Source organism: Brevundimonas viscosa, from assembly GCF_900116065.1.
Lineage (GTDB): Bacteria > Pseudomonadota > Alphaproteobacteria > Caulobacterales > Caulobacteraceae > Brevundimonas > Brevundimonas viscosa.
In genome coordinates, this window is the sequence record NZ_FOZV01000007.1 from 1 (window position 1) to 111,566 (window position 111,566).

General features: G+C 70.5%; 110 protein-coding genes and 1 tRNA gene (1 of these 111 running past the window's edge). 59 read left to right on the forward strand and 52 right to left on the reverse strand.

From position 1 onward, the window contains the following. Window positions 1-229: 229 nt before the first annotated feature. The 4 genes from BM333_RS12465 to BM333_RS12480 all read left to right on the forward strand — a co-directional run bounded on the left by BM333_RS12465 (window position 230) and on the right by BM333_RS12480 (window position 2,298). Window positions 230-532, forward strand: a complete 303-nt coding sequence (locus BM333_RS12465) for a heavy-metal-associated domain-containing protein (RefSeq protein WP_177221890.1) — start codon at window positions 230-232, stop codon at window positions 530-532. A gap of 11 nt (window positions 533-543) precedes the next feature. Continuing rightward, window positions 544-780, forward strand: a complete 237-nt coding sequence (locus BM333_RS12470) for a response regulator transcription factor (RefSeq protein ID WP_092312159.1) — start codon at window positions 544-546, stop codon at window positions 778-780. A 361-nt stretch (window positions 781-1,141) separates the two neighbouring features. Beyond that, window positions 1,142-1,789, forward strand: coding sequence for a DUF305 domain-containing protein (locus BM333_RS12475; RefSeq protein WP_092312162.1), 648 nt, complete (start codon window positions 1,142-1,144; stop codon window positions 1,787-1,789). Window positions 1,790-1,818: 29 nt separating this feature from the next. Beyond that, a complete protein-coding gene (locus BM333_RS12480; RefSeq protein ID WP_245777265.1) occupies window positions 1,819-2,298 on the forward strand; it encodes a DUF305 domain-containing protein in 480 nt (159 codons plus the stop codon). Window positions 2,299-2,335: 37 nt separating this feature from the next. Here BM333_RS12480 and BM333_RS12485 read toward each other — a convergent pair whose 3' ends face one another. The 5 genes from BM333_RS12485 to BM333_RS12505 all read right to left on the reverse strand — a co-directional run bounded on the left by BM333_RS12485 (window position 2,336) and on the right by BM333_RS12505 (window position 5,898). After that, window positions 2,336-3,061, reverse strand: coding sequence for a PepSY-associated TM helix domain-containing protein (locus BM333_RS12485; protein ID WP_245777266.1), 726 nt, complete (start codon window positions 3,059-3,061; stop codon window positions 2,336-2,338). Window positions 3,062-3,069: 8 nt separating this feature from the next. Next, window positions 3,070-3,549 (reverse strand): DUF411 domain-containing protein, encoded by a 480-nt coding sequence (locus BM333_RS12490; protein ID WP_092312165.1) that lies wholly within the window; start codon window positions 3,547-3,549, stop codon window positions 3,070-3,072. An 81-nt stretch (window positions 3,550-3,630) separates the two neighbouring features. Then, window positions 3,631-4,128, reverse strand: a complete 498-nt coding sequence (locus BM333_RS12495) for a YybH family protein (RefSeq protein WP_092312168.1) — start codon at window positions 4,126-4,128, stop codon at window positions 3,631-3,633. Beyond that, a complete protein-coding gene (locus BM333_RS12500) occupies window positions 4,128-5,288 on the reverse strand; it encodes an acyltransferase family protein (protein WP_092312171.1) in 1,161 nt (386 codons plus the stop codon). The genes BM333_RS12495 and BM333_RS12500 overlap by 1 nt, the downstream gene beginning before the upstream one ends. Beyond that, on the reverse strand, window positions 5,263-5,898 hold the full coding sequence (locus tag BM333_RS12505) for a DUF2231 domain-containing protein (RefSeq protein WP_245777267.1): 636 nt from the start codon (window positions 5,896-5,898) through the stop codon (window positions 5,263-5,265). The genes BM333_RS12500 and BM333_RS12505 overlap by 26 nt, the downstream gene beginning before the upstream one ends. Before the next feature lie 128 nt (window positions 5,899-6,026). Here BM333_RS12505 and BM333_RS12510 point away from each other — a divergent pair, with 128 nt between their 5' ends. The 7 genes from BM333_RS12510 (at window position 6,027) to BM333_RS12540 (ending at window position 11,356) form a co-directional block, all read left to right on the forward strand. Further along, window positions 6,027-6,293, forward strand: a complete 267-nt coding sequence (locus BM333_RS12510; RefSeq protein WP_092312174.1) for a hypothetical protein — start codon at window positions 6,027-6,029, stop codon at window positions 6,291-6,293. Next, a complete protein-coding gene (locus BM333_RS12515; RefSeq protein WP_092312177.1) occupies window positions 6,293-6,733 on the forward strand; it encodes a Spy/CpxP family protein refolding chaperone in 441 nt (146 codons plus the stop codon). Before BM333_RS12510 ends, BM333_RS12515 begins: the two co-directional genes overlap by 1 nt. Window positions 6,734-6,739: 6 nt before the next feature. Further along, on the forward strand, window positions 6,740-7,306 hold the full coding sequence (locus BM333_RS12520) for an RNA polymerase sigma factor (RefSeq protein ID WP_092312180.1): 567 nt from the start codon (window positions 6,740-6,742) through the stop codon (window positions 7,304-7,306). 136 nt (window positions 7,307-7,442) lie between these two features. Continuing rightward, window positions 7,443-9,230 (forward strand): copper resistance system multicopper oxidase, encoded by a 1,788-nt coding sequence (locus BM333_RS12525; RefSeq protein ID WP_092312183.1) that lies wholly within the window; start codon window positions 7,443-7,445, stop codon window positions 9,228-9,230. Beyond that, a complete protein-coding gene (locus BM333_RS12530) occupies window positions 9,227-10,609 on the forward strand; it encodes a copper resistance protein B (RefSeq protein WP_245777268.1) in 1,383 nt (460 codons plus the stop codon). The genes BM333_RS12525 and BM333_RS12530 overlap by 4 nt, the downstream gene beginning before the upstream one ends. Window positions 10,610-10,627: 18 nt before the next feature. Continuing rightward, on the forward strand, window positions 10,628-10,945 hold the full coding sequence (locus BM333_RS15995; protein ID WP_092312186.1) for a hypothetical protein: 318 nt from the start codon (window positions 10,628-10,630) through the stop codon (window positions 10,943-10,945). A 12-nt stretch (window positions 10,946-10,957) separates the two neighbouring features. Continuing rightward, a complete protein-coding gene (locus BM333_RS12540) occupies window positions 10,958-11,356 on the forward strand; it encodes a copper resistance CopC family protein (RefSeq protein ID WP_092312189.1) in 399 nt (132 codons plus the stop codon). A gap of 157 nt (window positions 11,357-11,513) precedes the next feature. Here BM333_RS12540 and BM333_RS16280 read toward each other — a convergent pair whose 3' ends face one another. Beyond that, a complete protein-coding gene (locus BM333_RS16280) occupies window positions 11,514-11,645 on the reverse strand; it encodes a hypothetical protein (protein WP_281246056.1) in 132 nt (43 codons plus the stop codon). Between the two features lie 361 nt (window positions 11,646-12,006). On the opposite strand from BM333_RS16280, the gene BM333_RS12550 reads away from it, so the two are divergent. The 12 genes from BM333_RS12550 (at window position 12,007) to BM333_RS12605 (ending at window position 29,558) form a co-directional block, all read left to right on the forward strand. After that, entirely contained in the window at window positions 12,007-13,311 is a 1,305-nt protein-coding gene (locus tag BM333_RS12550) for a TolC family protein (protein WP_092312195.1), read from the forward strand. Further along, window positions 13,308-14,597 carry an efflux RND transporter periplasmic adaptor subunit gene (locus BM333_RS12555; protein WP_177221891.1) on the forward strand — a complete coding sequence of 430 codons (1,290 nt, stop codon included), beginning with the start codon at window positions 13,308-13,310 and terminating at the stop codon, window positions 14,595-14,597. The genes BM333_RS12550 and BM333_RS12555 overlap by 4 nt, the downstream gene beginning before the upstream one ends. After that, entirely contained in the window at window positions 14,597-17,746 is a 3,150-nt protein-coding gene (locus BM333_RS12560) for an efflux RND transporter permease subunit (RefSeq protein WP_092312198.1), read from the forward strand. The genes BM333_RS12555 and BM333_RS12560 overlap by 1 nt, the downstream gene beginning before the upstream one ends. Before the next feature lie 76 nt (window positions 17,747-17,822). Next, window positions 17,823-18,794, forward strand: coding sequence for an HlyD family secretion protein (locus BM333_RS12565; protein WP_092312201.1), 972 nt, complete (start codon window positions 17,823-17,825; stop codon window positions 18,792-18,794). Window positions 18,795-18,796: 2 nt separating this feature from the next. Beyond that, window positions 18,797-20,494: an ATP-binding cassette domain-containing protein gene (locus BM333_RS12570; protein WP_092312204.1), complete on the forward strand. Its 1,698-nt coding sequence runs from the start codon at window positions 18,797-18,799 to the stop codon at window positions 20,492-20,494. Next, complete coding sequence (locus BM333_RS12575) at window positions 20,491-21,588, forward strand: ABC transporter permease (RefSeq protein ID WP_092312207.1); 1,098 nt, start codon at window positions 20,491-20,493, stop codon at window positions 21,586-21,588. The genes BM333_RS12570 and BM333_RS12575 overlap by 4 nt, the downstream gene beginning before the upstream one ends. Before the next feature lie 2 nt (window positions 21,589-21,590). Continuing rightward, the gene (locus BM333_RS12580) at window positions 21,591-22,694 is read left to right on the forward strand and encodes an ABC transporter permease (protein WP_092312210.1); all 1,104 of its coding nucleotides are present in this window, start codon (window positions 21,591-21,593) and stop codon (window positions 22,692-22,694) included. Window positions 22,695-22,803: 109 nt separating this feature from the next. Further along, the gene (locus tag BM333_RS12585) at window positions 22,804-23,796 is read left to right on the forward strand and encodes a ribose-phosphate pyrophosphokinase (RefSeq protein WP_177221892.1); all 993 of its coding nucleotides are present in this window, start codon (window positions 22,804-22,806) and stop codon (window positions 23,794-23,796) included. 75 nt (window positions 23,797-23,871) lie between these two features. Continuing rightward, window positions 23,872-24,183, forward strand: coding sequence for a hypothetical protein (locus BM333_RS12590; RefSeq protein ID WP_092312216.1), 312 nt, complete (start codon window positions 23,872-23,874; stop codon window positions 24,181-24,183). 118 nt (window positions 24,184-24,301) lie between these two features. Further along, a complete protein-coding gene (locus BM333_RS12595; RefSeq protein ID WP_092312219.1) occupies window positions 24,302-26,683 on the forward strand; it encodes a phosphoketolase family protein in 2,382 nt (793 codons plus the stop codon). Between the two features lie 2 nt (window positions 26,684-26,685). Continuing rightward, window positions 26,686-28,044: an MBL fold metallo-hydrolase RNA specificity domain-containing protein gene (locus tag BM333_RS12600; protein ID WP_092312222.1), complete on the forward strand. Its 1,359-nt coding sequence runs from the start codon at window positions 26,686-26,688 to the stop codon at window positions 28,042-28,044. Further along, on the forward strand, window positions 28,041-29,558 hold the full coding sequence (locus BM333_RS12605) for a thymidine phosphorylase family protein (RefSeq protein ID WP_092312225.1): 1,518 nt from the start codon (window positions 28,041-28,043) through the stop codon (window positions 29,556-29,558). The genes BM333_RS12600 and BM333_RS12605 overlap by 4 nt, the downstream gene beginning before the upstream one ends. Before the next feature lie 8 nt (window positions 29,559-29,566). Here BM333_RS12605 and BM333_RS12610 read toward each other — a convergent pair whose 3' ends face one another. The 5 genes from BM333_RS12610 to BM333_RS12630 form a co-directional block, all read right to left on the reverse strand. Continuing rightward, window positions 29,567-29,869, reverse strand: coding sequence for a hypothetical protein (locus BM333_RS12610; protein ID WP_092312228.1), 303 nt, complete (start codon window positions 29,867-29,869; stop codon window positions 29,567-29,569). After that, window positions 29,850-32,234: a heavy metal translocating P-type ATPase gene (locus tag BM333_RS12615; RefSeq protein ID WP_092312231.1), complete on the reverse strand. Its 2,385-nt coding sequence runs from the start codon at window positions 32,232-32,234 to the stop codon at window positions 29,850-29,852. The genes BM333_RS12610 and BM333_RS12615 overlap by 20 nt, the downstream gene beginning before the upstream one ends. Window positions 32,235-32,258: 24 nt before the next feature. Continuing rightward, the gene (locus BM333_RS12620) at window positions 32,259-32,906 is read right to left on the reverse strand and encodes a methyltransferase family protein (protein ID WP_092312235.1); all 648 of its coding nucleotides are present in this window, start codon (window positions 32,904-32,906) and stop codon (window positions 32,259-32,261) included. Then, window positions 32,903-33,133 carry a DUF2933 domain-containing protein gene (locus BM333_RS16285; protein WP_092312238.1) on the reverse strand — a complete coding sequence of 77 codons (231 nt, stop codon included), beginning with the start codon at window positions 33,131-33,133 and terminating at the stop codon, window positions 32,903-32,905. Before BM333_RS16285 ends, BM333_RS12620 begins: the two co-directional genes overlap by 4 nt. Window positions 33,134-33,298: 165 nt before the next feature. Further along, the gene (locus BM333_RS12630) at window positions 33,299-34,480 is read right to left on the reverse strand and encodes an acetate/propionate family kinase (RefSeq protein WP_092312241.1); all 1,182 of its coding nucleotides are present in this window, start codon (window positions 34,478-34,480) and stop codon (window positions 33,299-33,301) included. Window positions 34,481-34,572: 92 nt separating this feature from the next. On the opposite strand from BM333_RS12630, the gene BM333_RS12635 reads away from it, so the two are divergent. The 4 genes from BM333_RS12635 (at window position 34,573) to BM333_RS12650 (ending at window position 38,730) form a co-directional block, all read left to right on the forward strand. Next, window positions 34,573-35,847: an ATP-grasp domain-containing protein gene (locus tag BM333_RS12635; RefSeq protein ID WP_092312244.1), complete on the forward strand. Its 1,275-nt coding sequence runs from the start codon at window positions 34,573-34,575 to the stop codon at window positions 35,845-35,847. Window positions 35,848-35,971: 124 nt separating this feature from the next. Further along, entirely contained in the window at window positions 35,972-36,922 is a 951-nt protein-coding gene (locus BM333_RS12640; protein WP_092312247.1) for a hypothetical protein, read from the forward strand. A 23-nt stretch (window positions 36,923-36,945) separates the two neighbouring features. Next, window positions 36,946-37,905, forward strand: a complete 960-nt coding sequence (locus tag BM333_RS12645) for a hypothetical protein (RefSeq protein WP_218151464.1) — start codon at window positions 36,946-36,948, stop codon at window positions 37,903-37,905. Between the two features lie 573 nt (window positions 37,906-38,478). Next, window positions 38,479-38,730 (forward strand): cysteine peptidase family C39 domain-containing protein, encoded by a 252-nt coding sequence (locus BM333_RS12650; protein WP_092312250.1) that lies wholly within the window; start codon window positions 38,479-38,481, stop codon window positions 38,728-38,730. Window positions 38,731-39,690: 960 nt separating this feature from the next. On the opposite strand, the gene BM333_RS12655 is transcribed toward BM333_RS12650, so the two are convergent. The 3 genes from BM333_RS12655 to BM333_RS12665 form a co-directional block, all read right to left on the reverse strand. Beyond that, window positions 39,691-40,455 carry an SDR family NAD(P)-dependent oxidoreductase gene (locus BM333_RS12655; RefSeq protein WP_092312253.1) on the reverse strand — a complete coding sequence of 255 codons (765 nt, stop codon included), beginning with the start codon at window positions 40,453-40,455 and terminating at the stop codon, window positions 39,691-39,693. Beyond that, window positions 40,452-41,477, reverse strand: a complete 1,026-nt coding sequence (locus BM333_RS12660) for a DUF3089 domain-containing protein (RefSeq protein ID WP_218151465.1) — start codon at window positions 41,475-41,477, stop codon at window positions 40,452-40,454. The genes BM333_RS12655 and BM333_RS12660 overlap by 4 nt, the downstream gene beginning before the upstream one ends. Window positions 41,478-41,717: 240 nt before the next feature. Continuing rightward, a complete protein-coding gene (locus tag BM333_RS12665; RefSeq protein ID WP_092312259.1) occupies window positions 41,718-44,786 on the reverse strand; it encodes a TonB-dependent receptor domain-containing protein in 3,069 nt (1,022 codons plus the stop codon). Window positions 44,787-44,957: 171 nt separating this feature from the next. Here BM333_RS12665 and BM333_RS12670 point away from each other — a divergent pair, with 171 nt between their 5' ends. After that, on the forward strand, window positions 44,958-45,680 hold the full coding sequence (locus tag BM333_RS12670) for a TetR/AcrR family transcriptional regulator (RefSeq protein WP_092312261.1): 723 nt from the start codon (window positions 44,958-44,960) through the stop codon (window positions 45,678-45,680). A 3-nt stretch (window positions 45,681-45,683) separates the two neighbouring features. Here the strand turns inward: BM333_RS12670 and BM333_RS12675 are convergent, their stop codons facing one another. The 6 genes from BM333_RS12675 to BM333_RS12700 form a co-directional block, all read right to left on the reverse strand. After that, window positions 45,684-47,336 (reverse strand): carboxylesterase/lipase family protein, encoded by a 1,653-nt coding sequence (locus BM333_RS12675; RefSeq protein WP_092312264.1) that lies wholly within the window; start codon window positions 47,334-47,336, stop codon window positions 45,684-45,686. Then, on the reverse strand, window positions 47,333-48,646 hold the full coding sequence (locus BM333_RS12680) for a spinster family MFS transporter (RefSeq protein ID WP_425425132.1): 1,314 nt from the start codon (window positions 48,644-48,646) through the stop codon (window positions 47,333-47,335). The genes BM333_RS12675 and BM333_RS12680 overlap by 4 nt, the downstream gene beginning before the upstream one ends. 143 nt (window positions 48,647-48,789) lie before the next feature. Then, a complete protein-coding gene (bktB, locus tag BM333_RS12685) occupies window positions 48,790-49,971 on the reverse strand; it encodes a beta-ketothiolase BktB (protein WP_092312269.1) in 1,182 nt (393 codons plus the stop codon). Further along, a complete protein-coding gene (locus tag BM333_RS12690) occupies window positions 49,968-51,224 on the reverse strand; it encodes a serine hydrolase domain-containing protein (RefSeq protein WP_092312272.1) in 1,257 nt (418 codons plus the stop codon). Before BM333_RS12690 ends, bktB begins: the two co-directional genes overlap by 4 nt. Before the next feature lie 4 nt (window positions 51,225-51,228). Continuing rightward, window positions 51,229-52,803, reverse strand: coding sequence for a long-chain-fatty-acid--CoA ligase (locus tag BM333_RS12695; protein WP_245777269.1), 1,575 nt, complete (start codon window positions 52,801-52,803; stop codon window positions 51,229-51,231). A 68-nt stretch (window positions 52,804-52,871) separates the two neighbouring features. Continuing rightward, window positions 52,872-55,046, reverse strand: a complete 2,175-nt coding sequence (locus BM333_RS12700; protein WP_092312275.1) for a TonB-dependent receptor — start codon at window positions 55,044-55,046, stop codon at window positions 52,872-52,874. Window positions 55,047-55,212: 166 nt separating this feature from the next. Here BM333_RS12700 and BM333_RS12705 point away from each other — a divergent pair, with 166 nt between their 5' ends. From BM333_RS12705 to BM333_RS12715, 3 genes are all read left to right on the forward strand, one after another. After that, window positions 55,213-56,091: an SDR family NAD(P)-dependent oxidoreductase gene (locus BM333_RS12705; protein WP_092312278.1), complete on the forward strand. Its 879-nt coding sequence runs from the start codon at window positions 55,213-55,215 to the stop codon at window positions 56,089-56,091. Window positions 56,092-56,391: 300 nt separating this feature from the next. Further along, the gene (locus tag BM333_RS12710; RefSeq protein ID WP_245777270.1) at window positions 56,392-56,733 is read left to right on the forward strand and encodes a BlaI/MecI/CopY family transcriptional regulator; all 342 of its coding nucleotides are present in this window, start codon (window positions 56,392-56,394) and stop codon (window positions 56,731-56,733) included. Continuing rightward, window positions 56,733-58,376 (forward strand): M56 family metallopeptidase, encoded by a 1,644-nt coding sequence (locus tag BM333_RS12715; RefSeq protein WP_092312284.1) that lies wholly within the window; start codon window positions 56,733-56,735, stop codon window positions 58,374-58,376. The genes BM333_RS12710 and BM333_RS12715 overlap by 1 nt, the downstream gene beginning before the upstream one ends. A 3-nt stretch (window positions 58,377-58,379) precedes the next feature. Here BM333_RS12715 and ileS read toward each other — a convergent pair whose 3' ends face one another. Continuing rightward, the gene (gene ileS / locus BM333_RS12720) at window positions 58,380-61,277 is read right to left on the reverse strand and encodes an isoleucine--tRNA ligase (RefSeq protein WP_092312287.1); all 2,898 of its coding nucleotides are present in this window, start codon (window positions 61,275-61,277) and stop codon (window positions 58,380-58,382) included. Window positions 61,278-61,551: 274 nt separating this feature from the next. Between ileS and BM333_RS12725 the strand changes: the two genes are divergently transcribed. Further along, window positions 61,552-62,082, forward strand: a complete 531-nt coding sequence (locus BM333_RS12725) for a DUF3828 domain-containing protein (RefSeq protein WP_092312290.1) — start codon at window positions 61,552-61,554, stop codon at window positions 62,080-62,082. Here the strand turns inward: BM333_RS12725 and BM333_RS12730 are convergent. The 5 genes from BM333_RS12730 to tipF form a co-directional block, all read right to left on the reverse strand. After that, window positions 62,075-63,004: a bifunctional riboflavin kinase/FAD synthetase gene (locus BM333_RS12730; RefSeq protein ID WP_092312293.1), complete on the reverse strand. Its 930-nt coding sequence runs from the start codon at window positions 63,002-63,004 to the stop codon at window positions 62,075-62,077. The genes BM333_RS12725 and BM333_RS12730 overlap by 8 nt on opposite strands. A 10-nt stretch (window positions 63,005-63,014) precedes the next feature. After that, window positions 63,015-63,476 carry a MaoC family dehydratase gene (locus tag BM333_RS12735; RefSeq protein WP_092312296.1) on the reverse strand — a complete coding sequence of 154 codons (462 nt, stop codon included), beginning with the start codon at window positions 63,474-63,476 and terminating at the stop codon, window positions 63,015-63,017. Between the two features lie 29 nt (window positions 63,477-63,505). After that, window positions 63,506-64,375 (reverse strand): TIGR01459 family HAD-type hydrolase, encoded by an 870-nt coding sequence (locus BM333_RS12740; protein WP_092312298.1) that lies wholly within the window; start codon window positions 64,373-64,375, stop codon window positions 63,506-63,508. An 835-nt stretch (window positions 64,376-65,210) separates the two neighbouring features. Beyond that, on the reverse strand, window positions 65,211-65,669 hold the full coding sequence (locus BM333_RS12745) for a DUF411 domain-containing protein (RefSeq protein WP_092312301.1): 459 nt from the start codon (window positions 65,667-65,669) through the stop codon (window positions 65,211-65,213). A 77-nt stretch (window positions 65,670-65,746) separates the two neighbouring features. Further along, the gene (tipF, locus tag BM333_RS12750; protein ID WP_092312304.1) at window positions 65,747-67,015 is read right to left on the reverse strand and encodes a flagella assembly cyclic-di-GMP phosphodiesterase TipF; all 1,269 of its coding nucleotides are present in this window, start codon (window positions 67,013-67,015) and stop codon (window positions 65,747-65,749) included. A gap of 108 nt (window positions 67,016-67,123) precedes the next feature. Between tipF and BM333_RS12755 the strand changes: the two genes are divergently transcribed. After that, the gene (locus tag BM333_RS12755) at window positions 67,124-67,894 is read left to right on the forward strand and encodes an SDR family NAD(P)-dependent oxidoreductase (protein WP_092312307.1); all 771 of its coding nucleotides are present in this window, start codon (window positions 67,124-67,126) and stop codon (window positions 67,892-67,894) included. Further along, a complete protein-coding gene (locus BM333_RS12760; RefSeq protein WP_092312310.1) occupies window positions 67,884-68,813 on the forward strand; it encodes a lysophospholipid acyltransferase family protein in 930 nt (309 codons plus the stop codon). Before BM333_RS12755 ends, BM333_RS12760 begins: the two co-directional genes overlap by 11 nt. A gap of 22 nt (window positions 68,814-68,835) precedes the next feature. Here BM333_RS12760 and BM333_RS12765 read toward each other — a convergent pair whose 3' ends face one another. From BM333_RS12765 to xseA, 4 genes are all read right to left on the reverse strand, one after another. Continuing rightward, window positions 68,836-69,339 carry a response regulator gene (locus tag BM333_RS12765; protein WP_092312313.1) on the reverse strand — a complete coding sequence of 168 codons (504 nt, stop codon included), beginning with the start codon at window positions 69,337-69,339 and terminating at the stop codon, window positions 68,836-68,838. A gap of 124 nt (window positions 69,340-69,463) precedes the next feature. After that, complete coding sequence (locus tag BM333_RS12770; RefSeq protein WP_092312316.1) at window positions 69,464-70,291, reverse strand: M23 family metallopeptidase; 828 nt, start codon at window positions 70,289-70,291, stop codon at window positions 69,464-69,466. Further along, a complete protein-coding gene (locus tag BM333_RS12775; RefSeq protein WP_092312319.1) occupies window positions 70,288-70,488 on the reverse strand; it encodes a DUF2093 domain-containing protein in 201 nt (66 codons plus the stop codon). Before BM333_RS12775 ends, BM333_RS12770 begins: the two co-directional genes overlap by 4 nt. A gap of 47 nt (window positions 70,489-70,535) precedes the next feature. Next, a complete protein-coding gene (xseA, locus tag BM333_RS12780; RefSeq protein WP_092312322.1) occupies window positions 70,536-72,140 on the reverse strand; it encodes an exodeoxyribonuclease VII large subunit in 1,605 nt (534 codons plus the stop codon). Window positions 72,141-72,271: 131 nt separating this feature from the next. Here xseA and BM333_RS12785 point away from each other — a divergent pair, with 131 nt between their 5' ends. The 5 genes from BM333_RS12785 to BM333_RS12800 all read left to right on the forward strand — a co-directional run bounded on the left by BM333_RS12785 (window position 72,272) and on the right by BM333_RS12800 (window position 74,664). Next, window positions 72,272-72,568, forward strand: coding sequence for a hypothetical protein (locus BM333_RS12785; protein WP_092312325.1), 297 nt, complete (start codon window positions 72,272-72,274; stop codon window positions 72,566-72,568). A 72-nt stretch (window positions 72,569-72,640) separates the two neighbouring features. After that, on the forward strand, window positions 72,641-72,802 hold the full coding sequence (locus BM333_RS16000) for a hypothetical protein (protein WP_177221893.1): 162 nt from the start codon (window positions 72,641-72,643) through the stop codon (window positions 72,800-72,802). A 45-nt stretch (window positions 72,803-72,847) separates the two neighbouring features. After that, entirely contained in the window at window positions 72,848-74,122 is a 1,275-nt protein-coding gene (purD, locus tag BM333_RS12790; RefSeq protein ID WP_092312328.1) for a phosphoribosylamine--glycine ligase, read from the forward strand. Between the two features lie 81 nt (window positions 74,123-74,203). After that, complete coding sequence (locus tag BM333_RS12795; protein WP_092312331.1) at window positions 74,204-74,401, forward strand: CopG family transcriptional regulator; 198 nt, start codon at window positions 74,204-74,206, stop codon at window positions 74,399-74,401. Further along, window positions 74,389-74,664 carry a type II toxin-antitoxin system RelE/ParE family toxin gene (locus tag BM333_RS12800; RefSeq protein WP_092312334.1) on the forward strand — a complete coding sequence of 92 codons (276 nt, stop codon included), beginning with the start codon at window positions 74,389-74,391 and terminating at the stop codon, window positions 74,662-74,664. Before BM333_RS12795 ends, BM333_RS12800 begins: the two co-directional genes overlap by 13 nt. On the opposite strand, the gene BM333_RS12805 is transcribed toward BM333_RS12800, so the two are convergent. Then, window positions 74,661-75,359 (reverse strand): murein L,D-transpeptidase catalytic domain-containing protein, encoded by a 699-nt coding sequence (locus BM333_RS12805; RefSeq protein ID WP_092312337.1) that lies wholly within the window; start codon window positions 75,357-75,359, stop codon window positions 74,661-74,663. The two genes, BM333_RS12800 and BM333_RS12805, sit on opposite strands and share 4 nt — an antisense overlap. Before the next feature lie 123 nt (window positions 75,360-75,482). On the opposite strand from BM333_RS12805, the gene BM333_RS12810 reads away from it, so the two are divergent. Further along, window positions 75,483-76,799 carry a metal-dependent hydrolase family protein gene (locus tag BM333_RS12810; protein ID WP_425425133.1) on the forward strand — a complete coding sequence of 439 codons (1,317 nt, stop codon included), beginning with the start codon at window positions 75,483-75,485 and terminating at the stop codon, window positions 76,797-76,799. Window positions 76,800-76,884: 85 nt separating this feature from the next. On the opposite strand, the gene lpxK is transcribed toward BM333_RS12810, so the two are convergent. From lpxK to BM333_RS12835, 5 genes are all read right to left on the reverse strand, one after another. Next, window positions 76,885-77,919, reverse strand: coding sequence for a tetraacyldisaccharide 4'-kinase (gene lpxK, locus BM333_RS12815; RefSeq protein ID WP_092312339.1), 1,035 nt, complete (start codon window positions 77,917-77,919; stop codon window positions 76,885-76,887). Continuing rightward, entirely contained in the window at window positions 77,916-79,214 is a 1,299-nt protein-coding gene (locus BM333_RS12820) for a 3-deoxy-D-manno-octulosonic acid transferase (protein ID WP_092312341.1), read from the reverse strand. The genes lpxK and BM333_RS12820 overlap by 4 nt, the downstream gene beginning before the upstream one ends. A gap of 1 nt (window position 79,215) precedes the next feature. Continuing rightward, window positions 79,216-79,902 (reverse strand): lysophospholipid acyltransferase family protein, encoded by a 687-nt coding sequence (locus BM333_RS12825; RefSeq protein WP_092312344.1) that lies wholly within the window; start codon window positions 79,900-79,902, stop codon window positions 79,216-79,218. Next, on the reverse strand, window positions 79,899-81,749 hold the full coding sequence (locus tag BM333_RS12830; RefSeq protein WP_092312347.1) for an ABC transporter ATP-binding protein: 1,851 nt from the start codon (window positions 81,747-81,749) through the stop codon (window positions 79,899-79,901). Before BM333_RS12830 ends, BM333_RS12825 begins: the two co-directional genes overlap by 4 nt. Before the next feature lie 84 nt (window positions 81,750-81,833). After that, window positions 81,834-82,874 carry a hypothetical protein gene (locus BM333_RS12835; protein ID WP_092312350.1) on the reverse strand — a complete coding sequence of 347 codons (1,041 nt, stop codon included), beginning with the start codon at window positions 82,872-82,874 and terminating at the stop codon, window positions 81,834-81,836. A 113-nt stretch (window positions 82,875-82,987) separates the two neighbouring features. On the opposite strand from BM333_RS12835, the gene BM333_RS12840 reads away from it, so the two are divergent. Beyond that, entirely contained in the window at window positions 82,988-83,653 is a 666-nt protein-coding gene (locus BM333_RS12840; protein ID WP_092312353.1) for a protein tyrosine phosphatase family protein, read from the forward strand. Here BM333_RS12840 and BM333_RS12845 read toward each other — a convergent pair whose 3' ends face one another. From BM333_RS12845 to BM333_RS12855, 3 genes are all read right to left on the reverse strand, one after another. Next, window positions 83,654-83,878 (reverse strand): hypothetical protein, encoded by a 225-nt coding sequence (locus BM333_RS12845; RefSeq protein WP_092312356.1) that lies wholly within the window; start codon window positions 83,876-83,878, stop codon window positions 83,654-83,656. Next, window positions 83,875-84,063, reverse strand: coding sequence for a hypothetical protein (locus tag BM333_RS12850; RefSeq protein WP_092312359.1), 189 nt, complete (start codon window positions 84,061-84,063; stop codon window positions 83,875-83,877). The genes BM333_RS12845 and BM333_RS12850 overlap by 4 nt, the downstream gene beginning before the upstream one ends. Before the next feature lie 63 nt (window positions 84,064-84,126). After that, window positions 84,127-84,369, reverse strand: coding sequence for a DUF4170 domain-containing protein (locus tag BM333_RS12855; RefSeq protein WP_092312362.1), 243 nt, complete (start codon window positions 84,367-84,369; stop codon window positions 84,127-84,129). Between the two features lie 103 nt (window positions 84,370-84,472). On the opposite strand from BM333_RS12855, the gene BM333_RS12860 reads away from it, so the two are divergent. Beyond that, window positions 84,473-84,736 (forward strand): hypothetical protein, encoded by a 264-nt coding sequence (locus tag BM333_RS12860; protein ID WP_092312365.1) that lies wholly within the window; start codon window positions 84,473-84,475, stop codon window positions 84,734-84,736. Here BM333_RS12860 and BM333_RS12865 read toward each other — a convergent pair. The 10 genes from BM333_RS12865 to BM333_RS12910 form a co-directional block, all read right to left on the reverse strand. Next, on the reverse strand, window positions 84,723-85,526 hold the full coding sequence (locus BM333_RS12865) for a 3'(2'),5'-bisphosphate nucleotidase CysQ (protein ID WP_092312368.1): 804 nt from the start codon (window positions 85,524-85,526) through the stop codon (window positions 84,723-84,725). The two genes, BM333_RS12860 and BM333_RS12865, sit on opposite strands and share 14 nt — an antisense overlap. Further along, entirely contained in the window at window positions 85,523-86,875 is a 1,353-nt protein-coding gene (locus BM333_RS12870) for a TldD/PmbA family protein (RefSeq protein WP_092312371.1), read from the reverse strand. The genes BM333_RS12865 and BM333_RS12870 overlap by 4 nt, the downstream gene beginning before the upstream one ends. A gap of 46 nt (window positions 86,876-86,921) precedes the next feature. Then, window positions 86,922-88,751 (reverse strand): M14 family metallopeptidase, encoded by a 1,830-nt coding sequence (locus BM333_RS12875; protein ID WP_092312374.1) that lies wholly within the window; start codon window positions 88,749-88,751, stop codon window positions 86,922-86,924. 42 nt (window positions 88,752-88,793) lie between these two features. Further along, window positions 88,794-89,081 carry a hypothetical protein gene (locus BM333_RS12880; RefSeq protein WP_092312377.1) on the reverse strand — a complete coding sequence of 96 codons (288 nt, stop codon included), beginning with the start codon at window positions 89,079-89,081 and terminating at the stop codon, window positions 88,794-88,796. 12 nt (window positions 89,082-89,093) lie between these two features. Continuing rightward, window positions 89,094-89,414 (reverse strand): hypothetical protein, encoded by a 321-nt coding sequence (locus BM333_RS12885; protein ID WP_092312379.1) that lies wholly within the window; start codon window positions 89,412-89,414, stop codon window positions 89,094-89,096. Window positions 89,415-89,434: 20 nt separating this feature from the next. Further along, complete coding sequence (locus BM333_RS12890; RefSeq protein WP_092312382.1) at window positions 89,435-89,767, reverse strand: hypothetical protein; 333 nt, start codon at window positions 89,765-89,767, stop codon at window positions 89,435-89,437. Window positions 89,768-89,868: 101 nt separating this feature from the next. Continuing rightward, on the reverse strand, window positions 89,869-91,407 hold the full coding sequence (locus BM333_RS12895) for a UbiD family decarboxylase (RefSeq protein WP_092312385.1): 1,539 nt from the start codon (window positions 91,405-91,407) through the stop codon (window positions 89,869-89,871). A 42-nt stretch (window positions 91,408-91,449) separates the two neighbouring features. Continuing rightward, window positions 91,450-91,698 carry a helix-turn-helix domain-containing protein gene (locus BM333_RS12900; protein WP_092312388.1) on the reverse strand — a complete coding sequence of 83 codons (249 nt, stop codon included), beginning with the start codon at window positions 91,696-91,698 and terminating at the stop codon, window positions 91,450-91,452. Window positions 91,699-91,738: 40 nt separating this feature from the next. Next, complete coding sequence (locus BM333_RS12905) at window positions 91,739-92,590, reverse strand: aldo/keto reductase (RefSeq protein ID WP_092312391.1); 852 nt, start codon at window positions 92,588-92,590, stop codon at window positions 91,739-91,741. A gap of 25 nt (window positions 92,591-92,615) precedes the next feature. Continuing rightward, window positions 92,616-93,506 carry an alpha/beta hydrolase family protein gene (locus tag BM333_RS12910; protein ID WP_092312395.1) on the reverse strand — a complete coding sequence of 297 codons (891 nt, stop codon included), beginning with the start codon at window positions 93,504-93,506 and terminating at the stop codon, window positions 92,616-92,618. 115 nt (window positions 93,507-93,621) lie between these two features. On the opposite strand from BM333_RS12910, the gene BM333_RS12915 reads away from it, so the two are divergent. Then, complete coding sequence (locus tag BM333_RS12915) at window positions 93,622-93,861, forward strand: DUF3297 family protein (protein ID WP_092312398.1); 240 nt, start codon at window positions 93,622-93,624, stop codon at window positions 93,859-93,861. A gap of 3 nt (window positions 93,862-93,864) precedes the next feature. Here BM333_RS12915 and BM333_RS12920 read toward each other — a convergent pair whose 3' ends face one another. After that, a complete protein-coding gene (locus tag BM333_RS12920) occupies window positions 93,865-94,641 on the reverse strand; it encodes an META domain-containing protein (RefSeq protein WP_092312402.1) in 777 nt (258 codons plus the stop codon). Between the two features lie 160 nt (window positions 94,642-94,801). Here BM333_RS12920 and BM333_RS12925 point away from each other — a divergent pair, with 160 nt between their 5' ends. From BM333_RS12925 to BM333_RS12935, 3 genes are all read left to right on the forward strand, one after another. Next, window positions 94,802-96,238, forward strand: coding sequence for a M20/M25/M40 family metallo-hydrolase (locus BM333_RS12925; RefSeq protein ID WP_092312405.1), 1,437 nt, complete (start codon window positions 94,802-94,804; stop codon window positions 96,236-96,238). Between the two features lie 65 nt (window positions 96,239-96,303). Continuing rightward, window positions 96,304-96,591 carry a hypothetical protein gene (locus BM333_RS12930; protein WP_092312408.1) on the forward strand — a complete coding sequence of 96 codons (288 nt, stop codon included), beginning with the start codon at window positions 96,304-96,306 and terminating at the stop codon, window positions 96,589-96,591. A gap of 42 nt (window positions 96,592-96,633) precedes the next feature. Continuing rightward, window positions 96,634-96,718: transfer RNA gene (locus BM333_RS12935), tRNA-Leu, on the forward strand. Between the two features lie 21 nt (window positions 96,719-96,739). On the opposite strand, the gene BM333_RS12940 is transcribed toward BM333_RS12935, so the two are convergent. Next, window positions 96,740-97,198, reverse strand: a complete 459-nt coding sequence (locus tag BM333_RS12940) for a host attachment protein (RefSeq protein ID WP_092312411.1) — start codon at window positions 97,196-97,198, stop codon at window positions 96,740-96,742. 305 nt (window positions 97,199-97,503) lie between these two features. Between BM333_RS12940 and ccoN the strand changes: the two genes are divergently transcribed. From ccoN to BM333_RS13005, 13 genes are all read left to right on the forward strand, one after another. After that, window positions 97,504-99,159 carry a cytochrome-c oxidase, cbb3-type subunit I gene (gene ccoN / locus BM333_RS12945; RefSeq protein ID WP_092312518.1) on the forward strand — a complete coding sequence of 552 codons (1,656 nt, stop codon included), beginning with the start codon at window positions 97,504-97,506 and terminating at the stop codon, window positions 99,157-99,159. A 5-nt stretch (window positions 99,160-99,164) separates the two neighbouring features. Beyond that, complete coding sequence (gene ccoO, locus BM333_RS12950; RefSeq protein ID WP_092312414.1) at window positions 99,165-99,902, forward strand: cytochrome-c oxidase, cbb3-type subunit II; 738 nt, start codon at window positions 99,165-99,167, stop codon at window positions 99,900-99,902. Next, window positions 99,899-100,072: a cbb3-type cytochrome c oxidase subunit 3 gene (locus tag BM333_RS12955; RefSeq protein WP_092312416.1), complete on the forward strand. Its 174-nt coding sequence runs from the start codon at window positions 99,899-99,901 to the stop codon at window positions 100,070-100,072. Before ccoO ends, BM333_RS12955 begins: the two co-directional genes overlap by 4 nt. Next, entirely contained in the window at window positions 100,065-100,961 is an 897-nt protein-coding gene (ccoP, locus tag BM333_RS12960; RefSeq protein WP_092312419.1) for a cytochrome-c oxidase, cbb3-type subunit III, read from the forward strand. The genes BM333_RS12955 and ccoP overlap by 8 nt, the downstream gene beginning before the upstream one ends. Then, a complete protein-coding gene (ccoG, locus tag BM333_RS12965) occupies window positions 100,958-102,448 on the forward strand; it encodes a cytochrome c oxidase accessory protein CcoG (RefSeq protein ID WP_092312423.1) in 1,491 nt (496 codons plus the stop codon). Before ccoP ends, ccoG begins: the two co-directional genes overlap by 4 nt. Further along, entirely contained in the window at window positions 102,445-102,909 is a 465-nt protein-coding gene (locus BM333_RS12970; RefSeq protein WP_092312426.1) for a FixH family protein, read from the forward strand. Before ccoG ends, BM333_RS12970 begins: the two co-directional genes overlap by 4 nt. Continuing rightward, a complete protein-coding gene (locus BM333_RS12975; protein WP_092312429.1) occupies window positions 102,900-105,071 on the forward strand; it encodes a heavy metal translocating P-type ATPase in 2,172 nt (723 codons plus the stop codon). Before BM333_RS12970 ends, BM333_RS12975 begins: the two co-directional genes overlap by 10 nt. Beyond that, window positions 105,068-105,223: a cbb3-type cytochrome oxidase assembly protein CcoS gene (gene ccoS / locus BM333_RS12980; protein ID WP_092312432.1), complete on the forward strand. Its 156-nt coding sequence runs from the start codon at window positions 105,068-105,070 to the stop codon at window positions 105,221-105,223. The genes BM333_RS12975 and ccoS overlap by 4 nt, the downstream gene beginning before the upstream one ends. 37 nt (window positions 105,224-105,260) lie before the next feature. Next, a complete protein-coding gene (locus tag BM333_RS12985) occupies window positions 105,261-105,659 on the forward strand; it encodes a SirB2 family protein (protein WP_092312435.1) in 399 nt (132 codons plus the stop codon). A 115-nt stretch (window positions 105,660-105,774) separates the two neighbouring features. Next, window positions 105,775-107,811, forward strand: a complete 2,037-nt coding sequence (locus tag BM333_RS12990) for a TonB-dependent receptor family protein (protein ID WP_092312438.1) — start codon at window positions 105,775-105,777, stop codon at window positions 107,809-107,811. A gap of 11 nt (window positions 107,812-107,822) precedes the next feature. Then, entirely contained in the window at window positions 107,823-108,338 is a 516-nt protein-coding gene (locus tag BM333_RS12995) for a YcnI family protein (protein WP_092312441.1), read from the forward strand. Between the two features lie 300 nt (window positions 108,339-108,638). After that, window positions 108,639-109,679, forward strand: coding sequence for a copper-containing nitrite reductase (nirK, locus tag BM333_RS13000; protein WP_092312444.1), 1,041 nt, complete (start codon window positions 108,639-108,641; stop codon window positions 109,677-109,679). A gap of 71 nt (window positions 109,680-109,750) precedes the next feature. After that, window positions 109,751-110,947, forward strand: a complete 1,197-nt coding sequence (locus BM333_RS13005; protein WP_092312447.1) for an alginate export family protein — start codon at window positions 109,751-109,753, stop codon at window positions 110,945-110,947. A 43-nt stretch (window positions 110,948-110,990) separates the two neighbouring features. Here the strand turns inward: BM333_RS13005 and BM333_RS13010 are convergent, their stop codons facing one another. Further along, window positions 110,991-111,566 carry the 3' portion of an adenosylcobalamin-dependent ribonucleoside-diphosphate reductase gene (locus BM333_RS13010; protein ID WP_092312450.1) on the reverse strand. It continues 1,659 nt past the right edge of the window, so only the last 576 of its 2,235 coding nucleotides appear in the window; the start codon falls outside the window, past its right edge; it ends in the stop codon at window positions 110,991-110,993.

The window sequence follows — 111,566 nt, forward strand, 5'->3', positions numbered from 1 at the left end:
GGTCGAGGCTGTAGACCAGCTGATACATCAGGAAGAACATCACGACCGTCGAGGTCGCGATCATCGCCGCGAAACGGCCCCAGCTCATTTTCATCCTCGGACACTCCGGAAGAACGTTGTCTTCCGGGCCAACGCCGCTGCGGCGTCCCGTGTTCCGGCGGGGAGCCCTTGACCTTCCAACGCTGGGAAACCCCACCTGCCTCATCGTCGATCGACAAAGGAGATGACGATGATCGAGTTGAAGGTTGAACGGATGACGTGCGGCGGGTGCGCCGCGACGGTCAGGGCTGCCGTGGCGGAAGTGGCGCCCGACGCCCGCCTGGAGATCGAGATCGCCTCGGGAACCCTGCGGGTCGAGGGGGCCGGCCACCCCGCCCGGCTCGCGCGCGACTTCAGCCGCTCGACCGAGGCCTACGCCCCCCAGACCGGAGAAGCCAGTTCCCGGCCCGCAAGAAAGCCGCGGACAACCCGCAAGACTCTGACGTTGCTTGCAAAACCGGCGCGATTTACGGGGAGTGGGGCGCAACCATGAGGTTATGCTCCATGCATCCGGAACCCGTCCCGAAACCCGAAGAACCCCTGGCGCTCAGCCAGCGCGAGACCGAATGCCTGGCCTGGGTCAGCCGCGGCAAGAGCTCCTCAGACATCGGCGCCATTCTTGGGTTGTCGCCGCGAACGGTCGACAGCTATCTCGAAAAGGCCTGCGCGAAGTTGCGCGTCCGCACCCGGATCGAGGCGGTGGCCCTCGCCGTCCGCACCGGCCTGATCGATCCGATCTGAAGGGGAGGGGGCGGGCCTGGAACTTCTGTACGGAAGCCCGGCGTTTCACAGCCGATCGCCGCCGACGCCGAAGACGTCCCCTGGCTCAAGATCGACCGCTATCGTTCCGGAACCCGCCGGGGACTCTTCTACATCACCGTCGGCGTCCGCGCATGCCCGGCATCCGGGTGGACGGGTCTGTACGCAGCGGCCGTCGCGGCCCCTCGTCGCTGGCGGACGACGACGACTATATTTCGCACTCCGGAACCGTCGCCGGAAGGCGGGGTTGTTCAGGCGTTCGCAACAAAGGGAGCCGGATCGCGGAACGGTTTTGTCCCGTTTGCCACGGAACGCCGCGTACGCCATCCGGCCGTAAGCCGCCATGCCCCTCCGACTCGTCCGTTCCGTCGCTCATCTTGGCGCCCCGCTTGTCCTTCTGGCCGCCTGCGGCCCGGGCGCCGAGCCCGGCGCGACCAAGGTCGAGGCGCAACAGCCGGCCGCGCCGGCGCAGGCGGCCGGGCCGGCCACGCCCTACGCTGCCGCCGAACAGAAGATGCACCAGGCAATGGCGGCGGCGAGCGGGGCGACGCTCGACGAGACCTGGACGCGCAAGATGATCCCGCACCACCAAGGGGCCGTCGACATGTCGCGCGTGGCGCTGGGGAGCACCCAGGACGCCGACATCCGGCGCATGGCCCAGAAGACCGTCGACATGCAGACCATGGACATCGCCGACCTGCAGCGATGGCTGGAACAACACGCGCCCTCGACGGGCGCCGGGCCGGCCGGTGATCCGTTCCGGGCGGCCGAAGACAGGATGAACCAGGCCATGATGGCCGCCAGCGGCGAGGGCGAGGTCCTGTGGGCCCGCAAGATGATCCCGCATCACCAGGGCGCTGCGGACCTGTCCCGCATCGTCCTTGAGCAGAGCGACGATCCAGCCATTCGCGAGAAGGCCCGGAAGATCATCGACGAGTCCATGAAGGACATCCGGGAGCTGGAGGCCTGGCTTTCGGAGCACGGCGGCTGAAACCGCGATCAAACCGGAGGGCGCCCGCCATGGCCAACAGCCATCCCGAACACCCGGGCCAGGAGATGAAAGGGGCGTACCGCGGTCTCTTTATTGAACTCGCGATCGATTTCGTGATCATGTACCTGGTCATGTACACGATGATCGCCACGCCCGATCACTTCCGCCTCAACCTCAACAACGTCTACATGACCTTGATGATGGTCGCCCCGATGGGGTTGGTCATGCTCCTGTTCATGCGCTCGATGTTCCCGTCCCGGCGCGCCAACCTGCTCATCGGCGCCGGGGCCGCGGCGGTGTTCGCCGTCAGCCTCTGGGGCATGCGCACCCAGGCCGCGATCGGCGACGACGAATTCCTCCGCTCGATGATCCCGCACCATTCGGGCGCCATCCTGATGTGCCGCGAGGCCCGCCTGACGGATCCCGAGATCATCCGCCTCTGCGACGGGATCGTGCGGTCCCAGCAGCGGGAGATCGACCAGATGGAGGCCATCCTGGCGCGGCGTTAGCCGGTGCGGTCGCCCCTGCGGGACGGAGATCGGGCGTTCAGCCCGCCGCGGCGCGGCGACGCGATCGCCACATCGACCAGTCCCGCGCCAGCCGGATCCAAAGCAGGATGAAGCCGGTGATCACGATGGTGAAGGTCAGGAAGGTGACAATGATGATCAGGGGGTGGTTGAAGTTTTCGCCCTTCTCCAGGTCCATGATGTGGAGCCGCCAGAAGAAGTCGTAGAAGCGCCACACCGCCGAGCGGCGGGTGACCACCTCACCGGTCTGCGGCGACAGGTAGAAGGTGGTGCGTTCCCTGTCGTCGAAGTCGACGCGCCAGATCGGCCCCTCGCGGCCAGTCTCCTGGGGGGCCTTGTCGAGCAGGACGGCGGCGGTCGGCGCGCCTTCGCCCTGATAGGCGCCCTGAGCCAGTCGCCGGGCCAGAGCGGCGTCGAGGGGTGGGAAGGCCTCGCCGGTCACGGCGGACACTGTCACCGGTTCGCCCTTCGCGGGCTTCAGGATCCAGGCGGGGCCGCGCGGGGTGGACCTGAGCTCCGCGCCGGCCACCGCCAGGCCGCGAGCGCGGGCGATGTCGCCGGGACTCCTGAGACTGTCGAAGGCGATGGGGACGGCTTCGCGCTCGCGAACATGGTGCTCGCTGCGCACGGTCTCGATCGGGATGGCGGTCATCACCAGCCCGCCGGCGACCCAGAACAGCACCTGGATGCCGACAGCCAGCGCGATCCACTTGTGCAGCTGGGTCGAGAGTCGAAGCACCTTCATCGTGGTCCTCAGGCTTGGGCGTTATGGCGGGCGAAAAGGCGGGTTGCGCCATTCTTCAGCACCAACAGGGTGTCGTAGGGCTCGCGGTCGCCGCCCGGCGTCTCCATCCCGGGCGATCCCGGCGGCATGCCCGGAACGGCGATCCCGACCGCCTCGGGCCGCTCGGCGAGCAGGCGACGAATGTCGGCGGCGGGCACATGGCCTTCGACGAAGTAGCCGGCGACGCGGGCGGAGTGGCAGGACGCCAGCGTTTCAGCCAGGCCGTGACTGCTGCGCAGGCCGCGCAGGTCCGCCAGGATGTTGACCGACACCATGAAGCCGGCGCCCCGCAGATGGCTTATCCAGGCGTCGCAGCACGCGCAGGTCGGGGTTTTGTAGACGGCGATCGCGTGGTTTTCCCGCGCCTGGCCGCAGGCGGCGGCCGGCGCGACGGCGGCCAGAACAACGCAGCCGAGGACGGCGCGGCGGGCGAGAACGGGCAGGGGCATCGGGAGGCTCGGTGTTGGTGACGAGGCGCCGAAACGACCGCGAACTTCAGCGGCCTGGACGGGCTGGCGTGTGGGAAAGGTCTAGGCGGCCGGGCGCGGCGCCCGCGAAGACGAATGATAGCGGATGATCCGCCAGCGTCCATCGCGGCGCTCGAGCACGCTGGTGGCGACGCCGCGCCGCTCGACCGTCGCCCGGGTGGGATCCTTGAAGACGATCCGGTAGCGGTAGGTCTCGGTCGCATAGGCGAGGTCGCCGGCCACCGTCGTCTCGAGTCGCCGGTCCTCGAAGGTGAACGCCGAGAACGCGGCCAGTTCCGGCCCGAGGTGGTGGGCGAGATAGTCGGCGAAGCGGCCCTCGACGCCGCCCTGCTCGTAGACCTGCGCCTCCGGCCAGAAGAACTGTGCAGCGGCCTCGCCGTCGAGCGCTTCGACGGCGGCCCGGTAGCCTTCCAGCACGGCAGCGACCTCGCTCTGGGCCTGGGAGGCGGCCTGGGGCGCTGGCGTCGCGTGGGCCAGGACGGGCGGAGCGACAAGAAGGACGGCGAGCAGGCTCAGGGCCGCGATCAGCATGCGGGACATCAGAAGGGTTCTCCTTGGTCGCTGTGGACGCTGCGCGTCTGTTCCAGCCCGGGGACAGGTTCGCGCCGTTCGACGAGCCGGCGGATCAGCCGTCGGCCAGGGCGCTCGATCGCCATGTGGATTCCGGCCGCCGCGGCCAGGGTCAGGGTCAGCAGGAGCGCCAGTTCCCCCAGACCCATCCGATAGTCGCCGCCGAGACCGGCGAGCCTCTGGACGGCGTTACGCCAGACCATCAGCACGGGCAGGTGAACCAGGTAGAGGGCGTAGGACGCCTCGCCGGCGAACAGCCAGAGCGGCTGTGACAGGAAGGTGCGGGCGCCGGATTTGGCGAGCAGGGCGAGCGCCAGCAGGAAAGGCCCCGAGAGGGCGACGATGAGGCGGTCGTCGAGCGGGATCTGCATGGCCGCGAGCAGGGCGGCGGTCGCTGCCAGCACGGCGGCGATCGCCGCCCGGGGGGAGAGCGCCACCCGCTGTCCCAGATAGTAGAGGCCTATCCCGAACAGGAACTCCGGCGCGATGCGCAGGATGCCCATGCTGTCTTCGGCCCGCGGCAGGACCACCCCGAAGACCCTGCGGTAGACGAGGTCGAGGGCCAGGAAGAACAGGGCGGCCAGGCCGGTCAGGACCAGCGGTCGGTCGCGCAGACGAAGGGCGATCCAGGCGAAGGCCGGAAAGGTCAGGTAGGCGAACCATTCCGCGGACAGCGACCAGGCCGGCCCGTTCCACAACGCCAACGACTGGCGCGGGAACCAGGCCTGGACCAGCAGCAAGGTCTGGACGAAGTCCGGGGCGTTGAAACGACCCGGCTCCAGGCCCACCCCCGCCAGGGGCGCCGCCAGCACCAGGGCCAGCATGCCCAGAAGGATGGCCAGGTGGGCGGGATAGATCCGGGCGAACCGCGCCGCCAGGAAGCGCCGGTATCGGGGTTGGGCGTTCCCCTGCAGATAGACGTGGGTGAGGATGAAGCCCGACAGGATGAAGAAGATGTCGACCCCGAGACGGGTCCGGTCCAGCAGGCCCGAGGCCGACGGCGGCAGCGTCCAGTAGAGCTGGTAGTGGAACAGCACCACCCCCAGGGCCAGGAAGAAGCGGATGCTGGTCAGCGGGTCCAGGACATCGGGGAAGGGATGGCGTCTAGAAGCGGAGATGGTTGACGCCATGGGTCAGCGCGCCTCCGAGCCAGGCGTTGAGCAGGACCGCCAGGGTCACCGCGGCCAGCGCCGCCGCGTAGAGGCCGCGCGCGGCGCGGCCAGACTGCCGACGCATCGATCGCTCCTTGGCCCACCAGGCCAGCAGCCCGAGCGCCGCGATCCCGGTCCCGAGCCACCGATGGAGGGTGTGGGTGGCGTCCTCCACCGGACCTGGCAGGCCCATCGCCAACCAGCCCAGGGCCGCGGCCCCGATGGCAGACAGCGCGGCCAGGGCGATCAGCACCCGCGTCCCGTCCGTTAGCCAGGCGCGTCGTCCCCAGGCCGCCGCCGCCTCGAGAACCGCGGCCACCAGGAACAGCGCGATCGGAAAATGCACCACGGCCGGATGCCAGCGACCGAGCCAGCGGACGAGGCGCTGCGGCATCGGTTTGGGCTCGGCGGCCGCCTCCGTGGCGGTATGATCCATGGCGGCGTGGTCCATGGCCGCCGGCGCGCCGGGCTGCGCCGCCGCGGCGGTCGGCGGGGGCGCCTTCTTGTGATCCTCGTGCGCCCAGCTCGGAGCCGTGACGAAGAGGGTTCCGATCGCCAGGACTGCCGGAATCCACCGCGACAACATCATTTCCCCCTCCGCACCAAGGCTTGCTATCCAGTGTTACGCGCTGGCCTCTCGGCCCCCTCGTCGGCCGCGCGGCGAGGGCCGTAGCCCCGGCGCGCGTAGTTCGAAATGGGGCGTGAAGGACGACGATCATGGACAATCTGGATCAATGGCTGGCGCGGGTTCCGCCGGGCGGCCCGTCGCTGAACCAGCTGGAGGCCGATGTCTGGGGCCGCGTTCGAGCCATGCGGGCCGAGCGGGCCACGGCGCGTGTGCGCGTGGTCGCGGTGATCTTCGCCCTGAGCGTGGGCGTGGCCAACGGCGGCCTGGGGGCCAGCCTGGCCCGGCCGCCGGCCTCGGAGATGTCGGTGTTCTCCTCCGCCGCTCTGTTGCCCCTGGCGCGCCTGGAGGTTCACTGATGACAATCGGCTGGAAATCCATCGCCGTGACCACCGTGCTGGCGATCGCCGCCAGCGGCATGGGCGCCTGGGGCGGCGCGACCTGGGTGCTGCAGCGGCAGACGCCGCCCTCGCTGCATGAGATCGTCCATCGCGACCTCGACCTTGACCGGGGCCAGTTGGCCCGAATCGAGGCGATCGAGTCGCGCTTCGCGACACGCCGGATCGCCCTTGAACAGCGGGTCCAGGCCGCCAACCGGGAACTGGCGCAGGCCATCGCCGAGAGCGACGGCGACAGCCGCAAGGTGCAGCCGGCGATCGATCACTTCCACGACGCGATGGGCGACCTCCAGCAGGCCACGGTCGCCCACATCTTCGAGATGCGGACGGTGATGACGCCGGCCCAGGCCGAGCGGTTCGATCACAGCGTGATCGCGGCGCTGGCGGTCGCGGGCGAGTAGGCGGCGGTGACGGCCGAGGAGGATCTGCCGGCCAGGGCCGCAGCCGGGGATCCGGAGGCCTTCGAACGCCTGATGCTGGCCACCAAGGCCAGTCTCTATCGGCTCGTCCGGCGCTATGTCGGCGACGCGGACGAAGCCTACGACCTGGTGCAGGAGACCTACGCCGCGGCCTGGCTGGCGATCCGCCGCTTCGATCCGAAACGCCCCTTCGAGGCCTGGCTGAGGACCATCGCGCTCAACAAGTGCCGGGACTGGAGCCGCCGACGGCGGGTCAGACATTGGTTGCTGGGCGCCGCCGACCTGGCCGACCGCGAAGCCTTGGCCGTCGCCGATGAGGCCCGGGGCGCGGCGGAACAGTACGAACTGGGCCAGACGCTCGGCCGGCTCGAGGCGGCCATCGCCGACCTGCCGGCCCGGCTCAAGGCGCCGCTCCTGCTGACCGCGCTGGAGGAGCGCAGCCAGGCCGAGGCCGCCGCCATCCTGGGCGTCTCGGTCAAGGCGGTGGAGACCCGCGTCGCCAGGGCGCGACGCAAGCTGGCCGAAGCGCTGGGGCCCGCGGCCGGGGCGATCTGAGCGGGCCGGGAACGGTCGGCCGCACGACGCTTTGATCGCGCGTTGCGTCAACTTGCCCGAGGGCGCCGCGCCGCGCGCGCGTAGACCGGAAGAAGGCCGGGGTTCGCCGCGGGACGCCGCCAGTCTGGAGCCAGGTATGAAGTTCGATCGTCGCGCCCTGCTGGGCGGAGCCGCCGCAGGCGGCGGCCTGTGGGCGCTGCAGGCCTTGCTGCCGGCCTGGGCTCAGACCGACTCGGCAGGCCTGAGAGCGGACCTGCCGACGCTAACCGGCCCGGACATCGGCCTGACGATCGGCCGGACGCCGTTCACGGTCAACGGTCGGACCGGGCAAGCGGTCACCATCAACGGCACGCTGCCGGCGCCGGTGCTGCGTCTGCGGGAGGGCCAGACCGTACGGCTGTCGGTCACCAACACCCTCGACGAGGACACCTCGATCCACTGGCACGGGATCCTGCTGCCCTTCCAGATGGACGGGGTGCCCGGCATCAGCTTCCCGGGCATTCGCCCGCGCGAGACCTTCGTCTACGAGTTCCCGATCATCCAGTCGGGCACCTTCTGGTACCATAGCCATTCCGGGCTTCAGGAGGCGCTCGGGCACTACGGCCCCATCGTCATCGATCCGGCGGGCGCCGATCCGGTCGGTTACGACCGCGAGCACGTGCTGGTCCTGTCGGACTGGAGCTTCATGCGTCCGCACGAAATCCTCGAGAAGCTGAAGAAGAGCCCCGGCTACTTCAACCGCCAGCGCACGACCTTAGCCGGGCTGCTGGACGGCAGCGACCGGATGAGTCTGGAAGAGCGGCGCATGTGGGGATCCATGCGCATGGACCCGCGCGACATCCTCGACGTCAACGGCTCGACCTACACCTACCTGATCAACGGTCATGGCCCGGCGGAGAACTGGACCGGCCTGTTCCGCCCCGGCGAGCGGGTCCGGCTGCGGATCATCAACGCCTCGGCCATGTCGATCTTCAACGTCCGCATCCCCGGTCTGGCGATGACCGTGGTCCAGGCCGACGGCGAGAACGTGCGGCCGGTGGAGGTCGACGAGTTCCAGATCTCGGTCGCCGAGACTTACGACGTCATCGTCCGGCCGACCGAGGATCGGGCCTACACCATCGTCTCCGAGGCCATCGACCGCTCCGGCATGGGGCGGGCGACCCTCGCCCCCCGGCCGGGCATGACCGCCGAGGTCCCGCCGCTGCGCCAGGTCCCCAACCTGACAATGCGGGACATGGGCATGGGTAGCATGGACCATGGCGCCATGGCCGGCATGGATCACGCCGCCATGGGCGGCATGGCTCATGGGAGCGCGAGCCCCGACCCGGCGTCCGGCGACGGGGCCATGTCCATGGCCGGCATGAACATGCGCGATCCCGACAACGCCCCGCCGGACATGGAGGTGGGCGTCGGCGTGGACATGGTCTCGATGGATCCGGCCAACCGCCTTGGCGAACGGCCGACGGGATTGGAGACCGTTCCACACCGGGTGCTCGTTTATACCGACCTCGTCTCCCTGCAGCCCAACAAGGATCAGCGCCCGCCGTCGCGAACGATGGAGATCCACCTGACCGGCAACATGGAGCGGTTCATGTGGGGCTTCGACGGCCGCAAGTTCAGCGAACTGGTCGAACCGATCCGCTTCGAACGCAACGAGCGGGTGCGGGTGACCCTGGTCAACGACACCATGATGGCCCACCCCATCCACCTGCACGGCCACTTCTTCGAACTGGTGACGGGTGGTCCCGCAGGCCATCAGCCGCTCAAGCACACGGTGAACGTCGCGCCCGGCGGCAAGGTGACCTTCGACCTGACCGCCGACAATCCCGGCGACTGGGCCTTCCATTGCCACCTGCTGATGCACATGCACGCGGGGATGTTCAACGTCGTGACCGTCCGCCCCCTCGAAGGAGCCGCCTCGTGATCCGCGCCTCCGCCGCACTGCATCTGCTCGTCCTGGCCGCGGCCCCGCCGGCCTTCGCCCAGTCGCATGCCGGCCATCTCTCGACGCCCCAGGCCGGGCAGGCGGCGCCCCCGCGGGCCGGCTGCGTCCGCCGGGGCGCGCCGACGGCCGACGCGGCGCGCCTCGGACAACCCGGCGCGCCGGCCTGTCCGACCGGTTATGTGCCGGAACGATCGCCCGCCGCCGACCCGCACGCCGGTCACGACATGGGCGCCCCGGGGCAGCCCCAAGTCGCACCGGCGAGCGATCCGCATACGGGTCACGCCATGCCGGAGACGCCGGCGCCGAGCGCCGATCCGCACGCTGGCCATGACATGGGCGCCCCGGAGCAACCCCAGGCCGCTCCGCCGAGCGATCCGCATGCGGGTCATGCCATGCCGGAGACGCCGGCGCCGAGCGCCGATCCGCACGCTGGCCATGACATGGGCGCCCCGGCGCGACCCCAGGCCGCTCCGCCGAGCGATCCGCACGCCGACCACCCCATGCCAGGAACGCCGGCTCCCGTCGCGGCGGACCCCCATGCCGGTCACGACATGGCCGGCATGGCAATGCCGCCGGACGTGCCGACCAGCGCCGACACCCCGGGCCGGCCGCCGGAGGATCCGGCCCCCCCGGCGGCGTCGCGGGGCCCGGCGCACGCCGCTGACCTCCTCTTCGATCCGGCAGAGATGGCGGCCGCCCGGGAGCAGATGCGCGCGGAGAACGGAGACGTCCGCACCACGGCGGTGGTCTTCGATCGGCTCGAGGCGAACCTCGGTGACGGCGAGGAAGGGTTCGCCTGGGACGCCGAGGGCTGGAGCGGGGGCGACATCAACCGGTTCTGGTGGAAGTCGGAAGGGGAGGGGGGTTTCGGCGACGAGGTCGAGGAGGCGGGGGTGCAGGCGCTCTACAGCCGCGCCGTCGCGCCCTTCTGGGACGTCCAGGCGGGCCTGCGCCAGACCTGGCGGCCGGTAGAGAACCGGACCGACCTGGTGATCGGCGTCCAGGGGCTGGCGCCCTACTGGTTCGAGGTCGACGCCGCCTTGTTCCTGTCCAACAAGGGGGAGCTCACCGCGGCCGCCGAGGGCGAGTACGATCAGCGCATCACCAATCGCTGGATCCTGCAGCCGCGCGCCGAGGTGAATCTCTCGGCCGAGGACATCCCCGAGCTGTCGATCGGTGCGGGTTTGACCTCGGTGCAGCTCGGCGCGCGTCTGCGCTACGAGATCCGCAAGGAATTCGCGCCCTACATCGGCGTGGAATGGACGAAGCGCTTCGGCCGCACGGCCGACTACCTCGAGGCCGCCGGACGGAACACCGAGGATACTCGGATCGTCGTCGGCCTGAGAGCCTGGTTCTAGATCGTGAAAGGACTGCAGATGAAACCCGTCTTCCTGGCGCCGCTGGCCGCCGCCGTCGCCCTGGCGGCCTGCCAACCGGCGGCCGAAACCCCGCCGGCGCAACAGCCCGAGCCGGCTCCGGCCGCGCCGCCCGCGACCGCGGCGCCCGCCGACCTCGCTGTCGAGACCCCGGCGACCGCCGCGCCCGCGCCCGCGCCGAAAGCTGCGCCGCAGCGGCCGCGACCGGCGCCCGTGCCCCCGCCGGCGACCGAGCCGGCCCCGACCGACCCTCATGCCGGACACGACATGAGCGACATGCCGCCAGACATGCCCGGCATGGATTCTCCGAAGACCTAAGGAACCGCCCTCATGCGCAAGCTGCTTTCTCCCGTCCTCGTCGCCCTTTCCGCCTTCGTCCTGGCCGGCGTCGCCCAGGCCCAGACCGATCCGCATGCCGGGCACCACCCCGCCCCCGGAGCCGCCGCCCAGGCCGCCGAGGTCCGCACGACCCCGGCCGACGGCTGGATGGGCTCAACCGCCCCGACCGCCTTCAGCATCACCTTCCGGCATCCAATGCGGCTGACCGCCGTGAGCCTGAAGAGCGGTGAGGCCGACCCGGCGGCGATCGCCGTGACCGACGCCGCCTCGAGCGCGGCGGTCAGCGTGCCGTTGCCGGCGCTGGCCAAGGGCAACCATGTGCTGACTTGGTCGGCCCAAGGCGCCGACGGCCACGTCATGAACGGCGTTGTCCGCTTCATGGTCCACTGATCGCGGATCGCCCGCGGCACGGAGACAGGTCTAGACCGACCTGTGGTCTTCTGTCGCAGGCGCGTATTCGAGGCGGCGATGATGAGGGGAGGACGGCGACGGCGCGTAAAGCCACGCCGTCTTCCTGTCGACATAAATCATTGATGCGCCTCCGTATTTATCCGTAGTCCTGTTCTATTTCTTTGACTTCGAAATGGAAGGCGCGCCAACTTCGAACATGTGGACGCTGCTGCGAGCCCTCCTCGTCGCCTTCGCCCTGGCCGGTCTTGCCGGCCAGTTCGGCGCTCACGCGACGACCCCGCCGTCGGCCGCCCAGGCGGCCGCGACGATGGACGACTGCGCGGATATGGAGGGCATGACGGACTCGGACCGCTCCGGGCGCGGTCAGCCGTGCTCGGATAGGACCCCTGCCTGCATAGCCAATATGGGATGCGCGGCGCCCCTCGCGGTGCTTCCCGCCGTCGTCGGGACGCCCATCCCGGCTGCGGCGACGGTGCGGCTGCGTGCGGATTCGCAGCGGAGCCTGGACGAGGTCCAGGGGCCTGGGATTCTGAGGCCGCCCAGGACCGTGGCCTAAGCCTCTCCCGGTCCGCCCGGCCCTGTCCGGGCCGAGAAACGGCGCGCTCGCGCCCCCACACCACGGATATCCCATGTCTGCTCTCTTCTGCGGGAGGGCGCGCGTCGGCGGGCGCGGCCATTCCCGCATCGCCGACCCGCCGGCGGGTCGCCAGGCCGCCGTCGCCGCCGTCCTCGCCTTGGCGCTCGCCACCCCGTCCTTGGCCGGACCGCTCACCTACGGCCAGGCGCTTGAGCGCGCCGCGGCCGACGCGCCGGAGGTCCGCGCCCGCGGCCTGGCGGTCGACGCCGCCCGGGCCGCTGCGCCCGCCGCCGGGCAACTGCCCGACCCCGAGCTCTCCGTCGCGGTCGAGAACCTTCCGGTCTCCGGCCCCATGGCCGGTTCGTTCGGTCGGGACGAGATGACCATGGTCCGGGTCGGGGTCATGCAGGCCGTGCCGAGCGGCGCCCGGCGCCGCGCCGAGCGCCAGATTGCCGCCGCCGATATCGGCGTGGCCGAAATGCAGTCGCAGATCACGCGTCGCGAGGTCCGGGTCGCCGCGGCCCTGGCCTGGACGGACCTGCATTACGCCAAGCGACGGCGCGAGGCACTGGACGAGGTGCTGGCGGCCCTGGAACCGCTGTGGGACGCCGCGCCTGCCGCCGTCGCCTCGGGTCAGGACCGGCCGGCCGGCGCCCTTTCGCCCATCCGCCTGAAGGCCGCCCTGGAGGACCGTCGCAGCGCCCTGGTCGCGGCCGAAGAGCGCGCCCGGGCCGAGCTCGCGCGCTGGACCGGCGAGCCCGATCCGCAGGCCGATGGCCCGCCGCCCGAGCCGGTTCTGGACGAGGGACGGCTTCGGGCCGGCCTGGAGCAGGTCCCGACCCTGCGCGCCTGGACCGCGGTCGCCGATCGCGCCGACGCGGAAACCGATCTCGCCCGGGCCGGACGCCAGCCCGACTGGAGTTTCGAACTTGGCTACGGCCGGCGCGATCCGATGTACGGGGATATGGTCTCGGTCGGCGCGCGCGTGAGCCTGCCGCTGTTCGCCGACCGCCGCCAGGATCCGGTGATCGCGGCGCGCTCGGCCGACGCCCGCCGGGTCCGCATCGAACGCGAGGCGGCGACGCGGGGTCTGCGCGCCGCTCTTGAGGCGGACCTCGCCGAGCACCGGATGCACCACGACCAGTGGCGGCGAGCCCGCGACGTGCTGCTGCCGGCCGCCCGCGACCGCGCCTCGCTCGAGACTTCCAGCTACGGCGCCGGACGGGCCGGCCTGGCGGACGTCATCGACGCCTTCACCGGGCTCGCCGACGCCCGCCTCGAAACCCTGGACCGCGAGGCGCTGGTCGTCCGCGAGGCGGTCCGCATCTCGCTCACCTACGGGGAGGACCCCCAATGACCCGCATTGCCCAGAACCGGTCGAGGCTCGCCCTCGGCGCGGCCGGCCTGCTAATCCTCGGCGCCGCCGTCGGCGTGGCCGTGGTCCGCGTCCTGCCGGCCGGCGAGACGTCCCCGGCGGCCCAGGCGCCCGAGCGACGCGTGCTCTACTGGTACGACCCTATGGCTCCGGACCGGCATTTCGACGCGCCGGGCAAGTCACCGTTCATGGACATGCCCCTGGTCCCCCGCTACGCCGACGAGGCGGAGGCCGGGCAGCAGGCCGGCGTGCGGATCGATCCGGCCCTGACCCAGGCCCTGGGCGCGCGCTACGCCGTCGTCCAGCGGGGCGTCCTGGCGGGCGACCTGACCGTCACGGCGGTGGTCGACTTCAACCAGCGCGACGTCGCCGTGGTCCAGGCGCGGGCCGGCGGTTTCGTGCAGCGGGTCTATGGCCGGGCGCCGGGGGACGTGATCGCCGCCGGCGCGCCCCTGGCCGACCTGCTGGTCCCGGAGTGGGGCGGAGCCCAGGCGGAGTACCTGGCCGTCCGGAGCGCCGGCGACCCGCGCCTGGTCCAGGCCGCCCGCCAACGGCTGCTTCTGCTGGGCATGCCGGAGGCGCTCATCTCGGCGGTGGAGCGCAGCGGTCGCCCGCGCACCACGGTGACGGTGACCAGCCCGTCCGGCGGCGTGATCCGCACGCTCAGCGTGCGTGCCGGCATGACGGTCTCCCAGGGCCAGACCCTGGCGGAGGTGAACGGCCTGTCGACGGTCTGGCTGAACGCCGCCGTTCCCGAGGCGCAGGCCTCGCGGCTGCGTGTCGGGCAGGCGGTGGAAGTCACCTTCGTCGGCTTCCCGGGGGAGCGCTTCAGCGGCCGGCTCGGCGCGCTGCTGCCGGAGGTGTCCGGCGACAGCCGCACCCTGACCGCCCGGGTGGAGCTCGCCAACCGCGGCGGACGGCTGCGGCCCGGCATGTTCGGGCAGGTCGTCTTCGGCGGCGGAACCGAGGAGACCCTGCTGGTCCCGTCCGAAGCGGTGATCCGCACCGGAACCCGGACGTTGGTCATGCTTGCGGAAGGGGACGGCCGCTACCGCGCCGCCGAGGTTCGCATCGGCCGCGAGGCCGGCGGGCAGACCCAGATCCTCCAGGGCCTCGCCGAGGGCGAGCGGGTGGTCGCCTCCGGCCAGTTCCTCATCGACTCCGAGGCCAGCCTGAGCGGCGTCGCGGTTCGTCCGCTGTCCGGAACCGCGGCGTCCCCGCGTCCGGCCCAGGCGTCCGGCCACGCCGGGCACGGGGGAGCGCACTAATGATCGCCGCCCTCATTCGCCTGTCGGTGCGCGCCCGCGTCCTGGTGCTGATCCTGGCGGCCGCGCTGTTCGCCGCCGGCCTGCTGGCGGTGCGCGGCACGCCGGTGGACGCCTTGCCGGACCTCTCCGACGTCCAGGTGGTGATCCGCACCCCATACCCCGGACAGGCTCCGCAGATCGTGGAGAACCAGGTCACCTATCCGCTGGCGACCACCATGATGTCGGTGCCCGGAGCCCGGACCGTGCGCGGCTATTCCTTCTTCGGGGACAGCTTCGTCTACGTCCTGTTCGAGGACGGGACCGATCTCTACTGGGCCCGCTCGCGGGTGCTGGAGTATCTCAACCAGGTCCAGGCCCGGCTGCCGGAAACCGCCCGGCCGGCCCTGGGCCCCGACGCCACCGGGGTCGGCTGGATCTACCAGTACGCCCTCGTCGACCGGACCGGTCGCCACGACCTGTCCCAACTGCGCAGCCTGCAGGACTGGTTCCTGCGCTATGAGCTCAAGACCGTGCCCGGCGTGGCCGAGGTGGCCACGATCGGCGGCATGGTGCGCCAGTACCAGGTCGTGCTCGACCCTGTGAAACTGGCCGGCTACGGCGTCACCCACCAGGCTGTGACCGATGCCCTGCAGCGCGCCAACCAGGAGACGGGCGGCTCGGTGCTGGAGCTGGCCGAGGCCGAGTACATGGTGCGCGCCAGCGGCTATCTGACCAACCTGGACGACTTTCGGGCTGTGCCGATCCGCACCGCCGCGAGCGGCGTGCCCGTGCGCCTGGGCGACGTCGCCACCGTCCAGGTCGGACCGGAGATGCGCCGGGGCGTCGCCGAGCTGAACGGGGAGGGCGAGGTCGTCGGCGGCGTCGTCGTCCTGCGCTCGGGCGAAAACGCCCGCGCCGTCATCGACCAGGTGCGGGACCGGCTGGCCGCGCTCAAACCGAGCCTTCCCGCCGGTGTCGAGATCGTTCCCGTCTACGACCGCTCCGGCCTGATCGACCGGGCCATCGAGAACCTCAGCGGCAAGCTTTTGGAGGAGTTCATCGTCGTGGCGCTGGTCTGCGGCCTGTTCCTGTGGCACGCCCGCTCGGCCCTGGTCGCCATCCTGACCTTGCCGCTCGGGGTCATGGCCGCCCTGCTGGTGATGAACCTGCAGGGGGTGAACGCCAACATCATGTCGCTGGGCGGCATCGCCATCGCCGTCGGCGCCATGGTCGACGCCGCCGTGGTCATGATCGAGAACGCCCACAAGCACATCGAACGCTGGGAACACGACCACCCCGGCGAACGGTTGCTGGGGGAGGCCCGGTGGCGGGTGGTCACGGAGGCCGCCGCCGAGGTCGGCCCGGCCCTGTTCCTCAGCCTGGTGATCATCACCCTGTCCTTCGTGCCGGTGTTCAGCCTGCAGGCCCAGGAGGGGCGGCTGTTCGCGCCACTGGCCTTCACCAAGACCTACGCCATGGCGGCGGCGGCGATCCTTTCGGTCACCCTCGTGCCGGTGCTCATGGGCTATCTGATCCGCGGCCGCATTCCCGCCGAGCAGGACAATCCGGTCAACCGCGTCCTGACGCGGCTCTATCGGCCCGCGCTCGATCTGACGATGCGGCGACCCCGGCTGACGCTCGCGGTCGCCCTGCTGGTGCTGGTGTCGGCGGCCTGGCCGCTGTCGCGCCTGGGCGGCGAGTTCCTGCCGGCCATGGACGAGGGCGACCTGCTCTACATGCCCTCCGCCCTGCCGGGCCTGTCCGCCGCCCAGGCCTCCAGCCTGTTGCAGCGGACGGATCGGATGATCGCCGCCGTGCCCGAGGTGAAGACGGTGTTCGGCAAGGCCGGCCGCGCCGAGAGCGCCACCGATCCGGCTCCGCTGGAGATGTTCGAGACCACCATCCAGTTCAAGCCGAGGGACCAGTGGCGACCCGGCATGACGCCGGAGAAGCTGGTGGAGGAGTTGGACCGCGCCGTCCAGGTTCCGGGTCTGTCCAACGTCTGGGTGCCGCCGATCCGCAACCGGATCGACATGCTGGCCACCGGCATCAAGAGCCCGATCGGGGTCAAGGTCTCCGGGGCCGACCTCGCGGAGCTGGATCGGATCGCGGCCGAGGTCGAGCGGGTGGCCAAGGACGTGCCGGGGGTCAGTTCGGCCCTGGCCGAGCGCCTGACCGGTGGCCGCTACATCGACGTCGACATCGACCGCGCGGCCGCCGGCCGCTACGGCCTGAACATCGCCGACGTGCAGTCGATCGTCGCCGGCGCCATCGGCGGGGAGACCATCGGCCAGACCGTCGAGGGCCTGGCCCGCTATCCGATCAGCGTCCGCTACCCGCGGGAACTGCGCGACAGCGTCGAGGACCTGCGCGCCCTACCGGTGCTGACCCCGTCCGGCCAGCAGATCACCCTCGGGACCGTGGCCGCCCTGCGCGTCGCCGACGGGCCTCCGATGCTGAAGAGCGAGAACGGCCGGCCGTCCACGTGGGTCTATGTCGACGTGCGGGGGCGGGATCTCACCTCGGTGGTCTCGGACCTGAGGCGCGCCGTCGGCGCGCAGGTGCGGCTGTCGCCGGGCGTCAGCATCGCCTACGCGGGCCAGTTCGAGTATCTCGAACGCGCCGGCCAGCGGCTGGCGCTGGTGATTCCGGCCACCCTGCTGATCATCTTCGGCCTGCTTTACCTGACCTTCCGGCGGCTCGACGAGGCGCTGCTGATCATGGGTACGCTGCCGTTCGCCCTCGTCGGCGGGGTCTGGCTGCTCTACCTGCTCGGCTACCACCAGTCGGTGGCGACCGGCGTCGGCTTCATCGCCCTGGCCGGCGTCTCGGCCGAGTTCGGCGTGGTCATGCTGATATACCTTCGGCACGCCCTGGCCGAACGGGGCCCGACCCCGTCGCCCGAACAGGTCGAGGCGGCGGTGCGCGAAGGCGCTCTTCTGCGGGTGCGACCCAAGGCGATGACGGTAGCCGTCATCCTGGCCGGCCTGTTCCCCATCCTGATCGGCCACGGCGCCGGGTCGGAGGTGATGAGCCGCATCGCCGCGCCCATGATCGGCGGCATGCTGACCGCGCCGCTGCTGTCCATGCTGGTCATCCCCGCCGGCTATCTGCTGCTGCGACGGCGACGCGCCCGCCCCGCGGTGCGCAGCGGGGGCGGCGCGTCGTGACCTCGTCCGCGGCCGGGTTGATCCAGCGCAAGGCGCCCGCGCCAAGCCGGATGTTGGCTGGCCTTGGGAGGCGGCCATGAAGCTGAACGCCAAAACCTGGGTTACGGTCGTCGCGATCACCCTCGTCGCGCTCGCCGGCGGGGCCGGCCTCGCCTATTGGCGGCTGCAGCCCCAGCCTCAGCCGCCGCAGGTCATCTACGGCAGTGGCCGGATCGAGGCCGATGAGGTGCGCGTTGGCGTCGAAGCGTCCGGACGCCTGGCGGAGATCCGCGCGGTCGAAGGCGAGACGGTCCAGGCCGGAGGTCTTCTGGCCCGGATCGTGGGGACCGACTACGAGTTGATGACCGAGCGCGCCGAGGCCCAGCAGGCGGCGGCGGTGCGGACCCGCGCTCAGCTGGACTCCCAGATCGACCTGGCCACGCACCATGCCGAGACCGCAAGGACCAATCTGTCACGCTACGAGACCCTGAGCAGCCAGGGTTACCTTCCCGCCCAGCGTCTCGACGCCGCGCGCGACGCCTACGCCGAGGCTCTCCACCGGGTCGAGGTTCTGCGACAACAGCGGGCCGAAGCCCTCGCCCAGGCCGACGCGGCGGGCAAGACCTTGGCGCTGGCTCGTTCCCAGAGCGGCAAGACGGTGGTGACCGCGCCGATCACCGGCGCGGTCCTGGAGCGGCTCGTCGAGCCCGGCGAGGTGGTCGGGCCCGGCGAGGCGGTGGCCGTGCTCGCCGACCTGTCGACCATCCGGCTGAAGGTGTTCATCACCGAGGCGGACCTCGGCAAGGTCCGGCTGGGCGCGCCCGCCCGCTTGCGGGTCGACGCCTTTCCGGGGCGGGATTTCCAGGCCCGGGTGGCGCGCGTCGACTCGCAGGCGCAGTTCACCCCCCGGGACGTGCACGTCCCGGACGAGCGCAGCCGCACCGTCTACGGCGTGATCCTCGAAGCGCCCAACCCCGACGGTCTGCTCAAACCCGGCATGCCCGCCGACGCCTGGATTCTCTGGGATGAGGCGGCGGGCTGGCCGGCCACCCTGCAGGTCCCGGAATAGGGATGTCGGCCGCCCCCGTGATCACGGCGGACAGCCTGGCGCGCCGGTTCGGCAAGCGCACCGTCCTGGAGGGTGTCAGCTTCGATCTAAGCCCCGGCGAAGTCCTCGGCGTGGTGGGACCGGACGGCGCTGGCAAGAGCACCCTGTTGCAGATGCTGGCCGCCATCCTGCGGCCAAGTTCGGGCCGCTGCCGTGTGCTCGGCTCGGACGTGCGCAAGGCGCCTGGGCGGGTGCAGGCCCAGGTCGGATACATGTCGCAGGGGTTTTCGCTCTATGATCGCCTCACCGTCGCCGAGAATCTCGCCTTCGCCGCCGCCATCCGCGACGTCCCGAGAGCGGCCTACTTGGAACGCAAGGGGGTGCTGCTGGCGATGGCCGGCCTCGCGCGCTTTGAAGGCCGGCGCGAGGGGGCGCTGTCGGGCGGAATGCGCAAGAAGTTGGCCCTTTGCGCCAATCTCATCCACGAGCCGCCGCTGCTGATCCTCGACGAGCCGAGCCTGGGGGTCGATCCGCTCTCCCGGCGGGAACTCTGGAAGATACTCGATGCGGCGAGGACGGCGGGCCGCTCCATCGTCTTCGCCACCTCCTACATGGACGAGGCCGACGCCAGCGACCGGGTACTGCTGCTCCGGGACGGCCGCCCTCTGGCGGTCGGATCGCCGGCCGAGCTTCGCGGCGTCGCACGCGGGCGGGTCTATCGGGCCACCGCGTCGGATCCCGCCGCGCTGGAGCGGCAGCTCACCGCCGCGCCCGAGGTGCTGAGCTTCCAGAAGAGAACCGCCGACACGTTCCGCATCCAGCTGGCCGGCGACGCTCCGCTTCGACTGCCCGGCGCGCCGGTTCTCGAGCCGGTGGAGCCGAGCATGGAGGACGCCTTCACTGTCGTAGCCGCGGCCAGCGCGCCGGTCACTGCGGCGAAGGAGGCCCGTGAGCCCCGCGCGCCATCGGCGGAGGTTCGCGTCTCGGCCGAGGGCATGACCCGGCGCTTCGACGACTTCGTCGCCGTCGACGATGTCAGCCTGACGGTGAAGGCGGGCGAGGTGCTGGGCCTCCTCGGTCCCAACGGCGCCGGCAAGACCACGCTGATCCGCATGCTTTGCGGCCTGCTGCCGCCCAGCGACGGGCGCGGGTTGGTCGCCGGGCTGGATGTGGCGCGCCAGAGCGAGCGGGTCCGCGCCAGCATCGGCTATGTCTCGCAGAAGGTCTCCCTGTTCACCGACCTGACGGCGCAGGAGAACCTGGACTTCTTCGCCCGCGCCTACGGGACGCCGCGCGGCGAGCAGGTGAGGCGGATCGACCGGGCCTGCGATCGGGCGGGCTATGACGCGCCGCGGGACGGACTGGTTCGCAGCCTCTCCAGCGCCGTGCGCCAGCGCCTGGCGCTCGCAAGCGCCATCGTGCATCGGCCCAAGGTTCTGTTCCTCGACGAGCCGACCTCCGGGGTCGATCCACTGGCCCGGTTCCGATTCTGGCGGCTGATCGACGCCCTCGCGGCCGAGGGCGTCGCGGTGATCGTCTCGACCCACTATCTCGAGGAGGCGACCTACTGCGACCGTCTGGGCCTGATGATGGACGGGCGGATGATCGCGCTTGGCCCGCTGTCGACCCTGCAGGCCGAGTTGGGGCTCTCGGAGGCCCGGGTCGAGGATGTCTTCCTGGGATTCATCGCCCGCGCGCGCGGGCAGGCGAGGGCGGCATGAAGCTGTCGCGCACGCTTGCCTTCTCACGCAAGGAGACACTGGAGATCGTCCGCGATCCGATCACGGTCTGGATCGCGGTCTTCATGCCGCTCGTGATCCTGTTCCTGTTCGGCTACGCCCTGTCCTTCGATGTCGAGGAGGCGCCGCTGGTCGTCGTCGATCACGACCGGAGCGCGGCCAGCCGCGCCCTTGCCGACCAGTTCGTCAACACCAGCTATTTCCGGCTCGCCGCCAGCCCCCAGAGCGAAGAGGAGGCGGAGCATCTGGTGATGCGAGGCAAGGCCCGCGCCGTCCTGGTGATCCCGCCCGACTTCGGCCGCCGCCTGCGGAAGGGGCAGGACGCTCCGGTCGAATTCCTGGTCGACGGCACCTACGCCTCCACCGCCGCCATCGTTTCCGCCTATGGCCGGGCCATCATCTACGCCTTCCCGAAAGGAACGCTCGAGTTGCCGGTCCAGCCGCAGGTGCGGGTCTGGTACAATCCGCAGCTGCGCAGCCGCGACTTCATCGTACCGGGGCTGTTCGCGGTGATCCTGATGGCTTTTCCGCCTCTGCTCACCGCGCTCGCCGTCGCCCGCGAGAAAGAACTGGGGACCATCGCGCAGATCTACGCTTCGCCGCTCGGCAAGTTCGAGTTCATGGTCGGCAAGCTGCTGCCCTACGCCGTCATCGCCTTCGCCCAACTGGCCCTGGTGCTCGCCGCCGGCTTCCTGTGGTTCAAAGTTCCGATGCACGGCAGCTTCGCGCTGCTGATCGCCCTGGGCGCCCTCTACGTGATCTGCACGGTCTCCATCGGGTTGCTCGTCTCCACGCTCGTCAAGACCCAGGTCGCGGCCATGCTGGTGACCCTGATCCTGACCCTCATGCCGGCCTTCCTGTTCTCCGGCTTCATCTATCCGGTGTTCACCATGCCCGAGCTGTTCCAGGGCTACTCGGCGCGAGTCCCGGCCATGTACTTCGTCAACATCTCCCGCGGCATCGTCATGCGCGGGGCCGGGCTGGCGGACCTGTGGTTCAACGTGGCGGTGCTGGTCGGCTACACCGCCGTGGTGCTCGGCCTGTCGAGCCTGTTGTTCAACAAGCGGGTAGCTTGACCATGCTCGGCCGGCTCCAGGGCCTGATCGGCAAGGAGTTCGCGCAGATGCTGCGCGATCCGGTGGTGCTGTTCCTGGTGTTCTGGCTGACCACGGTCGAGGTCGTCATGTGCACCATGGCCATCGGGTTCGACGTGCGCGACCTGGGACTGGGGCTGGTCGATCACGATCGCAGCGCGGCGAGCCGGGGGCTGGTGGAGGAGATGACGGCTGGCGACAGTTTCATCCTGAGGCGTCAGTTCGCGACCGCGCGCGAGGCGGCCGACGAACTGCGGAAGGGGACGCTGCACGCGGTTGTGGAGATTCCGCCCGGGTTTGGCGCGCGGGTGGACGGCGGCCGTGGCGCCGGGTTCGGCGTCATCGTCGACGGCTCGAACGCCACCGTCGGCGCCCGCGCTCGGGCCTACATCATCGAGATGGCCGCCCGCTTCACCCGCGGGCGCGCCATGGGATCCATGCCGATGAGCGGCGGTGTCGAGCCGTCGGTGCGCGTCTGGTACAATCCCGACCTGACCAACACCCGCTTCTCGGCCCTCAACATGCTGGCCCAGGCCGGCTTCATGCTGGCGGTCATCCTGCCGGCGGCCGGCTTGGTGCGCGAAAAGCAGAACGGCACCCTGGAGCAGATCCGGGTCACGCCGATCCGTGCGCACGAACTGTTCCTGGGCAAGATCATTCCACCGATCCTCGTGACCCTCGGCTCGGTGTTCCCCTCGCTGCTGGTGATCCGCCTGCTCGGCGTGCCCATGGCCGGAGATCTCGCGACGCTCTTCCTTCTCGAATTCCTGTTCCTGCTGAGCGCGGTCTCGATCGGGGTCTTCGTCGCCACCCTCACCAGCACCCTGCAGCAGGCGATGCTGGCCAGCTTCTTCAGCCTGTTTCCGCTGCTCTTCCTTTCCGGCAGCATCGCGCCCGTCGACAGCATGCCCCGGTGGTTGCAGGTCGCCGCCCAGGCGAGCCCCCTGCTCCATGCGCTGGAGAGCGTCACCGGCGTCTTTCTGAAAGGGGCGGGGATGAGGGAGCTCTGGCCGCATGCGGCGGCCCTTGTCGGCATCAGCCTGCCGTTGCTCGGCGGCGGATGGCTCATCTTCCGACGCCAGTGGTGAGCATCCGACACCTTGATCCGGCGCAAGGGGAGGCACTCTGGACCCGCGTAAGGAGTCTTGGGGCCCCGGAATTCCGTCCGAGCCCTTCATCGGTCTTCGCGAGGCGCTGATGCGTGTGATCCTGCCGATGCCCGGCAATGAAACCTTCGCGGCCAACCTGGCGGCGGCCGGCGGATGGCGGCTGGGCGAATTGGAGACCCGCCGCTTCCCGGACGGGGAGAGCTATGTCCGGATTCTTTCGGACGTGCGTGGCTGCGGCGTCGAGATCGTCTGCACCCTGGCGCGGCCGGATGACGCCTTCCTGCCGCTCATCTTCGCCGCGGACGCCGCGCGCGACCTCGGCGCGACCGAGGTGAATCTCGTCGCCCCCTACCTCGCCTACATGCGCCAGGACCGGCGCTTCAAGCCCGGTGAAGCGATCACCTCGCGAAGCTTCGCCCGGCTGGTCAGCGCGACTTTCGACCGGCTGACCACGATCGACCCGCACCTGCACCGCTACAGGGCCCTTTCCGACCTCTATGACATCGACGGCCAGGTGCTGCATGCGGCATCGGTGCTCGCGGACTGGATCGCGGCGGAGGTCCGCGACCCCTTGATCATCGGCCCCGACGAGGAAAGCGAACAGTGGGTCTCCGCCGTCGCCGCGCGGGTGGGCGCCCCACACGTCGTCCTGCGCAAGATCCGGCATGGAGACCGCGACGTCGAGATCGCCGTCCCCGATCTTTCCCGCTTCCGCGCCCGAAGACCGGTGCTGATTGACGACATCGCCTCGTCCGGACGCACCCTGATCGAAGCCGCCCGGCAGTTGCCCGCGCAAGGTCTGGCGCGCCCGGTCTGCGCCGTCGTGCACGGCGTGTTCGCCGCGGACGCCTACGACCAGTTGTCGGCCGTCGCCGGGCGTATCGTGTCGACCGACTCGGTTCCCCATCCAAGCAACGCCATCCCGCTTGCGCCCCTGGTGTCGGCGGCGCTCGCGCGCGGCGGGGAGGCGGAGGGGCCGGTGCGTCGCCGGCGGCCGCCGGAACCGGTCGACCCCGTCGAACTGGCCGGCGTCGAATCCTTCCCCGCCAGCGATCCGCCCGGCTGGACGACGGGCGGGTGAACACCCCCCTTGATCCAACGCAATGCGCACCCCGAGCCGGGCCTGAAAGATCGGGCATCCAAGGAGACGACACCGATGCGCACGCTCTTCCTCGCCTTGGCCTTGGCCGGCTCTCTGACCGCCGGCCAGGCCCTCGCCCAGAACCAGGACCTCGCCCCGTCCATCACGCCGCGGGCCGCGCAGCCGGAGACCGCCGCCCAGAGGCACGAACGGTGCAAGGCAGTGGTGGCCGCGGGCATGGAGCCGCGCCAGCGGCACGATCACCTGCGTGACAAGACCGGGGCCGCGACGCCGCCCAAGCCCCTGTCGGAAGCCGAGATGGATCGGCAGCACCGCGAGTGTGAGGCCCTGATGGCGAAGGCCAAGGCCGCCGACGCCGAGAAATAGCGCCAAAGGCCCCGACCCTCCGATCTCGTCACCACGTGCGAGGGGGAGGCCGTCGCGCGGCCGTAGTTCTTTACGAGCCGCCCGGGCCTCCCCGAGCGGCCCATCCTGGGGTGCGAACATGCCGCCGACCCGATCCGCCGCGTTCGAAGCCTGGGCCGCGGGCTACGGGGTCATCCGCCACGCGCCGGAGACCGTCGGCCGGATCGAGGCCCTCGCCGAGCGTCTGTGTCACCGCGACGAAGCCGGCCTCGACCGGTTTTACCGCTTGCTCGCCGCGGCCGACCGCCTGACCAGCGCCGGCATGTGGATGGTCGCCCACATGACCTATGCGCGGCGCGTCGACCTGACGGGCGCCGACCTGCCGGCCGAGGCCTTCAAACCACGGCCGGAAGGTCATACCGGCGGCTCCCTCAACATGGTCCCGGCCTTCGTCGGCTATCTGGTCGCCAACGCGCTTTCTGGCGTCACCCGCTCCTGGGTGATGGGGCAGGGCCACTGCGTGGCCGCGATAGAGGCCGTCAACGCCCTGACCGGCGACGTCTCGCCGGCGCAGCGCGGTCGCTACGACCGCAGCGAGGAGGGACTTTCCCGCCTGGTGGCCGACTTCTATTCCTACGCCATCGGGCCAGACGGTCGACCGGCGGTCCCGATCGGCAGCCATTCCGGCGCCAACACCGCCGGGGCGATCTCGGAGGGCGGCTACCTCGGGTTCGCCGAGGTCCAGTACGTCCACATGCCTCTGCCGGGCGAGAGTCTCGTCGCCTTCCTGAGCGACGGGGCCTTCGAGGAGCAGAGGGGCTCGGACTGGTCGCCCCGCTGGTGGCGCGCCGACGACTGCGGCCTGACGATCCCGGTGATGATCCTCAATGGCCGCCGCATCGAGGAGCGTACGCAGATCGCCCAGGAAGGCGGCGCCGCCTGGCTGGCGGCCCACCTCCGCCTGAGCGGCTTCGATCCGTTTGTGGTGGACGGCCGCGATCCCGCCGCCATCGCCTGGGCCGTTCTCGAAGCCGAGGAGCGCCTGACCCGCTTCGCCGCCGACCCGTCTCGCCGGTATCCGGCGGCGATGCCCTATGTGATCGCCGAGACCGTCAAGGGCTTCGGCCTTCCAGGCGCGGGCACGAACCCGGCGCACAATCTTCCGCTGGCGGCGACGCCCCGCGACGACAGGGTTGCGCGCAAGGCCTTTCATGACGCGGCCCGGGTTCTGTTCGTGCCGCCCGCCGTTCTGGAAGACGCCGTCGGCGCGCTGGCCACCCACGAGGCGCAAGGCCGCTCCCTGGAAAGCCGGCACCCGGCCGCAGTGCGCCATCCGCCCGCCCCGATCCTGCCCCAGCCGAGCTGGGCCCAGCCGGACGCCGCGCCGGGCTGCGCCATGGAGGCGATCGACGGCTGGTTCGTGGAACTTGTGGAAGCGAACCCGGCCCTGCGCGTGCGGGTGGGCAATCCCGACGAACTGCGCAGCAATCACATGGGGCGGACGCTCGAGCGTCTCCGCCACCGCGTCAACACGCCCGAACGCGGAACCCCCGAAGCGATCGCTGGCGGCGTCATCACCGCACTTAACGAGGAGGCGGTGGCCGGCGCGGCCCTTGGCAACAAGGGCGGATTGAACCTGATCGTGAGCTACGAGGCGTTCGCGATGAAGATGCTCGGCGGCCTGCGCCAGGAGATCATCTTCGCCCGGCATCAGCGCGAACTCGACCAGGGGCCGGGGTGGATCTCCGTGCCCCTGATCGTAACCTCCCACACCTGGGAGAACGCCAAGAATGAGCAGTCGCACCAGGATCCCACGATCGGCGAGGCGCTGCTGGGCGAGATGTCGGACGCCGCCCGGGTGCTGTTCCCGGTCGACGCGAACAGCGCCGTCGCCGCCCTTAAGGACGTCTATGGCCGCCGCGGCCAGATTGCCTGCGTGGTGGCGCCCAAGCGGGCCATGTCGCACCGTTTCACCGGCGCCGAGGCGGAGGCGCTGGTCCGGACGGGCGCGGCCCATCTCGCCGGCGACCCGCGCGAGGCCGAGATCCAGTTCGTCGCCATCGGCGCCTACCAGGCCGAGGAAGCGCTGAAGGCGGCCGAGCGGCTGCAGGCGCGCGGGCGCCAGGCCTGCGTCACCGCTCTGATCGAGCCGGGCCGCTTCCGCGCGCCCCGGGATCCGCTCGAGGCCGCGCAGACGGTCGATGATGCGAGGCTGGCCGAGTTCTTCCCCCCGTCGCTGCCGCGTGTGATCCTCAGCCACACCCGGCCCGAGCCGATGCTGGGCCTGCTGCGCCGCCTGGACGGCGGACCAGGCTCGACCACGGCGCTGGGCTACATCAGCCGCGGCGGAACGCTCGATGTCGCCGGCCTGCTGTTCGCCAACCGCTGCACTTGGGCGCACGCCGTGGACGCGGCGGCTGGCCTGTGCGGCTGGGCGCGGGACGATCTGTTCACGGGCCCGGAGCGGGCCGCCCTCGACGGGCGCGGCGATCCGGCCGCCCTTTCGACCATGGAGACCTGAAGATGCTGACCCTCACCTCGCTGGGCGGAGCCGGGACCGTCACCGGCTCGAAGCACCTGCTGGAGCACGATGGCCGCCGCATCCTCGTCGACTGCGGCCTGTTCCAGGGGCTGAAGAACCTGCGTGAGCTGAACTGGGCGAAGCTTCCCGTCGATCCGGCCTCGATCGACGCGGTCGTGCTGACCCACGCCCACCTCGACCACTCCGGTTACTTGCCCAAGCTGGTCCGCGATGGCTTTCGCGGGCCGATCGTCTCCACGCGGGCCACCCGGGAGGTGGCCGAACTGATCCTGAAGGACAGTGGTCACCTGCAGGAGAAGGACGCCGAGTACGCCAACCGCAAGGGCTTTTCGAAACACAAGCCGGCCTTGCCGCTCTACGGCCTGCGCGACGCCGAGCGGGCCATGGAGTTCTTCTCGCCGGTCGCGACCCACACGCCGATCGACCTGCCCGCCGGCGCGAGGCTGACGCTGCGCCGCGCCGGCCATATCCTCGGCGCCGCGACGGCGGAGATCGAATGGGGCGGCCGCCGTGTCGTGTTTTCCGGCGACCTGGGGCGCTACGACGACCCGGTGATGGTCGACCCGGAATTGGTCCCGCAGGCGGATTACCTCGTCGTGGAGTCGACCTATGGCAATCGCCTGCACGAACGCAGCGACCCCACCGAGAGCCTCGGCCAGGTGATCGAGCGCACCACCGCGCGCGGCGGCAGCGTGATCATTCCGGCCTTCGCGATCGGTCGGGCGCAGTCGCTGCTCTATCATCTGTGGCGCCTGAAGCAGGCCGGCCGGCTCGGCCTGATCCCGGTCTATCTCGACAGCCCCATGGCCATCGACGCCACGGCCCTGCTGCACGCCTATCGCGAAGACCACCGCCTGCCGCCGGAGGTGTGCGAGGCGGTCTGCGCCGTCGCCACCTACACCCGCGATGTCGAGGACTCGAAGGCCATCATGACCAACACCGTGCCCAAGGTCATCATCTCCGCCAGCGGCATGGCGACCGGCGGCCGGGTGCTCCACCATCTCAAGTCTTTGGGACCCGACCGGCGCAACACCATCGTCATCTCCGGCTTCCAGGCCGCCGGCACCCGCGGCCGGGCTTTGGCCGACGGAGCCCGGGAGTTAAAAATCCACGGCCAGTGGGTCCCGATGCAGGCCGAGGTCGCCGACTTGCCCATGCTCTCGGCGCACGCCGACGCCGACGAAATCCTGCGCTGGCTCGGAGGCTTCGAGCGGCCACCCAGAGAGACCTTCATCGTGCACGGCGAGGCTTCCGCCTCGGAGGCGCTCCGGGTGAGGATCGACCGTGACCTCGGTTGGCAGGCGTCGGTTCCCCTTCAAGGCCAGGTGTTCGAACTTTGACCGGGTTGGCCGATCGCGCGCCGACGCTGAAAGCCCGCCGGCTGCGGCTGCATACGCAGCACGAGCCGGTGGTGATCATGCGGAGCGACTGCCACGTCTGCCGCTCCGAGGGCCTGGCCGCCCGATCGCAGGTGCTGCTCGCAGCGGGGGACAGGGCGGTCCAGGCGACTCTCTTCCAGGTCGATGGCGACGCCTTGCTGGCTCCGGACGAAGCGGCCCTGTCGGAGGCGGCCTGGACGCTGCTGGGCGTTCAGGAGGGCGATCCCATCCACGTCAGCCATCCGCCGACGCTGGAGTCGCTATCGAGTGTTCGCCGGCGCATCCACGGCCATCGCCTCGACGCGGAGGCCATGGCCGGGATCGTGCGCGACGTCGTCGCCGGCCGCTACAGCGAAATCCACCTTTCGGCCTTCCTGACCGCGACCGCGGCTTGGCCGCTTGATGGCGACGAGACCTCCCACCTGACCCAAGCGATGATCGAGGCCGGAGACCGGCTGTCGTGGAACGCTCCGATTGTGGTCGACAAGCACTCGATCGGCGGCCTTCCGGGCAATCGCACTACGCCGATCGTCGTCGCCATCGTGGCGGCCCTCGGCCTGACCATGCCGAAGACCTCGTCGCGCGCCATCACCTCGCCGGCGGGCACGGCCGACACGATGGAAACCCTGACCAAGGTCGATCTCGACATTCCGGCGATGCGCCGGGTGGTGGAAGCCGAAGGGGGATGCCTGGCCTGGGGCGGCGCGGTCCGTCTCAGTCCGGCGGACGACATCTTCATCCGCGTCGAGCGGGTGCTGGACATCGACACCGAAGGCCAGCTGATCGCCTCGGTGCTGTCAAAGAAGATCGCGGCGGGTTCCACCCACGTCGTTCTCGACATCCCGGTCGGCCCGACCGCCAAAGTCCGGAGCGAGGAAGCGGGCCGCGCCTTGGGCGAGCGCCTGGTCGAGACCGCCTCGCGGTTCGGCCTCACGGCCGTCTGCCTGCAGAGCGACGGCTCCCAACCGGTCGGGCGGGGCGTGGGACCGGCGCTGGAGGCGCTGGATGTTCTCGCGGTCCTGCAGAACGATCCAGACGCGCCCGACGACCTGCGGCGCCGGGCTTGCACCCTGGCCGGCGCCGTGCTGGAGCTGGCGGGCGCCGCGGCCGAAGGCGACGGCTTCGGAGCCGCCGCGCAAGCGCTCGCCGACGGGCGCGCATGGTCGAAGTTCCAGCGGATCTGTGAGGCCCAGGGCGGGCTGCGGGTTCCGCCTGCCGCCGCCCTCCGGCGGCCGCTTGCGGCGACCCGCTCCGGCCGCGTCGTCCACATCAACAACCGCAAGGTCGCCCGGTTGGCGAAGCTCGCCGGCGCGCCGGACGCCAAGGCGGCGGGGCTGGCGGTGGAAGTTCGCCTTGGCCAGGAGATCGCGGCTGGGGACCCCTTGCTGACGGTCCATGCCCAGACGCCGCGCGAGCTCGCCTACGCCCTGGACTACGCCGCGGCGAACCTGGATCTCGTGGAGATCGAGGCCTGACGGCGGAGCTAGACCGTCAACCAGACGAGGGCCAGGTAGCCCGCCAAGGGGAGGATCGCCGCCCAGCAGCCCCAGTAGAGCGCCTCTTCCCACCACGCGGCCGGCCGATCTGCGTCCAGCCTGCGCCGGGCCGTCATCGCCCCGAGATGGGCGAACAGGCCGACGGCGAACGGCTGGGCCGCGGCGGTCTTCAGAACGCCCGCCGCCAGCGCGCCCAAGCCGAGGCCGGCGGGCGCCGCGCCGACAACCGAGAGGGTGTCGAGGGCCTTCGCCCGCCGGGCCAGGGCGACGTCAGGCGCTGGCTTGGCCATGGGCCGCTCCGTCTTGATGCGGATGTCCCTGGCGGACATGCGCCCGGGGCCCGAGCCGCGTCCGCTTCAGCAACAGGGCGTTGATGGCGACCAGGGCCGAACTGCCGGACATGGCCAGGGCGGCGATCTCCGGACTGAGGGTGAACGGATAGAAGACGCCGGCCGCCAACGGGAAGGCGATGACATTGTAGCCGACGGCCCACCAGAGGTTCTGGTGCATCTTGCGCAGGGTGGCGCGGGAGAGGGCGATCGCCTTGACCACGTCGGCCGGGTCGGAGCGCATCAGCACGACATCGGCGCTCTCGATCGCCACATCTGTCCCCGCGCCGATGGCGAAGCCGACGTCGGCCTGGGTGAGGGCCGGCGCGTCGTTGACGCCGTCGCCGACCATGCCGACCTTGTTTCCTTCGTCCTGCAGCGCCTTGACCTTCGCGGCCTTGTCGCCCGGCAGTACCTCGGCCAGGACGATGTCGATCCCCAATTCATCGGCGATGCGTTTGGCGGTGCCGAGGTTGTCGCCGGTCATCATCGCCACCTTGACCCCCAGCGCCTGGAGCGCCTCGATCGTCTGACGCGCGGTGGGACGCACGGCGTCGGCGACGGCGATCAGGCCGATGATCCGGCCCTCCTCGGCGATATGGACGACGGTGCGGCCGGCGCCCTGCAGGCGCTCGGACTCGGCGGCGAGATCGCCGAGATCGACGCCGTGCTCGGCCATCAGGATGCGGTTGCCGGACAGCAGCTGACGGCCCTCGACGGTCGCCATCAGGCCCTTGCCGCCGAAGGACTGGAAGTCCGTGGCGACCGCCACCGGCAGACCCGCGGCGCGCTCGCGCACCGCCTTGGCGATGTGATGCTCGGAGCCTTGCTCGATGGCGATGGCCCGGGTGAGCAGGGCCGTCTCGTCGAGCCCGGCGGCGGGCACGACCTGCACCACCTTCGGCGCGCCCATGGTCAGAGTGCCGGTCTTGTCGAAGACCACGACATCCAGCTTGACCGACTCCTCGAGGGCCGCGGCGTCCTTGATGAGGATTCCGTTCTGGGCCCCGAGGCCGGTGCCAACCATGACCGCCATGGGGGTGGCGAGGCCCAAGGCGTCCGGGCAGGCGATAACGAAGACGGTGATCGTCAGGGTCATGGCGAACAGCAGCGACTGGCCGATCACCCAGAACCAGATGGAGAAGGTCAGGAGGCCGATGACGATCGCCGCCAGCACCAGCCATTGCGACGCGCGATCGGCGAGCAACTGGGCCGGGGCCTTGGAGTTCTGGGCCTCCTGGACCAGTTTGACGATCTGGGCGAGGGCGGTGTCCGCCCCGATCCGGGTGGCGCGATAGCGAAACGCCCCGGCGCCGTTGATCGAGCCGCCGACCACGGTGTCGCCGACCGCCTTGGCGACGGGCAGGGATTCTCCGGTCAGCATGGACTCGTCGATGTCCGAACGGCCGTCCTCGATGGTCCCGTCGACGGGGATCCTGCCGCCGGGCCGCACGATGACCTCGTCGCCGACGATCACTGCCGAGGTCGCGATTTCGATCTCGACTCCGTTCCGCCGCACCCGGGCCGTCGGCGGCGCGAGGTCCATCAGATGGCGGATGGCCTCGGATGCGCCGGCCCTCGCCCGCATCTCAAGCCAATGGCCGAGAAGGATGAACACCAGCAGCAGGGCGGAGGCTTCATAGAACTGGGGCGCGTCGTAGAAGAAGGTCGAGCCGATGCTGAAGAGATAGCCCGTGCCCACGCTGAGCAGGACGAGGACGGCCATGTTGAGGGCGCCGCGGCGCAGCGCCCGAACTGCCGCCACGAAGAAGGGCCAACCCGGATAAAGGATCGCGGCGCTGGCGAGCACGAACAAGGTCGGCTCGAGCGGCAGGCCGAAGGGCGGCTCCATCTTCATGAAGTCCATGCCCATGGGGGCCAGGAAGAAGATCGGGATCGTGAACAGCAGGCTGATCAGGAAGCGATTGCGCATGTCCCGCGCCATCGCCTGCATGTCGGCGCCGGGGCCGTGACCCATGTCGTCATGGGCCGAGTGGGCGTCGCCGCCCTTCGCCGTCCGGGGTCCGTGCGCGGCGTGGTCGTGATGCGACGCAGCGTGGACGAGCGCCGGCGGGGCGGTGTCGGCGTCCGGCGCGCAGACGTGGCGGGGGAGGACCTCGCCCCGGCAATGGAAACCACAATCGCGCACCGCCTGGCGCAGCGCCGCGACGCTCGTCCTGGACTCGTCGTAGGTGACGGTCGCCGAGGCCGAGGCGAAGTTCGCCGCGACCTGGGCGACACCCGGCAAGGCGCGGAGTTTCTTTTCGACCACGAGGGGATCGAGCGGGGTTCTGAAGCTGGTGACGTCGACGGTCGCGGTGCGCAAGGGAACTCCTGGACGGAAGGCGGGTCAGGCGGCCGCGGGCGCGCCCAGTCGAGGTAGAAACGCCGGCGTGACGGCCTTGTAGCGGCGGTAGGCGTCGCCGAACTCCGCCAGCACGGCCTTCTCCTCGGCCAACGCCAGCCGCCAGTAGGTCACGACCAGGATCGGGAACATGATCAGGGTCAGGAGGGTCGGCCACTGCAACAGGAAGCCGAACATCACCAGCACGAAGCCGACGTACTGAGGATGACGCATCCGCGAGTAGGGGCCGGTGGACGCCAGCACGCCCTCCTTCTGGGCCCGGTAGAGCACGGACCAGGCGGTCGAAATCCGCCAGAAGCCCCCGCCGATGAAGACGAAACTGAGGATGTGGAACGGGCCGAAGTGGGGGTTGGCCTTCCAGCCGATGGTCATCTCCAGCAGGTGGCCTGCATCGTGCGACAGCCAATCGACGCCCGGGAACCGCGTCTGCAGCCAGCCCGACAGCAGGTAGATGGTGAGCGGAAAGCCGTACATCTCGGTGAAGAGCGCCACGATGAAGGCGCTGAAGGCGCCGAACGCCCGCCAGTCGAGGCTCGTCCGCGGCTTGAAGAAGCTGAGCGCGAAGAAAATGAAGAGGACGGAATTGACGATCACCAGGGACCAGAGGCCGTAGGCTTGGGGTGTCTGGGTCATGGTGCGCGCCCGCTGTCGGGGTCTTGAGCGCGGGGGGCCTGTGCATGGCCCCCGTGCGAGCCATGTCGCCCATGCATCGTGAAGTGCATGAGCGGACAGAGGAGGAGCAGCAGCAGAGGCGCCCATCCCAGCAGGTGCATTCGATGTTCGAAGGCCAGCAGGGCCAGGAGCGTCAGGGCGAAGAGCCCGATCACGACCTTCGCCGCCAGTCCCAGGTTCGTCCTCATCTCAAGGCCCTCCCTCCAAAGGATACGCAGCGAAACGGTGAGCCCCTCGCCAGGGTGTCCGCAGCGGCACCTCCCTCGACGCAGGCTGAACCGGGACCCCACGGGCCGCCTTGATCTGACGCAAACCGAAATTGCCCCCGCCGCGGCCCCTGGCGGAAGCGGAATTCACCCTCGGTTTCGACGGAGCCAGTCGCCGGCAAGGCGGGCGATCATCGACTGTTCGTCTGTGGGGAGCACAAGCACATTGACGGCCGAGTCTCCGGCGCTGATGCGTCGGTCGCCTGCGGTGTTCCGGGCCTCGTCCAGGCGGACGCCGAGCCAGCCCGCGGCCGCGCAGATCCGCCGCCGGATCTCCGGCGAGTTCTCTCCGATGCCGGCGGTGAACACCAGGGTGTCCAGGCCGCCCAGCGCGGCGGCGAGGGAGCCGATGGCGCGACCGGCGCGGTAGACGAACAGGTCCACCGCCTCGCGGGCTTCCGAGGCGCCGCTGTCCAGCAGGACCTCCATGTCCCCGGAAAGGCCGGAGACGCCCAGCAGGCCGGAGTGGTGGGCGAGCAGATCGGCGACCGCGTCGGGCGACAGGCCCCGATCGCTAATCAGATGCAGGACCACGCCCGGATCAAGCGCGCCGCTGCGGGTGCTCATCGGCAGCCCATCCAGGGGCGTCATCCCCATGGTCGTGGCCATACTGCGCCCGTCATGGAGCGCGCAGAGGCTAGCTCCGGAGCCCAAGTGGGCGACGATGGTCCGGCCGCCCGCCCGCTCGCCGAGGACCGTCTGCAGCGCCTGCGCGATCCAGGCGAAAGACAAGCCGTGAAAGCCGTAGCTCATCACGCCGTCGCCGCTGAGGGCGCGGGGCAGGGCGTAGAGGCGCGCAAGCCGGGGCTGGGAGTGATGGAAGGCCGTATCGAAGCATCCCAGGTGCGGAACGCCGGGGATCGCCGCCATGGCCGTCTCGACGCAGGCGATATTGACCTCTTGATGCGCTGGGGCCAGCGGCGCAAGCCGCCGCAGGTTCGCCAGCACCCGTCCGTCCAACGGGGTGGGTTCGAAATAGTCCCGACCGCCATGCACGATCCGGTGCCCGACCGCCGTGATCTCTCCGAGCCGCTTCGCGGCGCGCAGGCGCTCGAGCAGCAGGTCCAGAGCTCGCGAGGCCGACATCGGCCCGCCTGAGAGCGGCTCGTGCCGAGACTCTGTCGCGTCTTCCCGCCGGACGCTCAGGCGCGGTTCGCCGGCCAGTCCAGCGACGGAGGCGCTCCAGACCCGCCGTTCGCCGAGCTCGTCATGGAGGGCGCACTTCAGGCTGGATGAACCGGCATTGATGGCGAGGATCAGACCAGCCACTGTCGCTCCGACTCGACGGCTCGGTTTACGAACCCGGACAAGCAGGTTCGTTCCTGGGCCGGGGTTTGTGAAGACAGGGAAGAGGACGTCGCATGACGCACGACGACGCCGGTCGGCCGAGCCGGGACGAGGTGCTCAATCGGGCGTGTTTCTGCATCACGCTCGAACGGCCGGCGCTCGAGACCGCCCTTCGCCGCGAAACCTCAGATCCGCAATTGATCGACGCCCTGCTTTCCGAGCGTCCGCATCTATTCTCGAACGCGCCCGTCTTCGTCTCCAAAGAGGACCTCGCGGCTATGACCGTGGTCGTGGAGGCCTTGGAAGCGGCGGCCGAGACCCCAAGCTACCAGGAGCAGGTGCTGAGCTGGGCGCCCGAGATCGCTCGGCGGGATTTTGGCCCTCGCGGCGCCTTCATGGGGTACGACTTCCATCTGGGCGACGACGGGCCGCGGCTCATCGAGATCAACACCAACGCCGGCGGCGCCTTCCTCAACGCCATCCTGGCGCGGGCGCAGAGCGCTTGCTGTCGCGAGGTGAGAGAGGCCTTTCCGGTTGACGGGTCCGGAGCGTTCGAGGCGGCGGTCTGGCGCATGTTCCTCGACGAATGGGCGTCGCAAGGGAGGGCTGGGCAGCCCGGCCTGATCGCCATTGTCGACGACAGGCCGACGGAGCAGTACCTCTATCCGGAGTTCCTGCTGGCGAAGTCGCTGTTCGAACGGCGCGGGGTCGAGGCGGTGATCGCCGATCCGACGGAGTTCGACCACGCCGGCGGCCGGCTGTCGCACCGGGGTCGTGCGATCGACCTGGTCTACAACCGGCTCGTGGATTTCGCTTTCGAGGCGGAAGACCACCGACCGTTTCGTGACGCCTACCTCGATGGGGCGGTGGTGGTGACGCCGAACGCCCGAAATCACGCTCTGCTGGCCGACAAGCGGAACCTGGTGCTGCTTTCCGACCCGGCGGCTGTGCGCGCGTTGGCGCTTCCGGATCGACACGAGCGGGCGCTGGCGGCGATTCCGAGAACCATTCTCGTGACCAAGGAAAACGCTGAAGCGATGTGGGCCGACCGCAAGCAGTTCTTCTTCAAGCCCGCGGGCGGGCACGGCGGCAAGGCGGTCTACCGTGGCGACAAGATCACCCGCGGGGTTTGGGCGCATGTGAGCAAGGGCGGCTACATCGCCCAGGAGGTTGCCCCGCCCGGTGAGCGCCGGCTCCGCGTGGACGGCGAGGTGCGGTCTCTGAAGCTGGACGTCCGCCTCTACACCTACCGAGCCAGGCCCCTTCTTGCCGCCGCCCGCCTCTATCAGGGCCAGACCACCAACTTCAGGACTCCCGGCGGCGGTTTCGCGCCGGTCTATGCGGCGTAGGGGCGGCGACGGAGGGGATGCGGGCGGTAAGCCCAGCCCTTAAGTCGACCGTTGCGGCAACTCCCAGTTGCCATCATCGGCGAGGTGTCCGAGCCTCGCCCGTCTTTCCAGACGGGTGAGTGCGATGCCGACAACAGTGGTCAAGCCGATCCATTTCGAAGACTTCGGCGGCGTGGATTTCGAGCGCCTGGTCTTCGCCTACCTGCTGCGGGCGGGCTGGGTCGATGTCGCCTGGCACGGCCAGACAGGGAGTGACTTGGGCCGCGACATCATCGGGACGCAGGTCTTCGATGATGAACCTAATCGCCGAACCGTCGTGCAGTGCGTCAATCGCAGCAGCCTCACCAAGACCAAGGCCGAACGGGACATGCGGCGGCCCGCCGATGCCCCGACCGGAAAGCCCGACGCCATACGCTTCATCTGTCGCGCCAACATCTCGTCGGAGCGACGGGACCACGTCAGAATCTTTGGCCGGTCGCTCGGCGTAACGCACGCCGACGCCTGGTCGGGCGGCGAGTTCGAGGAGCATCTGCGCCATGACGCCGAGTTCCTGTTGCGGCGGTTCGTGGAAGGCGTGGCGTTCCCCGACGGCGCTGAGGATTTACGCCGGTTCATTGGCGATTTCCCGGACCTGACTGACGATGACGCACTGCAGCTGATGGCGGCGGTGTTCGATCGTCCCGTCTTCCGCACGCCCTTCCAGGGTGAAAGCCAGTTGCCGGCCTTCCAACAGGCGATCAGCGACACCATCGAAGCGCTCAACACCGGCGTGTGGCGAACGCGGGAAGGGCTTGAGGTGCGGCGCATCCCGTCACGCCATCACATCCGGTCGGCCGCCGTCCGGGCAACGTTGGCGACCGTCGTCGAGAAGCTCGACCTCACGCGCGAGCTGTTCAGGGCCCGGCTGGCCGACGGTGGCGTGCGGCATTGCGACTGCGGCCAGGAGGACTGCCCCGTATTCATGGTAACTGAGGCGGCGGCAGCTGAACTCGACACGGCGAGAAGGGACGCGCTGCGGACCTTCGGCTCGGTGACCCACGGGTTCGATGTCGAAATCCGGGAAGGCCGCTGGTGAGTGCGCCCTCGCTCTATGCTCGGATGCGCGAGCACGGGACGCTGACGGAGACGCCCAAGGACATCCCCGACGCGGTTTTCGCGCTGCCGTCGACTCTCAACTGGATGAAGGCCCTGGCGATCCTGACTACGGAACTTGGGGTGGATTTCCAGAACGCGCGGACCTTCTACCAGCGCGTCCAGCGACGCGACCTGGCCGAGCCGCAACTTAACTCGGTCTTCGAGCAACTCCTTTTCTCTCTCAATCAGCTCGCGGCCCTGCGTGCCCTGACGGCGGTCCCGAACAAGGCCGATGTCGCCCGGGTCGGCATCGTGACCTGGTACTATGGCGTCTACGGCGCGGCCTCGGCGATGATCGCGGCCGCAGACGGGTCCTTTCCGGAGACTCACGCGATGACGGCCCTGCAGTGGGACCGGCAGTTCGCCAACCCCAAGCTGGCGATGCCGCCCTTCGCCGATCGACTGAGCAGTGTGAAGAAGACCGACGCCGACGCAGAACTGGCGGCGCCCCGATCGCGCGGACAGTATTCGTTGACCACCACGCCAACAACGCTCGAACAGGCTTGGGGGTGTAGTGCGGAGTACCTGTCCGGCACCGCGGCCTGGGAACGATGGAACCAGGAGCAGCGGGTCCGGAGTTCCCCGGCCTTCAAAGCCTTGGAGGTCGAGGACTTTCGCACCAAGGCCGCCCGGGAACTGCGCGACGCCGCCTTCGTCCGAAAGAGCATCTGCTTCCTCCACGAGGCGTCCCGCTATCGCGGCAAGGCCAACTATCGGGACGCCATCTATCTCGCCTACGGCAGGTCTGTCTCGACCCTGGTCGATGGCTTCATCGACGATCTGGCGATCGTGCTGTCCCGCTTCTCCGCCATGGCCGCGGGCTACAGTTCGGTGCGGATGGGCAGGGACCGCTGGACCGAGTTCATGACGGACCTGGAAGCCCGGCGGGCTATTTCACTCTCCCCATTGGAGGTGTGGTCGTAGATGCGCGAAGGCGCAGTGGGCCAGCAGGGCTGATAGCAAGCCTAGACTCACTGTAGTGTCAGCCGTGCTACAAGCGAGGCCGGGGACCCCGGAAATCGACCTTGCGACCGAAGTAAACAGCTATGAATGTGCTGCTGATAGGGTCTCCGGCGTTGTCAATAGGTCGCGAAAGATGTCCGGATCACCGACTTTTTATTTCATCCGTTTTCACTAGTCTTTTCAATGGCGTTAGATTTTTCCGGTCTTCTGATCGGCCTGAGCCAGGCTGTCGACAAGAAAATCCCGATAAAACAAATAGTTATTTAATTTCAAGTGATCGAGTGGGAGTGAGGGGCGGCGGGCATGCGGGAGCGCCCTCCGGCGAGGGGCTTTCGTTGATGACGTCGGGCAGGCGCCGGAGCCTAAATCCAGTGGGTCTGCTCCTGACGGCCTTCTGACCTTCGCCGTGTCCGGTTGCGGATTCCTGTAATCGGCCGATAAGGGCAACATGGTCTGGCCGCAGACAATGGAGGCTCTTCGCCTCTTGCTCGCGGTGTTTTCCGTGGTACTCGCAGAAGGCGAGTGGGGGCTTAGGTGACGGACCAGAGCAGCGCCGACATCGGCACGGTCGTCGGTCAGGCGGATTCCGGCCTCGCCTGTCTGGCCATGCTGCTGGCGTTCCACCAGATGCCTGCTGCTCCCGAACAGCTGAGGCATTCGCTCGGCCACGGCGAGCCGGCTGACGAGGCTGACCTCGTCGGGCTGGCCAGACGTCTGGGGGCTCGCGCCAAGTCGGCGTCTGTTGATGTCGAGCGGCTTCTCGATCTCCCGCTGCCGGCCATCTGACGGGACGCGTCCGGGAACTTCTTCCTGATCGCAGCGGTGCGGGACGACGAAGTCCTGATCCAGCGGCCGGGCGAGCCGGCGCAGCGGCTGCCTCTCGGGCGGCTGGCGGAAGGGTGGTCCGGCCGGCGCTTGCGGCCAGACCGCTGATGAAGCGGAAGCCCGTCGCCGCGCCTGGGCCGCAGCTCATCAGCCGCGGCCGTAGGGTCCTGCTTCGCGATTTTGACTGCGGGGCTGCCAATCTGGATGTCGTGTTTTTGGCGCTCAGGGAATGACCGCTCCTGGCGCGGAGCAGTACTGCTTCGCGCCGCCAAGGAATGGCCCCGGTTAGCTGACCGCGAGTTCGACCAGCTGAGCTGCTATCGCGGTCCACGCGGCCAAACTCATGGCACAAATAGCTATGGCCCATTTTGTCAGCCATTCGATTTTGTCGCCGATGCGCACCAGGTCATCTTTGGTCGCGAGGACACCTGTGACCGAGCGCCCTGCGTTAGACGGAGCGTGAATGTTTGACTCAGTTTCAATCACGCTGCGCCTCGCTATCATTTCGAGTTGCGGAAAGCCGGGCCTTCCAGCCGCCCTGGACGGTGACCCAACCGCGACCAGAACTGCCTGCGCATGATGCGTCCCTGAAGTCGCCCCAGACAAGCGAGAAGTATGGCGGTAGAGTTCGGCTTCCAGCGTGCCTAGGAATGGCGTCTTTCCGCCTTGCCGGCAACGCTGGAAGCGGTGCCTAGCGGAGCTCCCCATCACGCGGGAACGTCCACGGTCCCAGATATACTATGGTGACCAGTGCGAGCTCCCGCACCCAACATTTCAGCGGCCCCGCGAGCGATCGTGGGGCCGTTGTCGTTTTCCGGACCGGAGCAGTCGGCAGGCGAGGCTCCGTTCACGCCGTCTCGATCAGCTTTCCGTACCGGAACCCGGACATCGACGGCGGCCTCGAGCCCCGGGCGCTCCCCGCTAATCCGCCGTCCAGCCCCCGTCCACCAACACCGAGCTCCCGGTCATCAGGCTGGACGCGTCGCTGGCCAGCAACAGCAAGGGGCCGGAAAGCTCCTCCATTCGGCCCAGCCGGCCGAACTTGATCCGGCCGAGCACGAACTCGCGCGTGCCAGGCGTGTCGAGGATCGGTCGGGTCAGGGCGGTGTCGATGAAGGTGGGGCAGAGGGTGTTCACCCGGATGCCCGCCGGGGCGAGATCGATCGCCATGCAGCGGGTCAGGCCTTCCAGCGCCCACTTGGACGCGCTGTAGAGCGAGCGGCCCGCCCCTCCGGCGTGGCCCATCTGCGACGAGACATTGATGATCGAGCCCGGCTTGCCGGCGGCCAGCAGACCGCGCGCCACCGCCTGGGCCACGAACAGGGCCGCCTTCAGGTTGAGGTCAAGCACCGCATGAAAGTCGGCCTCCGTGACCTCGACGATCGACCGGATGCGGTTGGCGCCGGCATTGTTGAGCAGGATGTCGAACGGGCCCCGGGCGGCGATCTCCTCGCCCACCCGCGCCGTGTCGGTGACGTCGAGCACGAAGCCGTCGGCCTGGAGGCCGGCGTCACGCAGTTCGCGCACCCGCGCCTCGATTTCGTCGCCGCTGCGGGCGCACAGGGTCACCTGGGCCCCGGCCTGGGCGAGGACGGCCGCGCCGGCGGCGCCGATGCCGCGCCCGGCTCCGGTGACGAGCGCCCGCTTCCCGTCGAGCCGGAACGACGGCGGAGGCGACAGGCTCATGGGCGATCCTCCCCAGGCCTGGCCCCATACGCCTGCGCCTGGGCGCGGACGAGATCGACGAGGCTGCCCATGGCGTGGTCCATGTCGATCAGGTGCAGGCCCCAGGAGTAATCAGGACCCGTGGCCCGCACGATGTGGCCGGCAAGATCATCGGCGCGGGGGTCGGCCGGATCGGCGTTCACGCGCAGCTCCAGATAATCGAATTCGCCCCGGCGGACGCATTCGGTGGTCAGGAGCCCCGGGGTGGTCACGAAGTCGGTGGCGATGTCGCGGGGCGGCTTCAGCCACTCCGGCTGTTCGGTCCCGCCCGAGCCGTTGAGGAAGCCCCGGGTCAGGAAATAGGAGCGGGGGCGTCCCGGTCCGCCGGCGAGTCTGGCCGGATTGAGGCAGGCGATCCTCAGACCCTCGCGAGCGCGGCCGAAGCGGGCGTCGGCCGGCGGGGGCACGCGGTCGCGGTAGGTGGCGTAGCTGACGACGCAGCCGGTCTGCCCGGCCGAACGGCAGAGTGGAAGCGACCGGAAGGAGCCTCCGACATCGGCGCCCGCGGGAACCGTGACAGGGGCGCCGATGATCAGGGCGGAGACGAGCCGCGTCTGGGCCGGCTGGCCGTCGATCTCCTCGGCGATCAGCCGGGTCAGCATGGCTCCGCCCTGACTGTGGCCGATGAGAACCACGCCGCGGCCGCGGTTCTCATGGGCCAGGTACCAGCGCCACGCGGCGCGAACGTCGGCATAGCCCCCGACGCCGGGGGGCGGCGGTTCGCCCTGCGGCGCGGGGCCTCCCGCCGGCGCGCGCAGACGTCGAAGCGTGCCCTGGCGGTAGAGCGGCGCGAAAAGCCGGCACACCTCGCCGAAACGGGCGAACTGCAGCCGCACGGCGCTGTACTCGGCTTCGTCGGGCTGCAGGTCGGACTGCCACGTCGGGTCGTTCGAGACGGTGGGATAGACGTAGAAGCAGTCGATGGCTGGGTCAGCGGCGGGGCGGTGGCGCTCGATCGACAGCGCCCCGTCCGGGGCGATCACCGTGGCATCGAGGTCGACGTCGCAGGCGTCTCCCGGCAGGTCGGGGCGGCACAGCCAGACTCGGCCGTCGGCGTAGTCCGGTCCGGCTTCCGGCGAGGTCGCGTGCGCGACCGACGTCGCGGCTACGCTGAGCGCCAGGGCGGCGATGACAGCGGGGAAGGAAGGAGCGAGCAGGGCGGGCCTCGAGAAAGAAGGGGGCGGGCGGCCGGAGCCGCCCGCCCGAGGTTCAGGAGACAGGGGTCAGAAGGACTTGCGGATGCCGATCTCGAAGGTCCGCCCCAGCGGGTTGGCCGTCCACGGGTCGTAGCCGAACTCCTCCTGCGCCGGCGGCGGATCGCGATCGAACAGGTTGGCGACGGTGGCGGTCAGGACCGTGTCGGCGCCCAGTTCGAGGCGGTAGGTCACGTCGGTGGTGATCCAGTCCTCGCCTGTTTCGCCGTACTGCACACCGGGCCGCTCATCCTCGACGGCGGAGACATAGTTGACGCCGACCCGGACGCGGTGGCGGTCCAGGCTGTAGTTGAGGCCGAGGTTGGCCCGCCACTCCGGCGCCGCCTGCCCGAAGGTGGCGAAGTTCAGATAGCCCAGACGATCGTCGCCGGTGGAGACGGTGACGCCGTCCAGCTCCGTCGGCCCGGTCTTCAGCTCGGTGACCCGGGTCGCCGTCAGCTCGGCCGAGAAGTCCCCGCGGCCCAAGGGCATGGCGTAGCTGGTCTGCAGATCGAACCCCTTGGTTGTCTGGCCCGGACCATTGCCGAACAGGGTGGTGACCATGGAGAAGCTACCGATTCCGCTCATTCCCACGGCGCAGCCGCTGTTGAAGGTGATGCGGTTGAGCAGCGGCTGGGCGGCGGGATCGCAGGTGGTGATGGTCCCGCCGGGGCCGTTGAACACCAGGCTGGCGATCTGGTTGGGGTCGGCGATCTGGCCGATCTGGTCTTCGGTTTCGATGTCGAAATAGTCGAGGATGAAGCGGAAGCGATGGTCGTCCCGGAAGCCGCGGCTGTCCCAGATCAGGCCGAGGTTGGAGGTGCGGGCGGTTTCGGGCTCAAGGTTGTCGTCAGTGATGAACTGCGCCGCCAGCCAGTTTCCGGCCGCGACCGTGTAGGTGCGCGCCGCGATGGTGATCTGGCCCGGCAGCACGCCCACCGGGGGCGACTGGTAGTTGGTGCCGTAGGAGCCGCGCAGCGACAGCGGGCCCCACACGTTCCAGCGGCCGGCGATCTTGTAGACGGTGGCGCCGAGGCCGCCGGAGAACTCCTCGCGTCGCGCCGCGAGCTGGATGTCGAGGTTGTCGAGCACCGGGATCTGCAGCTCGCCGAAGATGGAGTATTGCTCGCGGTCGGCGCTGTCAGGCGGATTGGTGGCGAACAGCACGAACGGGCCCGGGGCGTTGGGCGTGCAGCCGCGGAAGTTCGGATCCGTCGTGGGCAGCGGGATCGCCGGCAGGTTCGGCGAGCCGGGGCCGTTGGCGCTGGTGAAGTTCGACGGCCACTCGCAGGGGAGTGCGCCGTTGAACAGCGGGCTCGGGACCACCTCGCGCGTCTCGAAGTGCCGCCACTGGCCGCCAAAGGCCCAGCCGAGGTCGCCGCCGGGAAGCCCCACGGACGCCGTCCCGTCGAACACCAGGTCGACCGTCACGTCGTGCGACAGGGTTTCCGTGGCGCGCGGGTCGAACAGCCAGTCCGCGACCTCCTCCGAATTCTCCTCCGCCGGGATATGGTTCGGGTTCGCCAGGCCGAGCATCGGCTGCTCCGCGAAGGCGGTGGAGAAGGGGTTCCACCAGTGGCAGTCGCCGACCCCGGCCAAGGCCGGGTTTTGCGTGCCGAAGCGCGCCGGATCAAGGTCCTGGACGTTGCAGTTCGGACCGCCGAAGCCGTTCAGCGCCTGCTGCAGCCGGTAACCGATGGTGTCGGGGTGGGTGTTGTAGTTGCGGGCGTAGTTGTAGGTGACGGCGAAGTCGAAGCCGACGTCGCGGGCCGGCCCGGCCCAGTCGCCAAGGCGGCCGTTCAATCCTGCCGACGCCCGGAAGATCTGGTTCTCGATCCGGTCGGAGACCCCTTGTCCGTCTCCGTTCGAGTAGAAGGGATTCCCCCCGTGTCCCATCAGACGATAGGTGATCGGGGTGAACCCCGAGGCCCCGGCGATTCCGTTGCGAGCGGCGAACGAGGCCGCGTAAGGGTTCGTGATCGGGACGTAGAGCTGGTAGAGCGCGCCAGTCGCAAGGGCGGGTCCGTTGACCAGCGGCTGCGCGGGAGAGCCCATCACCTGTGGCAAGGTGATGTCGGCATAAGACGCCTCGGCATGGAAATCGATGTCCGGAGTGACCTCGGCGTTCATCTGAGCGTAGACGCGCCAGGTGTCCTGGTCCTCCACCAACCGGTAGTACGGGATGTAGTTGTAGGCGCAGGTGAAGGCGTTGTCGTAACGCCCGCCTACCGCCGCACAGCTGTCGGGCGTGAAGTCCGACACCAGACCAAGCGCCGGCCCCCACTCCCCCGCGTCGGTTGCGCTCGGAACAGCCGGCAGCGGCCCGCGCGGCACCCACCCGGCCAGATTGGTCAGCGTCGACCAGGGCGCGGGGTTGTAGCCGGGGCCCACCTCGATTGAGTCGTAGGTGAAGTCCCGCTCAAGCGTGCTCAGACGGGAGCGGTGCTCGTACTCGAGCGACCAGAGGAAGTTGACCCGGTCTTCGCCAAACCCTCCCAGCAGGCCCAGCGAATAGTCGCCGTCCGACCCGTCAATGTACTTGTACTGGGCCTGGGCCTCGAGGCCGTTGAAGCGGGATCGGGTGATGAAGTTGACCACGCCGCCGGTGGCGTCGGCGCCGTAAATCACGGCCGCGCCGTCCTTGAGCAACTCCGTCCTCGCCAGGGCGATGAAAGGGACATTTCCCGTGTTGATGTTCATCCGCCGGCCATTGAGAAGGACCAGGGTCTTGTCCGCGCCGAGCCCGCGCAGATTGAAGTTGACCGACCCGACGAGCGTGGGGCCGCCGAAGTAGTAGGATTCGCCGGTGGTCGGGCCCGACACGGTCAGGTTCTTGGCGAACTCCAGCGCGGTCGGCGACCCCTGCGCCTCCATGTCTTCCCGGGTGTAGACCTCGACCGGCAGGGCGGCGTCCTCGGGAGTCCCGCGGATGTTCGAGCCGGTGACGACGATGTCGTCCAGCCGGGCCTGCGACTCATCCTGGGCCTCCTCCGGCCCGGGTGAAGGCGTCTGCTGCGCCGCAGCCGGCGAAGCTGCGCCCAGACAGGCGGCGGCGAAAATCACGACTCCAGACGCGCTGGAGAGCGCAAGCTTCCTCATGGCATCCTCCCGACGATGAGCTTCATACTCATTCATTCTAGAGTGAGGATTGCCCATTCATCCGGGTTCGTCAAACGCAATTACATCGGCTTGCCGTCGTGACACTGGAAAGCGCGGCGACCACGGTTTAGGCCTGCGCGAGACATGGTCGCGACGGCGGGAGATCGACAGTTGGCAGGGGTTGAGGAGGACCAGGCGACGCCGAAGCCGGACCAGGCCAAGCGCACTTCGCGCACAAGGGGCAAGGCGCGTCCCCGCACGAAGGCGGAGCAGCGGGCCCAGAGCCTCGAGCAGATCCTCGACGCCGCCGAATACCTGTTCTCCAAGCGCGGTCTGGACGGCGTCACCCTTCGTGACGTGGCCCAGCGCGTCGGCATCCACACCACGCTGCTGCACTACTACTTCAAGGACAAAACCAATCTGTTCGAGGCCGTCTTCGCCCGGCGCGCGGGTGTGACAAGCGGTCGGCGGATGGTGGCGCTGGAGCAGTACGAGGCCGAAGCCGGCGACAACCCCACCGTGGAAGGCGCGCTGCACGCCTTCCTCGACACCGACCTGGACCTTTACTACCAGGGTGGCGAGCCGTGGATGAACTACGCCGCCTTCTGCGCCCGAGTCAGCAACACGCCTGAGGGCGCGGCCCTGATGGACCAGCACTTCGACCCGGTGGTGCTGAAGCTGCTGCAGATCCTCAAGCGCGCCCTGCCCGACTATTCGGAAGAGGACATCTTCTGGGGCTACCACTTCGTCTCGGGCGCGCTGATGAACACCCTCGGACGCACCGGCCGCATCGACCGGCTGTCGGGCGGCGTCTGCCACTCGGACGACTTCCCCGCCATCAAGAAGCGCATGGCGCGCTTCATGGCGGCGGGGTTCATGGCCCTGAAGCGCTGACCCTCAGCGCGCGTCCGGCCGGTCGCAGGCGAGGTTCGGCCCCGGCAGCACCGGCGAGGCCGTGCCGACGTTCCAGTTCCACGCCATGTCGCCGCTGACCCGGCGGCGGCAAACCGCGCGCTCGTGCAGGATGAACATGCCCGGCATGAGCCCCGCCTCCGGACGCGGCGTTTCGGCGAAGCGCATATAGGCGCGCCCCTCGCGGAAGGCCGGCCATTCCGGGCCGCGAGGACTGGCCGGGCGACCGTCGCGGGCGAACGTGGACCAGTAGTCGAGCATGGTCCGCGACAGGCCCAGCTCGGCCGCCGTGTCGGGCACGCGCGGCCACAGGGGCGGGGTGCGGTCCGGCGTGCCGAACACGTAGGGCAGTTCGCTGGCGTGAAAGGCGTGCAGGCCGGCGTCGTCCGCCGCCGGATAGCCGTGATCCCACAGATAGACCCAGGCCGGCTGGCCCAGGGCCATCTGGCTGCGCGCCAGTCGCTCGGTGGTCCACCCGTAGAGGGCGTCGCGGGCGGCGGCCAAGCTGCTCGCGTCCAGATCCGAGGCCGGATACAGGCGCAGGAACTCGTCGGCGAGATCATTGTAGCGCTCGCGGATCAGCCGTTCGTATTCGGCCGCGTCGGCGGGCTTCGGCGGCGCCAGCACGCGGAGTGAGCGGATCTCGCCGCTGTTGAAGCCGGCCAGGATCGGCGCCGGCGCCTGTTCGCCACGCTCGAAAACCGCGGGCAGCTGGTCGGTCAGATAGACGCCGTCGACCACGCCCGACGGCCCGAAGCCGGCGCCCGCCGCGCCGTCGGTCAGCGCCTGGGCGTCGAGCGAGCGCAGGGCGGCCAGATCGGCGGCGCCGAGGGCGGCGGCGACCGCTTGCCCCGCCGCCTCGGCTGCGGGCATGCCGTGCGCCGGACGGCGCAGCTCGGGCATGGAGATCATGTAGGCGCTCTGCGCCACCGCCTTGTGAAACAGGCCGCGCGCATCGGGGGAGGCCATCAGATACATGACGCTGAGCGCCCCGGCCGATTCCCCGGCGATGGTGACGTTGTCCGCGTCGCCGCCGAAGGCCACGATATTGTCGCGTACCCAGCGCAGGGCGGCGATCTGGTCCTGCAGGCCGTAGTTGCCCGAGACGCCCCGGTCCGACTCCGCGCTCAGCGCCGGATGGGCCAGATAGCCCAAGGCGCCGAGCCGATAGTTGATCGAGACCACGATCACGCCCCGCTCGGCCAGCCGGCGTCCGTCGTACATCGGTTCGCGGCTGGAGCCGCCGGTCAGGGCGCCGCCGTGGATCCATACGAAAACCGGCGCCGCCCGGGCCCCGGTGGGGCTCCAGATGTTCAGCGTCAGACAGTCCTCGCTCGTGGCGCCGAGGTCGTTCGAATAGAGATGACGCACGCGCGGCGTCGGCTGGATGCAGGCCGGACCGAAGTCGAAGGCGTCGCGCAGGCCGTCCCACGGCTCGACCGGCCGCGGGGCGCGCCAGCGGTTCTCGCCGGTCGGCGGGGCTGCGTAGGGGATGCCCTTGAAGGCCGTCACCTCGCCCACCTGTACGCCCTGCACGGCGCCGGCCGGAGGGCGCGCCACGGGCCCGTCCGCCGTCGCTCCGGCGCTGAGCAGCAGCGACCCGAGCATCGCCGCCGCGCCGACCCACACGCGTCTCATCCGGCGCTCCTTTCCTCGCGTCCCAGCACCCGCGCCAGCCAAAGGAACAGGCCGATGGCCAGCACATAGAAGGGGGTGATGGTGTACAGCGCGATCTGCAGCGAGTTTTCCGGGAAGTCCGCGCGGAAGTAGTCGCTGGCCGCGCCCACATAGGTCGGGCCCAGGCCCAGGCCGATGAAGTTCATGATCAGCAGCAGCAGGGCGCCCGACATGACCCGCTGGTTCGGCTTCACCTCTTCCTGCACCAGCGCCACCGAGGACGACAGGTAGAAATAGTTCAGGAAGGTCGGGAACAGCAGGAAGACGAGCGCCAGCTGCCAGCCCGGGGCCCATACGAACAGCAGGTAGAAGGGAATGGCCAGCGCAAGGGATGCCGCCGGGATCAGGGCGTAGGCCTTCTTGCTGATGCGGGTGAAGCGGTCGATCGCCCAGCCCGAGACGAAAATGCCGCCCCCCATGCCGAACAGCACCACCAGTGCGTACCAGAGGGCCACGTCCTCCAGCGTCATGCCCTTCTCGCGCATCAGGAACAGGGTGGCGAAATTGCCGAGGCCGTAGGTGATGAACTGGGTGGCTCCGCTGCCCAGGGACGCAAGCATCAGCGCCGGCCGGCTGACGAACATCTTCAGCGTCTCAAGGAAACGGGCCTTTTCGGGAGCCGCGATCACGGCGCCGGAGGCGTCCAGGCCGCCGCGTCTCGGCTCCTTGACGATGAACAGCAGGGCGACGGCGGCCACGATGCCGATCACGCCGATGATGACGAAGGCGTCGCGCCAGCTGAAGGCCGCCGCCACCGAGGCCCCGAAGGCGATGCCCAGCGCCGCCCCGACGGGTGGTCCAAGGTTGTATATGCCCAGCGCCATGCCGCGCCGCCCGGTCGGAAAATAGTCGGATATGATGGCATAGGACGGCGGCACCCCGCCCGCCTCGCCGAAGCCGACGGTCATCCGCGCCACAGCGAACTCGCCGAAGTTCCGCGCCAGGCCGCAGGCGGCGGTCGCCGCGCTCCAGATGGCGCAAGCCGCCGAGAGGATGGCGATGCGGTTGGTCCGGTCGGCCAGCCAGCCGACCGGGATGGCGATGAAGCAATAGAAGAAGGCGAAGTACAGCCCGCCGACCAGCCCCAGCTGGCCGTCGGTGACGTTGAGTCCGTCCTGGATCGGCTTGGCCAGGATCGACAGCAGCTGCCGGTCGAGGAAGTTCAGGACGTAGATGAACCACAGCATCCCGAGCGCCGTCCAGGCGCGAGGACCGACGGGACGAGATTGCACAGGGGCGGCGGGGGCGGCGGGGAGGGGAGCGTCGGTCACGCGACCGGCCTCCGGAGCGCCGGTCGCGCTCCCTTGGAAATCACCACATCGTCCTCCCGGTTGTTGTTGGTTTATGGCGTGGTTCCGGCACGAGATCAGCAAGTCGCCCTGCCGTCAATCTTCACTCTCACGCGCGTGAGCATTCACGCGCGTTCGAGCACGGCGGCGATGCCCTGTCCGCCGCCGATGCACATCGTCACCAGGGCGTAGCGGCCGCCGCTGCGGCGCAGTTCGTGCACTGCCTTCACCGTGTTGATCGCGCCCGTGGCGCCGACGGGGTGGCCGATCGAGATGCCGCTGCCGTTGGGGTTCACGCGGGCGGGATCGAAATCCAGCGCCCGCGCCACGGCGCAGGCCTGGGCGGCGAAAGCTTCGTTGGACTCGATCACGTCGAGGTCGGCGACGGCCAGACCGGCCCGCTCCAGGGCCTGCCGCGTGGCCGGCACGGGACCCATGCCCATGTGGGCCGGATCCACGCCGGCATGGCCCCAGCTGACGATGCGAGCCAGCGGCGTCAGCCCTGCGCGCGTCGCCGCCGTCCCCGTGGCCAGAACGAGGGCGGCGGCGCCGTCGTTGATGCCCGAGGCGTTGCCGGCGGTGACCGTGCCGCCGTCGCGACGAAACACCGGCTTCAGGCTGTCGAAATCTTCGCGGCGCGCATCGTGGCGGATGTGCTCGTCGCGATCGAAGGCGACGGTCCGCCCCCTGGTGCGCACCTCGACGGGGACGATCTGGTCGACGAAGCGGCCGCCGCGACAGGCGGCGGCGGCGCGGCGGTGGCTCTCGAAGGCGACGTCGTCCTGGGCCGCGCGATCGACGCCGTGCGCCTCGGCCACGTTCTCGGCGGTCATACCCATGTGGTAGCAGTTGAACGGATCAGTCAGGGCGCCGGTCAGGGCGTCGACCATGGCGGCGTCGCCCATCTTCAGCCCGAAGCGGGCGCCGGGGACCAGGTACGGCGCCCGGCTCATCACCTCGGCGCCGCCGGCGACCGCGACCTCCGCCTCGCCCAGCTTCAGCATCTGCGCGGCAGTGACCACCGCCTGCAGGCCCGACCCGCACAGTCGGTTGACGTTCATGGCCGGCGTCTCGACGCGACAGCCGGCCGTGACGGCGGCCCACCGCGACAGGTAGCAGTCGCGCGGCTCGGTCTGGATCACCTGGCCGAACACCACATGGCCGACGGCCTCCGCCTCCAGCCCCGAGCGGGCGATGGCCTCCCGGGTCACCGTCGCCGCCAGATCGGCCGGCGGCGAGTCCTTCAGCGAACCGCCGAAGGTCCCGACCGCGGTTCGGACGCCGGAAACGATGAAGATGTCGGTCACGAGAGCTCCTCGAAAGGCCCGGCGTCGGTCAGGGCCTGATAGGTGAAGACGCGGGCCTTGCGACGGAATTCGTCGCTGACGGGATCGGCCACTCGCTGGATCATGCCGACGAAGACGATGTCGTGTTCGGGGTCGATCCAGAACCAGGTGCCGCCGCCGCCGCCCCAGGCGAGGGTTCCCCGACCCTCCAGAGACCCCATTCGCGCGGGGTCATGCATGACTGAAAAGCCGAGGCCGAAGCCGAAGGCGGGGTTGAACGGCAGCAGCCGCAGCGGATGCGAACGGGCCAGAACCGGCTCGGGGATCATGTTGCTCGCCATCAGCCGTACGGTCGCCGGCGCCAGGATGCGGACGCCGTCCAGCGCGCCGCCGTCGAGGATCATCTGGCAGAAGCGGGCGTAGTCGACCGCCGTCGAGATCAGCCCGCCGCCGCCGCCCTCGATCGGCGGTGGCCGCGACAGGTCGTGCACCGGCACGCCGAAGGTATCGGTCGCCGGCCGAAGTCCGCCGGCGCCGTCGTCGGCGTAAAGGACGCAGGCGCGCGGCAGGTCCTCGGCCCGGACCTGAAAGCCGGTGTCCCGCATCCCCAGCGGCTCGAAGATGCGCTCGTGCAGAAAGTCGCCGAAGCGCTGGCCGCTGATCCGTTCCACCACCAGACCCAGCAGGTCGGTCGCGACCGAGTAGAACCACTCCTCGCCGGGCCGGAACATCAGCGGGATGGCCGCGGCGCGGCGGGCCAGTTCATCGAGGCTGCTGGCGGTCAGGACACCGTCCGCCTTGTAGGCCCGCTCCACCGGATGATGGTCGAACAGGCCGTAGCCGAGCCCTGCTGTGTGGCTCATCAGCTCGCGCATGGTCGGCGGACGCGCAGTGTCTTCCAGGCGCATGTCGCCGCCGGCGTTGAAGTCGACGCAGACCTTCAGGTCCGAGAACTCGGGCAGGTAGCGGGTGATCGGATCATCGAGGGTCCAGCGTCCCTCCTCGAACAGGATCATGGCGGCGACGCTGGTGACCGGCTTGGTCATCGAATAGATTCGGAACAGGGCGTCGCGCGGCAGCGGCTCCGGATCGCCCAGCCGGCGGCCGCCGAAGGTGTCGAAGCGGACGATCCGTCCGCGCCGCATCAGCAGGGTGGAGCCGCCGGCGATCCGGCCCTGCTCCACCATCCCGGCCATATGGTCGCGCAGGCGCTGCAGGCGTCCGGAATCGAATCCCCCTTCCTCCGGCCGGTCGTATGCGGGGAGGCGCGTCATCGGTTCAGCCGCCGTAGGTTGCGCGGAGGGCGGCCTTGTCGATCTTGCCGGTCGCGGCCAGCGGCATGGTCTCGACCGGGATGATCTCGTCGGGCATCCACCAGTCGGCGACGCGGCCCTTCAGCCTGTCGCGCAATTGCGTCGCGTCCACGGCCTGCCCCTGGGCCGGCTCGACCACCATGACCGGCCGCTCGCCCCACCTGGGATGGCTGCGTCCGATGACGGCGACAAGGCCGACGCCGGGCTCGGCCCCGACGATCTCCTCGATCTCCACCGGATTGATCCATTCGCCGCCTGACTTGATCAGGTCCTTGGTGCGGCCGGCGAGGTGCAGGGCGCCGTCGTCGTCGATGAGCGCCAGGTCGCCGGTATCGAACCAGCCGTCGGAGTCCACGGCCGGCTCGGAGGCGCCGAAGTACTGGCGCGTGACGCTGTGGCCGCGGACCCGCAGGCGGCCGACGCGGTTGCGCTGCTCTGGCAACACCTCGCCGGTCTCGTCCACGAGGCGCAGGTCCAGCCCCAGCGGCGGCCGGCCGGCCCCGATGGCGGCGCCCGGCTGATCCGTCGGCGGCGAGACGACGCCGAGCGGCGACAGCTCGGTCATGCCCCAGCTGGTCTGAACCGTGACGCCGAGCCGGGTCTCCATGCGGCGGATCAGGCTGTCGGGACAGCTGGAGCCGCCGATCATCACCCGCCGCAGGCTCGGGGTGTCCTCCCCCGTGGCGTCGAGATGGTCGAGCAGGCCGAGCCACACCGTCGGCACCCCGACCGCGAGGGTCACCTTATGGGCGTTGATCAGCCGGGCCAGGTTGCGGCCGTCCAGGTCGCGGCCTGGCAGCACCATGTCGGCGCCCACGGCCGGAGCGGCGAACGGCAGCCCCCAGGCGTTGGCGTGGAACATCGGCACCGCCACCAGCACCGAGTCCTTCGCCGTCAGGGCCATGGCGTCGGCCTGCAGGCTGCGGACCGTGTGCAGGTAGTTGGAGCGGTGGGTGTAGGCCACGCCCTTGGGGGCGCCCGTGGTGCCGGAGGTGAAGCACAGGCCGGCAAGGGCGGTCTCGTCGAACTGGCCCCAAACGGCCGGCCGGCCGTGAGCCGCGAGGAAGTCCTCGTAGCCGAGCGCTGCGCCATCCGCCGGCTGGTCGTCGAGCAGCACAAGGGCCTCGAGACAGGGGCAGGCGGCCATCAGCGCGCGACCGAGGTCGGCCAGGCCCGCGCCCACTGCCAGCCAGCGGTCGCCTGCCTCGAGGACCATGGCCGTCAGGTGCTGGAGGGTCAGGCGGGGATTGAGCGTATGGCACACCAACCCCGCCCCCATGGCCCCGTACCAGATCTCGAGATGGTGCTGCGTGTTCCAGGCCAGGGTGGCGACCCGGTCCCCCTGGCGCAGTCCCTGGTCGAGCAGCGCGCCCGACAGGCGGTTGGCCCGCTCGCGCAGCTCCGCATAGGTCGTCCGCCGGTCGTCCTTGCTCTCCGCCGTGACGACCCGCGCGGTCGGCCGCCAGCGCGCGCCGTGTTCCAGAAAGCGGTCCACGGTCAAGGCGTAGTCCTGCATGGGCCGGAAGTCTGAGGTGGTCATCCTGAGATACGATCAATCCCGTGCGGGAAATCCGGGGCGACGAAGGCCGCCGCTCCAGGCGGTTACGACTAGAAGAGGCGGGTGAGGATCAGTCCGTACTGACGCGGTGGGCCGGCGTAGCGCAGGCCGGCGTTGATCGCCGCGATGTAGGTCTGGTCGGTCAGGTTGGTGGAGAAGGCCGACAGCCGCCAGTCGTCCCGGGCGTAAGTCACCAGCGCGTTGACGATGTTGCGCGCCTCCAGCCGGTCGCCCAGCGCCTCGTTGGCGAAGATCGAGGTCCACGCCTCGCCGATGTGAGCGTAGTCGACCCGCGGCGTCAGGGTCGCCCCGCCGCCGAGATCGAAGGTGCGCTGCACCCCGATGTTGAAGGTGAACTCCGGCGCGTAGCTCTGGCTGTTGCCGGCCAGGTTGGAGCAGTTGGGGCTGGCCGGGCCGGTCTCGGCGTCGCACAGAGCGGTGCGGCCCACGCGCGGGTCGGCGGCGTAGAAGTCGCCCAGTTCGGAACTGGACAGCGAGGCCGCGACGTCCATGGCCCAGGGGCCGAACACCGCCTGGGCGGAGGCCTCGAGACCCATCAGGATCGTATCGCCGCCGACGTTCATGATCGAGGCGATCTGCGGGTACTCGGGATCGCCGATGTTGACCTGGAAGTCCTGGTACACCGTGTAATAGGCGCCCAGTTGGGTACGCAGCCGCCCGCCGAGCAGCGTCGACTTCCAGCCCAGCTCGTAGTCGACGAGGTCCTCCGGCCCGAACGACCGGGGCGGACGGTACAGGTTCGGCGCGTTCAGACCGCCCATCTTGTGGCCGGTAGCGACGAAGCCGTAGACGAAGTTGTCGTCGTCCAGCTTCCAGTTCAGCGTCAGCTTGCCGGTGACCTTCTCGTCCTCGACAGACTCGTCCTGCAGCAGGACGATGCCGAACTGCGGATAGGTGGTGTAGACCTCGTCGTTGGTCGAGGTGGAGTGGGCGTAGCGTGCGCCCAGCTGGACCTGCAGCCGGTCGCTGATATCGTAGCTGACCTGCCCGAAGACTGCGGCTGTCTCCTTGGGCGTATCCCCGAACAGCGAGATGTCCAGCACCCCTTCCGGGAAGCCGATGAGGTACTCGCCGTAGGGGAAGCTCGCCACCGGAAAGCGGGCGTCATCGTGCTGGTAGTACAGCCCGACCAGCCAGCCCAGGCGCTGGTTTTCCGGCGACAGCAGGTTGAATTCCTGCGACCAGATGGTCTCCTCGAACCGGTCGGCGAAGGTGTTGTTCAGCAGGCTGGCGCCGTCCAGGTCGGTCGAGAACAGGCTGACGCCGTCCTGGTAGCCGGTGATCGAGCGCAGCGTCACGCCGTTGTCGAAGGCATAGCTGACGTTCAGCGACGACCGCACGAAAGTGTCATGGGCCCGGTTCGGACCGTTGCTGGTGATCTCGAACGGATCGTTCGTCGCCAGGGCCGGGTCGGACGGATAGCCGCCGAGGTCGATGTCGTTAAGGTCCGTCTTCCACAACACGCGCAGCGCGTCGGTTGGCGTCCACAGGACGCTGGCCCGCAGGCTGGTGGAATCCACCTCGCCCGGATTTCCCGTGTAGGGGCCGGTGATGTCGTGGAAGCTGCCGCGGGTCTCGTGATTGAAGGCGAAGCGGGCCGCAAGCGTATCGCCGAGCGGCAGGTTCACCGCGCCCTGGGCCTTGAACTGGTCGTAGTTGCCGAGCTGGCCGGCTAGGTAGCCGTTGACGCCCGAGAAGTCGGGATTGCGCGAGTTCAGGAAGACGGCGCCGCCGGTGGCGTTGGCTCCGGCGAAGGTTCCCTGCGGACCGCGCAGAACCTCGAGGCTGCCGATGTCGTAGTAGGGTTCGGTCTGGAAATAGCCCGGAAAAGCCGCCACGCCGTCCCGGTAGGTGATCACGCCCACCCCGATGGCCGTTGTGGCTTCCGACTTGCCAATGCCGCGGACGTTGAAGAAGTTGCCCTGGCCGAAGTTCTGCACCGTCGTCGACGGGGCCGCGAACTGCAGCTGGTCCAGCGAGGTGACGCCCTTGTTCTGCAGGTCTTCGCCGGTCAGCACCGTGGCGGCGACGGCGGTTGTCTGCAGGCTGGTCGAGCGCCGCTCGGCGGTCACGACCACCTCGCCGAGGACCGCGGTCTCGTTCTGATCCGGTTCCGCGATGGAGCCCGGCGCTTCCTGGGCCGAAGCCGCCTGCGCCCACAGCAGCGCCGCGGCGGACGCGGCCCAATAGAGCCTGCGGCTCATGAATCCCTCCCTCGTGAGTGCGCGGCGTTCTCGGTGACGCCGTCTGCCCCCCTTGCTTCCACCTCGGACGGCTGCCTGTCAATGCTAACTAAGTGCTGAATGAACATTGACGCGACGACGGCCGGGCGGCAGGTTCGCCGCGCTGCAGCATGGGAGGGTGGCGTCAATGGCGATCGATCTGCGCGGACGGGTGGCCGTGGTCACGGGCGCCGGCGGCGGCTTGGGCCGGAGCCACGCGCTCGCACTGGCGCGTTACGGGGCGAGGGTGGTCGTCAACGACCTCGGCGAGAGCGCCGCGCGCGCGGTGACGGAAGAGATCGTCCAGGCCGGCGGCGAGGCGCAGACGTGCGCCTGCAGCGTCACCGACCGCGAGGCGGTGGCCGCGATGATCGAGGACGCGGCGGGCCGTTGGGGCTCCCTCGACATCCTCGTCAACAACGCCGGCATCCTGCGCGACCGCACCTTCGCCAACCTCGAGATCGAGGACTTCGAGGCGGTGTTCGCGGTTCATCTTATGGGCTCGGTCATCGCCACGAAGGCGGCCTGGCCGCACATGCGCCGGCAGGGTTATGGTCGGGTGATCTTCACCACCTCCTCCTCCGGCCTGTACGGCAACTTCGGCCAGTCGAACTACGCCGCGGCCAAGATGGGGCTGGTCGGCCTGATGCAGACCCTCGCGCTTGAAGGCCGCAAGTACGGCATCCACGTCAACTGCCTCGCTCCGAGCGCGGCCACGCAGATGACCGAGAAACTCTACTCGCCGGAGGATCTGCGCGGTCTGTCCACCGATCTGGTCAGCCCGGGGGTCGTGGCCCTGGCGGACGAAAGCGCGCCGACGCGAACGATCCTGCTCGCCGGCGCCGGAGCCTTCGAGCAGGCCCACATCACCATGACCCAGGGCGTCTACTTCGGCGACCGCACCGACGCCGCCGAGCAGATCGCCGCCCAGTGGAGCCGGATCGGCAACCGGAGCGGGGAACAGGTGCCCGAATCGGGCTCGGCCCAGTACCACCACGAGGTCAGGCATTCCGATCGGGTCGCCTGAAGCCGGGCGGACCGGCCCGCTGGCTCCGACGGCTTCAGGAAAACGTCGGGTTTCTCGCCACGTCCCAATTCCGGTCATTCCACATGGGTCAGTGCGGGCTCCCGCTCCCGCGCCGAAAGCCTGAAAGCCCCGCCTGGCTTCGTCAGCGAGGCTTTGTGCTTTTCCCGCGTCGGCGCCCCCTGGCCCCTTACCGAGAGTTCACGAGACCGCCCCAATTCGGCCCGCATTCGCTACAAACGTAGCGCTACGAATGTAGCGAGACGGGTCATGGTCGAAGGATTGCCGAGGCGGGAGCGAGAGGTGTTCGAGGTCCTGTGCCGGCTCGGCGAGGGCGGCGCCGCCGCTGTGCGTCAGGCTCTTGCGGATCCGCTCAGCGACTCCGCGGTGAGAACCCTGTTGGCCCGGCTGGAGGCCAAGAGCCTCGTCCGGCGCCGCAACGACGGGTCGGGCATCGTCTATGCGCCCGCACCCCGCCCGGAGACAATCGCAACCGGCGCCCTGAGGCGCCTCGTCGACACCTTCTTCGCCGGCTCCGCCGTTTCCGCCGCAACGGCTCTCCTCGGCCTTCCGCAGCGACTGGATCCGGAGGAGATCGAGGCGCTGCAGCGAGTCATCGACCAGGCCCGGGAGTCTGGACAGTGATGGACGCAGCCTTCCTGGTTCTGGATATCCTGGTCCGCTCAGCCCTGATCGCGGGATCGGCGCTCGCCCTTGCAGGACTGTCGCACCGACGGTCGCCAGGCGAGGCGGTCGCCGTTCTGAGAGCCGGCGTCTGCCTGCTGCTCTTCCTGCCCGCGATCCTGGCCTTCGCGCCCTCCGTGGCCTTGCCCCTGCTGCCCGTCGGCGGGGCGCCGGCGCCCGCGCCTGTACCGATCTGGGCCGGCGACGTGGGCCCGGTCGCGGGCGTCGCGGTCAGCGCGGCCGTTCTGCCGCCGTCGCCGGTCGTCCTGGCCGTGTGGCTCTGGGCGGGCGGCGCCCTCCTCGTTGTCGGGCGCTTCGCCGTCGGCGTATGGACGCTGCGCCGCTGGACCCGCATGGCCCGGCCGGCGACCGGGTCGGCGTGGACCGCCACACTCGCGCGGCTCGGGGGACCTCGCCCGCCGCGTCTGCTGGTTTCGCCGGCCGCGCCCGCGCCCCTGAGCTGGGGCCTGCCGCCCGGGGTCGTTCTCATCGATCCCGTCTGCCACACACGACCCGAAACCGCCGCCGCCGTCCTCGCTCACGAACTGGCTCACGTGCGGAACCGAGACTGGCTGTTCCTGGCGCTGTCGCGGCTGGCGCTGGCCCTGTTCTGGTTTAACCCGCTCGTCTGGATCCTGGACGCCCGGCTCGCCGCCCGCACGGAGGAGGCCGCGGACGCCGCCGCCTTGGCGGAGGTGGAACCCGTCGCTTACGCCCGCACCCTCGTCAGCCTCGCGGCCGACGGGGGGGCTCCCGCCGCCCTGGCCATGGCCGGGCCGGCCTCCACGCTCGCAAGAAGGATCGCCTGCATCATGAAGACCCGTCCCGCTTCCCCCACGCGGCCCTTGGTCGCCGCCCTGACGATCGCCGGCCTCGTCGCCGTGGCCACTCCGATCGCCGCCATCGAACTGGCGCCGCGTCCGCCGGCGCCGCCGGCGGCTCAGCCCGCGCCGCCGGTCCCGCCGGCTCCGCCGGCCCCGCCTTCGCGCCTCGCCATGCCGGCGCCCCCGGCGCCGCCTGCGCCGCCGCGCCTCGAGGCCGGGTCGCAGATCACCATCACCGACGGAGGCCGGACCCGGGTCTACCGCTCGGTCGAGGACATGGATCCGGAGACCCGCCGCGCCTATGAACAGGCCCTTGAACAGGCTGCCGGGGCCCGCGCCCAGGCCGCCGAGGCGAGGGAACAGGCCCGCGCCGCCCGGGCCGAAGGGGCTCGCGCCCGGTCCGAGGCGCGGGTCCACCACGCCGCCGCCATGGAGCAGGCCCGGGCCGCCACCTCAGAGGCCCGCGCCGCGGCCGCCGAGGCCCGCGTCCAGGCCGCCGCCGCCCGGGGCGAGGTCCGCCAGGCCATGGCCCGCGCCCGTGTCGAGATGCGTCAGGGCGCGGATGAAATGGATCGCGGCGCGGACGAGATGCGGGAGGAGGGGCGTCGCCTGCGCGATCCGGCCTATCGCGCCCGGCAGATCGAGCGCGCCCGCGAACGCGGAGACCGGGTTCCGACGGACGCCGAGCTGCTGGAGCTCTCCCGTGATCTGCCGCAGAAGGCCGACGAGCTGGAGGCCCAGGCCCGCCGGCTCCGCGAGGAAGCCGAAGGGATCGGCTGAGGTTCAGCCCGCGGCGCGGGCGGCGTCCATCCAGCGGACGGCGTCGGCGTCGCGGGCGCTCAGGTCCGGATAGTCCGGATCCGAGCCGACGTCCGGCACGCGCCGCCATGAGCGGGCGCATTTCGGATGGTCGGCGAGGCGGACCTCGACCGTGACGGCGTCGCCGCCGGCGACCAGTTCGGCGCCCGAGGTGCGGAACACCTCGGCCGCGTCGAGGCCGTCGAAGGGGGCGAAGGCGTCGGCGGGACCGGCGACCACCGGCCAGGCGTCCAGCGCGCCGCCGATGCGCTTGTCGCGCCGGGCGGCTTCGAGGGCTTCGTTGACGATCTCCAGCACGGTCTGCACCCCCGCCCAGCGTTCGGCTTCGGCCCGGTTGCGCCATTCGCCCGGCGTCTCGGGGATGACGCGGGCGCAGTTGGTTCCGGCGTCGGGGAAGCGGGTGGTCCAGGCCTCCTCCATGGTGAAGGGGACCAGCGGGGCGAGCCAGGCGGTCAGGCGGAGGAAGACCTCGTCCATCACCGTGCGGGCGGCGCGGCGGCGATCGGCGTCAGGCCGGTCGCAGTAGAGGCTGTCCTTGCGGATATCGAAATAGAGCGCCGACAGGTCGTTCGAGCAGAACTCCAGCACCGGGCGGATCACGTCCTGGAAGCGGTAGCTCTCGTAGGCGAGGCGGACGTCGCGATCGAGCTCCCACAGCCGGTGGAGGATGAACTTCTCCAGCGGCGGCATGCGGTCGTAGGGCAGGCGCTCGGCCTCGTCGAAGCCGGCGAGGGCGCCAAGGAGATAGCGAGCGGTGTTTCTGAGCTTGCGGTAGGCGTCGACGGTGGTCTGCAGGATCTGCTTCCCGATCCGCTGATCCTCGGCGTAGTCCACCAGCGCCACCCAGAGGCGGAGGATGTCGGCGCCGGACTCCTTGATGACGGTCGCCGGGTCGGTGGTGTTGCCCTTTGACTTCGACATCTTCTCCCCGTTCTCGTCGAGGGTGAAGCCGTGGGTCAGGACCGCCTCGTAGGGGGCGCGGCCGCGCGTGCCGCAGCCTTCCAGCAGATTGGACTGGAACCAGCCGCGGTGCTGATCCGAGCCCTCGAGATAGAGATCGGCCGGCCAACGGGTGTCAGCGCGCCCTTCGAGGGTGAAGGCGTGGGTGCAGCCGGAGTCGAACCAGACGTCGAGGATGTCCTCGACCTTCTCGTAGCGGTCCGGGTCGTGCTGGCCGAGGAAGTCGGCGTCCGGGCGGGTGAACCAGGCGTCGGCGCCGCCCTCGGCGATGGCCGCCACGATGCGGGCGTCGACCTCGGGGTCGTGCAGGGGCTGGCCGGTCTCCTTGTCCACGTACATGGCGAGCGGGGTGCCCCAGGCGCGCTGGCGGCTGATCAGCCAGTCCGGCCGCCCCTCGACCATGGAGCGGATGCGGTTCTTGCCCGCGGCCGGGTGGAAGGCGGTGGAGTCGATGGCCGCAAGCGCGCGCTCGCGCAGCGTGCCGTCGTCCTCCAGCGGCTTGTCCATGCGGATGAACCACTGCGGCGTGTTGCGGAAGATCACCGGAGCCTTGGAGCGCCACGAGTGCGGATAGGAATGCTCCAGCCGGCCGCGGGCCAGCAGGGCGCCGGCCTCGATCAGCTTGTCGATCACCGCCGGGTTGGCTGGACCGAACCTGCCGGTCTTCTTGCCCTCGGTCTCAAGCACCTTGAGGCCGGCGAAGAGGGGCACGTGCGGATAGTAGGCGCCGTCGGGATCGACGGTGTCGGGCACCTCGTGGTGGCCGTGGGCCTTCCACACCTCGAAGTCGTCGGCGCCATGGCCGGGCGCGGTGTGGACGAAGCCGGTCCCCGCGTCGTCGGTGACGTGGTCGCCGGCCAGCAGGGGCACCGAGAAGCCGTAGCCCGAGGACAGCGGCGCCAGCGGGTGGGCGCACTCCAGCCCCGAGGGGCTGATGTCGCCGACGCGGGTCCAGCGCGCGATCTTCGCGGCCTTGAAGACCTCTTCCGCCAGCTTGTCGGCGAGGATCAGCCGGTCGCCGGGCTTCGCCCAAGGCTCGAACTCCAGCCCTTCCTCCATGGCCGCGACCTCGTAGAGGCCGTAGGCGATGTCGGGGCCGTAGCTGATGGCGCGGTTGGCGGGGATGGTCCACGGCGTGGTGGTCCAGATCACCACCGACGGGGTGCCGGTGCGGAAGGACAGCAGGTCGTCCGGATGGTCGTCGGTGGCGGCGACGACCGGGAACTTCACCCAGACCGTAGGGCTGACGTGGTCGTGGTACTCGATCTCGGCGTCGGCCAGGGCGGTGCGCTCGACCGGCGACCACATCACTGGCTTGGAGCCGCGGTACAGCTGGCCCGAGTTCTTGAACTTGTGGAACTCGGCGACGATGGCCGCCTCGGTCGGGAAGTCCATGGTGGCGTAGCGGTTGGCCCAGTCGCCGGTGATCCCGAGGCGCTTGAACTGCTCGCGCTGCACGTCGATCCAGCCGGCGGCGTATTCGCGGCAGGCCTGGCGGAACTCGGCCTTGGAGACCTCGTCCTTGCGGCGGCCCCTGGCCCGGAACTGCTCCTCGATCTTCCACTCGATCGGCAGGCCGTGGCAGTCCCAGCCGGGGACGTAGTCGACGTCGTGACCGAGCAGGAAGCGGCTGCGGACCACGAAGTCCTTCAGCGTCTTGTTCAGGGCGTGACCGATGTGGATGTCGCCGTTGGCGTAGGGCGGGCCGTCGTGGAGCACATAGAGGGGCGCGCCCTCGGCCTGGCGCTGCTTGCGGAGCGTCGCATAGAGGTCGCCCCATTGCTCGAGGATCAGCGGCTCCTTCTGGGGCAGGCCGCCGCGCATGGGGAAGGGCGTCTCCGGCAGGAAGACGGTGTCGCGGTAGTCGCGGCCAGTAGGGGAGTTGTCGCCGGCGTCAGCCATGAAGTCTCGTTTCGTCGTTCGGGTTCGTTCCGCCTGGATTTTTCGCTCCGCTATCGCTCGCCAAGCGGCGGCTCGCTGCTTGAGCGGGGCCCGGCGAGCGCGGGGCTGCGAGCCCTGCGGCGCTACGCCGGGCGGCTAATCGAAATCGGGCGAAACAGGCGGACGTCCATGGTGCGGCCGGTCTAGCAGAGGCGGGACGGGGCGCGCCACCGGAAAGCGCCGCCTTGTCAGCGGTGGAGCGGGGCCGGATAGTCGGCCCCGGGAGGATCCTCGCATGCGCCGTTACGCCCTGATCGCCGCCGCCTGCGCCGCCATGGCGGCCTGTTCGTCGCCGGAAAGCGAGGTCGCCGAGCCCGCCGACGCGCCGGCCGCCCTGCCGCCGGGCCGGGACGCCATCTACGAAGCGGCGCGGGTCGGGCCGGAGGCATTCGTTCGCGCCGTCTATGCGGCCCACGCCGCCGGGGCGATGGGCGAGCCGCCCAAGCCGGGACAGGAGCCGATCTACGGGCGGATGTTGAACGCCATGGTCGGGGAGGACTTCCGCCGGGCGGGGGACGATGTTCCCACCCTGAACTGGAACCCGATCTGCGACTGCCAGGACGGCGAGGGATTCCGGCTGGAGTCGGTGGTGGTGCGCGAGAGCTCGGCGACCGAGGCCGAGGCGGATGTGGTCTTCGTCAACAGCGGCGAGACGCACCGGCAGACGCTGAAGCTGGTCAAGGAGGGGCCGATGTGGCGCATCTCCGACTTTCTCGTGCCGGGGCGGCCGCCGCTCACCGAGACCCTGATGGCCGCGATCAGCTGAGCACGGCGCGGGCATCGGCGGCGTCCCGGTCGATCTGCGCCCTGAGGGCATCGAGATCGTCGAAGTTCATCTCGGGGCGGAGGAAGGCGACCAGTTCGGTCTCGACCGTCTGGCCGTAGAGTTCGCCGGAGAAGTCGAAGAGCCAGACCTCAAGCAGGGGTTCGTCGGTGCGGAACATCGGCCGGACGCCGAGGCTGGCGACGCCGTCGAACCGGCGGCCGTCGGGCAGGCGGACGCGCACCGCGTAGATGCCGAAGGCCGGGCGCATGTAATCGCCGAGCGGCACGTTGGCGGTCGGCACGCCGATGGTGCGGCCGCGCTTGTCGCCGTGGACGACCTCGCCCTCGATGGCGAAGGGGCGGCCGAGGATGGCGGTCGCGCGGGCCATGTCGCCGGCGTGCAGCGCCTCGCGCACCGCCGAGGAGGACAGCTTGAGGCCGCCCGCGTCGTCGACCCGGTCGGCGACCGAGACGGTGAAGCCGAGATCGGCCCCGTAGCGGCGCAGGGCTTCGGGCGAGCCAGTGCGGCCCTTGCCGAAGGTGAAGTCGAAGCCGACGGCGGCGTGACGGACGCCGAGGCCGTCCGCGAGAACGGCGCGGGCGAAGGTCTCGTCGGACATGGCGGCCATTTCGCCGTCGAAGGGCAGGAGGTAGAGGCGCTCGACGCCGAGCGGGGCCAGCGACCGGGCCATCTGCGCCGGGGTCATCAGGCGGAAGGGGGCGGCGGCGGGCTGGAACCAGCGGCGCGGGTGGGGATCGAAGCTGACCACGGCCAGAGGCGCCGAAAGCGCACGGGCGGCGCGCGCCGCCTCCGCGATGACGGCCTGGTGGCCGCGGTGGACGCCGTCGAAGGCGCCGATGGCCACGGCGGCGCCCTTCAGCTCCGGCGGCAGGTTGCGCCAGTCGAGGACGACCTCGATCACGGTCGCCGCCTCAGCGGGCGGAGGGCTTGCGGCGGCGCGGCACGCGGACCACGGCGATGCCGTCCATGATCAGCTTTCCGTCGACGAAGCCCTCGCAGTTGAGCCGCACCCGGGCCTGTTCCTGCTCGACCTCGACCACGGTGATGCGGATGACGACGGTGTCGTCGACGCGCACGGGCAGGTGGAATTTCAGCGTCTGAGATACGTAGATCGAGCCGGCGCCGGGCAGGATTGTGCCGACCACGGCCGAGCCGAAGGAGGCCGAGAGCAGGCCGTGGGCGATGCGGCCGCGGTAGGCGGTCTTCGCGGCGAAAGCCTCGTCGAGGTGCACCGGGTTGAAGTCGTCCGAGGCCTCGGCGAAGCGGCGGATGCGCTCCTCGGTCGCCTGGATGATCTTCTCGGCGGCCATGCCGGGGCGGAGCTCCTCGAGGATGTAGCCGCCCGAGGGATGTTGCTGGACCAGTTCGACCATGGACGGGCCTTATCGTGATTTGCCGCGCCTCACCACGCCAGATCGAGCGTGGCGTAGCGGGCGTAGGTGGTCTCGGCCTTCAGCAGGTCGCCGGCGCGGGCCGCATCGAGCGCCCCGTCGGGGCCGCGGGCGGCGTCGCCGTGGATTCCCTGGGCGACGAACAGGCAGTCCAGTCCCTGGGCGTTGGCGCCGCGCACGTCGGTGACCACGCCATCGCCGATACAGAGCACGCGCGAGCGGTCGACCGGACGGCCGAGCAGCCGGGCGGCCTCGTGCAGGGCGAGATCATAGATCGGGCCGAACGGCTTGCCGGCCATGACCACCCGGCCGCCCAGCTCGGCGTAGAGGTCGGCCAGGGCCCCGCCGCAGTAGATCAGCCTGTCGCCGCGCTGGACCACCCGGTCGGGGTTGGCGCAGATCAGCTCGAGATCCCGGGCGACGCCGGCGGCGAGGCGTTCGCGGTAGTCCTCTGGGGTCTCGGTCTCGTCGTCGACCGGGCCGGTGACCGAGATGAAGGCGGCGTCCTCCGCCCCGTGGGCGTCGGCGAGGCCGAGCCCCTCATACAGCGGCCAGTCGCGCTCGGGGCCGATCACCCAGGCCGGGCCGGGGGCGCGGCGGGCCAGTTCGGCGCGGGTGGCGTCGCCGGAGGTGACGAAGGCCCGCCAGCTCTCACGCGGCACCGCCAGCCGGTCGAGCTGGGCGACCACGTCGGAGGAGGGGCGCGGCGAGTTGGAGATCAGCACCACATGGCCGTGGTCGCGATTGAAGCGCGCCAGGGCCTCGCAGGCGGCGGGCCAGCTCTCGCGCCCGTTGTGGATCACGCCCCAGACGTCGCAGAGCAGGATGTCGTAGTCGCCGGCGATCGCGCCGAGCCCGGGCAGCGGGTGGGGGAGGGTCATTCGGGGGGCATAGCGGGTTCGGGACGAGGGGTGAAGGCATGGGGCGTCGCCGCTTCCGAAGGGAAGTGGTGAGGATGGGAAGGGCGCGGGGCGCCGGGCCTCGCCCGGTCTGTGAGTTGGTTACCGTTTCGACGAGACTGACGCCCCGCGCGGTCGTTGGGTCGCGCGCTCTCCGGTTGGCGGCCCTGATATTCGAGCCTAGCCGGATCTCCGCCGGGACCGTTGCCGGGCCCGACGCGGGGCGGACATGACGGCGCTCTTGAGACGCCGACAGCTGTCCGCAATCCATTGGCGCGCAGCGAGCAAGCGGCAGGATCCACTCCCTGCCGACGAGGACCCCGGAACTGTCCTTCGCCCCGGCTTCATCGCTCGACCACAGCCCGCCGTCGTCGAGGTCGTGGATCCGACGCCCTCCCCATCGACGGGATGGGAGGAAGTCTGCAGGCGGTTGTTCCCATGGCGTGAAAATGACGCTGCCTGCCGGTGTTTGTTCAATGAAAACAGCGGGCGATGCGGGCGAGATAGGGGACTTAAACATTAACTCCCGGCGCCCGGGCGGGGTCTGGCGCCGCGGGTTCATCACGAAGGACACGAAGGGGCCGGCGTGTTCTGCGGCGGCCGCAGGGCGGCGCCATCGATTCCGATTGCGGGCCTGCGGCCCGCGGGCGGCGGAGAGGGGCGCGCTTTCTTCGTGCTCTTCGCGCCCCCTTGGTGTCCTTTGTGATGAACCAGCAATGGCGGCCGCAGGCGCGGGCGCGGGGCGTCGGCGCCTCCTCCCTCCACCACGCTCCGCGTGGTCCCCCTCCCGCCTGCGGGGGAGGACCGCGGCGGCGGCCTAGGCGCCGTTGTGGCGGCCGAAGACGCGGGTGGTGCCGTCGTTCATCAGCAGGATGGTGCGGTAGGGCTCGCGGCCGGCGGCCTCCATGCCGGGGGAGCCGGCCGGCATGCCGGGGGCGGTGAGGGCGCGGGCGGCCGGGCGTTCGCGCAGCAGGCGCTCGACGTCCGACGCAGGCACATGACCCTCGACGGCGTAGCGGCCGACGACGGCGGTGTGGCACGAGGCCAGCCGGTCCGGCACGCCGTGGCGAGCGCGGATCGGCGCGAGATCGTCGCGGATCACCTCCTCCACCGTCCAGCCGGCGCGGCGCATGTGGGCCGCCCAGCCGCCGCAGCAGCCGCAGGTCGGGGTCTTGTACACGACCAGGCGCTTTTCCGGGGCCGCGACGGCGGGGGCGGCGAAGGCGGTCAGGGCGGCGCCGAGCAGGACGGCGCGGCGGGAGGCGAGGACGGCCATGGGGACTCCACGTTCAGGCGAGGGCGACAGACTAGCGCATCGGGAGGCCCGGCGCGCGGCCCGCGCTGTCGCAGCCGTCAGTGATAGCGGCGGCGCTGCTCGGCGGAGCGCAGGGTGGAGCGCAGGAATTCGGCCGGCGGATCGGTCTCGGCCAGCACCTGCTCCTTGATGGCGCGCGGCTCGCCGAACAGGTGGCCCTGGCCCATGGAGACGTCGAGCTCGAGGATGTCCACGATCTGGCGCTCGGTCTCGCACTTCTCGGCGATGACCTCGATGCCGTAGCGGCGGGTCAGCGCGGCGAAGTCGGCGGCCTGGATGTCGCGCAGGGACGGCAGGGCGGGCGCGGCGTCGGGGTCGAGCAGCTGCTCGATGAGCAGGTCGGCGGCGATCTTGACGAACTTGACGTCCGAGCGCTGCAGGTCCGCGAAGTCGAGGTCGAGCGTCTGGACCTTGTCGATCGAGAAGCGGAAGCCGAGGTCGGCCAGCTTGGCCATGTTGCGGGCCTCGACGGCGCCGCGGGCGTCGAACACGGCCTGGCCCAGCTCGAAGATCAGGGCCTGGTTGAGGTCGCGGTTCTCGCTGAGGAAGTCGAGGAACTGCGGGAAGAAGGTCTCGTCGCCGAGCGAGGACAGGGCGACGTTGCAGAACACCCCGACCTTGCGGTCCTGACGCGCGAGGCGGCGGACGATCTGGGCGCAGCGGAACAGCAGCAGGTTGTCGATGGCGGGAACCAGGCCTTCCCCTTCCGCGATCGATAGGTACTCGGCCGGCATCATCACCCGGTCGTCGGCGGCGCGCAGGCGGGTGAAGCTCTCGTAGAAGATGGTGCGGCGCTGGGGCAGGGAGACGACCGGCTGCAGGTAGAGGTCGACGCGGTTCTCGGCCAGGGCCTCGTGGATGGTCTGCAGCAGGGCGTTGGACTGGTGCTGGTGCCGGGCCTCGAAGGGGTTGGCGGCGGCCGGCTGGGCGAGGCGGTGGTCGATCGACTCGCTCATCTGCTGGATCAGGGACTCCAGCATGCGGACCTCGCCGGAGAGCTGTTCGGTCGAGGACAGGGCGCCGGTCTCGATGGCCTGGGCCAGTTCGGTGAGGGCGCCCTGGGTGCTTTCCATGGCGTCGGCGAGCAGGCGGTGGGCCTCGCGGACCTGGTCGATCTCCTTGCGCAGGGCGGCGCGCTGGCCGCGGCCAACGACCAGCACGTGGACGGCGAGGAGCAGGCCGGCGGCGGCCAGACCGGCGGCCACGCCCGGGCCCGCGCCGAGGCCGGCGCGCCACAGGAAGGTCCCCACCGTCAGCGACAGGAACAGGTAGCCGAAGAACAGAAAGCCGTTGGTGACAGCGCGCATGGGCAAGGGCCGAATCCGCCTTCCCGGATGGAATCGCCCGAGTATCGGGGTATCAGGACAAATCGCCTAGCCGTTCGCCGGCTTTCCCCACGACTATCGAGGTTAACGATGGAATTGTTCGACCTGGCCGGCAAGGTCGCGGTGATCACCGGCTCGTCGCGGGGCATCGGCAAGGCCATCGCGGAGCGGCTGGCGGAGCACGGGGCGAAGGTGGTGATCTCGTCGCGCAAGGCGGGTCCGTGCGACGAGGTCGCGCAGGCGATCAATGCGAGGCACGGCGAGGGACGGGCCATCGCCGTGCCGGCCAACATCGCCGCGAAGGACGAGCTGCAGCGACTGGTCGATGAGACCAACGCCGCCTTCGGACGCATCGACATCCTGGTCTGCAACGCGGCCACCAACCCCTACGCCGGGCCGATGGCGGGGATCAGCGACGAGCAGTTCGGCAAGATCCTGCAGAACAACGTGGTCTCCAACCACTGGCTGATCCAGATGGTCGCCCCGCAGATGCTGGAGCGGAAGGACGGATCGGTGATCATCGTGTCGTCGATCGGCGGCCTGCGCGGCAACGCCCTGATCGGGGCCTACAACGTCTCCAAGGCGGCGGACATGCAGCTGGCGCGCAACCTGGCGGTGGAATGGGGCCCGTCCAACGTGCGGGTCAACTGCATCGCCCCCGGCCTGGTGCAGACCGACTTCGCCCGCTACCTGTGGGAGAACCCCGAACTGCTGAAGCAGGTCACCGACCCGGCGCCGCTGAAGCGGATCGGGCAGCCGGACGAGATCGCCGGGGCCGCGGTCTACCTGGCCTCGCCGGCGTCCAGCTACATGACCGGCCAGACCCTGGTGGTCGACGGCGGGATCACCATTGCCTGGTGAGGGCGAGCGCAAGGTCGGCCTCGGTCAGGACCTGAGGTGGCGGCTGGAGGCGGCCGCCTTCGCCGGACTGACGACGCTGCTGCGCCTTCTGGGCGTCGAGCGGGCCTCGAACCTCGGCGGCTGGCTGCTGCGCACCCTGGGGCCGAAGACGGGGACGCACCGGACGGTGACGCGCAACCTGCGCATCGCCTTTCCCGACATGCCCGAGGTCGAGCGCGAGGCGCTGGCGGTCGCGGCATGGGAGCAGACCGGGCGGACCTTCGCCGAGACGCCGCTGCTGGACCGGATTACGGTGGAGAGCGGGCGGGTGGAGGTGGTCGGGCTGGAGCGGCTGCACGCCATTCGCGACAGCGGCCGGCCGGTGGTGTTCGTCTCGGGCCACCTGGCCAATTTCGAAACCATGGCGGCGGTGATCCTGGCGGCCGGCGTGCCGTGCCAGATCACCTACCGCGCGGCCAACAACCCCTATGTCGACGCCCAGATCCGCCGGGCGCGAGCCCGCTACGGGGTCAAGCTGTTCGCGCCCAAGGGCGGCGAGGGCGCGCGCGAGCTGCTGGCCGGCCTGCAGCGCGGCGAGTCGGTGGCGCTGATGAACGACCAGAAGTTCAGCGAGGGGCCGGAGGTGAGCTTCTTCGGACAGCCGGTCAACGCCGCGCCCGGGCCGAGCCGGCTGGCGCTGCGCCATGGCACGGTGCTGCAGCCGATGTCGGTGGTGCGGCTGCCGGGGGCGCGCTTCCGGGTGACCGCCCACGAGCCGATCGAGATCCCCCGCAGCGGCGACCGCCAGGCGGACATCGCCTGGGGCGTGCAGGCGGTGACCCGCTTCGTCGAGGACCGGGTGCGCGAGCACCCCGTGGACTGGTTCTGGGTCCACAAGCGGTGGCCGGACAAGGTGTATCGGGCGCTTGAAGGCGGCTGACCGCGCCGGCGGCTGGCGGCCCTCAGGAATCCACCGTCGCCTGGTCCGAGGCGCGGCGGCGCGGGCCCTTGTAGTCGGGCTTCTGCACGCGGCGCCGGTCCGGGCCGAAATAGCTCTCGGTGCGGACGAACGGGCGGGTGTGGAAGATCACCGCCTGGATGCGGTCGAGCACGGCCTTGGCGGTGATCGGCTTGACCACGAATTCGGTGACGCCCGCGTCGCGGGCCTCATAGACGCGGGACCTGGCCGAATGGCCGGTCATCATGATGATCGGCAGATAGGGGTTGGGGCTGTCGGCGCTGTTGCGGACCAGGCGGGTGAACTCGACGCCGTCCAGCGGGAACATGTTGAAATCGACGATGGCCAGGTCGATCGGGTATTCGCGCAGGATCTCGAGCGCGGAGCCGCCGTCGGCCGCCTCGCGCACCGTGCCGACGCCGGCGGACTTCAGCACGGCGGAGGCGATGGTCCGCATATGCTGGTTGTCGTCGACGAGAAGGACGTGAAGGGCGGAGAGCGAGGACATGGAGGCGGGACGCGCAGACGGCCTCCGCAACGGGGGCCCGAAGATTCGGGTGATCTAGCGCCTCGAAGACTTACCGGTAAATGACTGATCAGCGATCACAGTGAAGGTAAACGATTACACGGACTCAGCTTTTCACCAGCAGCGACGGGTCGAGGTTGCGGTCGCGCCATTTCATGCGCCAGCACAGGTGCGGACCGGTGGCGCGGCCGCTCATGCCGACGCGACCGAGAGCCTGGCCGCGCACCACCTCCTGCCCGGCGCGGACGTCCAGGCGGGACTGGTGGAGATAGGCGGTGATCAGGCCCTGGCCGTGGTCGAGGAGGACGAGGCCGCCCTCGAAATGCAGGTCGGGCTCGGCCAGGGCGACGCGGCCGGCGGCGGGGGCTAGGACCGGCGTGCCCTGCGGGGCGGCGAGGTCGATGCCGTAATGGGGCCGGGCCGGCGTGCCGTTGAGGACGCGCTGGGCGCCCCAGGGGCTGGTGATCCGGTAGCTGGCCAGCGGCCAGTCGAACCCGTCGCGGAAATGGTCGGCGGCCGTCCGGCTGGCGAAGCCCTCGGTCTTCAGCACCACCTCGCGCCGGATGCGCTCGAGCAGGGCGGGATCGGTCGGTTCGACCGTGGACGGCGGCAGGCCGTCGATGCGCGTGGTGCGGAAGCTTCCCCCGGCGATGGCGAGAGTGCGGCGGGCGCTACGGCGATCCGAGCGGACCTCGATTTCGACGCTGGCCGGGGCGTCGCGATCGAAGCCGACCACGAACCAGCCGGCGTCCGAGGCGGCCGAGAGGGCCTCCCCGTCGACGAAGACGAGGGCGTTGGGCCAGGTGCGCCCGATGGCGTGGCCGCCCTGGACGAAACGTCCTGTCAGCTCAAGATCGGGAATGCGGGCGCTGGCGGGGCCGGCGGCGAGCAGGGCGGCGGAGCCGACCAGCAGATCGCGCCGGCGCGGGCTCACGGGACCTGGCCCAGACGCTGGAAGGCCTCGGCGGGCCCGGCGTAGGCCTCCTGCAGGCGGGTAGACCAGTAGCGCAGCGTCTCCAGCGGCACCGGCCGGCCGGAGACGGCGCAGGTCACCGTGCGGCCAGGACGGATGACGGCGAACTCGCCGTCGCCATAGTGGAGCAGCGCCTGTTCGGAAGCGGAGTCGACCATGGCTGCAACCTAGCGTGGACCCGGGAGTCCCGCCACCGCTTTCGGCTTCAGAACAGGTCGCCCTGGCCCGGCGGCGCTGCCCTCGCCCGGGACGCCGGGCGCGGACGGGCGACGGCTTCCGACGGGGCGCCGCCGCCCGCGATGCGGGCCCTCCGCGCGCCGTCGGCGAAGACCAGACGCACGTCCTGGCCGGGCTGGAGGGCGGCGGCGGCGGGGATCATCACGCCGTCGACGGTCTCGACCCGGGCGAAGCCGGGCTTGGGCGTCTTCGGGTTGAGGCTGGCGAGGGCGCGGGACAGGGCGGAGAGCCGGGTCCCGTCGCGGTCGAGACGGCGCGACAGGGTCGGGACCAGACGGTCGGCCAGGGCGTCGAGGCGCGCGGCGCGCTGGTCGAGGCGGCGGTGCAGCGGGGCCGGCGTCAGGCGGTGGGCGGTGTGCGCCAGCCGGGCCTCATGGGCCGCGACGTTGGCGGACAGGCCGGCGCCGAGGCGCTGGCCAGCGTGGCCGAGGCGGTCGCCGGCGCGGTCGAGGCGCTGGGCCAGCAGGGCGGGGCTGATGCGGCCGGCGGCGGCGAGCAGCTGCCGCTCGTGGACGGCGAGGTTGCGGTGCAGGCCGGAGGCGAGGCGGCTGCCGGCGTGGTCGAGGCGCTGGGACGGCAGGGCGAGAAGATCCTCGGGCCGGGCCGGGAGGCCGCGGGCGGCGGCGCGCAGGCGGGTGCGGCGGTCCTCCAGCAGCCGGCCGCCGGCGCGGGCGAGGCGGCGATCGAGATCGGCGACGGCGGCGCGCAGGTCGGCCAGCACGGGGGTGACGATCTCGGCGGCGCCGGTGGGGGTCGGGGCGCGACGGTCGGAGACGAAGTCGATCAGGGTGGTGTCGGTCTCGTGACCCACGGCGGAGACGATCGGGATGCGGGCGGCGGCGACGGTGCGGGCCAGACCCTCGTCGTTGAAGCACCACAGGTCCTCGACCGAGCCGCCGCCGCGGGCGACGATGACCACGTCGGGGCGGGGGATCGGGCCGTCCGGGCGCATCGCGTCGAAGCCGCGGATGGCGTTGGAGACCTGGCCGCAGGCCGCGTCCCCCTGGACCACCACGGGCCAGACGATGACGCGGCAGGGCCAGCGCTCGGCGATGCGGTGCAGGATGTCGCGGATGACGGCGCCGGTCGGGCTGGTGATCACCCCCACCACGGCCGGAAAGGCAGGGATCGGCTGCTTGCGGGCGGGGTCGAACAGGCCCTCGCCGTGCAGCCTGGCCTTCAGCCGCTCCAGCTGGGCCAGCAGGGCGCCGGCCCCGGCGGCCTCCATGGTCTCGATGACGATCTGGTAGGACGAGCGGGCCGGGTAGGAGGTGATCTTGCCGGTGACGATGACCTCGAGCCCGGTCTCGGGCTGGACGCCGAGGCCGCGCGCCTGACCCTTCCACACCACGCCGTCGATGCAGGCCTTGTCGTCCTTGAGGGTCAGGTAGACGTGCCCCGAGGCGTGGCGGTTGACCTTGGAGATCTCGCCGCGCAGGCGGACGTGGCCGAAACGGTCCTCCAGCGTGCGCTTGAGGGCGAAGGACAGCTCCGAGATCGACAGCGGCGGATTGTTGTCGCGCGGCGCGGCCGGCTCGGCCGGACCCTCGAAGACATAGGAGTCGTCGGTCATCGGAGGAGGGTAGCGGGCGCGCGCCGCCGGGGAAACCGGCGGAAGGATCCGGAGCGGACCACCGGCGCCCGGGCTTGCTCCGCTGACGGATCGGTGTTCTGCTGGAGTCCCGCCTTTCCAAGGAGGCCCCCATGCTCGTCGCCGTTTTCGCCCTCGTGCTCGCCGGCCAGAGTTCGAGCCAGGTCGCCGTCATCGCTACCCCCGCCGCGCCCGCCGAGGCCCGCCGCTCGGAGGCGGAGGCGCCGACCCGACGCGTCTGCCGGCTGGAGCGGGCCACGGGCTCGAACATGCAGCAACGGGTCTGCCGCGACGTGCCCCGCTCGGGAAGCTTCCAGGACCAGCAGACGCGCGAGTTCATGCGCGCCAACCAGCGTATCCGTTTCCCGGACAACGGCGCCGCGCCGACTCCGGCGGGGCCGAATGGCTGATTCCGGCGTCCCGCGCCGCGATCCCCGGCCCGGCGCGCAGGAACCGGCCAGGCTCACCCCCGTTGGTCGCTCATGACCGCCGATCCGCGCCGCTTCGATCCCGTGGACGAAAGCCCGGAGCAGCGCGGGCTGCGGCGGCGTAGCGGCGAGACGGGGCTGGCGCCGTGGACCGCGGTGGTGCTGGTCCTGATGCTGGCGGCGCTCGCCTATGTGATCTGGTCGGTGGCGAGCTGATCCGCGGCGCTTGACCCGGAAGCCGCGCGCGGCCATTGCGCGCACATGAACATCCTGCTGGTCGGATCGGGCGGGCGCGAGCACGCCCTGGCGTGGAAGATCGCCCAGTCGCCGCTGGTAAAGCGGCTCGTCATCGCCCCGGGCAACCCCGGCATGGAGAAGCTGGGCGAGCTGATCGCGCTGAAGGCGACCGATGCCGAGGGGCTGACGGCGCTGGCGCGCGAGATAAAGGCCGACCTGGTGGTGGTGGGGCCGGAGAGCGCGCTGGAGCAGGGCTTGGCCGACCGGCTGGCCGCGGCCGGCATCCCCTGCTTCGGGCCGACCCGGAAGGCGGCCCAGCTGGAGACCTCCAAGGCCTTCTCCAAGGCCTTCATGGAGCGGCACGAAATCCCGACCGCGGGCTATGGCGTCTACGAGCGGCTGCATGAGGCGCGCGAGGCGCTGGCGGTGTTCAGGCCGCCCTATGTGATCAAGGCCGACGGGCTGGCGGCGGGCAAGGGCGTGGCGATCAGCACCGACAAGCGAGACGCCGAGTCCGAGATCGAGCGCATGCTGGGCGGCCGCTTCGGGGCCGCCGGGGCGCGGGTGGTGATCGAGGAGTTCATGTCCGGCGAGGAGGGCTCGCTGTTCGCCCTGTGCGACGGTCAGCGGGCGGTGCTGCTGGGCGGGGCCCAGGATCATAAGCGCGCCTTCGACGGCGACATGGGACCCAACACCGGGGGCATGGGCAGCTATTCGCCGGCGCCGGTGTTCACGCCGGAGCTGGTCGAGGCCGCCGACAGGACCATCGTCCAGCCGACGGTGGCGGCGATGGCGGCCGAGGGCATGCCCTACCGCGGCGTGCTGTACGCCGGTCTTATGGCCACCGACGCGGGGCCGAAGGTGGTGGAGTTCAACGCCCGCTTCGGCGACCCCGAGTGCCAGGTGCTGATGATGCGGCTGGAGGGCGACATCGTGCCCTTGCTGCTGGCCTGCGCGCGCGGCGACCTGGGCCGCGCGCCGGCGCCGGCGTTCAGCGGCGACACAGTGATTTGCGTGGTCATGGCCGCCAAGGGCTATCCCGACAGCCCGCTGGAGGGGTCGATCATCCGCGGCGCCGAGCAGGACTTCGGCCCGCACGTGCAGGTGTTCCACGCGGGGACGAAACGGCGCGACGATGGCCAGCTGGTCGCCGCTGGCGGGCGGGTGCTGAACGTCTGCGCCCGCGGCGCCGACATCGCCGAGGCGCGCGAGCGGGCCTATGCGGCGGTCAAGAAGATCGACTGGCCGGGCGGGTTCTATCGCACCGACATCGGCTGGCGGGCGCTGGAGCGGGGGTAAGCCCGGTCGAGGCAGCCGAAGATCATCCAGCTCAGGTTGAGTCTGCGTGCGCCGGGCGGAGTGGCGTGGCAGGATGCCGCCATGGATGATCCACGCAACGAGATGGACGAGGAGCCCGCGGTTTTCATCGCCGAGGAGACCGTCGAGCTTGACGCCCGCGATCGGAAGGCGATGGCGGACATCGACGCCGGGCGCTTCGTCAGCCACGAGGCGGTGATGCGCTGGCTGCGGTCCTGGGGCACGGACGATGAGCTGCCGCCGCCCAAATGCGGCGACTGATCTGGTCGACCGACGCGATTGGCGACCTTCGGGCGATCCGGTCCTACATCGCCGAGAGCAACCCGGCCGCTGCGTCCCGGGTGGCCGCCGCGCTGATGGGGGCGGCCAACGGCCTGACCGCCTTCCCCGACCATGGCCGGCCGGTTCGGCCGGGCGTCCGCGAACTGACGACGGTCCGGCCCTATGTCATTCGATATGCGGTTCTGGCCGAGGAGATCCGGGTCACCAGCATCCGCCACTCGGCCCGCCGGCCGGCGCCCTAGGCCCAGGCGAAGAGCAGGCGGCCTTCGCCCATGCGTTCGCGCAGGCGGGGCAGGTCGTGGTGGGCCACCGAGAAGCAGCCGTAGGAACGGCCCAGCTTGCCCTCGCGGGCGAGGAAGTCCGGGTCGGCGTAGTCGGCGCCGTGGACGATGATGGCGCGCTCGCGGGCGAGGTTGTTGGTGTACTCCAGCCCGTCGAGCAGCACGTTGGGGCCCTGCTGGGCGCCGTGGCTGGCGCCGGCGGTGGCGTAGGCGCCGACCGAGGACATGTGACTGTCGGGCGTGTTCGAGAAGCGCCGGGCGTAACCGCTGTGCGACGGATCGGAGCCGCGGCCGTGGCTGGTGCGGATCAGGGTGACCTCGCCGCCCGCGAGGTCGACCTCGTAAAGCCGCTCGTCGCCGGAGAATTTGGTGAAGTCGACCAAGTATATGCGGTCGCGCTGCGTGATCTTGCCGGCGTGGATGTCGAGCGCGGCCAGGGCGCGCTGCATCAGTTCGGGCCGGACCTGGCCGCGCGGATCCAGCGGTCGGGTCGAGTTGAGGTGGGAGGTGATGATCTCGGGCGCGCGCGGCGGAACCTGGGGTTCGACCACGATCGGCGCCGCGGCGGCGATCTGCTGCGCCGCCGAACCGGCGGTGGCGCAACCTGAAAGGACGGCAGCGCCGCCCAGGATGAATCCGCGTCTGGCAAGCCGCATGCGACGCCCCTCGCATGTTCACTGAATGCGTCAACTTGTTTCAAAAGGCGGGGGTCCGGCAAGCGGGGGCTTGGCGGCGAGACGCCGCAGGGGCAGGGTGGGACGAACCTTCGGGAGGATTTCGTGAAGTCGATCACAGCCGTTCTGGCCGCCTTCGCCGCATGTGTGGCCACCAGCGCGACTGCGCAGACGTCAGTTTCCAGCGGGAATTCTCCCGACCGCGGAACGACGTACGTCCAAGTGGGGCGGCTTCTGGCCGATCCTGCGAGCGGCCGGGTCGAGCGCGATAAAACTCTCGTGATCAGGGGGAACCAGGTCGCGGAAATCCGCGACGGCTTCGTCGGCGAGGGTGAAATCGTTGACCTGAGGTCAGCTTTCGTCCTGCCGGGGCTGATCGACAGCCACGTGCACCTGACCGGGCAACAGAACCCGAACGCCCGGCTGGAGGAGGTGACCCAGTCGAACGCCGAGCAGGCCTTCGTCGGCGCCCGATACGCCCGGCGGACCCTGATGGCGGGCTTCACGACGGTGGCTGATCTGGGCGCCAGCAACGAGTCGATCTTCGCCCTGCGCGACGCCATCCGCCGCGGCGACGTGCCGGGGCCGCGGGTGATCGCCTCGGGCAGCGCGGTGTCGGTGCACGGTGGCCACGGCGACATCAACGGCTATCGCGAGGACATCATGCACCTGCTGTCGTCCGAGAGCGTCTGCTCGGGGCCGGACGACTGCATGCGGGCGGTGCGCACCCAGGTGCGCTCGGGCGCCGACATCATCAAGATCACCGCCACCGGCGGGGTGCTGTCGAACACGGCGGCAGGGCTGGGCCAGCAGTTCTCGGACGACGAACTGGCCGCCATCGTCGACGTCGCCCACCGCATGGGCCGGCAGGTGACGGCGCACGCGCATGGCGCCGACGGCATCAACAGCTTCCTGCGCGCCGGCGGCGATTCGATCGAGCACGGCACCTATCTGGACGGGGAGTCGATCCGGCTGATGCGGCGCGACGGCGTCTACCTGGTGCCGACGCTGATGGCCGGGGACTTCGTGGCCCGCATCGCGGCGGGACCGGACAACTTCTTCACCCCGGCCCAGACGGCCAAGGCGCTCGAGGCCGGGCCGAAGATGCTCGACATGGCGCGCCGCGCGCATGCGGGCGGGGTGCGGATCGCCTTCGGCACGGACAGCGGCGTTTCGGCCCACGGCGACAACGCCGGCGAGTTCGCCCTGCTGGTGCGCGCCGGGCTGACGCCGCTGGAGGCGGTGCAGGCGGCGACGGTGAACGCGGCGGACCACCTCGGCATCGCGGCCGAGGCGGGCCGGATCGCGCCGGGCATGCCGGCGGACCTGATCGCCGTCGGCGGCGACCCGCTGGAAGACGTGACGGAGCTGGAGCGGGTGCGGTTCGTGATGCGGGACGGGGTGGTGCACCGGGAGGAGTGAACCTCCCTTCTCCCCTTGCGGGAGAAGGTGTCAGCTGAAGGCTGACGGATGAGGGGTCGGGCCGTCGGCGAGAGTCATCGACCCCTCATCCGACCTCGCTTCGCTCGGCCACCTTCTCGAACAAGGGGAGAAGGAAGCGGGAGAACCCCGCCTCGTCGTCGAACGTCGCCTTGACCGGCCAGCTGATCACGCGCGCGCGCCACGCCGGCGGCAGGCGGGACCAGTCCTTCTCGGTGGTGATGAGGCGGGCGTCGAACTGGTCGGCGCGCGCGGCGAGGAAGCGCAAGTCTTCCTCGCGGAAGGCGGCGTGGTCCGGAAAGGGGGCGAAGTCCTTCAGATCCGCGCCGGCGGCCTTGAGCGAGCGTTCGACCTTCCATGGCTTGGCGATGCCGGCGAAGCCGACCAGCGGGCCCGGCGGAGGCGGGGCGGCGGGCTCCAGGCGGGCGACGAAGACGGGAAGGCCGCCGAACACCTCCACAAGTTCCGGATCGGGCTCCGTCAGGTCGGCCGGCAGCAGGATGACCACGGCGTCGGCGCGGGCAAGGCCGGCCTTCAGCGGCTCGCGCATGGGGCCGGAGGGGAAGACCGAGCCGTCGCCGAAGGGCCATTCGTCGTTGCGGGTCTCGCCGTCGACGACGACGAGGCTGAGGGACTTCTTCAGGCCCGGGTTCTGGTGGGCGTCGTCGAGGACCAGGGCCCCGGCCCCGGCGGCGACCGCGGCGCGGGCGCCGGCGACGCGGTCGCGGGCGATCCAGGCGGGGCTGTCCAGCGCCAGCATCAGCGGTTCGTCGCCGACCTCGGCGGCGGCGTGGACGGCGGGATCGACGCGGACCGGGCCCGGGAGCGAACCGCCGTAGCCGCGCGACAGGGCGTGGGCCTCGACGCCGGCGGCGCGGAGCAGGCGCAGCGCCTCGCGGGCGACGGGGGTCTTGCCGGAGCCGCCGACGGTCAGGTTGCCGATCGAGATCACGGGAGTTCCGGGCTCGACCGGCGTGGCGCGGGCGAGGCGGCGGGCGGTGGCGGCGGTCCAGATCCAGCTGGCTGGCTTCAGCAGCAGGCGGGCGACGGCGCCGTGGCGGCGATCACGCGTGTACCACCAGCGGGGCGTGTTCAGCTTCACCGGGGGCCTCCCCGGGGCGAGGCGGGCGGCAGGAGGGGCAGGAGGCTGTCGACCAACCGGTCCAGCCCGGAGCCGGCCTCGGCCGCGGCGCGGCGGCCGCGTTCGCCCATCCGTTTGGCCTCGGCCGGATCGGCCAGCAGGGGGGCGAGGGCGGCGGGGAGGTCCCACGGCGCTTCCACGATCCTCAGGCCGTCGGCGGCGACCAGGGCTTCCGTGACGGCGGCCCAGTTCGACATGTCCGGGCCGGTGATCGCCGGCTTGCCGAGACGGGCGGGCTCCAGCGGGTTGTGGCCGCCGACCGGGGGCTTTTCCAGCGCGGCCGAGAAGGCGCCGCCCATGATCACCACGTCGGCGAGGCGCAGGAACAGGCCCATCTCGCCCAGGGTGTCGGCGAGGTAGAGGTCGGTCTCCCCGTCCGGCTGGCGGCCTTCGGAACGGCGGGCGAAGCGGTAGCCGTCGCGGATCAGGGCGGCGGCGATGGCGTCGCCGCGCTCCGGATGGCGCGGGATCAGGATCAGGCACAGGCGCTCGTCGAGCCGGTCCAGCGCCCGGACGATGGCGATCTCCTCGCCGTCGTGGGTGGAGGCGGCGACGACCACCGGCCGGTCGCCGATGGCGGCGGACAGGCGGGTGAAGGCGGCGGGGTCGTGCGGCGGGGCGTCGCCGGCGAGCTTGAGATTGACCCGGCCGTCGATGCGCGCGCCGAGGCTCTCCAGCCGGGCGGCGGAGGCGTCGTCCTGGGGCAGGATACGGTCGAAGGCGGCGACGAGCCGCCGGGCCGCGCCGGGGAAGCGGCGCCAGCCCTCGACGGTCTTTTCGGTGATGCGGGCGCTGGCCAGCACCAGGGCGATGTCGCGGCGCCGAGCCTCGAGGATCAGGTTGGGCCACAGCTCGCTCTCGACCAGCACCCCGGCGACGGGACGCCAGTGGTCGAGGAAGGCGGCGACGGCGGTCGGGCCGTCGACCGGGGCGTACTGGTGGATGACGCCCCCGGGCAGGCGCCGGGCCAGCAGGGTCGCCGAGGTGACGGTGCCGGAGGTGACGAGGATCGCCAGGTCCGGCCGCACCCTGCGCAGGCGTTCGACGACGGGGAGCAGGGACAGGCTCTCGCCGACGCTGACGCCGTGCAGCCAGACGAGCTCGCCGGCGGGGCGGGGGACGGAGGCGACGCCGAGGCGCTCGTCGACGCGGACCGGGTCTTCCTTGCCCTTGCGCGCGCGGGCGTCGAGCAGACGGGGCGCCAGCGGCTCGAGCAGGCGGGTCGCCAGCCGGTAGAGGAGGAGGGCGGGGCTCACGTCAGATCCGCTCCAGGCCGGTGATCCGGTCGGCCTCGGCCTCGACGGCGGTGAGGCGGGCGGTCCAGTCGGCGGCGACCTCGGCGACGCCCGCGCCTTCGGGATAGCGCGTCTCGTCCCAGACGATGGCGCCCTTGCCGAAGGGCAGGGGCAGAAGCGCCCGGTCCCAGCTGTCCAGGCGGATGGCCGGCTTGCAACTGAGGCCGATGAACAGGACCGGCGCGCCGGAGAGCTTCGCCATAAGGGGGAAGCCCTCGGCCATGGTGCGGGCCGGGCCGCGCGGACCGTCGGGGGTGACGCCCAGCGCCCCGACCTTGAGCTGCTTCAGTCCGTCGCGCAGGGCCTGGGAGCCGCCCTTGGCGCGATCCAGCTTGTCCTTGTTGGCCGAGGAGCCGCGGATGGCCGGAAAGCCGAGGCGGCCGACCGCGCGGGCGATGAACTGGCCGTCGGGGCTGAGCGAGATCAGGGCCTTGGCCGGGGTGGCGCGATCCAGCGGCCAGCAGGCGGGGCTGAGGGCGATGCGCGAGTGCCAGAAGGCGCACAGCACGCCGCCGCCCCGCTTCCAGATGGCCTCCGGGACCTGCTGGTTGACGTGGGTCCAGCGAATGGTGGCGAAGCAGAAGCGCATCCAGCTGGCCAGGGTCCAGGCGAGGACGGCCTGGATCACGGGATTGCGGAGCGGCCTCATGAGACGGCGGCGACCGGGTCGCCATCCAGCGACTGCTGCTTCGCCAGCCGGGCGTAGAGGCCGCCCTTGCGGACCAGCTGGGCGTGGGAGCCCTGTTCGACCACACGGCCGGCCTCGAGGACGTAGATGCGGTCGGCGTTGCGGACGGTCGACAAGCGGTGGGCGATCATCAGGGTCGCGCGGCCGGCCATCAGTCGTTCGAGCGCCGCCTGCACCAGGGCCTCGCTCTCGGTGTCGAGCGCCGAGGTCGCCTCGTCGAGCAGCAGGATCGGGGCGTCCTTCAGGAAGGCGCGGGCGATGGCGATGCGCTGGCGCTGGCCGCCGGAGAGGCGCAGGCCGGCCTCGCCGGCGCGGGTGGCGTAGCCTTCCGGCAGGCTCTGGATGAAGTCGTGGGCGGCGGCGGCGGCGGCGGCGGCCTCGATCTGGGCTTGCGAGGCGCCGGGGCGGCCATAGGCGATGTTGGCGGCGATGGTGTCGTCGAACAGGAAGGGCTCCTGGGTGACCAGGGCGATGCGGTCGCGCAGGTCGTGCAGCTTCAGCGTGCGGATATCCTGGCCGTTGACGGTCACGGCGCCGGCGGTGACGTCGTAGAAGCGCGGGAGCAGGCTGAGGAGGGTCGACTTGCCGCCGCCCGAGGGGCCGACGAGGGCGACGGTCTCGCCCGGGGCGACGGTGAGCGAGACCTCGGACAGGGTCGGAGCCACGTTCTCCGAAGCGGGGGCGTAGGCGAAGGCGACCTGCTCGAAGGCGACGGTCAGGGGGCCGGGCGGCAGGGGCCGGGCGTCGGGGGCCTCGCGGATCTCGGGCTGGATGTCGAGAGCCTCGAACAGGCGACGGGCGGCGGTCAGGCCCTCGGACATGACGGTCTGCAGGTTGGTCACCTGACGCAGCGACTGGCCGGCCGCCATCAGCAGGCCGATGTAGGCGGCGAAGGCGCCGACGCTCATTTCGCCCTGACGCGCCTGCCAGCCGGCGTAGGCCATGACGGCGGCGACGATGACCATGGCCACCAGGTTGGAGAAGGGCCCGGCGAAAGCACGGGAGTCGGCGGACTTGATGACGTGGCGCTGACGGCGGGCCACGACCTCCGCCACCCGCGCTTCCTCGGCCGCCTCGCGGTTCTCGATCTTGATCAGACGGACGCCGTCGAGGTTCTCCATCAGGGCGGTGGAAAGGTTGGAGGTCTCGACCATGGCCCCGGTGGTGGCCTTGCGCATGCGCTTGCCGAAGCGGCGGATGACCCAGGCGATGACCGGGGCGCCGAGGAAGACGATGGCGGTCAGACGCCAGTCGGTCCACGCCATGTAGGCGAGCACGGCGATCAGGGTCAGGGCGTGCTGGGTGTAGTTGACCACGCCGTTGGTGAAGGCCTCGCGCACCAGGTTAGCGTCAAAGAGCACGCTGGAGACGAAGCCGCCCGAGTGCTGGCTGCGCAGGCGGGCGAGGTCGGCGCGGATCATGGAGCCGAACAGCCGCACCTGGATGTCGCCGACGATGCCGTGGCCAAGGCGGTTGACCAGGGCGGCCTGGCCGAGCGCGGCGGCGGTCCAGACCAGGCCGGCGCCGACGATGACCAGGGGGATGGCGGTCAGGGCCTGTCCGGGCGGGATGGTGAAGGCCCCCCAGATGGTCACCGGCCGGCCGAGGAACAGGCCGTCGATGGCCGGCTCGAGCAACTGCAGCACGGTGGCGGCCATGACGCCGACGATCGCGGCGCACAGGACCGAGAGGAACAGGGCGGCCCGCCGGCGGGACAGGTAGTCGCGCCAGATGCGCGCCAGCAGGGGGCGCAGCGACGCCCTCGGGGGCGGCGTGTCGTCGGCGGCGGGCGCGGGCGGCGGCGTCATCGGTCCGAGGTCGGACGGAGGCGGAGGGAAGTCAAGCGATGTGGATCACCGAACTTTCCCCGACGGCTTGCGCGCCGGCCGGCGTCAGCCGCGTTCGCCGGGCTCCTGCCGGTAGTTGTGCCGCGGCGGCGAGGGCAGCGGCTCCGCGTCCGGCGGCGGCAGGTCGCCATAGTAGTCCGGCGGCGGCGGCGGCGCGACATGCACCTCGCCCGGGACCACGTGCACCGCGGGAGCCTCGACATGGACGGGCGGGGCCTCGACGGTGACGGGCGGGGCGGTCACCACCGTCGGCGGAGCGACGTGCACCTCAGGCGCGGCGACGTGGATCTCCGGACCGGCGACATGGACCGGCGGCGACTGCACGTAGACCGGCGGCGCCTGGACATACACAGGCGGCGCGGCGTGGACGACCGGGGGCTCGAAATAGACCTCGGGCGGCCGCACGTGGATCTCGGGCGGAGCGACGCGGACCGGCGGAGGGGCGACCTCGATGTGTCGGCGCTCCGCATGGTAGTCGCGCTCGTCGTACCAGCTCTCCGACCGCTCGTAGCGTTCTTCCTCGTAGTACGACTCCGACCGCTCATAGACGGCTTCTTCGCGCTCGTAGCCGTAGCCGTAGTCGCGAGGCGGCGGGGCGCAGTCGCAGCCGCGGCGGAAGGCGGGCGCGCCGCGCCAGCCGATGTATTGGCGGCCGAAGCCATGCACGGCGTAGCCGAACGGCGCGCTGACCGGGCCGGGGCCGAGATGTTCGATCGGGCCGTAGTAGGCTTCCGAATAGCCGTAGCCTCCGCCCTCGGCGTAGCCGCCGCCGCCGACGTAGACGGTCCCGCCGCCCCGCGCGGCGCCGGCCCCGCGCGACCAGGTGCGGGCGTTCAGATGGCTGCGGGCGTCGGCTGCGGCGTACGCCCGCGCCGAGGCGCTGGCGTTGGCGTTGACGTTCACATTGACGTTGGCGTGGCCGCCGTAATGCGGCGGGGGCGGCGGCGGGCGATGATGGCCGCCGCCTCCGCAGCCGCCTCCGCAACCCGGCGGACCCCCCGGTCCTCCCCGCTCGCCTGCGAAGGTCGGCCCGGCCGCCAGGAGGAACGCCGCCGCGGTGGCTGCGACCAGAGGGTGTATCGGCATGGGACAGACTCCTTCTACTGCAAGGAGATCAGGCAAGGGGCGGGCCGTACCGTGCGCCGGACCGGGACCGCGGGGCCGATGACGCCGGGCCCGGGACAGGCTATCTCCGCCCCATGTCGCGCTACGACCTCTCCACCCGCGCCGGCCGCTTCAGGGCCCGCTGGGACTATGTGTGGAAGGACCACGCCTTCCTGCGACGGTGGTTCATGAACGCCCACTGGCTGGGGCCGGACCTGGTGCGGACCAACCAGCCGTCGCCCCGGCAGCTGGCGTACTGGAAGTCGCAAGGCATCAGGACGGTCATCAACCTGCGCGGGGCGCGGGACGAGGCCTACTATGCGCTGGAGAAGGACGCCTGCGCGCGACTGGGCCTGACCCTGATCGACGCGCCGCTGGACAGCCGCGACCCGCCGCAGCGGGATCGCATCCACCGGGCGCGGGAGCTGTTCCGGACCATCGAGTATCCGGTGCTGATCCACTGCAAGTCGGGCGCGGACCGGGCGGGGATGATGGCGGTGCTGTACCGCCACTTCCACCTGGGGGAGCCGATCTCGGAGGCCATCCGGCAGCTGGACAAGAAGTACCTGCACCACCGCGAGGGGCTGACCGGCGTGCTGGACTACACGCTGGAGAAGTACCTCAGGGAGGTGGAGCCGACCGGGCTCAGCTTCATCGACTGGATCGACAGCGAGGCCTACGATCCGAAGGCGATCCGGGCCGAGTTCAAGGCGCAGTGGTGGGGCACGCTGCTGACCGAGAAGTTCCTGCGCCGGGAGTGATCAGCCCCAGGGGCCGCGGGCGGGGCCGGACGGCGGATCTCCCGGGCGGTTCCGGTTGGCGATTTCGGCCTCGCGGCGCGCCTTGCGGTCGGCCTCCCAGCGCGTGAACCAGCGCCGCCAGTCGCGCTCGCCACGCAGGACGAACAGCCAGAGGGCCAGCGTGCCCAGCATGAAGACGAGGCTGGCGATCTCCTCGGCGCCGAGCGTGCGTCCGAACAGGGTCACGGGCGCGGTTCGGCGTCGGGGCGGGACGGCGGGGCCGCGTCGGCGCGGGTGACCGGATCATTCCACGCGGTGTCGGTTTCGCCCGGGAGCGGGTCCGGCCGGTCGGCGGGCTTGCGGCGCACGGCCCACAGCACGATGCCCACGCCGAGGACCAGCAGAACGACGACGATCAGGGTGGTGGTCATGGGCGGGCCCTCCATAGCGTGGCTGTCGCGGGGAAAGCGCGCCAGACGCCGCCGGGGTTCCGTCTACTGGCCGTCGCCGCGCGGGTCGATCAGCCGGTGGGCGTGGAGGATGAAGTATCGCATGTGCGCGTTGTCGACCGTCGCCTGGGCCCGGGCCTTCCACGCCTTGCGGGCCTCCTCGTAGTTCGGGAAGGCGCCGACGAACTCGACCTTGGACAGGTCGCGGAACACCGGTGCGTCGAGGTGGCGCAGCTCGCCGCCGATGACGAGGTGAAGCAGCTGGGGCGTTTCGGTTTCGGCGGTCATGGGCGTTCCGGGTCGGGAGGGGTCACGGCGCGAGCGGAATAGGCGCTGTGGTCGGGGGGATCAAGGATTTGGCCGATCTCGACGCTTCTGGCATCATCTGCAGATGGCGGATGAACCCGACAATCTGGTTCTGGTCTATCTGCGCCGCATCGACGCGAAGGTCGACGCGCTGGCGCAGCGCGTCGACGATCTGACGCACCGGATGTCCGCCGTGGAATCCGGACTCGCGGCCGTCCGTCGGGATCTGGGGTATCTGGCCGAGGCCGACGCCCGCCTGCAGTCCGCCTTCGACCGGCTGAGGCAGGATGTCGACCGGATCGAGCGCAGGCTGGACCTCGCGGAGGAGCCTGCGCCTAGCCCGCTGTAGCCGGGAGCGGGATCGACAGCGTGCGGCGGACGATCTGGGGGTGCAGTGCCGGAGCGGCGCAGACGAGGCTGTTCTGTCGCGGATCGGGGCGGTTGAAGCGCCAGGCGCCGCCGTGGTGGTCGCTGACCCGGCCGCCCGCCTCCTCGACGATCAGGGCCCCGGCGCAGACGTCCCAGTCCCACTTCGGCGTGAGCGCGATGGCTGCGTCGAAGGCGCCGGCGGCGACCAGGGCGATGCGGTAGGCGATGGCGTTGCGTTTCTCGAACCGCATCGCGGGCCACGGCTCGGGCCAGTGGGGACCTTCCAGAAGGCGGGCGTCGGCGAGCACCGAGGCGTCGTCGAGGTCGGTGGTGTCGGAGGCGCCGATCGGGGCATCGTTCAGGGTGGCGCCGCCGCCGAGGGTCGCGGCGAAGGTCTCGCCGAGCGTCGGGGCATGGATGACCGCGGCGACGGGGCGGCCGTCCTCGACCACGGCCACGGGGATGCACCACCACGGCTTGTTCTTCATATAGGCGACGGTGCCGTCGATGGGGTCGACCACGAAGACCCGGCGGCGGGCCAGGCGGTCCGGGCCGTCGGCCGTCTCTTCCGACAACCAGCCGTAGTCGGGGCGGGCGGTCAGCAAGGCGTCGCGGAGCAGACGATCGACCGCCATGTCGGCGGAGGTGACGGGCGAGCCGCCCGATTTGGACCAGATCTTCAGCCCCTTCTCGCGTTCGGCGAGGGCCAGCCGGCCCGCCTCGGTCGCCGCGTCGAGGATCAGGGCCAGATCGGCTGCGAGACCGCTCATTTCCCGGCGATGGCGACCGCGTCGAACAGCAGCGACGGGCTGTTGAAGCTGCCGCGGAACTCAAGGTCGGAGCCGGGGACGAGGCGCGCCCAGAGGTCCTTCAGATTGCCGGCGACGGTGATCTCGCTGACCGGGTGGGCGAGCGCGCCGCCCTCGAACCAGAAGCCGGAGACGCCGGCCGACCAGTCGCCGGTGTTGGCGTTCAGCGACGGCCCGAACATGGAGGTGATCAGCAGCCCGGTTCCGGCGTCGGCCATCAGGCCGGCGAGATCTCTGTCGCCGGGCTCGAGGTGCAGGTTATGGGTCGACACGCCGGGCGGGCCGGCGAGACCGCGCGAGGCGTGGCCCGTGGACGCCAACCCCAGCTGCGCGGCCGAGGCGGTGTTGAGCAGCCAGGTGGTCAGGACGCCGCCCTCGACGATGGCCTGGCGCGTCACCTCGACGCCCTCGTCGTCGAAGGGCGCGGAGCCGAGACCGCGCGGGCGGAAGGGATCGTCGATCAGGTCGACGCCGGGCGGCAGCACCGTCTGGCCCAGACGGTCCTTGAGGAAGGAGGTTCCCCGCGCGATCGACGGCCCGGAAATGGCGCCGAGCAGGGGCGACAGAACCTGCGCCGCGACGCGGTTCTCGAAGATGACGGGGGCGGTGGTCGAGGCGATCTTGCGCGGGCCGACGCGGGCGACGGCGCGGCGAGCGGCCTCGGCGCCGATGGTCTCCGGCGTGGGAAGGTCAGAGAGGTGGCGCACGGCGCGGTGCTCGCCGCCACGCTCCATGGCGCCGTCCTTCTCGGCGATGACGCCGACGCCGAGCGAGAAGGCCGAACCCTGCCATGCGCCGTCGAAGCCGTGCGAGGTGACCAGACGCCAGCGGCTGGCGGAGGTCGCGGCGTGGCCGCCTTCGGAGCGGGCTACGCCTTCGACGGCCAGCGCGACGGCTTCGGCTTCGGCGGCGGCGGCCTCGAGTTCGGCGGCGCCGCGTTCGGTCGGGTCGAACAGGTCGAGGTCCGCGAAAGGCGTCCGCGCAAGACGGTCCTGCGGCGCAAGGGCGGCGTAGGGATCCTCCGGGGCGAGGCTCGCCATGGCCACGGCTCGCTCGACGAGCCGGGCTCGTGTGGCATCCGAAAGGTCCGAGGCGGAGACGGTCGCCTGACGGCGGCCGATGAAGACCCGCAGGCCGAGGTCGCGACTTTCCTCGCGCTCGACGTCCTCGAGCCGGCCGTTGCGGACGCCGACGGAGAGCGAGGCGCGCTCGGAGGCGACGGCTTCGGCGGCGTCGGCGCCCGCCCTGAGGGCGGCGGCGACAAGATCGGGCAGGATGTCGGGAGAGGCGGCGTCAGACGGGGAGGTCATGCCCCGATATGGCCGGGCGCTCTCGCGGGCGCAACCGCCGCCCCGATCAGTTCTCCCGGGCGATCGGATAGAGCCGGTAGCGCTCGTCGTAGAAGGGCGTGCGTTCGTAGAACCACTGCAGGCGCGCGTCGCTGTCGGCGGCGAACGCCGGGTCGGCGGCCAGCCTGGCTTCGAACTCGGCCTTGAGCGCCGGATCGGCGGCGAGCATGCGTTCGGCCAGCGGCGCGATGGCGTAGCCCTCGATATACTCGACGCGGCTCAGCACCTCGGGGAAGAGGCCCCAGGCGAACAGGCTCTCGGAGGACTGCGGCTCGAGCAGCAGGACGACGATGTCGCCGAGCGGCTGGTCGGTCGGGACGCGGACCGACCCGGGCTGGAAGGTCCAGTCACGGCGCTCCGGCGTCACCGAGGTCACGGCGACGGGCACGTGCCCTTCATTGGCGCGGGTCGCCAGCTTCGGGTCGTCGAGGCGGAGCATCTCGACCTGAACGGTGCGCGGCGCATCGAGCGTCTCCATGGTCACCCCGTGGGCGCGCAGGCGCTCAATGACGTCGGACCGGTGCGCGGGCACCCAGTAGGCTTCCGGACGTCGCAGCGTCAGGGTCGGATGTGAGCCGTAGAAGGGCATGGCCCAGGGCTCGGGGTCGGGTTCGCCGAGCCAGCGGACCTCCTGCCGGCCGGAAGCCGGGCTGTCGTACATCTCGTAGCGAATGCCCTTGAAAGCCCGGGTGGTCGTGGGCGTCTCGTCGGCGACGAAGTTGGCGGGGATTTCGGCCGGGCGCAGGGCGCTGTCCTCGGCGATGGCGGCGCGCAGGTCGGCGCCGTGTTCGGCCAGCAGGCGCATCGCCTGTTCGAGGAAGACGTAGGTCCCGAGCACGCGCTGCTCGTGCGGCTTGAGGCTGTGGTTCTCGATCAGGATGGTCGGCACATGGGCGGCCGAGCCCCAGCCGTTGGAGAAGCGCTCGCCGAGGCCGCCGTCGGACAGTCCGGCGCGGGGATCGGAGTCGTCGACGCCGAAGACCAGCTCGCCTGGGATGTGGCCTCGGGCCTCGAGCGCGGCGTTCATGGCCGGCTTGAAGGCGGAATCGAGCCAGCGGGCGATGGCCGGAGAGCGCGACCAGACGCCGTTCTCGCCATTGTACCCGTAGGTGACGTCGTACTGGTAATCCATGCCGTCGGTGACGTGGACGTCGACGTAGAGATCGGGACGGTACTTCAGGATCAGGCCGCGGACGGCGCGCATCTCGACCTGGTCGAGCTTGAGGTAGTCGCGGTTGAGGTTCTGGTTGGTGGCGGTGTTGCGCCAGCCCTGAACGCGCGGCCCGCGCTGGTTCGGGCGGGCGTAGGCCGAGGCGCGCTCGTGGCCGTCGACGGACAGGATGGGGATCAGGATCAGGTTGACCCGGTCCAGCAGTTCATCCTTGCCATGGAAGGCGATGTCGCGGAGCAGCATCATGCCTGCGTCCTTGCCGTCGATCTCGCCGGGATGGATGCCGGCCTGGGCCAGCAGCACGGGTTTGGCCGGATCGAAGGCGGCGCCGTCCTTCGAGGCGATGACGGCGTAGATCGGCCGGCCCTCGGGCGAGACGCCGAACTGCTCGATGCGGATCAGGTCCGAGGCGGCGTCCAGCCGGTCGAACCACGCGCGGGTGTCGGCATAGGTCGGGCTGAAGTCATGCGCCGGGTCGGCCTCGAACGGCGTTACCCACGGATCGGAAGCGTCGCGCAGCAGGTCGCGGCTGGCTCCGTCCCACGCCGGCGCGGGCGGCAGGAAGGGCTGGTCCCACGGAGCGGCGTTGGACAGGGGCGGGGTCTGGGACATGGCGAGACTCGGCGACAGGACGAGGGCGGCGCAAAGGAGCGGGAGGAGACGCATGACGGCTTCCTCGTCCAATCGGAGCGGCGGGGCAAGCGCCGGTCAGAGCGCCGAGGCGCCGGGATGGTCCGGGGCGAGGGTCGAAAGGCTGTGCGGCGCGACCGCGGACCCGACGGCCGTGACGAGGTAGATGGCGATGTGCAGGCCGATCAGAACGGCGAACAGGCGGGCGCGTCGCGCGAACGCGGCGGGGACCACGAGCGCCAGGTAGAGCGCCATGGTGAAGCCATAGGCGGTCAGAACCACGACGGCGTCGGGCCTGCCGACGTTGGCGGCCACCGTCGCCAGAACCATCAACAGGTTGGCGGCCACCGTCAGCAGGAGGACCACCTTCTTGTTGGCTCAGAAGTGGTCGTCCAGCGACTGGCCGTCGGCGAAATCATGGGGAAAGATCAGCGAAGCGGCGATGAAATAGACCAGCGCGATGCCCAGGCCCGCGACGAGCAGGCCGTAGCTTAAGGGCAGGTGGCGGAAGTTGGTCCAGGCCGAGTCCCAGAAGCTGGCGATGTCCAGACCCACGAACAGGGCCAGCATGGGCGTGAGGTAGCCGATGCGGATCTTGCGGCGATGCTGGATGGCCGTGGCCACGCCGGTGGCGATGACCGCCACCGACAGGCCAAGCAACAGCCCGTAAAAGCTGAAGAAGAATTCGAAGGCGCTCATGGCGCGCCGTCAGACCCGCGTCAGCGGTTCCGCTTGGCCTCGAGACGGTCGACGGTCCGCTGCGCCGCATCCCGGCGGGCGGTGAGCGCGGCGATCTGGCGTTGCTGGTCCGCCGAGAGCCCGCCGGCGGACTCGCCCGCGGCGCGGATGTCAGAGATCTGGCCGTCCAGTTCGCTGACCTCGTCCTCGGCGTCGTACAGGCGGTTCAGTTCGGCCTCGGAAAGCGACGGGCGACGCGGCGCCTGTCGGGCGGCGCCCCGCCCGGTGAGCACCTGGGCATCGGCGGCGACCGGAATGGTGACGACCGGCGCGGCGATGGCGAGGGCGAGAACAGCGACAAGGGTGCGCTTCATTGAGGGAGGTCTCCGCGGAAGGAATTCGCGCGAGATTATTACCGTTCCTTCATTTGAAAAGCCCTTTTGGGCCACAATTCGCAGGACTTTGAAGCTCGCAGCTATCCCTTGCCGCCCTTCCAGATCGGCGAACCGTCGCCCGGGAGCCCCAAACGCCCCCACATCCCCGTGACCCGCTCGACCACGTCGGCGTCCATGCGGATTTCCTCGCCCCATTCACGCTTCGTTTCAGGCGGCCACTTGTCGGTGGCGTCCAGCCCGATCTTGGAGCCGAGGCCGCTCTCGGGACTGGCGAAGTCGAGGTAGTCGATGGGGGTGTTCTCGATCACCGTGATGTCGCGGGCCGGGTCCATCTTGGTGGAGATGGCCCACATGACCTGTTTCCAGTCGCGGGCGTCGACGTCGTCGTCCACGACGATGACCCACTTGGTGTACATGAACTGGCGCAGGTAGCTCCAGACGCCCAGCATCACCCGCTTGGCGTGGCCGGGGTAGGCCTTCTTCATCGACACCACGGCGATCCGGTAGCTGCAGCCCTCGGGCGGCAGCCAGAAGTCGGTGATCTCCGGGAACTGCTGGCGCAGCAGGGGGATGAAGACCTCGTTCAGCGCCTCGCCCAGAACCGACGGCTCGTCCGGCGGGCGGCCGGTGAAGGTGGTCAGATAGATCGGGTCCTTGCGCATGGTGATGGCGCTGACCTGGAAGACGGGGAAGGTCTCGACCGAGTTGTAGTAGCCGGTGTGGTCGCCGTAGGGGCCTTCGGGCGCGTGCTCGTCGAGCAGGACGTGGCCTTCCAGCACGATCTCGGCCTGGGCCGGGACCATCAGGGGCACGGTCTTGCACGGGACCAGCTCGGCCTTGGCGCCGCGCAGCAGGCCGGCGAACTGGTATTCCGACAGGGTGTCCGGCACGGGCGTGACGGCGGCGAGGATGGTGCCGGGATCTGCGCCGAGGACGACGGCGCAGGGCAGGGGTTCGGTGCTGCGCTTCCTGTGACGGGCGTAGTGCTGGGCCCCGCCGCGGTGGGCCAGCCAGCGCATGATGGCCTTGTCCTTGCCCAGCACCTGCATGCGGTAGATGCCGAGGTTGAAGTCGTCCTCGCGGGCGTCGGACGGACCCTTGGTGACCACCAGCCCCCAGGTGATCAGCGGGGCCGGCTCGTCGGGCCAGCAGCCCTGCACCGGGAGCCTGGTCAGGTCGATCCGGTCGCCCTTGAGCACCACCTCCTGCACCGGCGCGGACTTCACCACCTTCGGCCGCATCGACATGACGGTCTGGGCCAACGGCAGCATCTCCATGGCGTCGCCAAGACCGCGCGGCGGCGTCGGGTTGCGCAGGAAGGCCAGCAGTTCGCCGACCTCGCGCAGTTCGGCGGCGGTGGTGCGGGCCTTCTTCTCCAGCGTCACGCCCATGGCCACGCGCTTCACCGTGCCGAACAGGTTGGCGAGGCAGGGGATCGGGCTGATCGAGCCGTCGGGCATCACCGGCTTTTCGAACAGCACGGCCGGGCCGCCGTTGCGCAGCAGCCGGGTCTGGATCTCGGTCATCTCCAGATGGGTGGAGACAGGCTCGGTGACGCGGACCAGCTCGCCTTCGGCTTCGAGCAGGGCGATGAAATCGCGCAGGGACTTGTAGGCCATGCGGCGAGCCTTAGGCGGGGCCGCGCCGGCTGTCACCTGCGATCAGTAGGCGCGGGTGTCGGAGACCAGGGCCCACAGGGGCAGACGCAGGGCGGCGGTGGCGGCGCCCAGCTGGACGCTGTCGAGGTGGGCGCGACCGGCCTCGGCGCGGCGCTCTTCCTCGGGCGAAATCTCCATCAGGCGGGCGAGCTCGTCGACCGTGACGCCGCGCCGCTCGCGCCACCGCTTCAACCTCGCGCCGACCGCCGCGTCGGACGGATCGACGCCGGGGAACCCCAGCACCGAACCCATGAGCGTCGCCTCCGTGCGAGCCCGGTTCAGCCGCCGGGCTTCAGGCCCATTCTTCATCCCATTTGAAGGCGGGATCAATCCAGTCGCCGAGGCGGCCGTCGGGGCGGGCCAGGGCGTGGATGCGGTCCATCTCCTCGGCCGAGAGCTCGAAGTCGAAGATGTCGAAATTCTCGGCGGCGCGGGATTCCTTCGACGTGCGCGGGATGGCGATCACCTCCTGCTGGATCAGCCAGCGCAGCGTGACCTGGCCGGGCGTCTTGCCATGGGCGCGGGCGATGTCCTTGAGGGTCGCGTCGTCGGCGACCTTGCCCTGGGCCAGCGGCGACCAGGCGGTGATCGAGGAGCCGAGCTCGCGCGCGGCAGCCTTGAGCGTCGAGAGCTTGAGGTAGGGGTGGTACTCGACCTGGTTGGTGACCAGCCGGGCGGGGGACAACGACTGGGCGCGACGGAACTCGGCCGAGGGGAAGTTGGACAGGCCGATGGCGCGGGTCAGGCGGCGCGCCTTCGCCTCGTTGAGGGCCCCGAGGGTCTCCTCGAAGGAGGGCTTCGGCTTGGGCCAGTGCAGCAGCAGCAGGTCGGGGGTGAAGCCGAGGCTGGCGGCGGATTCCTCGGCCTGCTTCATCAGGTCGTCGCGGTGGAAGTGGTCAACCCAGATCTTGGTGGTCAGCCAGACGTCCTCGCGGGCGACGTGGCCGGCCTCGATCGCGTCGCGGATGCCGTCGCCGACCGCCTTTTCATTGCGATAGATCCAGGCTGTGTCGATGTGGCGGTAGCCGATGCGCAGGGCCTCGGCGACCATGCGGCGGGCGTCGTCGGGTTCGAGCATCCAGGTGCCGAAGCCGAGCAGGGGAATGCGGTTTCCGTCGACGACGATCGCGGGCTGGTCGGTCATGGCAGGCTCCGGTGCTGGGGGCGGCTTACCTATGCCGCGCGGCCCCGGGTTCAAGCAGCCAGTCGGCGATCTCGTTCCAGAGCGGCTCCATCCCGCGGCGGAAGGCGCCCTCGTGGCCGATGCGAAGAACGTCGTAGTCTCCCGGCGCGCGGAGGACGGTCTCCTTCGGCGCATTCGGATAGATCCGAAGCAGGCTTTCGGAGGCGGCCGGGGTGGCGATCGGGTCGTCGGTGAAGATCCACGAACGAATCGGGGCGGCGACGGCGTCGAAATCGTGGGGACGGAGCCGGTCCTGCAACTCGCCGAGGAAGTAGTCGCGCCTGTGGCACCAGCGCTTCCACGTCTCGAACACGCCGCGCGGCAGGTCGGTCCCGGCCCAGAGGCCGCCGCCGCGAACGTAGCCGCGCCGGGCGAGGCTATACGGGCCGTAGCCGTGCCAGAAGAACAGCTCCAGCGGATTGTATGAACGGTGGTGCGCGACCCACCAGCCGCTGCCGACCGAGACGAAGGCGTGCCGTGCGATGCGGTCATGGTTGGGCATGAAGCCGAGGAAGTGGCCGCCGACGCTGTGGCCGACGTGAAGCAGGGGAAGGCCCGGCGTAGCCCCGGCGAGGGCGTCCACCGCCGCCGGCATGTCGAGCCGGCCCCAGTCGGGATAGTCCATCTGCATCGCCGCGAGGTCCTCGGGGCGCGAGCCGGCGATGCCGCGGAAATCGTAGGTCAGCACTGCGGCGCCCCTGCCGGCGAGGTGGCGGGCGAAGCGATCGTAGAAGCCCTTGGGAAAGCCGGTGCCGGAACTGACCAGCACGGCGGCGACCGGAGCGGACGGGGCGACCAGCCGCATCGACAGCGGATATCCGTCGCCGGCGGGCGCGGTGAAGTCGCGGGTATCGAGGTCACTCGCAGGCGTGGGCATGGGTCCGTCCTGTTTCGCAACGAACCTAGGCCGATGACGCGGCGTCAGGTCAAGCCTTGGAGCGCGCGGCCCGGTCGGCTAAAGGCGGCGGCTGATTTCGCCTGCGAGACCCGCCATGACCGACGTCCTCCCCGACCGCCTCTGCGTCGACCCCGACAGCCCGTTCCACGACGCCGACGTGCTGGCGAAGGGGATCGGCGTGCGCTTCAAGGGCGAGGAGAAGACCAACGTCGAGGAATACTGCGTCTCGGAAGGCTGGGTGCGGCTGGCGGTGGGCAACCGCGTCGATCGTCGCGGCAAGGCGCTGACCGTCAAGCTGCAGGGCCCGGTGGAGCCCTACGTCAAGGGCGAGTGAGCCTCAGCCGACGCGGTCGAACTCGACCTGCTCGCCCGCGCTGTCGAGGATGAGCGAACCGTCCGGGAGGAGGGTGGCCCGGATCACCCGGTCCATGAAGCTTCCGAAGCGCTGTTCGAACGGGGTCAGGGTGCGCTCGCACACCAGCCCGTCGTCCGAGGTGATCTCCAGCAGCGGACCCTCCTGGCGGTAGCGCCAGCCGGAGAAGACGCAGGCGTTGGCGCCTATACGGCCATCGGAGATCGTGATCTCGACCGGGCCGGAGCCGGGCGGCGGCGCGGCGCCGTGGAAGAACTGCAGTCGCCAACGACCGGTGATGTCGATACGCGGCTGCGGCGGCGCGGGCTCGAAGACCAGCCTCGCCTCAGGCCCGGTCAGGCGCAGGGTTTCTTCCACACGCTCGGCCCGGGTCGCCTTCGACAGGCTGCGGCTGAACTCCGTCTCCCAGTCCGACAGGCCGCGGGCGCACATGGCGCCGGGGTTGGCTTCGGATACGACAAGGCGATCCCCCTGCCGGTCGTAGAGTCGCCAGAAGGCGACGCACTGGGATTGCGCCCGGAAGGTGAAGTCGCCCACGGTCATGGTGATCGGATGATGCGCGTCGTCCGGATCGGTGGCCGAGGGAGCCGGGCGCCCGTTCATTTCGGTCAGCCGCCATTCGCCGCGGATGTCGTCGAACGCCGGATGTTGCGTCGGGGCCTGCGATTGCGTGCGGGGCCCCTCGACGGGTGGCGCGGGACTGCAGGCGACCAGACACACTGCCATCAGAAGGATGCGCATGGCTCCAGAGCGAACGAGCAAGGCGGCGGTTTCATGTCTCGCCGCCCGGCCGAACGTCGGGCGCCGCTTGCGCCGCCGGCGACAAAACCCGGGCCAAGGCCGCTTCTCGCTCCGCGCCAGCCGGTCTAGGTTCGGCTCCTTCCTGAGTCCGGAGCCGTCAATGCGCCTGTCCGTCCGTCTTCTCGCCGTCAGCGCGACCGCGCTGAGCCTCGCCGCCGCTCCGGCTCTGGCCCAGGACGCTCGCACCCTCCGCGAGGCCGAACAGCTCCGCGACAGGGCGCTGCACGACAACGTCGCCTATGAGCTGGTCGAGGAGTTGACCACGCGGTTCGGTCCGCGGCTGGCCGGGTCGGCGTCGGAACAGGCCTCGGCGCGCTGGGGTGCCGACAGGTTCCGCGAGATGGGTTTCGACAACGTCTCGATCGAGGAATTCCCCTTGGCGCTGTGGACCCGGGGCGAAGCGCGGGTGGAGATCCTGTCGCCCTTCCCGCAGCCGCTGCAGGTCGTGGCCCTGGGCGGCTCCATGGCCACGCCCGCGGAGGGGATCGAGGGCGAGGCCGCCATCTTCGAGACCTACCAGCAGTTGCTGGACCAGCCGGAGGGGGCCCTGGCCGGCAAGATCGCGGTGGTGCTGCAGGACACGGTGCAGGCCCAGGACGGGCGCGGCTACGGCGCCACTTCGCCGATCCGCGGGAACGGGCCGTTCGAGGCGGCGAAGCGGGGCGCGGTCGGCTATGTGCTGCGCTCGCTGGGCACCCATGACCACCGCTTCGCCCATACCGGCGCGACGCGGGTGGGCGAGGGCACGGTGCCGGCTTTCGCCATGAGCCCGCCCGACGCCGACCAGCTGCGCCGCATGGTGGCCATGACCGACCAGCCGGTGCGGATGCGGCTGTTCTCGACCGCCGGCTTCACCGCCGACAGCCACAGCCAGAACGTCATCGGCGAAGTGCGCGGTTCGGGAGCCGCCGACGAGGTCATCGTCATCGGCGGCCACCTGGACAGCTGGGACCTGGGCACCGGGGCCATCGACGACGGCGCCGGGGTGGCGATCACCGCCGCCGCCCTGAAGCTGATCGAGGACATGCCGCGCCGGCCGCGCCGGACCATCCGGGTGGTTTGGTGGGGCTCGGAAGAGGTCAGCCAGCCGTCGCCCGCGCAGGGGCTGGCCGGGGCGCGCTTCTACGCCCAGAGCCGCAGCGGCGAGATGGCGAACCATGTGGCGGTCAGCGAGAGCGACTTCGGGGCCGGGCCGATCTACAGCCTGAACCTGCCGGCCGGGGCGGCGGACACGGACTTCCGGCGCGCGGCGCAGGCGGTGCTGACGCCGCTGGGCGTGCTTTTCGACCCGGCCCCGGCGACCGGCGGCGGCCCCGACACCGGGCCGACGGTGGCGGCGGGCGTCCCGGCCTTCCGGCTGAACCAGGACGGCACTGACTATTTCGACACCCACCACACCGTCGACGATGTGCTTGACCGGATCGATCCTGAGGCGATGGACCAGAACGTCGCCGCCTGGGCCGCCTTCCTGTGGCTGCTGGCCAATTCGGACGTGGACTTCCGGACCCTGCGGGGGACCGCGACGCCGACGAACTGAGGGTTGTGGCTTGACCGGGCGCGGTTGCATGCGACGGTAGCGAAACGTTCCGGAGGGAGGGCCGAATGACCGAGGGGCAGAGCCAGGTCGTGATCGTTCAGTCGCAGGGCAACGGGCTGGCGGTCGCCTCGCTCGTTCTGGGCATCCTGTCGATCCTGTTCGTGTGGATCCCGTTCATCGGGCTGGTGGCGTGGATCCTGGCGCCGATCGGCCTGGTGCTTGGGCTCGTCGGGCTAAGCAGGCCCACCGGGAGGGGAATGGCGCTCGCCGGCTCGATCTGTTCGGGGATCGGGCTGCTGGGCTGCATCGGCTGGCTGGTGCTGATCGGAGCCGCGGCGACGGTCGGCGCCTGATCCGTTGGCCGCAGGACGGCCGACTGCTAGACGACGCCCGCCGCGAGCGTGGCGAAACTGGTAGACGCAAGGGACTTAAAATCCCTCGACTTCGGTCATGCGGGTTCGATCCCCGCCGCTCGCACCAGTCCGCAGCAGGCTTTCCGGCTCAGGGCGCGGGGTGGGCGGCGGTGAAAGGCTGGTCGAGCCAGTCGCCGAGCTCATGGTCGGGAACCTTGGTCAGGTTCTTGCCGAGCGTGCCCGCGATACGGGTCCCGCCGCCAAGCCGGCGACGAAGTGTGGCGAGGAGCCGCGGCGAGGCCACGAGGACGACGCCTCCCAGCCGATCGCTCTCCGCGCGGGCCGAGGCGCGGCCGGCGACCTCGCCCATGAAGGCTTCCTTGGCGGGCGTCAGCAGATCTTCCGGTCCTGCGCTGGAGCGACGCGGATCGTGGCTGGAGAAGACCCGCACCGGCGGATTGGCCCGCAACTCCCGGCGCAGCGCCCGGAGATGATCGGTGTGGTCGATCTCCTCGATGGTGACGTAGTGGCGGCCTTCCGCCGCACGCTTGACCAGTCGGGCGCGACCGCCATCGGCGAGGACATAAAGGAGGGGGTTTCTGGTCATGGAGACTCCCGGTCAGACATTTCGTGCAGAGAGCCGCGGCGCGCCGGGGATTCTGGTCGGGCCGCAGCGCGCGGCGACGCTCTTTGTTGGATGAAAAGCCTGCCGCCCCGGGAAACGGCTCGCCTTGAGCGAGATCAAGCGTAGCGCCTCGTCGGGCCGGGTGCGCCGCCGTGGCGGACCTCGGGGCTCCGCGACCGGACACCTCACCCTGAAATCCCGGAGTTCGTCTTTGCGCCAGCGCAATGCCGGAGGTCGCGATCACAGGCACGGAGGCCGTTACCAATTCGCGTGGGGACGTCCGCAACATGCCGACACAATCGAGGACCGCAGGCGCGCCAGGAGACGTGACCTGGCTGTTCCTGTCAGTGGGACTGCTGACCTTGCTGGCCCTTCTGGGGACCGGCATGACCGAGGATCCCGCCTTCCGGCTGCAGGGCGCTATCCTGCTGGCGGCGGGCGTGGCTTCGCTGGCCGCCCTGACCATCGGGATCGGCAATGATCGCTTCCGCTCCGACCCTTCGCGATACGCCGACGGCGTCATCCGCGCCGGGGTCATCGCCACGGTGTTCTGGGGACTCGTCGGCATGCTGGTCGGCGTCATCGCCGCGGCCCAGCTGGCCTGGCCCAACCAGCTCTATTTCCCGGAGCATGGCTGGACCAACTTCGGACGCATCCGGCCGCTGCACACTTCGGGCGTGATCTTCGCCTTCCTCGGCAACGCCCTGATCGCCACCTCCTTCTGGGTGGTGCAGCGGACCTGCAAGGCGCGGCTGTTCGGCGGCGTGCTGCCGTGGTTCGTGTTCTGGGGCTACCAGCTGTTCATCGTCCTGGCCGCGGTCGGCTACCTGGCCGGCATCACCCAGTCGCGCGAATACGCCGAGCCGGAATGGCTGACCGACCTGTGGCTGACCGTGGTCTGGGTGGCCTATCTGCTGGTCTTCCTGGGCACGATCTGGAAGCGCAAGGAGCCGCACATCTATGTGGCCAACTGGTTCTACCTGGCCTTCATCGTCACCATCGCCATCCTGCACATCGTCAACAACCTGGCGATTCCGGTCGGGCTGACCGAGGCGCGCAGCTACTCGGCCTTCGCCGGCGTGCAGGACGCCCTGACCCAGTGGTGGTACGGCCACAACGCCGTGGGCTTCTGGCTGACCACGGGCTTCCTCGGCATCATGTACTACTTCGTGCCCAAGCGGGCCGAGCGGCCGGTCTATTCGTACCGGCTGTCGATCGTCCACTTCTGGTCGCTGATCTTCATCTACATCTGGGCCGGTCCGCACCACCTGCACTACACGGCGCTGCCGCAGTGGGCGCAGACCCTGGGCATGACCTTCTCGGTGATGCTGTGGATGCCGTCGTGGGGCGGCATGATCAACGGCCTGATGACCCTGTCGGGGGCGTGGGACAAGCTGCGCACCGACCCGGTGATCCGCATGATGGTGGTCGCCATCGCCTTCTACGGCATGGCCACCTTCGAGGGCCCGCTGATGTCCATCCGGACGGTCAACGCCCTCTCGCACTACACCGACTGGACCGTCGGCCACGTCCACTCCGGCGCGCTGGGCTGGAACGGGCTGATCACCTTCGGCGCGATCTACTGCCTCGTGCCGTGGCTGTGGAAGAAGCCGGAGATGTATTCGAAGGCCGCCATCGAGTGGCACTTCTGGATCGCGACCACGGGCATCGTCCTTTACATCACCTCGATGTGGGTCTCCGGGATCATGGAAGGCCTGATGTGGCGCGAGTACACGCCGGACGGCTTCCTCGCCAACAGCTTCATCGAGACGGTCTCGGCCAAGCACATCCAGAACGTGATCCGGGTGCTGGGCGGTCTGATGTTCTTCAGCGGAACGGCGATCATGGCCTGGAACGTCTGGAAGACGATCCGCATGGCCGCCACCGACACGAAGACCGTCCTGTCCTCGACGATCGAACCCCAACTCCTGCCCGCGGAATAAGCGCCATGTGGAAGCGACATCAGAAGTTCGAGCGCCACTCGCTGTGGCTCGTCATCGGCATCGTCATCACCGTGTCGATCGGGGGCCTGATCGAGATCGCCCCGCTGTTCTGGGTGGAGAGCACCATCGAGGAAGTGGAGGGCGTGCGCCCGTACACCCCGCTGGAGCAGGCAGGACGGGACATCTACGTCTCCGAGGGCTGCTACAGCTGCCACTCGCAGATGATCCGTCCGCTGCGCGACGAGGTCGAGCGCTACGGCCACTACAGCCTGGCGGCGGAGAGCATGTACGACCACCCGTTCCAGTGGGGCTCCAAGCGCACCGGCCCGGATCTGGCGCGGGTCGGCGGCAAGTACTCCAACGACTGGCACGTCGAACACCTGAAGGACCCGCGCGCCGTGGTGCCGGAATCCAACATGCCGCCCTACCGCTTCCTGGCCGACCAGGATCTCGACACCCACGCCACGCGTGAACGTCTGCGGGCCCTGCTCGCGGTCGGCGTCCCCTACACGGCGGCCCAGATCGAGAACGCGGAGGCCGACCTGAAGGCCCAGGTGGATCCGTTCGCCAGCGAGACCTCGGAGCTGCGCCAGCGCTACGGCCCCAACGTGGTCCAAAGCGACTTCGACGGCGACCCGACCCGCCTGACCAAGATGGACGCCCTGATCGCCTATCTGCAGGTGCTGGGGACCATGGTCGACTTCCGCACCTACGAGGCGGAAAGCCCGGAGAACCTGCGATGAGCGGCCTCGACTACGACACCGTGGCCCGCTTCGCCCAGCAGGGCGGGACCCTCTACTTCGGCGTGATGTTCGTGGCGGGCGTCGTCTGGGCCCTGCTGCCGCGCCACCGCGAGGCCTATCGCCGCCTCGCCCAACTGCCCCTCGAGAAGGACGAGGCCGACGATGTCTGAGCCCGAACGCGACGAACACACCGGCGTCGAGACGACCGGCCACGAGTGGGACGGCATCCGCGAACTGGACAACCCGCTGCCGCGCTGGTGGCTGTGGGTCTGGTACGCGACCATCGCCTTCTCGATCGTCTACTGGGTGCTGATGCCGGCCTGGCCGGGGATCAGCGGCTACACGCGCGGCATGCTGGGCCAGTCGGACCGGGCGGACGTGGCCGCGGACCTGCGCGAACTGCAGGCCCTGCGCGGCGAACGCGAGACGCAGCTGCTCAATGCTTCGCTGGAGCAGATCGAGCGCGATCCCGACCTGCAGGCCCACGCCCTGGCCGTCGGCCAGTCGGTGTTTGGCGACAACTGCGCCAGCTGTCACGGCGTCGGCGGCGCCGGGGCCCGGGGCTATCCGAACCTGCGCGACGACGTCTGGCTGTGGGGCGGAACCCTGCAGGACATCGAACACACCATCCGCGTCGGCGTCCGCGCCGGGCACGCGGACACCCGTGTGTCGATGATGCCCGCCTTCGGCCGCGACCGGATGCTGGACTCCGCCCAGATCTCCGACCTGACCGAGTACGTCGTGTCGCTCTCGGGCCGCGAGGCCGACGCGGCGGCGGCGGGGCGGGCGGCGCAGCTGTACGCCGACAACTGCGCCGCCTGTCACGGGCCCGGCGGCGAGGGCGACCAGCTGCAGGGCGCGCCCAACCTGCGGGACCGGGAGTGGCTGTATGGCTCCGACCGCGCGTCGATCTCCGGCCAGATCCACAACGGCCGTAACGGCGTCATGCCGACCTGGGAGAACCGCTTCTCGCCGGGCGTGATCAAGGCGCTCGCCGTGTACATCCACGCCAACGCCGGAGGGGGCGAAGACGCGGGGGCAGCGGCGGCCGCGCCATGACCCTGATCATCGACCGGACCCGCCAGACGCCGGCCGCCTCGAGCGGCCCGGTGTCGGCGGCGGAGCGCCAGCGGGCGAAGGCCCGGGGGACCGGACTCTACAAGGTCCGCGTCCCGATCTACCCGAAGCTGGTGCACGGCCCGTGGCGCTGGCTGAAGTGGGCCCTGCTGATCGCCATGCTGGGCATCTACTACGTCACGCCGTGGATCCGCTGGGAGCGCCCCGGCGCCCTGCCGGACCAGGCGGTGCTGGTCGATTTCGACGGCGGCCGGTTCTACTTCTTCTGGATCCAGCTGTGGCCGCAGGAGGTGTATTTCATCACCGGCCTGCTGGTGCTGGCGGCGCTGGCCCTGTTCCTGACCACGGCGCTGTTTGGACGACTGTGGTGCGGCTACGCCTGTCCGCAGACGGTGTGGACGGACCTCTACATCTATGTCGAGCGGATGTTCGAGGGCGACCGCAACGCGCGCATGCGCCTCGACGCCGCGCCGATGTCGTTCAACAAGGCGTGGCGCAAGACCGGCAAGCACCTGGTGTGGATCGGCATCGCCTTCGGCACCGGCGGGGCGTGGATCTTCTACTTCCACGACGCGCCGACGCTGATCCGGACCTTCTGGACCGGCGAGGCGCCGATCACCGCCTACGTCTCCTGTCTGGTGCTGACCGGCACGACCTATCTGTTCGCCGGCCACATGCGCGAGCAGGTGTGCACCTACATGTGCCCGTGGCCGCGCATCCAGGGGGCCATGCTGGACGACCAGTCGTTCCAGGTCACCTATCGCTACGACCGCGGCGAGCCGCGCGGGCCGCACAAGAAGTCCGACAGCTGGGAAGGCCGGGGCGACTGCATCGACTGCAACGCCTGCGTGGTCGCCTGCCCTATGGGCATCGACATCCGCAACGGGCCGCAGCTGGAGTGCATCAACTGCGGCCTGTGCATCGACGCCTGCGACGACATCATGGTCAAGGTGGGCCGGCCCAAGGGGCTGATCGCCTACGACACCGACGCCGCCGTGGCCGCGCGGGCCAAGGGCGAGAAGCCGAAGCACAAGCTGATCCGCCCGCGCACGCTGTATTACGCTGTCGCGCTGACGCTGGTCTCGGGTGTGATGGTGTGGGGCTTCCTCGGCCGCAAGGAGCTGGACGTCCACGCGCTGCGCGACCGCAACCCGGCCATGGTGCGACTGAGCGACGGAGCCGTGCGCAACGGCTACACCCTGAAGATCGCCAACCGGACCTTCCAGCCGACGACGGTCGAGGTGCGCTTCGCCGGGATCGAGGGGGCGCGGCTGCGCAGCCCGGGCAAGCCGGCCGGCGAGCCGCTGCGGTTCGAGGTCGAGCCGAACCGGGTCACGCCGGTCCGCGTCTTCGTCACCGTGCCCTACGAACAGGTCGGCGAGGGCCAGCAAGGCGCGGCCTTCGAGGTCCGCGCGGGCGACGAACGCCAGCTGGTGCAGACGGCCTTCACCTTCGGAGACCAGAGATGAGCGGTTTCACCATCAAGGGCTGGCATGTCGGCGTCGGGGTGACGGCCTTCTTCGGTCTGATCATCGCGGTCGACGCGGCCTTCCTGACCCTGGCCTACCGCACGCATCCCGGGCAGGTGGCGAACAAGCCCTACGAGGCGGGCCTGCTCTACAACGCCGAACTGGAGCGGCAGCGGCGCCAGGCCGAGCTGGGCTGGCGCGCCGCCGCCGAGGCGCGGCCGGACGGGGTGGCGGTGTGGATGCGCAACGCGGCGGGTCAGCCGCTGGCCGGCCTGACCGTCAGCGCCGACCTGCAGCGGCCGGCCACCGGGCACGGTCGTACGCGGCTGACGCTGACCGAGGCGGAGCCCGGCCTCTACGTCGCCCGGACGACGCTTTCCGGAACCTGGGACGCCGCCGTCGCGGCCCGCGACGCCGCCGGCCGCGACTTCGTGGCCAGCCGGAGACTGACATGGCCGTGACCTGGGACGCGGCGAACGCGCCCGACATGGGCGCCTTCGTCCGACGCGACGCCGACGGCCGCGCCGGGGTCGACCTGCTGGTGCGCGGGGCGCGCTGCGCCGGCTGCATCGCCAAGATCGAGAAGGCCGTGGCGGCCCTGCCGGGCGTCGCCTCGGCCCGGCTGAACCTGTCGTTGGGCAAGCTGGCGGTGGGTTTCGCCGACGGGCGGGCCGATCCGGCGGCGGTGATCGCCGCCCTCGAGGGGCTCGGCTACGAGGCGACCCTGTTCGATCCGCGCGAGGCGCGCGACCAGCGCGACCGCGAGGGCCGGCGGCTGATCATCGCCCTGGCCGTGGCCGGCTTCGGCGCCATGAACGCCATGATGTTCTCCGTGCCGCTGTGGGCCGGCCTGTTCGACCAGGAGCTGGGGCCGTCCACGCGCACCCTGATGATGTGGTTGTCGGGGATCGTCGGCGCGCCGTGCGCCCTGTACGCCGGCATGCCGTTCTTCGACTCGGCGTGGCGTTCGCTCCGCGCGGGTCGGGCCAACATGGACGTGCCGATCTCCATCGGCGTGATCCTGACCCTGGCCATCAGCTTCTCCGAGACCTTCCTGAACGGCCGGGACGCCTATTTCGACGCCGCGGTCATGCTGCTGTTCCTGCTGCTGGTGGGACGCTGGCTGGATCATGTGTTGCGGGGCAAGGCGCGCAGCGCCGCCGCGGATCTGCTAGCCCTGCAGGCCCCGACGGCCACCCGCCTGGACGGCGAGGGGCGCGAGCGGGCCATTCCACTGGCCGATGTGCGGCCCGGCGATCGCCTCCGCGTGCGTCCCGGAGAGCGCATTCCGGTGGACGGGGTGCTGGAGGACGGCCGCTCCGAAATCGACAACAGCCTGCTGACGGGCGAGAGCGCGCCGGAAGCGGTCGGCCCCGGCGGCGCCTGCCGCGCCGGCGCCCTCAATCTGTCGGGATTGCTGACGCTGCGGGCCGCCGCGCGGTCGGACGACTCGGCGTTGGCGGCGATCGCGCGGCTGGTCGACGCCGGGGCGCAGAACCGCTCGCGCTACGTCCGTCTGGCCGACAAGGCCGCCGCCCTCTACGTGCCGGTGGTGCACACGGTCGCCGCCCTGACCTTCGCCGGCGGCTGGGCGCTGGGGCTGGGCCCGCGCGAGGCGCTGATCCGCGCCGTGGCGGTGCTGATCGTGACCTGCCCCTGTGCGCTCGGGCTGGCGGTGCCGGCGGTCCAGGTGGCCGCCTCGTCGCGGCTGTTCCGCCGCGGGGTGCTGGTCAAGTCGGGCGCCGCCCTGGAGCGGCTGGCCGAGGTCCAACATGTCGTCTTCGACAAGACCGGGGTGCTCACCGAGGGGCGTCCGGAACTGGTCGAGGCGGACCCGGAGACCGTTGCGCGCGTGGCGCCGCTGGCCCGCGCCTCGCGCCACCCCCTGGCCCGCGCCGTGGCGCGCGCCGCCGGAGAGGGGCCGACCGCGACGGAAGTGGTCGAGCATGCGGGGCAAGGCGTGGAAGGCCTCGTCGAGGGCCGCCGCGCCCGCCTCGGTCGCGCCGCCTTCGTCGGCGCTCCGACCCTCAAGCAGGGCGAGACGGAGCTGTGGTTCGGCGTCGAGGGCGAGGCGCCGGTGCGTCTTCGCTTCGCCGACCGCCTGCGCGCGGATACGGCGGAGACGGTGGCGGCGCTGAAGGCGCGGGGGCTGACGGTGGAGATCCTGTCGGGCGACCTGGCCGGGGCTGTCGGCGAGGCCGCAGCGGCGGTCGGCGTGGCCGACTGGCGCGCCGGACTGACGCCCGAAGAGAAGGCGGAGGCGGTGGATCGGCTGTCGACGAACAGCAAGGTGCTGATGATCGGCGACGGGCTGAACGACGCCGCCGCCTTGGCGCGGGCCCACGCGGCCATCGCGCCGGGGTCGGCGCTGGAAGCCAGCCAGAACGCCGCCGACCTGGTGCTGTCCGGTCCGGAACTCGGCGCGGTGGTCGAGGCGCTGGACGTGGCGCGCTCGGCGCGGAACCGGGCGCTGGAGAATTTTGGCTTCGCCGCGGTGTATAATCTCGTCGCAGCGCCGGCGGCCATGCTGGGCTTCGTCAATCCGTTCGTGGCGGCGATCGCCATGTCGGGGTCGTCGCTGGTGGTCACGCTCAACGCGCTGCGCGTGGGAGGCCGTCGATGAACATCCTGCTCGTGCTGGCGCCGCTGTCGCTCGCCCTCGGCATCGGGGCGGTGGTCGCCTTCCTGTGGACGCTGCGCGCCGGCCAGTACGAGGACGTGCGCGGCGCGGCCGAGCGCATCCTGATCGAGGACGAGGACGGCCCGGGCGCCTGAGGGCGCGGCAGGGCGGGCGTCGGGAAGGTCGCAGGCAGTGGAAGAGTTCTACGTTCAGATCCGGCAGGTGCACATCGCGGCGGTGATCGCCAGCGGCGGCCTGTTCTTTGTGCGCGGCCTGCTGCTGAACCTGTTCGACCAGCGCTGGGTGATGGCGGGGCCGATCCGCTGGACCAGCTATGCGGTGGATACGGTCCTGCTCACCGCCGCCCTGATGCTGATGACCATCGTCCAGCAGTATCCGTTCGCCGACGCCTGGCTGACGGTGAAGGTCGCGCTGCTGGGCGTCTACATCGGCCTGGGCAGCTTCGCCCTCAAGCGGGGTCGCTCGAGGAGGGTACGGATCGGCTTCTGGGCGGCGGCGGCGGGCGTGTACCTGTTCATCGCCAGCGTGGCCCGGGCGCACAATCCGCTGGGGCTGTTCGCGGGTCTGTAAAGTCCCGTAGCGGACAATTCCGGAGCGGCCGGATTGCGCGGCGACAAGCGGCGCCGGCCGCCGCGGCGCGACAAGGGCGCGCGGCGATCCTGCCGCGCCCGCCTGGCCTGTCGACATGCTTCTCTCCACCGTTTCCGCCCTGGCCCTTCTGGGCGCGCCGGCCGTCTCCGAACCGCTGGAGGAGCCCACCGTACTGAGCGAGGTGGTCGTCACCGCCATGATCGACCCTGCAGATCCGACCGTGGCGCGTCGCGCCCGCGCGGAGCTGCAGGAGACGCCCGGCGCAGTGTCGGTGATCGCCCGGGAAGCGTACCAGGACCACCTGGCCACCCATCTCGGCGAGGCGCTGCACGGCGCGCCCGGCGTCTACGCCCAGAAGCGCTGGGGCGAGGACGTGCGCCTGTCGATCCGGGGCTCCGGCGTCGGCAACTCGATCCACAACCGGGGCGTGGTGCTGGCCCAGGACGGGGTGCCGTTCAACCAGGCCGACGGCTTCGGCGACTTCCAGGAGATCGACCTGCTGAGCGCCCGCTACATCGAGGTGTACAAGGGCGGCAACGCCCTTCGCTTCGGCGGCGCGGCCATGGGCGGGGCGATCGAGCTGAACACGCCGACGGGCCGCAACGCCCCGGCCGCCAATGAGGTCCGGCTGGAGGGCGGCTCGTTCGGCACCTTCCGCGCCCACGGCGAACTGGCGCGCAAGGGCGACGCCTGGGATGTTTGGGCCGGGGCCACCTTCCTGGCCGCCGACGGCGCCCGGGCGCATTCCGCGCAGCAATCGCAGCGGCTGAGCCTGAACCTCGGCCGCTCGCTGGGCGAGGACCGCGAGGTGCGGGTGCTGCTGAGCGCCGCGGACATCGAGAACGAGATTCCCGGCGCCCTGACGTGGGCGCAGCTGCAGGCCGATCCGGACCAGGCTGCGCCGGGCGTGATCGCCCGCGACTACCGGCGCGACATGACCTCGCTGCGCGGCTCGGTGCAAGTGGACTGGCGGCTGAATGAGGCCTGGACCTTCGAGGGCGGAATCTACGCCGCCCTGAAGGACCTCGACCACCCGATCTCCATCGTCATCGACCAGGAAAGTCTCAACATCGGCGCCTTCGGCCGGCTGGACTGGGCCGGAACGCTCGGCGGGCGTCAGGCCGACCTGTTCGTCGGCGCCTGGCTGCGGCAGGGCGAACTAGACGGACGGGTGCTGCAGAACGTGGCCGGCCAGCGCGGCGCCCTGATGGGCGACACGCGGCAGGAAGCCACCGCGCTGGACGTCTTCGCCGAGGGGCGGCTGTTCGTCACCGAACAGCTGGCGGTGGTCGCCGGCGGCAGCGCGGGCTGGACCTCACGCGACTACACCGACCGGCTGAACCCGGCGCGCAGCGACTCCCGCGACTTCGACTGGTTCGCGCCGAGGCTCGGACTGCTGTGGGAGTTCGAAGGCGGCCAGCAGCTGTTCGCCAACGTCACCCGCAGCGTGGAGCCGCCGGCGTTCGCCGCCCTGGTGCAGTCGCCGATCCCGGCCTTTGTGCCGGTCGAGATGCAGGAGGCGTGGACGTACGAGATCGGCGCGCGCGGCCGGCGCGGGGCTCTGAGCTGGGACATGGCCGCCTACCGGATGGAGGTGGACAACGAACTGCTCTCCTTCCTGCCGGGACCGGACATTCCGGCGGCCACCTTCAACGCCGGACCGACGATCCACAGCGGGGTCGAGGCGGGGCTGGAATGGCGCATCCTGCGCGCTGGCGACTACGAACTGGATCTGCACCAGACCTACGCCTGGTCCGACTTCCGCTTCCACGGCGACAGCCGCTATGGCTCCAACCAGCTGCCGGTGGTGCCGGAGCACCACTACCACGCCGAACTGCGCCTCGGCCGGCGCGGGGTGTGGTCGATCGCGCCGGCGGTGGAGTGGGCTCCGGGCGGAGCCTGGGTCGACTACGCCAACACGCTGGAGAGCCCCGGCTACGCCGTGTGGTCACTGAACGCCACCTGGACGGCCCGTCCCGGCGTGACCCTATTCCTCGACGCCCGGAACCTCACCGACGAGATCTACGCATCCAACGCCAATGCGGTGACCGACGCCCGCGTCGCCTCCACCGCCGTGTTCTGGCCGGGCGAGGGGCGTTCGGCCTTCGTCGGCCTCCGCGCCAGCTTCTAGGAGATCCCGCCATGCGCAACGCCCTTCTGCTCGCCGGCCTCGTCGGCCTCATCGCCGGGCCGGCCGCGGCCCATCCCGTCTTCGCCGAGAAGGAGGCGATCGCCGGCGGCCACTGGGCCGGCGAGCTGCGGCTGGGCCACGGCTGCGACGGCTCTCCGACCACGTCGCTGCGGGTGGAGATGCCCGAGGCGCTGCTCGTCGTCCGGGCGCAGCCCAAGCCCGGCTGGACCGTGGCCATTGAGCGGGCGCCGCTGGCGCAACCGGTGGCGGGCGAGGGCGGGCGGATGATCACCGAGCGTGTGACGGCGGTCACCTGGACCGGTCGTCTGACCGACGACCAGTTCGATGTCTTCGGCCTCGCCGCCAAACTTCCGGATACGGCGGGGCCGCTGGCCTTCGACGTGATCCAGACCTGCGAGAGCGGTGTGGTGGCGTGGAACGAGACGGCCGGGCCGGACGGCGCCAGCCCGGCGCACCCGCCGGCGACGCTGAACCTGGTCTCCGCGGGGGCGCGGCCGCATCACTGACTCCCGCCGCGTCGGCCCTTCGCCGGGCCCTTCATCAACCCTCTCCGTAGAGGCCCGGGAAAGACGCCCGGGCCTCTTTTGCGTTCGACCCAGACGTGTCTCCGTATGACTACCTAGGTGTTCGCACGGAGGGTGCGGCGTCGCCGTGTAAGCAGCGGAAAAAACTCAAGAAATGGCGCGGAAGGGCAAGGGTCGGTAGTGTCACGGAGGGGAGGTTGTCGGCCCGCAACGTTGGCCGATCGGGGGGCTCCTACACGGACCTCATTGGGGCCGATCGAAGCGCCCCGGAGACCCAAAGAGATGAAACTCCTCGCCCTCCTCACCACCGCCGCAGCCGCCGCGCTCGTCGCCGGCGCCGCCGTCGCCCAGGACGCTCCCGCGCCGGCCGCCGCAGAGGCTCCCGCCGCCATCGACATCGTCCGGCGCGGCGACGATCTGCCCGGCCCGCTGACCGCGACCGGTCCGCGTCGCCACGTCGTCAACCTCGAGACCACCGAGGTCGTCGGCCAGCTTGAGGACGGCACCACCTACACCTACTGGACCTACAACAACCGGGTGCCCGGGCCCTTCATCCGCGTCCGGGTCGGCGACACCGTCGAGGTCAACATGGCCAACGCCGCGGACAGCGTGATGATGCACAACGTCGACTTCCACGCGGTCACCGGACCGGGCGGCGGCGCCGAGGCGACCAACGCCATGCCCGGTGAGCACAAGTCGTTCAGCTTCAAAGCGCTGAAGCCCGGCCTCTACGTCTACCACTGCGCCACCCCCATGGTCGCCCAGCACATCTCGAACGGCATGTACGGGATGATCCTGGTCGAGCCCGAGGGCGGCCTGCCCGCCGTCGACCACGAGTTCTACGTCATGCAGGGCGAGCTCTATACCGAGGAGGCTCAGGGCACTCCGGGCCTGCTGACCGAGAGCATCGAGCGCCTGCTGGACGAGCAGCCGACCTATTATGTGATGAACGGGGCCTTCAAGGCGCTGACCGGCGAGCGGGCCCTTGAGGTCGAGGTGGGCGACACCGCCCGCATCTACTTCGGCGTCGGCGGCCCGAACAAGATCTCGAGCTTCCACGTGATCGGCGAGATCTTCGACACCGTCTACGACAACGCCTCGCTGGTCAGCGCCCCGAGCCAGGACATCCAGACCGTGCTGGTTCCGCCCGGGGGCGCGACGGTAGTGGACCTGACCTTCGAGGTCCCCGGCAACTACATCATGGTCGACCACGCCCTGAGCCGCGCCGAGCGCGGGGCCGCGGGCATCATCACGGTCAAGGGACCGGAGAACCGCGAGATCTTCGAGGTTCCCCCGGGTACGCCCGAGCACCAGGGACACTAGCCGCGCTGTTGCGGCGAGCGGCCGCCGGGGATGGCTCCGGCGGCCGCGTTTTTTCTTCGGGAGACGTGGCCATGATCAAGGCCGTGCCGGCCGCCGCCCTGGCGGCCTTTTTTCTGCCCGCTGCGGCGCTGGCCCAGACGCCGGACGAGAGCGGCGCCAAGGTTCTGTTCGAAAGCCGGCTGCGCAGCGAACTGGTGGACCAGCAAGGCTTCGCCGGGCAGGCTCATGCCCTGACCCTGCGGGCCCGGCTCGGCTGGCGCTCGCCCACCGTGAGTGGCTTCCAGCTGCTGGTGGAAGGCGAGGGGGTCGCGGTGCTCGACGACCGCTACAGCGCGCCGGTCGATCCGGTCCCGGGCCGGCCGGCCGTGCCGGACGGGGAGACGGTTGAGCTGAACCGGGCGCAGGTGCGCTGGACGGGCCTGCCGGACACCGAGGTGGTGGTTGGTCGTCAGCGGCTGATCGTCGGCAACAGCCGATTCGTCGGCAACGTGGGCTGGCGCCAGAACGAGCAGACCTTCGATGCGTTGCGGGTGACCGGTTCGGCGCTGAAGCCGGTGACGACGACGTACGTCTTCGCCGACCGGGTGCAACGGCCGCTCGGCCACGAGCATCCGCAGGGCGTCTGGCGCGGAGACATCCACCTGCTGCAGGCCGAGGCGGATACGCCTCTCGGGCGGCTGGCGGGCTTCGGGCTGGCCATCGATCTCGACAACGCCCCGGCCATGTCCTCGACCACGGTCGGGGCGCGGCTGGCGGGAGCGCGGCCGGTGCGCGACGGGCTGTCGCTGACCTGGGCCGGGGAATACGCCGTGCAGACCGACGCCGGCGCCAATCCGGTCGACTACCGCCTGGACCTACAGTCGGTCGCCGTGGGGCTGCAGGCGCCCATGTGGGCGCTCGCGGCCGGTTACGACCGCTTCGATGGCGACGGCGTTTCAGGCTTCCAGACTCCGCTGGGCACCGGGCACGGCTTTCTCGGCTGGTCGGACGTGATCACCACGACGCCCGCCTTCGGGGTCCGGGACGCCTTCCTGCGCGGATCGCTGAGCCGGCCGGCCTTCGGGCGGACCGTGAAGCTGACGGCCGAAGCGCATGCGTTCCACGACGCCGACGGCGACTTCCGCCTCGGCCGCGAACTGGATCTGTCGGCGTCCGTTCCGGTCGACGCCCACTGGTCGATTGAAGTGAAGGGCGCCCGTTTCGAGAGCGACCACGTCGCCTTCCCGGACGCCACCAAGGCGTGGCTGAGCGTGGAGTACCGCTACTGAGAGGCCCGAGCGGCGGGGCGGACGGACCGCCCCGCCGACGGGTTCAGCCGCACTTCGAGTAGCCGCACTCGAAGCAGGTGTCGCAGCCTTCCTTGCGGACCAGACCGGGCGTTCCGCAGCGGGGGCAGCAGGCCTTCGAGGCGGCGGCAGGGACGGCGGCGGGAGCCTCGGCCGCAGCCTCGTGGCCCGCGCAGGCTTCCGCGTCCCGGGCCAGATGGCGCTCGATGACCCCGCCGATGGCGGCGAGCAGCGACGGCACGTAGCGTCCGTTGAGCCAGCCGCCGCCGCGCGGATCGAACACCGCTTTCAGCTCCTCGGCCACGAACGACACGTCGCCGCCGCGCCGGAACACCGCCGAGATCATCCGGGTCAGCCCCAGGGTCCAGGCGTAGTGCTCCATGTTCTTGGAGTTGATGAAGATCTCGAACGGGCGCGGCCCGTCGGGACCCTCGACGTCGTTGAGGGTGACGTAGACGGCGTGCGGGCTGTCGGGCCATTTGATCTTGTAGGTGCGGCCGTCCAGCGCCTCGTCGCGGGCGGCGAGCACCGGGCCTTCGGGCGCGGGAGCCGGCGCCGGGGTCGCGGGGGCCGCAGACAGCACGGATCCGGTCACGGCGTT

Coding starts and splice junctions, on each gene's coding strand:
- BM333_RS12465 (WP_177221890.1), top strand. CDS start 230: ATGATCGAGTTGAAGGTTGAACGGATGACGTGCGGCGGGTGCGCCGCG.
- BM333_RS12470 (WP_092312159.1), top strand. CDS start 544: ATGCATCCGGAACCCGTCCCGAAACCCGAAGAACCCCTGGCGCTCAGC.
- BM333_RS12475 (WP_092312162.1), top strand. CDS start 1,142: ATGCCCCTCCGACTCGTCCGTTCCGTCGCTCATCTTGGCGCCCCGCTT.
- BM333_RS12480 (WP_245777265.1), top strand. CDS start 1,819: ATGGCCAACAGCCATCCCGAACACCCGGGCCAGGAGATGAAAGGGGCG.
- BM333_RS12485 (WP_245777266.1), bottom strand. CDS start 3,061: ATGAAGGTGCTTCGACTCTCGACCCAGCTGCACAAGTGGATCGCGCTG.
- BM333_RS12490 (WP_092312165.1), bottom strand. CDS start 3,549: ATGCCCCTGCCCGTTCTCGCCCGCCGCGCCGTCCTCGGCTGCGTTGTT.
- BM333_RS12495 (WP_092312168.1), bottom strand. CDS start 4,128: ATGTCCCGCATGCTGATCGCGGCCCTGAGCCTGCTCGCCGTCCTTCTT.
- BM333_RS12500 (WP_092312171.1), bottom strand. CDS start 5,288: ATGGCGTCAACCATCTCCGCTTCTAGACGCCATCCCTTCCCCGATGTC.
- BM333_RS12505 (WP_245777267.1), bottom strand. CDS start 5,898: ATGATGTTGTCGCGGTGGATTCCGGCAGTCCTGGCGATCGGAACCCTC.
- BM333_RS12510 (WP_092312174.1), top strand. CDS start 6,027: ATGGACAATCTGGATCAATGGCTGGCGCGGGTTCCGCCGGGCGGCCCG.
- BM333_RS12515 (WP_092312177.1), top strand. CDS start 6,293: ATGACAATCGGCTGGAAATCCATCGCCGTGACCACCGTGCTGGCGATC.
- BM333_RS12525 (WP_092312183.1), top strand. CDS start 7,443: ATGAAGTTCGATCGTCGCGCCCTGCTGGGCGGAGCCGCCGCAGGCGGC.
- BM333_RS15995 (WP_092312186.1), top strand. CDS start 10,628: ATGAAACCCGTCTTCCTGGCGCCGCTGGCCGCCGCCGTCGCCCTGGCG.
- BM333_RS12540 (WP_092312189.1), top strand. CDS start 10,958: ATGCGCAAGCTGCTTTCTCCCGTCCTCGTCGCCCTTTCCGCCTTCGTC.
- BM333_RS12550 (WP_092312195.1), top strand. CDS start 12,007: ATGTCTGCTCTCTTCTGCGGGAGGGCGCGCGTCGGCGGGCGCGGCCAT.
- BM333_RS12555 (WP_177221891.1), top strand. CDS start 13,308: ATGACCCGCATTGCCCAGAACCGGTCGAGGCTCGCCCTCGGCGCGGCC.
- BM333_RS12560 (WP_092312198.1), top strand. CDS start 14,597: ATGATCGCCGCCCTCATTCGCCTGTCGGTGCGCGCCCGCGTCCTGGTG.
- BM333_RS12565 (WP_092312201.1), top strand. CDS start 17,823: ATGAAGCTGAACGCCAAAACCTGGGTTACGGTCGTCGCGATCACCCTC.
- BM333_RS12570 (WP_092312204.1), top strand. CDS start 18,797: ATGTCGGCCGCCCCCGTGATCACGGCGGACAGCCTGGCGCGCCGGTTC.
- BM333_RS12575 (WP_092312207.1), top strand. CDS start 20,491: ATGAAGCTGTCGCGCACGCTTGCCTTCTCACGCAAGGAGACACTGGAG.
- BM333_RS12580 (WP_092312210.1), top strand. CDS start 21,591: ATGCTCGGCCGGCTCCAGGGCCTGATCGGCAAGGAGTTCGCGCAGATG.
- BM333_RS12585 (WP_177221892.1), top strand. CDS start 22,804: ATGCGTGTGATCCTGCCGATGCCCGGCAATGAAACCTTCGCGGCCAAC.
- BM333_RS12590 (WP_092312216.1), top strand. CDS start 23,872: ATGCGCACGCTCTTCCTCGCCTTGGCCTTGGCCGGCTCTCTGACCGCC.
- BM333_RS12595 (WP_092312219.1), top strand. CDS start 24,302: ATGCCGCCGACCCGATCCGCCGCGTTCGAAGCCTGGGCCGCGGGCTAC.
- BM333_RS12600 (WP_092312222.1), top strand. CDS start 26,686: ATGCTGACCCTCACCTCGCTGGGCGGAGCCGGGACCGTCACCGGCTCG.
- BM333_RS12610 (WP_092312228.1), bottom strand. CDS start 29,869: ATGGCCAAGCCAGCGCCTGACGTCGCCCTGGCCCGGCGGGCGAAGGCC.
- BM333_RS12620 (WP_092312235.1), bottom strand. CDS start 32,906: ATGACCCAGACACCCCAAGCCTACGGCCTCTGGTCCCTGGTGATCGTC.
- BM333_RS16285 (WP_092312238.1), bottom strand. CDS start 33,133: ATGAGGACGAACCTGGGACTGGCGGCGAAGGTCGTGATCGGGCTCTTC.
- BM333_RS12635 (WP_092312244.1), top strand. CDS start 34,573: ATGACGCACGACGACGCCGGTCGGCCGAGCCGGGACGAGGTGCTCAAT.
- BM333_RS12640 (WP_092312247.1), top strand. CDS start 35,972: ATGCCGACAACAGTGGTCAAGCCGATCCATTTCGAAGACTTCGGCGGC.
- BM333_RS12645 (WP_218151464.1), top strand. CDS start 36,946: ATGCGCGAGCACGGGACGCTGACGGAGACGCCCAAGGACATCCCCGAC.
- BM333_RS12655 (WP_092312253.1), bottom strand. CDS start 40,455: ATGAGCCTGTCGCCTCCGCCGTCGTTCCGGCTCGACGGGAAGCGGGCG.
- BM333_RS12665 (WP_092312259.1), bottom strand. CDS start 44,786: ATGAGGAAGCTTGCGCTCTCCAGCGCGTCTGGAGTCGTGATTTTCGCC.
- BM333_RS12675 (WP_092312264.1), bottom strand. CDS start 47,336: ATGAGACGCGTGTGGGTCGGCGCGGCGGCGATGCTCGGGTCGCTGCTG.
- BM333_RS12690 (WP_092312272.1), bottom strand. CDS start 51,224: ATGACGCGCCTCCCCGCATACGACCGGCCGGAGGAAGGGGGATTCGAT.
- BM333_RS12695 (WP_245777269.1), bottom strand. CDS start 52,803: ATGACCACCTCAGACTTCCGGCCCATGCAGGACTACGCCTTGACCGTG.
- BM333_RS12700 (WP_092312275.1), bottom strand. CDS start 55,046: ATGAGCCGCAGGCTCTATTGGGCCGCGTCCGCCGCGGCGCTGCTGTGG.
- BM333_RS12705 (WP_092312278.1), top strand. CDS start 55,213: ATGGCGATCGATCTGCGCGGACGGGTGGCCGTGGTCACGGGCGCCGGC.
- BM333_RS12715 (WP_092312284.1), top strand. CDS start 56,733: ATGGACGCAGCCTTCCTGGTTCTGGATATCCTGGTCCGCTCAGCCCTG.
- ileS (WP_092312287.1), bottom strand. CDS start 61,277: ATGGCTGACGCCGGCGACAACTCCCCTACTGGCCGCGACTACCGCGAC.
- BM333_RS12725 (WP_092312290.1), top strand. CDS start 61,552: ATGCGCCGTTACGCCCTGATCGCCGCCGCCTGCGCCGCCATGGCGGCC.
- BM333_RS12735 (WP_092312296.1), bottom strand. CDS start 63,476: ATGGTCGAACTGGTCCAGCAACATCCCTCGGGCGGCTACATCCTCGAG.
- BM333_RS12740 (WP_092312298.1), bottom strand. CDS start 64,375: ATGACCCTCCCCCACCCGCTGCCCGGGCTCGGCGCGATCGCCGGCGAC.
- BM333_RS12745 (WP_092312301.1), bottom strand. CDS start 65,669: ATGGCCGTCCTCGCCTCCCGCCGCGCCGTCCTGCTCGGCGCCGCCCTG.
- tipF (WP_092312304.1), bottom strand. CDS start 67,015: ATGCGCGCTGTCACCAACGGCTTTCTGTTCTTCGGCTACCTGTTCCTG.
- BM333_RS12755 (WP_092312307.1), top strand. CDS start 67,124: ATGGAATTGTTCGACCTGGCCGGCAAGGTCGCGGTGATCACCGGCTCG.
- BM333_RS12765 (WP_092312313.1), bottom strand. CDS start 69,339: ATGTCCTCGCTCTCCGCCCTTCACGTCCTTCTCGTCGACGACAACCAG.
- BM333_RS12775 (WP_092312319.1), bottom strand. CDS start 70,488: ATGGTCGACTCCGCTTCCGAACAGGCGCTGCTCCACTATGGCGACGGC.
- xseA (WP_092312322.1), bottom strand. CDS start 72,140: ATGACCGACGACTCCTATGTCTTCGAGGGTCCGGCCGAGCCGGCCGCG.
- BM333_RS12785 (WP_092312325.1), top strand. CDS start 72,272: ATGCTCGTCGCCGTTTTCGCCCTCGTGCTCGCCGGCCAGAGTTCGAGC.
- BM333_RS16000 (WP_177221893.1), top strand. CDS start 72,641: ATGACCGCCGATCCGCGCCGCTTCGATCCCGTGGACGAAAGCCCGGAG.
- purD (WP_092312328.1), top strand. CDS start 72,848: ATGAACATCCTGCTGGTCGGATCGGGCGGGCGCGAGCACGCCCTGGCG.
- BM333_RS12795 (WP_092312331.1), top strand. CDS start 74,204: ATGGATGATCCACGCAACGAGATGGACGAGGAGCCCGCGGTTTTCATC.
- BM333_RS12800 (WP_092312334.1), top strand. CDS start 74,389: ATGCGGCGACTGATCTGGTCGACCGACGCGATTGGCGACCTTCGGGCG.
- BM333_RS12805 (WP_092312337.1), bottom strand. CDS start 75,359: ATGCGGCTTGCCAGACGCGGATTCATCCTGGGCGGCGCTGCCGTCCTT.
- BM333_RS12825 (WP_092312344.1), bottom strand. CDS start 79,902: ATGAGGCCGCTCCGCAATCCCGTGATCCAGGCCGTCCTCGCCTGGACC.
- BM333_RS12830 (WP_092312347.1), bottom strand. CDS start 81,749: ATGACGCCGCCGCCCGCGCCCGCCGCCGACGACACGCCGCCCCCGAGG.
- BM333_RS12835 (WP_092312350.1), bottom strand. CDS start 82,874: ATGCCGATACACCCTCTGGTCGCAGCCACCGCGGCGGCGTTCCTCCTG.
- BM333_RS12840 (WP_092312353.1), top strand. CDS start 82,988: ATGTCGCGCTACGACCTCTCCACCCGCGCCGGCCGCTTCAGGGCCCGC.
- BM333_RS12850 (WP_092312359.1), bottom strand. CDS start 84,063: ATGACCACCACCCTGATCGTCGTCGTTCTGCTGGTCCTCGGCGTGGGC.
- BM333_RS12855 (WP_092312362.1), bottom strand. CDS start 84,369: ATGACCGCCGAAACCGAAACGCCCCAGCTGCTTCACCTCGTCATCGGC.
- BM333_RS12860 (WP_092312365.1), top strand. CDS start 84,473: ATGGCGGATGAACCCGACAATCTGGTTCTGGTCTATCTGCGCCGCATC.
- BM333_RS12865 (WP_092312368.1), bottom strand. CDS start 85,526: ATGAGCGGTCTCGCAGCCGATCTGGCCCTGATCCTCGACGCGGCGACC.
- BM333_RS12870 (WP_092312371.1), bottom strand. CDS start 86,875: ATGACCTCCCCGTCTGACGCCGCCTCTCCCGACATCCTGCCCGATCTT.
- BM333_RS12875 (WP_092312374.1), bottom strand. CDS start 88,751: ATGCGTCTCCTCCCGCTCCTTTGCGCCGCCCTCGTCCTGTCGCCGAGT.
- BM333_RS12885 (WP_092312379.1), bottom strand. CDS start 89,414: ATGAGCGCCTTCGAATTCTTCTTCAGCTTTTACGGGCTGTTGCTTGGC.
- BM333_RS12890 (WP_092312382.1), bottom strand. CDS start 89,767: ATGAAGCGCACCCTTGTCGCTGTTCTCGCCCTCGCCATCGCCGCGCCG.
- BM333_RS12895 (WP_092312385.1), bottom strand. CDS start 91,407: ATGGCCTACAAGTCCCTGCGCGATTTCATCGCCCTGCTCGAAGCCGAA.
- BM333_RS12900 (WP_092312388.1), bottom strand. CDS start 91,698: ATGGGTTCGGTGCTGGGGTTCCCCGGCGTCGATCCGTCCGACGCGGCG.
- BM333_RS12905 (WP_092312391.1), bottom strand. CDS start 92,590: ATGACCGACCAGCCCGCGATCGTCGTCGACGGAAACCGCATTCCCCTG.
- BM333_RS12910 (WP_092312395.1), bottom strand. CDS start 93,506: ATGCCCACGCCTGCGAGTGACCTCGATACCCGCGACTTCACCGCGCCC.
- BM333_RS12915 (WP_092312398.1), top strand. CDS start 93,622: ATGACCGACGTCCTCCCCGACCGCCTCTGCGTCGACCCCGACAGCCCG.
- BM333_RS12920 (WP_092312402.1), bottom strand. CDS start 94,641: ATGCGCATCCTTCTGATGGCAGTGTGTCTGGTCGCCTGCAGTCCCGCG.
- BM333_RS12925 (WP_092312405.1), top strand. CDS start 94,802: ATGCGCCTGTCCGTCCGTCTTCTCGCCGTCAGCGCGACCGCGCTGAGC.
- BM333_RS12930 (WP_092312408.1), top strand. CDS start 96,304: ATGACCGAGGGGCAGAGCCAGGTCGTGATCGTTCAGTCGCAGGGCAAC.
- BM333_RS12940 (WP_092312411.1), bottom strand. CDS start 97,198: ATGACCAGAAACCCCCTCCTTTATGTCCTCGCCGATGGCGGTCGCGCC.
- ccoN (WP_092312518.1), top strand. CDS start 97,504: ATGCCGACACAATCGAGGACCGCAGGCGCGCCAGGAGACGTGACCTGG.
- ccoO (WP_092312414.1), top strand. CDS start 99,165: ATGTGGAAGCGACATCAGAAGTTCGAGCGCCACTCGCTGTGGCTCGTC.
- BM333_RS12955 (WP_092312416.1), top strand. CDS start 99,899: ATGAGCGGCCTCGACTACGACACCGTGGCCCGCTTCGCCCAGCAGGGC.
- ccoP (WP_092312419.1), top strand. CDS start 100,065: ATGTCTGAGCCCGAACGCGACGAACACACCGGCGTCGAGACGACCGGC.
- ccoG (WP_092312423.1), top strand. CDS start 100,958: ATGACCCTGATCATCGACCGGACCCGCCAGACGCCGGCCGCCTCGAGC.
- BM333_RS12970 (WP_092312426.1), top strand. CDS start 102,445: ATGAGCGGTTTCACCATCAAGGGCTGGCATGTCGGCGTCGGGGTGACG.
- BM333_RS12975 (WP_092312429.1), top strand. CDS start 102,900: ATGGCCGTGACCTGGGACGCGGCGAACGCGCCCGACATGGGCGCCTTC.
- ccoS (WP_092312432.1), top strand. CDS start 105,068: ATGAACATCCTGCTCGTGCTGGCGCCGCTGTCGCTCGCCCTCGGCATC.
- BM333_RS12990 (WP_092312438.1), top strand. CDS start 105,775: ATGCTTCTCTCCACCGTTTCCGCCCTGGCCCTTCTGGGCGCGCCGGCC.
- BM333_RS12995 (WP_092312441.1), top strand. CDS start 107,823: ATGCGCAACGCCCTTCTGCTCGCCGGCCTCGTCGGCCTCATCGCCGGG.
- nirK (WP_092312444.1), top strand. CDS start 108,639: ATGAAACTCCTCGCCCTCCTCACCACCGCCGCAGCCGCCGCGCTCGTC.
- BM333_RS13005 (WP_092312447.1), top strand. CDS start 109,751: ATGATCAAGGCCGTGCCGGCCGCCGCCCTGGCGGCCTTTTTTCTGCCC.